Annotated in this window: 100 protein-coding genes, 7 pseudogenes, 3 riboswitches and 1 other annotated feature (2 of these 111 cut by a window edge); of the genes and pseudogenes, 75 read left to right on the forward strand and 32 right to left on the reverse strand. The window is 34.6% G+C overall.

The genetic code is table 11. The features are described 5' to 3' along the window. On the forward strand, positions 1-639 hold the 3' portion of the coding sequence (locus ACUN26_RS26105; RefSeq protein WP_445540892.1) for a hypothetical protein. The gene continues 51 nt to the left of window position 1, outside the view; only the last 639 of its 690 coding nucleotides appear in the window; the start codon falls outside the window, past its left edge; its stop codon occupies positions 637-639. A 138-nt stretch (positions 640-777) separates the two neighbouring features. Here ACUN26_RS26105 and ACUN26_RS26110 read toward each other — a convergent pair whose 3' ends face one another. Further along, positions 778-1,005, reverse strand: a complete 228-nt coding sequence (locus ACUN26_RS26110; protein WP_445540893.1) for a helix-turn-helix domain-containing protein — start codon at positions 1,003-1,005, stop codon at positions 778-780. A 134-nt stretch (positions 1,006-1,139) separates the two neighbouring features. Between ACUN26_RS26110 and ACUN26_RS26115 the strand changes: the two genes are divergently transcribed. From ACUN26_RS26115 to ACUN26_RS26125, 3 genes are all read left to right on the forward strand, one after another. Next, entirely contained in the window at positions 1,140-1,394 is a 255-nt protein-coding gene (locus tag ACUN26_RS26115; protein ID WP_445540894.1) for a transposase, read from the forward strand. Positions 1,395-1,469: 75 nt separating this feature from the next. Further along, positions 1,470-3,659 (forward strand): DNA topoisomerase III, encoded by a 2,190-nt coding sequence (locus ACUN26_RS26120; RefSeq protein WP_445540895.1) that lies wholly within the window; start codon positions 1,470-1,472, stop codon positions 3,657-3,659. Positions 3,660-4,119: 460 nt separating this feature from the next. Continuing rightward, entirely contained in the window at positions 4,120-4,212 is a 93-nt protein-coding gene (locus tag ACUN26_RS26125; RefSeq protein WP_445540896.1) for an IS3 family transposase, read from the forward strand. Positions 4,213-4,311: 99 nt separating this feature from the next. Here the strand turns inward: ACUN26_RS26125 and ACUN26_RS26130 are convergent, their stop codons facing one another. The 3 genes and pseudogenes from ACUN26_RS26130 to ACUN26_RS26140 all read right to left on the reverse strand — a co-directional run. Beyond that, positions 4,312-5,454: an HNH endonuclease gene (locus ACUN26_RS26130; RefSeq protein ID WP_445540897.1), complete on the reverse strand. Its 1,143-nt coding sequence runs from the start codon at positions 5,452-5,454 to the stop codon at positions 4,312-4,314. Beyond that, positions 5,447-7,300, reverse strand: a complete 1,854-nt coding sequence (locus ACUN26_RS26135; RefSeq protein WP_445540898.1) for an AAA family ATPase — start codon at positions 7,298-7,300, stop codon at positions 5,447-5,449. The genes ACUN26_RS26130 and ACUN26_RS26135 overlap by 8 nt, the downstream gene beginning before the upstream one ends. Positions 7,301-7,503: 203 nt before the next feature. Further along, a pseudogene (locus ACUN26_RS26140) lies at positions 7,504-7,605 on the reverse strand (IS6 family transposase); the annotation flags it as partial. A gap of 203 nt (positions 7,606-7,808) precedes the next feature. On the opposite strand from ACUN26_RS26140, the gene ACUN26_RS26145 reads away from it, so the two are divergent. From ACUN26_RS26145 to ACUN26_RS26160, 4 genes are all read left to right on the forward strand, one after another. Beyond that, positions 7,809-10,682 carry an ATP-dependent helicase gene (locus ACUN26_RS26145; protein ID WP_445540899.1) on the forward strand — a complete coding sequence of 958 codons (2,874 nt, stop codon included), beginning with the start codon at positions 7,809-7,811 and terminating at the stop codon, positions 10,680-10,682. Between the two features lie 10 nt (positions 10,683-10,692). Further along, positions 10,693-12,663, forward strand: a complete 1,971-nt coding sequence (locus tag ACUN26_RS26150; protein WP_445540900.1) for a site-specific DNA-methyltransferase — start codon at positions 10,693-10,695, stop codon at positions 12,661-12,663. Beyond that, positions 12,656-15,244, forward strand: a complete 2,589-nt coding sequence (locus ACUN26_RS26155; protein ID WP_445540901.1) for a TnsA endonuclease N-terminal domain-containing protein — start codon at positions 12,656-12,658, stop codon at positions 15,242-15,244. Before ACUN26_RS26150 ends, ACUN26_RS26155 begins: the two co-directional genes overlap by 8 nt. Before the next feature lie 433 nt (positions 15,245-15,677). Beyond that, complete coding sequence (locus tag ACUN26_RS26160; RefSeq protein ID WP_445540902.1) at positions 15,678-16,346, forward strand: hypothetical protein; 669 nt, start codon at positions 15,678-15,680, stop codon at positions 16,344-16,346. A gap of 340 nt (positions 16,347-16,686) precedes the next feature. On the opposite strand, the gene ACUN26_RS26165 is transcribed toward ACUN26_RS26160, so the two are convergent. Both ACUN26_RS26165 and ACUN26_RS26170 read right to left on the reverse strand, forming a co-directional pair. Further along, positions 16,687-19,095, reverse strand: a complete 2,409-nt coding sequence (locus ACUN26_RS26165) for an AAA family ATPase (protein ID WP_445540903.1) — start codon at positions 19,093-19,095, stop codon at positions 16,687-16,689. Positions 19,096-19,571: 476 nt separating this feature from the next. Next, positions 19,572-19,892, reverse strand: a pseudogene (locus ACUN26_RS26170) (toprim domain-containing protein); the annotation flags it as partial. A 190-nt stretch (positions 19,893-20,082) separates the two neighbouring features. After that, positions 20,083-20,192: riboswitch (TPP riboswitch) on the forward strand. A gap of 72 nt (positions 20,193-20,264) precedes the next feature. Here ACUN26_RS26170 and thiM point away from each other — a divergent pair. From thiM to ilvA, 3 genes are all read left to right on the forward strand, one after another. Further along, positions 20,265-21,074 (forward strand): hydroxyethylthiazole kinase, encoded by an 810-nt coding sequence (gene thiM, locus ACUN26_RS26175; protein WP_001056100.1) that lies wholly within the window; start codon positions 20,265-20,267, stop codon positions 21,072-21,074. Between the two features lie 13 nt (positions 21,075-21,087). Next, positions 21,088-21,747, forward strand: coding sequence for a thiamine phosphate synthase (thiE, locus tag ACUN26_RS26180; RefSeq protein WP_000984528.1), 660 nt, complete (start codon positions 21,088-21,090; stop codon positions 21,745-21,747). A gap of 108 nt (positions 21,748-21,855) precedes the next feature. Beyond that, on the forward strand, positions 21,856-23,064 hold the full coding sequence (gene ilvA / locus ACUN26_RS26185; protein ID WP_000634740.1) for a threonine ammonia-lyase: 1,209 nt from the start codon (positions 21,856-21,858) through the stop codon (positions 23,062-23,064). A 67-nt stretch (positions 23,065-23,131) separates the two neighbouring features. Here the strand turns inward: ilvA and ACUN26_RS26190 are convergent, their stop codons facing one another. Beyond that, positions 23,132-24,445 carry an anaerobic C4-dicarboxylate transporter family protein gene (locus ACUN26_RS26190; RefSeq protein ID WP_000498727.1) on the reverse strand — a complete coding sequence of 438 codons (1,314 nt, stop codon included), beginning with the start codon at positions 24,443-24,445 and terminating at the stop codon, positions 23,132-23,134. A gap of 282 nt (positions 24,446-24,727) precedes the next feature. Further along, a riboswitch (cyclic di-GMP riboswitch) is annotated at positions 24,728-24,812 on the forward strand. 134 nt (positions 24,813-24,946) lie between these two features. On the opposite strand from ACUN26_RS26190, the gene ACUN26_RS26195 reads away from it, so the two are divergent. The 6 genes from ACUN26_RS26195 (at position 24,947) to ACUN26_RS26220 (ending at position 33,465) form a co-directional block, all read left to right on the forward strand. Continuing rightward, positions 24,947-26,689, forward strand: coding sequence for a methyl-accepting chemotaxis protein (locus tag ACUN26_RS26195; protein ID WP_000761071.1), 1,743 nt, complete (start codon positions 24,947-24,949; stop codon positions 26,687-26,689). Positions 26,690-26,821: 132 nt separating this feature from the next. Further along, entirely contained in the window at positions 26,822-30,403 is a 3,582-nt protein-coding gene (locus ACUN26_RS26200; protein ID WP_000761476.1) for a non-ribosomal peptide synthetase family protein, read from the forward strand. A 52-nt stretch (positions 30,404-30,455) separates the two neighbouring features. Then, positions 30,456-30,557, forward strand: a riboswitch (TPP riboswitch). A 101-nt stretch (positions 30,558-30,658) separates the two neighbouring features. After that, positions 30,659-30,979, forward strand: coding sequence for an MTH1187 family thiamine-binding protein (locus ACUN26_RS26205; RefSeq protein ID WP_000082908.1), 321 nt, complete (start codon positions 30,659-30,661; stop codon positions 30,977-30,979). After that, positions 30,951-31,724 (forward strand): ABC transporter permease, encoded by a 774-nt coding sequence (locus ACUN26_RS26210; protein WP_001057166.1) that lies wholly within the window; start codon positions 30,951-30,953, stop codon positions 31,722-31,724. Before ACUN26_RS26205 ends, ACUN26_RS26210 begins: the two co-directional genes overlap by 29 nt. Beyond that, entirely contained in the window at positions 31,721-32,719 is a 999-nt protein-coding gene (locus ACUN26_RS26215; RefSeq protein WP_000715544.1) for an ABC transporter substrate-binding protein, read from the forward strand. Before ACUN26_RS26210 ends, ACUN26_RS26215 begins: the two co-directional genes overlap by 4 nt. Then, positions 32,716-33,465 (forward strand): ABC transporter ATP-binding protein, encoded by a 750-nt coding sequence (locus ACUN26_RS26220; RefSeq protein WP_000016055.1) that lies wholly within the window; start codon positions 32,716-32,718, stop codon positions 33,463-33,465. Before ACUN26_RS26215 ends, ACUN26_RS26220 begins: the two co-directional genes overlap by 4 nt. Before the next feature lie 563 nt (positions 33,466-34,028). Here ACUN26_RS26220 and ACUN26_RS26225 read toward each other — a convergent pair. After that, positions 34,029-36,053: a glycosyl hydrolase family 18 protein gene (locus tag ACUN26_RS26225; protein WP_001256711.1), complete on the reverse strand. Its 2,025-nt coding sequence runs from the start codon at positions 36,051-36,053 to the stop codon at positions 34,029-34,031. 371 nt (positions 36,054-36,424) lie between these two features. Here ACUN26_RS26225 and ACUN26_RS26230 point away from each other — a divergent pair. From ACUN26_RS26230 to ACUN26_RS26265, 8 genes and pseudogenes are all read left to right on the forward strand, one after another. Continuing rightward, positions 36,425-36,758 (forward strand): annotated as a pseudogene (locus ACUN26_RS26230) (DnaJ family domain-containing protein). Between the two features lie 15 nt (positions 36,759-36,773). Continuing rightward, positions 36,774-37,088 (forward strand): thioredoxin family protein, encoded by a 315-nt coding sequence (locus tag ACUN26_RS26235; protein WP_001091216.1) that lies wholly within the window; start codon positions 36,774-36,776, stop codon positions 37,086-37,088. A 12-nt stretch (positions 37,089-37,100) separates the two neighbouring features. Further along, a complete protein-coding gene (locus tag ACUN26_RS26240) occupies positions 37,101-37,349 on the forward strand; it encodes a hypothetical protein (protein WP_000394360.1) in 249 nt (82 codons plus the stop codon). 126 nt (positions 37,350-37,475) lie between these two features. Beyond that, on the forward strand, positions 37,476-37,619 hold the full coding sequence (locus ACUN26_RS26245; RefSeq protein WP_000532280.1) for a hypothetical protein: 144 nt from the start codon (positions 37,476-37,478) through the stop codon (positions 37,617-37,619). A gap of 80 nt (positions 37,620-37,699) precedes the next feature. Then, positions 37,700-38,281: a TetR/AcrR family transcriptional regulator gene (locus ACUN26_RS26250; RefSeq protein ID WP_001231936.1), complete on the forward strand. Its 582-nt coding sequence runs from the start codon at positions 37,700-37,702 to the stop codon at positions 38,279-38,281. Positions 38,282-38,348: 67 nt separating this feature from the next. Next, complete coding sequence (locus tag ACUN26_RS26255) at positions 38,349-39,581, forward strand: MFS transporter (RefSeq protein ID WP_000645355.1); 1,233 nt, start codon at positions 38,349-38,351, stop codon at positions 39,579-39,581. 56 nt (positions 39,582-39,637) lie between these two features. After that, on the forward strand, positions 39,638-39,889 hold the full coding sequence (locus tag ACUN26_RS26260) for a helix-turn-helix transcriptional regulator (RefSeq protein ID WP_080001328.1): 252 nt from the start codon (positions 39,638-39,640) through the stop codon (positions 39,887-39,889). A 48-nt stretch (positions 39,890-39,937) separates the two neighbouring features. Then, a pseudogene (locus tag ACUN26_RS26265) lies at positions 39,938-40,246 on the forward strand (hypothetical protein). Between the two features lie 43 nt (positions 40,247-40,289). Here the strand turns inward: ACUN26_RS26265 and ACUN26_RS26270 are convergent. Both ACUN26_RS26270 and ACUN26_RS26275 read right to left on the reverse strand, forming a co-directional pair. Next, a complete protein-coding gene (locus ACUN26_RS26270) occupies positions 40,290-41,573 on the reverse strand; it encodes an MFS transporter (RefSeq protein WP_000738837.1) in 1,284 nt (427 codons plus the stop codon). Between the two features lie 107 nt (positions 41,574-41,680). After that, a complete protein-coding gene (locus tag ACUN26_RS26275; protein WP_000356456.1) occupies positions 41,681-42,994 on the reverse strand; it encodes an alkaline phosphatase family protein in 1,314 nt (437 codons plus the stop codon). Between the two features lie 153 nt (positions 42,995-43,147). Here ACUN26_RS26275 and ACUN26_RS26280 point away from each other — a divergent pair, with 153 nt between their 5' ends. Both ACUN26_RS26280 and proS read left to right on the forward strand, forming a co-directional pair. Next, the gene (locus tag ACUN26_RS26280) at positions 43,148-43,441 is read left to right on the forward strand and encodes a YesK-like family protein (RefSeq protein ID WP_000383863.1); all 294 of its coding nucleotides are present in this window, start codon (positions 43,148-43,150) and stop codon (positions 43,439-43,441) included. Between the two features lie 93 nt (positions 43,442-43,534). Beyond that, positions 43,535-43,740, forward strand: a binding site (T-box leader). 47 nt (positions 43,741-43,787) lie between these two features. Next, positions 43,788-45,218: a proline--tRNA ligase gene (gene proS / locus ACUN26_RS26285; protein WP_001040988.1), complete on the forward strand. Its 1,431-nt coding sequence runs from the start codon at positions 43,788-43,790 to the stop codon at positions 45,216-45,218. 115 nt (positions 45,219-45,333) lie between these two features. Here the strand turns inward: proS and ACUN26_RS26290 are convergent, their stop codons facing one another. Next, a complete protein-coding gene (locus ACUN26_RS26290) occupies positions 45,334-46,350 on the reverse strand; it encodes an LPXTG cell wall anchor domain-containing protein (protein WP_061531615.1) in 1,017 nt (338 codons plus the stop codon). A gap of 232 nt (positions 46,351-46,582) precedes the next feature. On the opposite strand from ACUN26_RS26290, the gene ACUN26_RS26295 reads away from it, so the two are divergent. The 8 genes from ACUN26_RS26295 (at position 46,583) to ACUN26_RS26330 (ending at position 57,098) form a co-directional block, all read left to right on the forward strand. After that, entirely contained in the window at positions 46,583-50,458 is a 3,876-nt protein-coding gene (locus ACUN26_RS26295; RefSeq protein WP_277495995.1) for an SH3 domain-containing protein, read from the forward strand. Positions 50,459-50,520: 62 nt separating this feature from the next. After that, entirely contained in the window at positions 50,521-51,399 is an 879-nt protein-coding gene (locus tag ACUN26_RS26300; RefSeq protein WP_000759854.1) for an ROK family protein, read from the forward strand. A gap of 128 nt (positions 51,400-51,527) precedes the next feature. After that, the gene (locus tag ACUN26_RS26305) at positions 51,528-52,124 is read left to right on the forward strand and encodes a TerD family protein (protein ID WP_001121599.1); all 597 of its coding nucleotides are present in this window, start codon (positions 51,528-51,530) and stop codon (positions 52,122-52,124) included. Between the two features lie 23 nt (positions 52,125-52,147). Next, complete coding sequence (locus tag ACUN26_RS26310; RefSeq protein WP_000146728.1) at positions 52,148-52,732, forward strand: TerD family protein; 585 nt, start codon at positions 52,148-52,150, stop codon at positions 52,730-52,732. 80 nt (positions 52,733-52,812) lie between these two features. Continuing rightward, positions 52,813-53,391, forward strand: coding sequence for a TerD family protein (locus ACUN26_RS26315; protein ID WP_000236645.1), 579 nt, complete (start codon positions 52,813-52,815; stop codon positions 53,389-53,391). A gap of 73 nt (positions 53,392-53,464) precedes the next feature. After that, entirely contained in the window at positions 53,465-54,256 is a 792-nt protein-coding gene (locus ACUN26_RS26320; RefSeq protein ID WP_000025680.1) for a TerC family protein, read from the forward strand. A gap of 109 nt (positions 54,257-54,365) precedes the next feature. Further along, positions 54,366-55,997, forward strand: a complete 1,632-nt coding sequence (locus tag ACUN26_RS26325) for a YceG family protein (RefSeq protein ID WP_000492832.1) — start codon at positions 54,366-54,368, stop codon at positions 55,995-55,997. 18 nt (positions 55,998-56,015) lie between these two features. Continuing rightward, a complete protein-coding gene (locus ACUN26_RS26330; RefSeq protein ID WP_001064415.1) occupies positions 56,016-57,098 on the forward strand; it encodes a toxic anion resistance protein in 1,083 nt (360 codons plus the stop codon). Positions 57,099-57,273: 175 nt separating this feature from the next. Here ACUN26_RS26330 and ACUN26_RS26335 read toward each other — a convergent pair whose 3' ends face one another. Together ACUN26_RS26335 and ACUN26_RS26340 are read right to left on the reverse strand one after the other, a co-directional pair. Then, complete coding sequence (locus ACUN26_RS26335) at positions 57,274-59,940, reverse strand: cation-translocating P-type ATPase (protein WP_000049586.1); 2,667 nt, start codon at positions 59,938-59,940, stop codon at positions 57,274-57,276. 192 nt (positions 59,941-60,132) lie between these two features. Further along, positions 60,133-60,357, reverse strand: coding sequence for a DUF1128 domain-containing protein (locus ACUN26_RS26340; RefSeq protein WP_000366197.1), 225 nt, complete (start codon positions 60,355-60,357; stop codon positions 60,133-60,135). A 175-nt stretch (positions 60,358-60,532) separates the two neighbouring features. Here ACUN26_RS26340 and ACUN26_RS26345 point away from each other — a divergent pair, with 175 nt between their 5' ends. The 3 genes from ACUN26_RS26345 to ACUN26_RS26355 are packed head-to-tail and all read left to right on the forward strand — an operon-like array spanning position 60,533 to position 62,439. After that, the gene (locus tag ACUN26_RS26345; protein ID WP_000250904.1) at positions 60,533-60,997 is read left to right on the forward strand and encodes a low molecular weight protein-tyrosine-phosphatase; all 465 of its coding nucleotides are present in this window, start codon (positions 60,533-60,535) and stop codon (positions 60,995-60,997) included. Positions 60,998-61,050: 53 nt separating this feature from the next. Further along, positions 61,051-61,566 carry a DUF4075 domain-containing protein gene (locus ACUN26_RS26350; protein ID WP_001085402.1) on the forward strand — a complete coding sequence of 172 codons (516 nt, stop codon included), beginning with the start codon at positions 61,051-61,053 and terminating at the stop codon, positions 61,564-61,566. Positions 61,567-61,572: 6 nt separating this feature from the next. Further along, positions 61,573-62,439, forward strand: coding sequence for a YihY/virulence factor BrkB family protein (locus tag ACUN26_RS26355; RefSeq protein WP_001226534.1), 867 nt, complete (start codon positions 61,573-61,575; stop codon positions 62,437-62,439). Positions 62,440-62,627: 188 nt separating this feature from the next. On the opposite strand, the gene ACUN26_RS26360 is transcribed toward ACUN26_RS26355, so the two are convergent. Beyond that, positions 62,628-64,553 (reverse strand): heavy metal translocating P-type ATPase, encoded by a 1,926-nt coding sequence (locus ACUN26_RS26360; protein WP_001083762.1) that lies wholly within the window; start codon positions 64,551-64,553, stop codon positions 62,628-62,630. A 271-nt stretch (positions 64,554-64,824) separates the two neighbouring features. Here ACUN26_RS26360 and ACUN26_RS26365 point away from each other — a divergent pair, with 271 nt between their 5' ends. The 3 genes from ACUN26_RS26365 (at position 64,825) to lepB (ending at position 67,392) form a co-directional block, all read left to right on the forward strand. After that, on the forward strand, positions 64,825-65,775 hold the full coding sequence (locus tag ACUN26_RS26365) for a DMT family transporter (protein WP_000845698.1): 951 nt from the start codon (positions 64,825-64,827) through the stop codon (positions 65,773-65,775). Between the two features lie 123 nt (positions 65,776-65,898). Continuing rightward, complete coding sequence (locus ACUN26_RS26370) at positions 65,899-66,579, forward strand: lysoplasmalogenase (protein WP_001100488.1); 681 nt, start codon at positions 65,899-65,901, stop codon at positions 66,577-66,579. A gap of 276 nt (positions 66,580-66,855) precedes the next feature. Then, entirely contained in the window at positions 66,856-67,392 is a 537-nt protein-coding gene (gene lepB / locus ACUN26_RS26375) for a signal peptidase I (protein ID WP_000983289.1), read from the forward strand. 42 nt (positions 67,393-67,434) lie between these two features. Here lepB and ACUN26_RS26380 read toward each other — a convergent pair whose 3' ends face one another. Then, positions 67,435-70,197, reverse strand: a complete 2,763-nt coding sequence (locus ACUN26_RS26380) for a tetratricopeptide repeat protein (RefSeq protein ID WP_000151399.1) — start codon at positions 70,195-70,197, stop codon at positions 67,435-67,437. Between the two features lie 402 nt (positions 70,198-70,599). Here ACUN26_RS26380 and ACUN26_RS26385 point away from each other — a divergent pair, with 402 nt between their 5' ends. Further along, a complete protein-coding gene (locus ACUN26_RS26385; RefSeq protein WP_000434869.1) occupies positions 70,600-71,193 on the forward strand; it encodes a DedA family protein in 594 nt (197 codons plus the stop codon). An 11-nt stretch (positions 71,194-71,204) separates the two neighbouring features. Here ACUN26_RS26385 and ACUN26_RS26390 read toward each other — a convergent pair whose 3' ends face one another. The 3 genes from ACUN26_RS26390 to ACUN26_RS26400 form a co-directional block, all read right to left on the reverse strand. Further along, positions 71,205-71,633: an EamA family transporter gene (locus ACUN26_RS26390; RefSeq protein ID WP_000100302.1), complete on the reverse strand. Its 429-nt coding sequence runs from the start codon at positions 71,631-71,633 to the stop codon at positions 71,205-71,207. A gap of 106 nt (positions 71,634-71,739) precedes the next feature. Then, positions 71,740-71,886, reverse strand: a complete 147-nt coding sequence (locus ACUN26_RS26395) for a BH0509 family protein (RefSeq protein WP_000817786.1) — start codon at positions 71,884-71,886, stop codon at positions 71,740-71,742. Between the two features lie 154 nt (positions 71,887-72,040). Further along, positions 72,041-72,457 (reverse strand): pyridoxamine 5'-phosphate oxidase family protein, encoded by a 417-nt coding sequence (locus ACUN26_RS26400; protein ID WP_000550219.1) that lies wholly within the window; start codon positions 72,455-72,457, stop codon positions 72,041-72,043. Between the two features lie 179 nt (positions 72,458-72,636). Here ACUN26_RS26400 and cax point away from each other — a divergent pair, with 179 nt between their 5' ends. Together cax and ACUN26_RS26410 are read left to right on the forward strand one after the other, a co-directional pair. After that, entirely contained in the window at positions 72,637-73,692 is a 1,056-nt protein-coding gene (gene cax, locus ACUN26_RS26405; protein ID WP_002093843.1) for a calcium/proton exchanger, read from the forward strand. A gap of 81 nt (positions 73,693-73,773) precedes the next feature. Continuing rightward, a complete protein-coding gene (locus ACUN26_RS26410) occupies positions 73,774-74,571 on the forward strand; it encodes a YfkD famly protein (protein WP_002093842.1) in 798 nt (265 codons plus the stop codon). Positions 74,572-74,610: 39 nt separating this feature from the next. On the opposite strand, the gene yfkAB is transcribed toward ACUN26_RS26410, so the two are convergent. Continuing rightward, positions 74,611-75,738, reverse strand: coding sequence for a radical SAM/CxCxxxxC motif protein YfkAB (yfkAB, locus tag ACUN26_RS26415; protein WP_000156032.1), 1,128 nt, complete (start codon positions 75,736-75,738; stop codon positions 74,611-74,613). A 213-nt stretch (positions 75,739-75,951) separates the two neighbouring features. On the opposite strand from yfkAB, the gene ACUN26_RS26420 reads away from it, so the two are divergent. The 6 genes from ACUN26_RS26420 (at position 75,952) to truA (ending at position 82,027) form a co-directional block, all read left to right on the forward strand. Further along, positions 75,952-76,134, forward strand: coding sequence for an SE1561 family protein (locus ACUN26_RS26420; protein ID WP_000513558.1), 183 nt, complete (start codon positions 75,952-75,954; stop codon positions 76,132-76,134). Positions 76,135-76,490: 356 nt separating this feature from the next. After that, the gene (gene fumA / locus ACUN26_RS26425; protein ID WP_000413539.1) at positions 76,491-78,011 is read left to right on the forward strand and encodes a class I fumarate hydratase; all 1,521 of its coding nucleotides are present in this window, start codon (positions 76,491-76,493) and stop codon (positions 78,009-78,011) included. Between the two features lie 126 nt (positions 78,012-78,137). Then, positions 78,138-78,920, forward strand: coding sequence for a delta-lactam-biosynthetic de-N-acetylase (pdaA, locus tag ACUN26_RS26430; RefSeq protein WP_000875966.1), 783 nt, complete (start codon positions 78,138-78,140; stop codon positions 78,918-78,920). A 59-nt stretch (positions 78,921-78,979) separates the two neighbouring features. Next, positions 78,980-79,843 carry a DNA-3-methyladenine glycosylase family protein gene (locus ACUN26_RS26435; protein ID WP_000269448.1) on the forward strand — a complete coding sequence of 288 codons (864 nt, stop codon included), beginning with the start codon at positions 78,980-78,982 and terminating at the stop codon, positions 79,841-79,843. Between the two features lie 10 nt (positions 79,844-79,853). Beyond that, positions 79,854-81,233 (forward strand): 23S rRNA (uracil(1939)-C(5))-methyltransferase RlmD, encoded by a 1,380-nt coding sequence (gene rlmD / locus ACUN26_RS26440; RefSeq protein ID WP_000615220.1) that lies wholly within the window; start codon positions 79,854-79,856, stop codon positions 81,231-81,233. Positions 81,234-81,289: 56 nt separating this feature from the next. Next, complete coding sequence (gene truA / locus ACUN26_RS26445; protein ID WP_000553128.1) at positions 81,290-82,027, forward strand: tRNA pseudouridine(38-40) synthase TruA; 738 nt, start codon at positions 81,290-81,292, stop codon at positions 82,025-82,027. 48 nt (positions 82,028-82,075) lie between these two features. Here the strand turns inward: truA and ACUN26_RS26450 are convergent, their stop codons facing one another. Both ACUN26_RS26450 and ACUN26_RS26455 read right to left on the reverse strand, forming a co-directional pair. Further along, positions 82,076-82,279 carry a hypothetical protein gene (locus ACUN26_RS26450; protein WP_000063850.1) on the reverse strand — a complete coding sequence of 68 codons (204 nt, stop codon included), beginning with the start codon at positions 82,277-82,279 and terminating at the stop codon, positions 82,076-82,078. 81 nt (positions 82,280-82,360) lie between these two features. After that, positions 82,361-83,764 (reverse strand): sigma-54 interaction domain-containing protein, encoded by a 1,404-nt coding sequence (locus tag ACUN26_RS26455; protein ID WP_000556687.1) that lies wholly within the window; start codon positions 83,762-83,764, stop codon positions 82,361-82,363. A gap of 301 nt (positions 83,765-84,065) precedes the next feature. On the opposite strand from ACUN26_RS26455, the gene ACUN26_RS26460 reads away from it, so the two are divergent. The 3 genes from ACUN26_RS26460 to ACUN26_RS26470 all read left to right on the forward strand — a co-directional run bounded on the left by ACUN26_RS26460 (position 84,066) and on the right by ACUN26_RS26470 (position 87,348). After that, on the forward strand, positions 84,066-84,320 hold the full coding sequence (locus ACUN26_RS26460; RefSeq protein WP_000859494.1) for a biotin/lipoyl-containing protein: 255 nt from the start codon (positions 84,066-84,068) through the stop codon (positions 84,318-84,320). A 106-nt stretch (positions 84,321-84,426) separates the two neighbouring features. After that, the gene (locus ACUN26_RS26465) at positions 84,427-85,866 is read left to right on the forward strand and encodes an amino acid permease (protein ID WP_000969264.1); all 1,440 of its coding nucleotides are present in this window, start codon (positions 84,427-84,429) and stop codon (positions 85,864-85,866) included. A gap of 159 nt (positions 85,867-86,025) precedes the next feature. Beyond that, positions 86,026-87,348, forward strand: a complete 1,323-nt coding sequence (locus tag ACUN26_RS26470; protein WP_002037899.1) for an acetylornithine deacetylase — start codon at positions 86,026-86,028, stop codon at positions 87,346-87,348. 256 nt (positions 87,349-87,604) lie between these two features. Here the strand turns inward: ACUN26_RS26470 and ACUN26_RS26475 are convergent, their stop codons facing one another. Then, a complete protein-coding gene (locus ACUN26_RS26475) occupies positions 87,605-88,258 on the reverse strand; it encodes a DUF1232 domain-containing protein (RefSeq protein ID WP_001123713.1) in 654 nt (217 codons plus the stop codon). Positions 88,259-88,387: 129 nt separating this feature from the next. Between ACUN26_RS26475 and ytaF the strand changes: the two genes are divergently transcribed. After that, entirely contained in the window at positions 88,388-88,999 is a 612-nt protein-coding gene (ytaF, locus tag ACUN26_RS26480; protein ID WP_000100716.1) for a sporulation membrane protein YtaF, read from the forward strand. A 113-nt stretch (positions 89,000-89,112) separates the two neighbouring features. Here the strand turns inward: ytaF and ACUN26_RS26485 are convergent, their stop codons facing one another. Beyond that, positions 89,113-89,454, reverse strand: a complete 342-nt coding sequence (locus tag ACUN26_RS26485; RefSeq protein WP_000766598.1) for a DUF3969 family protein — start codon at positions 89,452-89,454, stop codon at positions 89,113-89,115. 170 nt (positions 89,455-89,624) lie between these two features. Then, positions 89,625-90,554, reverse strand: coding sequence for a glutaminase A (glsA, locus tag ACUN26_RS26490; protein WP_001149858.1), 930 nt, complete (start codon positions 90,552-90,554; stop codon positions 89,625-89,627). Between the two features lie 69 nt (positions 90,555-90,623). Between glsA and ACUN26_RS26495 the strand changes: the two are divergent. From ACUN26_RS26495 to ACUN26_RS26560, 14 genes and pseudogenes are all read left to right on the forward strand, one after another. Continuing rightward, a pseudogene (locus ACUN26_RS26495) lies at positions 90,624-90,737 on the forward strand (transcriptional regulator). Positions 90,738-90,878: 141 nt separating this feature from the next. Then, complete coding sequence (nagE, locus tag ACUN26_RS26500) at positions 90,879-92,381, forward strand: N-acetylglucosamine-specific PTS transporter subunit IIBC (RefSeq protein WP_000938904.1); 1,503 nt, start codon at positions 90,879-90,881, stop codon at positions 92,379-92,381. Positions 92,382-92,623: 242 nt separating this feature from the next. After that, positions 92,624-93,868: a serine hydrolase domain-containing protein gene (locus ACUN26_RS26505; protein ID WP_000371825.1), complete on the forward strand. Its 1,245-nt coding sequence runs from the start codon at positions 92,624-92,626 to the stop codon at positions 93,866-93,868. 241 nt (positions 93,869-94,109) lie between these two features. After that, positions 94,110-94,925 (forward strand): annotated as a pseudogene (locus ACUN26_RS26510) (sugar ABC transporter ATP-binding protein). Between the two features lie 169 nt (positions 94,926-95,094). After that, positions 95,095-95,496: a hypothetical protein gene (locus ACUN26_RS26515; protein WP_000335537.1), complete on the forward strand. Its 402-nt coding sequence runs from the start codon at positions 95,095-95,097 to the stop codon at positions 95,494-95,496. Positions 95,497-95,512: 16 nt separating this feature from the next. Further along, a complete protein-coding gene (locus tag ACUN26_RS26520) occupies positions 95,513-95,707 on the forward strand; it encodes a hypothetical protein (RefSeq protein ID WP_000899471.1) in 195 nt (64 codons plus the stop codon). A 13-nt stretch (positions 95,708-95,720) separates the two neighbouring features. Continuing rightward, on the forward strand, positions 95,721-97,268 hold the full coding sequence (locus ACUN26_RS26525) for a glycosyltransferase family 2 protein (protein WP_002037904.1): 1,548 nt from the start codon (positions 95,721-95,723) through the stop codon (positions 97,266-97,268). After that, the gene (locus tag ACUN26_RS26530) at positions 97,258-98,502 is read left to right on the forward strand and encodes a nucleotide sugar dehydrogenase (RefSeq protein ID WP_000994263.1); all 1,245 of its coding nucleotides are present in this window, start codon (positions 97,258-97,260) and stop codon (positions 98,500-98,502) included. Before ACUN26_RS26525 ends, ACUN26_RS26530 begins: the two co-directional genes overlap by 11 nt. Beyond that, the gene (locus ACUN26_RS26535; RefSeq protein WP_000037046.1) at positions 98,499-99,464 is read left to right on the forward strand and encodes an NAD-dependent epimerase/dehydratase family protein; all 966 of its coding nucleotides are present in this window, start codon (positions 98,499-98,501) and stop codon (positions 99,462-99,464) included. Before ACUN26_RS26530 ends, ACUN26_RS26535 begins: the two co-directional genes overlap by 4 nt. Continuing rightward, positions 99,457-101,001 (forward strand): glycosyltransferase family 2 protein, encoded by a 1,545-nt coding sequence (locus ACUN26_RS26540; RefSeq protein WP_001130017.1) that lies wholly within the window; start codon positions 99,457-99,459, stop codon positions 100,999-101,001. Before ACUN26_RS26535 ends, ACUN26_RS26540 begins: the two co-directional genes overlap by 8 nt. After that, a pseudogene (locus tag ACUN26_RS26545) lies at positions 100,970-101,195 on the forward strand (hypothetical protein). Before ACUN26_RS26540 ends, ACUN26_RS26545 begins: the two are co-directional and overlap by 32 nt. Before the next feature lie 146 nt (positions 101,196-101,341). Beyond that, entirely contained in the window at positions 101,342-103,591 is a 2,250-nt protein-coding gene (pflB, locus tag ACUN26_RS26550; RefSeq protein WP_000192131.1) for a formate C-acetyltransferase, read from the forward strand. A gap of 69 nt (positions 103,592-103,660) precedes the next feature. After that, positions 103,661-104,392 carry a pyruvate formate-lyase-activating protein gene (gene pflA, locus ACUN26_RS26555; RefSeq protein ID WP_000238486.1) on the forward strand — a complete coding sequence of 244 codons (732 nt, stop codon included), beginning with the start codon at positions 103,661-103,663 and terminating at the stop codon, positions 104,390-104,392. Between the two features lie 412 nt (positions 104,393-104,804). Next, entirely contained in the window at positions 104,805-105,971 is a 1,167-nt protein-coding gene (locus ACUN26_RS26560) for a diglucosyl diacylglycerol synthase (protein ID WP_000594698.1), read from the forward strand. A 459-nt stretch (positions 105,972-106,430) separates the two neighbouring features. On the opposite strand, the gene ACUN26_RS26565 is transcribed toward ACUN26_RS26560, so the two are convergent. The 4 genes from ACUN26_RS26565 to ACUN26_RS26580 all read right to left on the reverse strand — a co-directional run bounded on the left by ACUN26_RS26565 (position 106,431) and on the right by ACUN26_RS26580 (position 109,638). Continuing rightward, positions 106,431-106,550, reverse strand: coding sequence for a YfhE family protein (locus ACUN26_RS26565; RefSeq protein WP_000358484.1), 120 nt, complete (start codon positions 106,548-106,550; stop codon positions 106,431-106,433). A 110-nt stretch (positions 106,551-106,660) separates the two neighbouring features. Next, complete coding sequence (locus ACUN26_RS26570; RefSeq protein ID WP_000914740.1) at positions 106,661-107,218, reverse strand: GNAT family N-acetyltransferase; 558 nt, start codon at positions 107,216-107,218, stop codon at positions 106,661-106,663. A 241-nt stretch (positions 107,219-107,459) separates the two neighbouring features. Then, positions 107,460-108,590, reverse strand: a complete 1,131-nt coding sequence (locus ACUN26_RS26575) for an amidohydrolase (RefSeq protein WP_000698290.1) — start codon at positions 108,588-108,590, stop codon at positions 107,460-107,462. 142 nt (positions 108,591-108,732) lie between these two features. Next, positions 108,733-109,638 carry a TIGR01777 family oxidoreductase gene (locus ACUN26_RS26580; protein WP_001216944.1) on the reverse strand — a complete coding sequence of 302 codons (906 nt, stop codon included), beginning with the start codon at positions 109,636-109,638 and terminating at the stop codon, positions 108,733-108,735. Between the two features lie 81 nt (positions 109,639-109,719). Between ACUN26_RS26580 and recX the strand changes: the two genes are divergently transcribed. Together recX and ACUN26_RS26590 are read left to right on the forward strand one after the other, a co-directional pair. Continuing rightward, a complete protein-coding gene (gene recX, locus ACUN26_RS26585; RefSeq protein ID WP_000268509.1) occupies positions 109,720-110,532 on the forward strand; it encodes a recombination regulator RecX in 813 nt (270 codons plus the stop codon). A gap of 13 nt (positions 110,533-110,545) precedes the next feature. Further along, the gene (locus tag ACUN26_RS26590; protein WP_001057020.1) at positions 110,546-110,863 is read left to right on the forward strand and encodes a YfhH family protein; all 318 of its coding nucleotides are present in this window, start codon (positions 110,546-110,548) and stop codon (positions 110,861-110,863) included. A gap of 64 nt (positions 110,864-110,927) precedes the next feature. On the opposite strand, the gene ACUN26_RS26595 is transcribed toward ACUN26_RS26590, so the two are convergent. Next, a complete protein-coding gene (locus ACUN26_RS26595) occupies positions 110,928-111,080 on the reverse strand; it encodes a YpzG family protein (protein WP_000122093.1) in 153 nt (50 codons plus the stop codon). Positions 111,081-111,126: 46 nt separating this feature from the next. Continuing rightward, positions 111,127-111,285: a small, acid-soluble spore protein K gene (locus tag ACUN26_RS26600; RefSeq protein ID WP_000517891.1), complete on the reverse strand. Its 159-nt coding sequence runs from the start codon at positions 111,283-111,285 to the stop codon at positions 111,127-111,129. A gap of 122 nt (positions 111,286-111,407) precedes the next feature. Here ACUN26_RS26600 and ACUN26_RS26605 point away from each other — a divergent pair, with 122 nt between their 5' ends. Next, complete coding sequence (locus ACUN26_RS26605; protein ID WP_000998161.1) at positions 111,408-111,674, forward strand: YfhJ family protein; 267 nt, start codon at positions 111,408-111,410, stop codon at positions 111,672-111,674. A 23-nt stretch (positions 111,675-111,697) separates the two neighbouring features. Here ACUN26_RS26605 and ACUN26_RS26610 read toward each other — a convergent pair whose 3' ends face one another. Then, the gene (locus ACUN26_RS26610; RefSeq protein ID WP_000379139.1) at positions 111,698-112,678 is read right to left on the reverse strand and encodes a metal-dependent hydrolase; all 981 of its coding nucleotides are present in this window, start codon (positions 112,676-112,678) and stop codon (positions 111,698-111,700) included. Positions 112,679-112,828: 150 nt separating this feature from the next. Between ACUN26_RS26610 and mutY the strand changes: the two genes are divergently transcribed. After that, the gene (gene mutY, locus ACUN26_RS26615; RefSeq protein WP_000171373.1) at positions 112,829-113,926 is read left to right on the forward strand and encodes an A/G-specific adenine glycosylase; all 1,098 of its coding nucleotides are present in this window, start codon (positions 112,829-112,831) and stop codon (positions 113,924-113,926) included. Positions 113,927-113,961: 35 nt separating this feature from the next. Here mutY and ACUN26_RS26620 read toward each other — a convergent pair whose 3' ends face one another. Continuing rightward, positions 113,962-114,186, reverse strand: a complete 225-nt coding sequence (locus ACUN26_RS26620) for a hypothetical protein (RefSeq protein ID WP_000275433.1) — start codon at positions 114,184-114,186, stop codon at positions 113,962-113,964. A 125-nt stretch (positions 114,187-114,311) separates the two neighbouring features. On the opposite strand from ACUN26_RS26620, the gene ACUN26_RS26625 reads away from it, so the two are divergent. The 3 genes from ACUN26_RS26625 to ntdP form a co-directional block, all read left to right on the forward strand. Then, positions 114,312-114,593, forward strand: coding sequence for a gamma-type small acid-soluble spore protein (locus ACUN26_RS26625; protein WP_000039034.1), 282 nt, complete (start codon positions 114,312-114,314; stop codon positions 114,591-114,593). Positions 114,594-114,781: 188 nt separating this feature from the next. Then, the gene (locus ACUN26_RS26630) at positions 114,782-115,042 is read left to right on the forward strand and encodes a YgaB family protein (RefSeq protein ID WP_000651154.1); all 261 of its coding nucleotides are present in this window, start codon (positions 114,782-114,784) and stop codon (positions 115,040-115,042) included. 274 nt (positions 115,043-115,316) lie between these two features. Then, positions 115,317-115,343 carry the 5' end (the start) of a nucleoside tri-diphosphate phosphatase gene (gene ntdP, locus ACUN26_RS26635; protein WP_000885402.1) on the forward strand. 504 nt of this gene lie beyond the right edge of the window, so the window shows 27 of its 531 coding nt (coding positions 1-27); it begins with the start codon at positions 115,317-115,319; its stop codon lies beyond the right edge, outside the window.

The raw sequence follows: 115,343 nt of genomic DNA on the forward strand, positions 1-115,343 counted from the left end.
AAGCAAATGGCTCTAGAGGTTAAATATAAACAGCCTAATCGAAAATTAACGTCGTTATTATTAGAAAAGGAAACTGGAATAGGGAGGAATACTTGGAGTAGGCGAATGAAAGAATTTATAAATCATTTAAATTCACCTGTTCACATTCCTAAACTTGATGAAAGTGGGATTATAACGATTCCTAGTGTTGAAGAATTGTTTTTAAAATATGGTACTAATACAATAGAATTAAAAAATGAAATCGCAAAGTTATTAAACATTATTAGCGATCTCTACACAGACGCTAAAAAATTAGCAACACTTGAAGAAGCTACGCAAAAAATGAAGTTAGAAACAGAGCAATTAAAAGAACAACTATCTAAAGTGACAGTTCAGAAGAATCATTATGAGACGCTTTATAATCAAATTGTTGCTGAAAGTTATTTCCCTCATTTATACGGACATTCAGAAAATTTAAAACAGGCTAATGTGAAAGCAGAAGTTATTACTTTACCAAATCAGATTTCACAAGTCTTAGAATTAAACAGTCCTAATAAGGTTTTTCAAAATGAATCAGCAAATTTAAATACTGTTGATGTAAATAATAAAAAAATAGAAAAGCTTAACGAGTTATTTAATTTAGATTGGGAAAATAGCTAGATTAAATTAAAAAAATAACAAATAAGAGACTTACGGAATGTTTATAGTAAGGCTCTTATTTGAAACTTATTCCCCACAACAGAGTTTTATAAAAATCATTAAATAATGTTTATAGTAACTTCTTAGACCAATTTATTATTAAGAGCGTATCAGTTCTTCTATTTCCTTAATTAATTCATGTGGAGCAATATTTAATACCTTACATATAGCAAATATAGTAGATATGCTTGGTTGTCTTTGAGCACGCTCAAGTAACCCAATATAAGTTCTATCTAAATTACATTGAAGAGCTAATTGTTCTTGTGAAAAATTAGCTTTTTTTCTATGTTTTCTTAACACTTCACCAAAAGCTTTTGGGATTTCCATGACATCACCTCTTAGTTAATTAACTAAGAAAAATGGCATTTCAATCGACCGACTATAGTCATCAAAAGAAGGTGGTGATACAATAATAAACTATCTAGGTGATAAAATTTTTTACTAGAAAGGGTTTTTAAGTAATGACAAACAAAAAATATGATGAACACTTTAAAAAAGAAATTGTAAATTTACACATTGAAGGAAAATCTGTTACGGATTTAAGTATTGAATATAAAATATCTCCTACTTCTATTTATAAATGGATTAAGTTGTATTCAAAACAGCAAGTGATAGTTACTCCAAAGCAGTTTAATGAGGTTTATAGAGAGAATAAGAAATTAAGACAAGAAGTAGAGATTCTTAAACAAGCTATGTCAATTATGACTGCCAAATAGAAGGTGTTCCTTACTGTTCTTCTTGAAAACTGTGGTATATTAAACGGTATATAGTTAGTAAAGGAGTTTGAATAAATGGCAAAGAGTGTAGTAATTGCTGAAAAACCATCAGTTGCACGTGATATAGCAAAAGTATTAAAGTGTACAAAAAAAGGTAATGGATTTTTAGAAGGTGACAAATACATCGTGACTTGGGCCCTGGGACATCTAGTGACGCTCGCAGACCCTGAGGTTTATGATAATAAGTATAAAACATGGAATCTTGAAGATCTTCCAATGCTTCCAGAACGTATGAAATTAGTTGTTATAAAACAAACGGGGAAACAGTTTAATGCTGTGAAACATCAACTTACCCGAAATGATGTTAATGAGGTGGTTGTGGCTTCAGATGCTGGAAGGGAGGGAGAGTTAGTTGCACGTTGGATAATTGAAAAAGCAAAAGTGAATAAACCAATTAAACGTTTATGGATTTCTTCTGTAACAGACAAAGCAATTAAAGACGGCTTCGCAAACTTAAAACCAGGTAAAGCATATGACAACTTATACGCCTCAGCTGTTGCTCGTTCTGAAGCTGACTGGTATATCGGTCTTAATGCGACACGTGCATTAACTACAAGGTTTAATGCGCAACTGAACTGTGGTCGTGTCCAAACACCTACTGTAGCTATTATTGCTAGTCGCGAAGACGAAATAAAAAACTTTAAAGCTCAAACATACTACGGAATTGAAGCCCAAACAATAGATAAGTTAAAGCTAACTTGGCAAGATGAAAAAGGCAATGGTCGTAGTTTTGATAAAGTGAAAATCGATACGATTGTGAAAAAACTCGATAAACAAAATGCTACTGTCACGGAAATTGAGAAAAAGCAGAAAAAATCATTCGCTCCTGGTCTTTATGATTTAACTGAACTACAACGTGATGCAAATAAAATCTTTAGTTACTCTGCAAAAGAAACGTTAAATATTATGCAAAAATTGTATGAGCAGCACAAAGTACTGACGTATCCTCGTACAGATTCACGTTATATCTCATCCGATATTATCGGAACACTTCCAGAACGTCTAAAAGCGTGTGGAGTAGGAGAATATCGTCCTTTAGCTCATAAGGTTTTAAATAAATCTATAAAAGTTTCTAAGGCATTTGTTGATGATAGTAAAGTAAGCGATCATCATGCAATTATCCCAACAGAAGGCTATGTAAACTTCTCTGCGTTCACAGATAAAGAACGCAAAATTTACGATTTAGTTGTAAAACGCTTCTTAGCCGTTTTATTCCCAGCCTTTGAATATGAGCAACTAACATTACGCACGAAAATTGGCGATGAAACATTCATCGCACGTGGCAAAACAATTTTGAGTTCTGGTTGGAAAGAAGTATATGAGAATCGATTTGAAGATGACGATGCAACAGATGATGTCAAAGAACAAATCTTACCTCGCATCGAAAAAGGTGATACATTAAACGTAAAACTCATTGTCCAAACATCAGGTCAAACGAAAGCACCTGCACGCTTTAATGAGGCAACATTACTTTCAGCGATGGAAAATCCAACAAAATATATGGATACGCAAAATAAACAACTTGCCGATACGCTAAAATCGACTGGTGGATTAGGTACTGTAGCGACACGGGCAGATATTATCGACAAACTCTTTAATTCATTCTTAATTGAAAAACGTGGTAAAGATATTCATATCACATCAAAAGGACGTCAGTTACTTGATTTAGTGCCAGAAGAATTAAAATCTCCTACACTAACTGGTGAATGGGAGCAAAAACTTGAGGCGATTGCAAAGGGTAAACTAAAAAAAGAAGTATTTATTTCAGAAATGAAGAACTATACGAAAAAAATTGTTGCTGAAATTAAATCGAGCGATAAAAAATATAAACACGACAACATTTCAACAAAGTCTTGTCCAGACTGTGGCAAACCAATGCTAGAAGTAAACGGTAAAAAAGGAAAAATGCTTGTATGCCAAGATCGCGAATGTGGTCATCGTAAAAATGTATCCCGCACTACAAATGCACGCTGTCCTCAATGTAAAAAGAAACTAGAACTTCGTGGTGAAGGTGCTGGCCAAATCTTTGCGTGTAAATGTGGCTATCGTGAAAAGCTTTCTACATTCCAAGAAAGACGCAAGAAAGAATCGGGTAACAAAGCCGATAAACGTGACGTCCAAAAATATATGAAACAACAAAAAAAAGAAGAAGAACCATTGAATAATGCATTAGCAGAAGCACTCAAGAAATTAAAATTTGATTAAATTAACTAATATGGAGACTTATCTTTTTCTATTATTTTTTCGAGTTTTTTGCCGTTTTCTTTTTTAAACTGTTATTTAGCATTGTTTTTAATAGTAGTTGTTGATTTGAAATAAAGTTGCGAAGCTTTACCCCTTTGGATACTTTTGTCTGAAGGGGGATTTTTATAACTAAAAGAAAAAGAACATCTGAATAAAAGGTGGATTAAGGAATTATTGAGTGACATAGAGTTGTTCCGTTAAAGGTCCATGGTCCATATTCTGGAATAGCGGGTAACCCCAAGACACCTGTAACTTTTACATTTAAAATTCAACGGAAATAATAAAATCCTTTTTTGTTAAGCCTTAGAGGACATTGGAATCTTTAATTCTATCTTGATAACGCTCCTTTAGGTCTGCAGGTTCTGTATAAACGTCAAGCAACTCTAAAATCAATCTTTATTGTATGTTTTGAAGTTACTTGATGCTTACTTTTATCCAGTTTTATAATAACGAACGTCATCAAGAAAAATTAAACGGCTTAAGTCCATTCGAATATAGGATTCAAACCGCTTAAAGTATTTTTATTATTTGCACTGTCTACTTGCCAGGGAGCTGTTTATAGTACGGCTTTCTGAACTTTATTATTTACCGTTGGAAAAAGCGAATTATTAACTCACTTATCTTTTAATACATCATAAGTTAATTTAGATAAAGGTCTTCTATTTGTAAAGTTATCAGTATTAAGGTCATTACCATATAAGAAAATGTTGATTTCATTTTCCGTTAATTTTAAATCTTGCTCGAATAATTTTTTCATTTCCTTTTTATAAGTTCTAGCACAGGCATTTTTTTTATATAAAATTTCTCTAACGGAATTTTTGTGTATTTGGTAAATATCATTGAGATGAAATAAATTAATTGTGTTCTCAATTAAAATTTGATTATTGGGATCTCCTTCGGTAATAACTAAATCCAAATCAAAAATTGTATTCCCGCCAGTAATGGAGATGATTTCTGAGTCGTTTCTAAGCTTTACTTGAAATTTAGCATTGAAATCTCCTTGATAAGGATTAATGATTTCTACACCTTTATCTGATTTGAATCTTGAATTACATATTTGGCAAGCTGGAACGAAGTTATATAAACTTAATGAAAATAAAGCAAAATGAGATTTAGGAAGAAAGTGATCTAAATCTGCAGTTGTTTTATTTTTATTCCCATCGAAATAAGATGTTATATATTGTCTATTACAGTAGGGACATACGGGAATGTCCATGTCCACTAATAATTTATGCCGTAATTCACCGCTCAAAAAGTCATAGTTAATAAAATTTGAAATTAATTTGTTTAATTGTGTTAGCTTAGCTTCAATTTCATTAATGAAATCTTTAAAAGTAGCATTAGTTGAGTGATAATTCTGATGTCTAGATATAATAGGAGTTATCCAATCGTTCAAATATTTATTGATAAATTGTTGTCTAAACCTTTGTCTTGATTGATTATTTTTTTGCCAGCCAATACGAGCTATTTCATCATTAATTTTAAATTTACCGTAAAATACTATTGATGCAGATTTGTAGTAATTTTCTAATTCCTTGTATTTTGTTATATTGTGATTGATAGGTTTAGTTATTAAATCTTTTATAAATTCTGATTCCCAATTATATAATAAAGAACCAAGTTTACCTAGATTAAATGGATTAGCAAAATACATTTTAAGTTTATTTGCGGTATATTTGTTGTCTAATATAAGGCTAATTTCTTTAAAATAATTAACTTTGCATTTTTCTAATATTGAAATATCAAGTTTAATCATAATTATAATCCTCACGCTCAATGTTTTTTTCATATAAATGTTGTAGTAATTTTTTTCTTATAACAACGTCATCAATTGAGTTTATTAAGGACTTAATATTATCGACTTCCTTAATACGTTGACCTCTATCAATGGTTTCCAAATTATTGATATCTTTTAAAATGTTTTTGAAAATCATATTCGCAAACTCCCCTATAGGTGATTCCATGAAAAATTCGGAATGAATAATGTCATAAAAGTTACTCATTAAACCGAATTTTCCTTTCTCAACTATTCTCTGAAATGAATCATTTTCCTTAACAATATCTATACAAGTTATATGTTCTTTAGGAATATCAGAAATCATAAAAGGGGAATGAGTTGAAATTATTATTTGAAATTTAAACTCTCTTAAAATATTGATTTCATTTATTATTTTCCATAAGTAGAAAATGAATTTTCTTGACCATTCTGGATGAAAGGATAAATCCGGTTCATCTAGTATTAGTATTATAGTATTAAATCTTTCATTTGCCTCAATAATATTGATAGAAGTATATATGTTTGAGAATATGTTGATAAATAAAGTTTCACCATAGCTCATATTATCTAACTTTACATCTACAATTGCTGACATGAAACTAGCATTTTCCGATTCTAAAAAATATAATAATTTGTATTTTTGAAAATCGAACCCTTCATTTAAAGGGAATTTTATAGTTGTATTATTAGTATAATATACCTCTTCAATAGACACTAAAAAATTTAACATCCTATTTTTAGTGTCATTGAATTCCTTAGGAAATGGGTCTGATTCTTTAATCATTTTATTTGAATAAATTATTAATTTGTTAAGGTAATTCACGCGACTTTTGAATTCTTCTTTGAATCTTGCAGTTGGAGTAAATAGATTTAGATCTTCTATATATGTTTCTTTGTATGTGGTATTTTTAAGGTTTTTATAAGTGTATTCAATAATTCCTAAAGTAAAGAGTTCTAAATATTGAAGGATAAATATTTCCTTGTGGGAATATGGCAATTTAGTTTCGTTATATTTATTAGGAATGAAATTTTTTGAACTTTTTTTTAATATAGTAAATGAATGATCTCCATATAAATTAAATATTTCTTCTTTGTATACTTCTAAATAATTTATTTCATAAGGATAAATATTTATAGAAACATTCTTTGTATCAGATAAACCTAAAGATTGCTTAGCATCAGATTCTTTGGAAAGAAATTGATATATAGAATGTATAAATGGCCTATTTAAGTATCTTCTATTTATTCCAACATGATAGTCTTCTTCAGAATACTCTTTTTTGGTCATCCAATTATAGTTAAGTTCATTACTGTAATAATGAATATGAGCTATTTCATTTATCCTGTGTTGGTTTTGAGGGTCAGTAGCAAATTGAATATAGTCTTCGAAGTTAGCTATTTTATTTTCGTAATCATAGGAGATTATAATACTATATTCAGGAGACGTTCCCTTCGGAATGTTTTTAATATTTCTAATGATATCAAAATTTGTTCCTTCTAATATAAATTTATTTTCTTCTAAATAGTATAGTGTGATATAGCTGAAAAACTCTCCTGTTTTTTTTCTTAGTAAATTCATTCTTTCTTGCTTTGTAGCTCCGATTAGTTCAAATAAAGTAGATTTGCCAGATCCATTTTTCCCAACCACTAAGTTAATATTATTTATTTTGTTACCCCAAAGATTTTCATAAGGATTAGACTTTTCATTAATAACTAATTGATTATTATCAAAATAAATATCAAAATCATTTGTGAAAGAGAAGGACTGGTTTTTAAAGCAATCACGTAATTTTTCAGTATAGACAAACAACAGCTGTGGATACATTTTCGTTTTTTCACCTCTATATTCCTATTATCCTAATATTATACAGTAAATGTTGTTTATAGAATTAATAAATTATTTTAAAGTCTAAGGGAGGAATTTTATGTAGATTTACTTTTTCACAAATCCATATCCTAATGAATTAATTTGGTCCTGTTGCAAAATTTGAAAAAAGCATAAATCAGTTGATGAATGAATAACAATATTTAGGCAGTGGCTAGTAATTGTTGTAATTCATTGTACACAGAAAAAACGGAGTCCAGTTGAAGACTGCGTCTATGTTTATATATAGCCTGAATTTTCCCGATTTCTTTCATTGAATGATGGTTTTAACAATAGATTTTAATAGTACTAGATTTGGTATAATAAGATTATGATTTAACTGCAAATTAAGACAAGGTACTACGATATGTGAGTTTTCGCTTTTGCTACTACTTTCAATATGAAAATTTTGATTTACAAGAGATCAATCCTAAGTTACTGTGTTGAATCTTATAAATGAATAAGGGTGATGATTGTGTCGGGGAGATTAAGCGTACAACAAAAAAAAGCTGTAGAAACGACTGAAGGACCATTACTAATTATAGCTGGACCAGGTTCAGGTAAAACTTATACACTAGTAGAACGTATTTTATATTTAATTGAACATAAGCAAGTCGAACCAGAAAATATTTTAGTAGCTACTTTCACTGAAAAAGCAGCTAATGAATTAGTTACTCGAATATCAAATAAACTCCATGAAGCAAATATTAAATTTAATCTTAACGAAATGTATGTTGGTACAATCCATTCTTTATGTCTTCGTATACTAGAGGAAAATAGAGAATATACACGATTAAAGAAAAATTATATATTAATGGATCAATTTGACCAGCAATACATGCTTTATCAAAAATTAAACCGATTTTTAGAACTTGATGAAATTGAATCCTTAGTAAATTTTAATACATCTCGTTGGAAGCAATCACAGGAATTATTAAAGTGGATTAACAAATTAAGTGAAGAGATAGTTGATATTAATAAATTAATTGATAGCGATGAAGCACGACTAAGCGTGCTAGGGAAATGCTACAAAGTTTATGAACAACTACTAATTGAAGAAAATGCATTAGACTTCTCAACAATCCAACTTGAAACATATAATCTTCTTCAGAATCATGAAGATGTAAGAAATAATCTAAATGAAAAATTACATTACTTAATGATCGATGAATTTCAGGATACGAATACGATTCAAGAAAAATTGGTATTTTTATTAGCTGGTAAGCAACAAAATATTTGTGTTGTTGGTGATGATGATCAAGGTTTATATCGATTTAGGGGAGCTACGATCCGTAATATTTTAGAATTCCCACAAAATTTCCCGAAAGGTATTTGCCAGCAAGTAGAACTTTCAACTAATTATCGTTCAAGTCCGGCAATTGTTCAGTTCTATAATCAATGGATGGAACAAAATAATTGGTCGAAAAATGGTACAACCTACCGTTTTGATAAAAAAATTACTGCACATGAATCTAATAAAGTAAATCAAAAAACAGTCGTTAAAGTATCTGGAGAAGATGGATTGGATGATTGGGAGAGTGAAGTATACTTATTCCTTCAAGCAATGAAAAAAGAAGGTAAAATTTCTGATTGGAATCAAGTAGCATTTCTTTTTCGTTCAGTAAAAAATCCAAGAGTATTGAATCTTTCTCGTTATTTAGAAGAAAGAGGTATCCTAGTTTATTCGCCTCGTTCAAATCTGTTCTTTGAAAGAAGAGAAATCAGACTAGCATTAGGCGCAATCTTATTTTTATTTCCGATGTATGCGCAACTTAGAAAATGGAATGATAGTGCTTTTCTTCCTGAATGGGATTTTTATGATGCTTGTTTATTAGAGTTTGCAGAGGAATTAAGAAAGCCAGAAAATCATGACTTGTTACGTTGGTGCAAAGAGAAAGCTAGAACCCATATGACACTGAATAAAAACTTAGATTATGCGTTTTCAGGATTATTTTATCAACTTATTCAATTTGAGTTATTTAGTGATTTGTTGAGTGATAATGTATTCACCGTGAAGGATAGTAGAGAAGTACGCAATCTGTCCCAGTTTTCTAAATTACTCACTAAATTTGAGTACCTTCATCATATTTCGGTATTCACACAAAAAAATATTGGCGATTCAGTGGTACGATTTTTCAACCAATATATACGATTCCTATTACAAGGTGGTATTGATGAATACGAGGATGATTCTGAGTATGCACCAAGTGGATGTGTATCATTCCTAACGATTCACCAATCTAAAGGTTTGGAATTTCCAATTGTAATTGTAGGGTCTCTAGAATCTACGCCGAGAAAGCAGTATACAGACATTGATGAGCTATTACAAACTGACTTTTATCAAAAGCCACCCTTTGAACCAATAGAACGGACGAAAATTTATGACTTCTATCGACTATATTACACGGCTTATTCGAGAGCGCAAAATTTACTCGTTTTAAGTTGTCAGGAGAATGTGGCGAATGGGCCAGGAACGAGAAATATACCATCCAAATACTTTACTGAATCTTATGGTCAACTAAAAAGTTGGCGAGATGAACCAACTATTTATAATATCGAATTAGCGCAGGTAAAGGATGTTAATATTAAGCGAGAGTACTCTTTCACATCTCATATTAATTTATTTGAAACATGTGCTTTACAATATAAATTTTATAAAGAACTAGGTTTTGCACCTGTACGTCAGGGGGCAACAATCTTTGGTACATTAGTTCATCAAACAATAGAAGATATTCATAAATCTGCGCTGAAAAACGAAGCATATTTAATCACCGAAGCAAATATCGAAGATTGGTTTAATACTAATTATCAGCACCTGTCTAAACGAGAGCGTGTATACCTAGCACCACAAACACAAGAAGCTGCATTGAAACAAGTGAAAAGTTATGTAGAAAAACAGTATGGTGACTGGTCCCATATTCAAGAGGCGGAAGTTGATGTATCCTTAGTAAAGGATAAATATATTCTCAAGGGAACAATCGATTTAGTAAAAGGTGACGGAGATACAGTAGAAATTGTCGATTTTAAATCCGAAAAGAAACCAGATTTAGTAAAAGAGCAAGATGCACTTTATCGTTATAAGCGACAACTTGAAGTGTATGCACATTTAGTAGAAGAACGAACAAACTATAAAGTAAGCAAGATGCACCTTTACTATACAGGAGAAAAAGATAGTAATCCGTATGTTACGTTTGAAAAAGACACATCTGTAATTAATCAAACGATTAAATCTTTTGATCGAATTGTTGACCGTATAGAAAGTCATGATTATACAATCAAACAAAGACCGAAAAAACACTGTGGAAACTGTGATATGCGTTTTTACTGTGATCGAAATTTATGAGGTGAAATGAATGAGCAATGAACAAGAACCACAAAATGTAGAAGAATATATATTTGATGAGCCGATAAAAGGCTTTCCTACTTTGAATTGGAAAGGAAAGCGAGCATACACATCAACTCAATACTATCCAGCTCAATTAAAAGAGTCTTATGGAGAACCTCAAAATGGATGGATGAATAAAATTTTCTGGGGTGATAATTTACAAGTAATGAGTCATTTATTAAAAAAATATAGGGGACAATTCAAATTGATTTACATTGATCCTCCATTTGACTCTAAGGCTCAATATAAAAAATCTGTTTCTATAAAGGGCAAAAGCGCCGAGAATGATACTTCGTTTTTTGAAGATACACAATATAACGATATTTGGGCCAATGATGATTACTTACAATTTATGTATGAAAGATTAATTCTTTTAAGAGAGCTATTAGCGGATGATGGATCTATCTATTTACATTGCGATTGGCATAAGTCTCATCATTTGAGAATGATAATGGATGAAATCTTTGGAGAGAGTAATTTTAGAAATGAAATCATTTGGGTTCGTTCAACGAATCCTAAAGGATCTCAACACGAATCTAGAACTTTTAGTCACTTTACTGATACTATATTTTATTATGTTAAGACACCGTCAGCAGAACTGAATCTAAATGCTGTAAGAATACCTTTAACAGAAAAAGAAATCGAAGAAAAGTATAGTCGTAAAGATGAGACTGGTAGGTACTACGATGCTCCAATATTACGTTCAAATGGTATGGGGGAAAGACCGCATCTAGTATATGAATATAAAGGATTTACTCCTGGACCGGCAGGATGGCGTATGAAAAAAAGCTCATTAGAAAAATTAGATTTAGAGGGAAACTTAGGATGGTCTAAAACAGGTAAACCATTTAGAAAACTAAGACCTGAAAGTGATAAAGGTAAACCTGTAGGTAGCTTTTGGAATGATATATCTCTAATAAATTCACAAGCAGAAGAACGTGTTGGTTATCCTACTCAAAAACCAGTTAAATTATTGGAGAGAATAATACTAGCATCTTCCAAACCTGGGGATATTGTTTTTGATTGCTTTATGGGGTCAGGAACTACACAAAACGCTGCAATGAATTTAGGGAGAAAATTTATAGGTGCAGATATTAATTTAGGATCTATTCAAACTACCACAAAAAGACTCATCAATGAAGTGAGAAAAATAGATGCTCTCTTAAAAGCAGACTCAGGGCAAATGACATTTAAAACTGAATTTGAAGACGAAGTTACTTCCGATAGTATATCGGAATATTATACAGGCTTTAATGTTTATAATGTTAATAATTATGATGTTTTCAAAAACCCTGTTGAAGCAAAAAATATATTATTAGAAGTTTTAGAAGTACAACCTTTGATTTCAAATTCAGTGTTTGATGGAGAGAAAGACGGCGCGATGGTGAAAATAATGCCTGTTAATAGAATAACTACTAAAGCCGATTTGAATGACTTGATTACAAATATAGATTATAAAATGTATGAAAAACGTCAACAAGAAAACCCAATGCAAATTGTCGAAAATATAATATTAGTATGTATGGGACACGATTCAGAAATAGGACCATATTTACAAAAGGAAATACCATTTAAAGTGAAAGTTGAAGTAATAGATATTTTACGAGATCGTTCAAAATTGGAATTTAAACGTGATTCGGAAGCTACAGTATCAATTCAAAATGGAAAATTATTGATAGATAGTTTTTATCCGATGAACCTTTTACAAAAACTCAGCATTATGCAAGAAAATGTAAGTAATTGGAAAGAGCTTGTTGAATCAGTAATGATTGATTGGAACTATGATGGTGCAGTTTTAGAACCTACAATCCTAGATATACCTGCAAAAAATGAATTTGTTGAAGGTGTATATGAAATTCCGGAAGATGCGGGTACTATTCGTGTGAAAATAACAGATCTATTGTCTGAATCGTTAGAGGTGAGTATCGAAAATGAGTAAAAAGAATTCTTTCGCTTTAGACTTTGCTTTCCATACACACCTATGGGATTTCTACTTTCAAAATAAAGCACGTATTCGTACAAAATATAAATTGTTGTCAAAGAAGTTTTTAGATTTTAATAATTATCAAAATCCAACTTCTTTTTTACGTCAACCACAATTTGAAGCGTTAGAAATCTATATTTTCTTAAAGGAATATCAAGACAACAAGAAAATTCATGACATATTTACTGATTGGTATGAAAGAAAAAACGGTTTTGAAAAGCGCGATGATATGGGTCTGGATAAGAATGAACAAATGTCTTGGCTTGCGCTAGAAGTAGATCAGTATAAAAGTGTATTTACTCGAATGAAAAAGTTTGAATTAACTTATGCTAACTATATTTTTGCGTTAACGATGGGCACGGGTAAAACAATCTTAATGGCTACTTGTATTTTCTACGAATTTTTATTAGCTAATAAGTTTCCAAAGGATAAGCGCTTTTGTCATAATGCGATTGTATTTGCACCAGACAAAACCGTTTTAGAATCTCTACGTGAAATTCAAACATTCGATAAATCAAAAGTAATTCCGCCTGAGTATTTAGCCTGGCTAGATAGCAATTTAAAGATCCATTTTTTAGAGGATACTGGTACAACATTAAATACGATTGATCGTTCAAAATATAATATTATTATTTCAAATACGCAAAAGATTATTTTAAAACGTCAACATAAGGAAAAATCAAAGATCGAAACATTTTTTAATTCCGCCTCATCAACAGGCTCCGCCTATGATCAACTAGGCGATTTATATGGTTTTGACGAGCCTTTAGAGGAAGGCGAATTACTGGGCAATCAAAGATTTTCTAAATTAACTCGCTTAGGTAATTTAGGTGTATTTATTGACGAAGCACATCATGCTTTTGGTGATGCTCTAGCAAGGGATATGGGGCTGAAAGCAGCTAAAACTAGTCTACGATTAACGATTAACGAGTTAGCATCTTCTCTTGAAAAATCTGGTACATCTGTGATCGGGTGCTACAATTTCACTGGTACACCATATTCGGGTAAAGAAGTTTTTCCTGAAGTAGTCTATTCTTATGGTTTACAAGAAGCTATAAATAAAGCGTATTTGAAAAAGGTTCATATTGAGGGTTATACAAATCCGAAATCAAAGGAATTTCTACGAATTGCAGTAAAAGATTTCTGGGAGAAGTACAATAATCAAAGGTACGAAGGAATGTTACCTAAACTCGCAATTTTTGCTAGTACCGTAGAAGAGTTACAAAATGAATTACGTCCAGAATTAGAAGAGACCTTAAATGATTTAGGTATTCCAATTGATAAAATTTTGGTGAATGTTGGTGATGATAAAATCACCTCAAATGATGACATTCGAGAATTTAATAAGTTAGATTCGCCTGGATCTAACAAGCAATTCATCCTATTAGTAAATAAAGGACGCGAGGGGTGGAATTGTCGTTCATTATTCGGTGTAGCATTATATCGAAAACCTAAATCAAAGGTATTTGTACTACAAGCTACAATGAGATGTTTACGAGCAATTGGACCAGTGCAAGAAACAGGACAAGTTTATTTATCAGAGGAGAACTTAGAGATTTTAGATGATGAGTTAAATAAAAATTTCCGTTTAAATATCGAAGATTTAAACAAAGTAGAAACTAATAAAGAAAAATATAAAATTAGATTAGTTCCACCTCCTGTTAAAGTTACATTAAATAGGACACAAAAATTACATTCATTAAGAGATAAAACTATTACAGGTGTAATTAATTTTGAACTAGGTAAAATTGATTTAACAAAGTACCAATTAAAACGAATTAGTCAGGATGGGTTAAAAGGTAATCGGAAAATCAGTGAAGATTTAAAAGATGAAAGAGACAAAAGACAATTTAGTCAATACACATTAGTGGCTGAAATTGCTAAATACCTCAATAAATCCTGTATTGAAATAGAAGATCTTTTATTGAATTCATTACCTGGTATCGAGCAACTCGTAGAATTAGTAAGTGATTATAATGACGTATTGTATGATCATATTATTCCTAAACTTTTTGAGTTCCTTTATGAATTAAAACCTTACGAAAGTAAAGAAGAATATCAAATCGATTTAGTTAAGGAACCAAGAGAGGGTTACTATCAGGTAACTGCAAAGCCAGAGCTAGTTGCAGAGTTATCACAAAGTGAATATACAGCCTTTAAAGAAAAAAGCTTTCATTTAGACACGTATTGTTTTGATTCAAAACCTGAGAAAAGATTTTTCGAAGATGTTGTCAATCTGCAAGATATAAAAAAAATCTATTTCACTGGTATGCTGACTCATGGCCAGACGGATTTTTATATTCAGTATATTGATCCAGACTCAAATATTGTAAGAAATTATTACCCCGACTTTTTAGTTGAAAAGACTAATGGAGATTATGTAATAGTTGAAGTTAAAGGTGATAATAAAATTGAAGATCCTGTAGTTTTAGCTAAAGAACGTGCAGCTAGAGAAACTGCGGCTGCAAGTAGAATGGAATATAAAATTATTAAAGGTAGCGAAGTAATGAATGGAGAATCTAATAATATTTTTTAAAGTTCACTATGTGTTTTACAGGAGTTCTTATAGGATGTCTTGAAGAACATGCATATTAATTTGATCAAACCATTTTATAAAAGCTAACTTAATAAGTTAATAAAAAGGACTCATTTTGATCAATCTTTGTTCAAAATGAGTCCTTTTCCCTTCCATATATTAGTAATAAAGAGGGGGATGCGACTAAGTTATAGACTGAACATTAATTAGGATGAATTCTTACAACTAACCTTGTGAAGGTGAAAATTTTGTGTGTTATTTTGAAATTTGTTGATTTAAAATAAAGTTTGATAAAACCCTGTTAATTAATAAAGGGTTTTCTTTTTACCCTTAAAACATTTACTTTAAAAATTAAACCACATGTTGAATATTTCTTAAAAAATAAAAAAAGGTGAAGAATTATTTAACATTAGTAGAAAAGGGAGAGTTAGAAATGAATAAGCGAGACTTTTCAATCATTTTTAGGGGAGAATATGAACATTTTTTTACTAACGAAAACATTACTTGTGAGCAGATATATGAGTTACAACGAAATAACGAAATGCTTAATACCGAGTTAATAATATTAAGACTACTGTGTTGCTATTGTGGAATAAACAGCCAAGTGGATATAAAAGAGGTAGTTCCTTTTCTAAATAAACGTTACAAAGCAAAAACTCATACTCTTGGGTTTAATTATGGAAAAGAACAACAGTTAGACAATACTGTAGAAGTAGATGGTAAGCTGAAAATTGTAATGTCAATCAAGGGAAGCGAAAAGAAAGGTGATTTAAGAAAAGCTTGCCTTATAAATCCCTTAATTGTGAAATATAAAGATATTTTTCTTAAAGGTAACGAAGGAAAATTCAAGGTTGGCGAGAAAATTCCTGTTCCCTTACAAGATATGGCTAGAATATGGAATGTAAAAGAAATGGGTCACAATTTTCAATCAATCACAATAACGTATGATAAGGAACCATTAAGAAATGATAATGATTGGTATTCCCTATTTGAAAAAGAACCCTATAATCACAGATATTTATTCCTAAAAGGAAATAAGAACTATTTTTTCGAAGAATTAGAAGCTAAGTTACCTTTAATAAAAAGGTACAAAAAAATATAGACCACCACGAGCCTTAAATGAATTAAATTAAGTGATTACAACCTTCGATTAACAGAAATACTACTTTTTCTTGTTCAACAAACGGGCACGATTGTTGAAAATCATAGGTAGAAAATGATCAAACTTTTTTATAAAAACCAAACTTAAATCTGCTGAAGAAGAATCCATTTTGATCAAACTTTTTTTCAAAATAGATTCTTCTTATTTATCGTAAATATGGGTTTACGAGGCACTTTTAATCAAACTTTATTTTAAAGCTACAACATATTAACTTGTGTGCTTTAGGGCACATATAAAGTATAAAGTTTTTGTAGTAATTTTATATTAAGGCTTCTACTTTTTATGAAACAACTAATCCGTCTTCAAAAAGTTCAGATTCCCAAGAACTTATTTGACTCAATTTGATTTCAGGGGCTATATCATTATTTTTCTTTAGATGCGTCTCTAAATGGATTGGGTTAAGTAATTTTAGAAAGATAAGAATATCTTTTGCCGTTCTTACTTTTTCATCTCGATCAATGAAGGGGTAAAAATCTTTATCCATAAAAATATGTGCACGGTTCTCAAGATGACTGTCACCATGTAACACCAATCTATACATACTATTACTAAAATGCTCCTGATATTTTGGTTCTTTAGGTAGTTGATTTAGAATTCTAGAATCTGTAGTTAACTTATCAATACCCATTTTATAATTGAAGGTTCCAAATGCTTCAAGTACTTTTCTCATAGTATTTCCTATAGAATTTTCATACGTATCTTGATTTACCCCACTTGCATATTCATATATTTGTTGTAAAAACAAGCTATAATCGTTACTAACATCTTTAAAAGGAATTAAAGCATGGTTCATTAATTTAGATTTTAAAATCTCTTTATTTCCTTTTATTCCGATGTCGTTGTAGATTTTCTCTACATTATAGAATACTTCTAAATCATGGGTGAAGAATATAGCCTTACTTTCAGCGTTACCACTGTGAATTTGATTTAAGATAAATCTTAAAAACGAATATATGCCTATCTTATTCTCAAAATCAAAACTAGAAATTGGATCATCTAGTACTAATATACAAGGAGAAGAAAATTTATCTTCTTCAGATTTATTTTGGAACATTAGTGAGAAATAATAGCTTAAAGCTACTGCATTCCTTTCTCCAATAGATAGAGATTTTAATTGAATTTGCTCCCCACGGGATTTTATGATGTATCGATTATTATCTGCATGTAGTGTTAATCTGTCTTTAGCATAAAAAATGAAACTTAAAAATTTATTTATTGTATCACAAGCAATTTCTGTGTTTGCTATTTGTGCCTTCAAACTAGTTAAATAACTCTCTACTTTTTCTAATGCATTTGTTCCTTGTTTTATATTGAAGCAGAGTTTTTTATAATTTTGTCTTTTATCTAAATAATTATTATAGTCTTCTTTATTTTCTTTTAAAGCTATCTGTTGATTTATCTCAATTAATTCTTGCTTAATAGCCTCAATTTTTGAAATTTGTAAATTAAATTCTTCAATTTGATGTTTAAATTCATCTAAAGTCTCATTAATTAATCTATGTACTTTTAAAATTTCAAATTCAAGATGTATAGGTATATAAACATTTATTTTTTTTGCAGATATACTGTCATTAATTAATTCAACTTGACGATTATATTCTGTATACAGTTCTTTAAGTTTATAAATTTTATCTTTATTGTCAAAATTATCATAAGCTGAAAAATCAAATTGAATGTAATTTATATTAAGTTTTTCCAAATCTCTTATATGGAGTTTGGCATCTTCAGTTTCTAATATCAGAGACAGTGACTTTAAAACTGATTGTTTATATTCATTACTTAAATCTTGATAGCATACTGGACAATGAGTTTTTTCTTCTAAAGATAGAATTTCCGTAGATTGGTTTAAGAAGTTATTATTATTTTCTTCAATAATATTTAAAATTTTCTTTTCACGCTCTGTTAAATCAGGTATAGGGATTTCAAGCGATAAATGACGCCTGATTATTTCAATGTCCTTTGAAATATTATGTATATTTTGAGGGACTGGAAGTAGACTTGCTTGTTTAGAAGTTTCATAAATATTATATTTAGTTGTGTATCTCTCTTCTAAACATTCAAGATCCTCTTCACGTTCTTGAATGTGCATTAAACTATGTACACCTTGCTCACTTACGGGTGAGTTTGTTTTATTACCAAGAATTTTTCTTTGTCGTTCAGCCCATTTTCTTCGAAGTTTTTCTATAATTTTTCCTAAATAATAGTCTGGTGCATCTGTAGAACTTCTATCTAAATAAACTCTTTCACGATCTCTTAAATCAGATAATTCTTTTTGGCGTTCTGATATTTCTAATTCTGTTTTTGTTATTTTTTCTGAGATATCTTGTTGAGCGCCTAACATAACAATTGTATCTAAGCCTTCTTCTTTAAAATGAACATTATTCAAAATAAAGTCTTCATTGTAGACAAAAATAGGTACTTCCTTAAGAGTTTCTTCTGAAATTACATTCCTAGTTTCGTTATCCTCACCCAATTCCTTGAATATTAGAGTTTCGTAATTCCCCTTGTGTAAGGGGTCCATTAACGTAACTCTTTTCTCATAAAAAGCTTTAGATAAACTGGATTTACCACTTCCATTTTTTCCATAGATAATTGAAGATTTTTGATTAACTTTATCAAAAAAAGCAAATTCACTATTTTCTTTAAAGCAAGCTCCTTTAATTTCAATAGCTGAAAAATTCATCTTCATAGATCCCTCCTATAATGTGATATGAATATATATTACTATATTTTTAAATCACGATAATTATAAAATCTATCAATTAAAGTAAATTACTATACTAATTCCGCAAAGTTGGAAACATAATATATAAATTATAAAATTAAATTTGCTTCTTTTTGAATGAACTTCTATTTTATAAGAGGGCTGATTAAAACTTATTTAGAATTCTTTGATTGAGGGGATAACATATCACATCTTTTTTTGTAAACGCAGCAAGTTCATTCGAAATTTTGCGTCTTTCTTACAACCACCTGATATTTATTTTAAACTCACAACTTATATTTGGATATTATTTTGTAAATCACAGATAGTAATTTCTAAATAAAAAGTGAACTATGTATACTTTTTATTTATGTGCAATTTAATAAACTCTAGATATTGTTGTTAAATCAAAGGTGTAACATGTTTTAAGATTTATGTACAAGAAAGTTTTATAGAGATAATCCAGCGTCTGTAGCGACAATAATTTCATTTACATCTTTTCTAAGTAGCTGGCTTTTCACAGCATTAAACTGTTTACCAGTTTGTTTAATAACCGTTAATTTCAAACGCTCCGGTAGCATCGGTAAGTCTTCTAAATTCCACTTTTTATATTTCACATCATAGCTTTCTGGATCTGCTAATGTAACGAGATGACCTAAAGCCCAAGTTACAATATATTTACTACCTTCAAGATAACCGTTTCCTTTTTTATCACACTTCAGTACACGAGCAATATCTCGCGCAACGGAAGGTTTTTCAGCGATTACAACGCTTTTTGACATATTAAAAACATCCTTTCAAATTTCCATAAGTTAAATATAGCATACATTTTCTTGAGATTCAGTTTCGCTCGAGGTTTGAGCTGTTTTAGTGGAATGAACAAAACTCCCACTGATTAAAGTTTCACTTTATACGGAAAAGTAAAGAACTTGTTATTTTACTAGAATAAGAGTAGACTTTGAAGTAGATGAATAAGAAACACATGGGAGTTTGTGGATGCAAACTGAGAGTATGACTAATCCGTCATTGACCATTTGAACCTGTTGGATAATGCCAGCGTAGGGAGAGTGTAAAAGCACATGTTCAGGCACTTTGCATACGCGCAAAGTGCCTTTTTGTGTATCTCCCATCATTATAGTTAGGAGATGAAAAGGATGAATATGAAAGAAATTAGTAAAGTAGTGGATTTAGTGAGGGAATCTAATCCGCTCGTTCATAATATTACAAATGTTGTTGTAACAAACTTTACAGCGAACGGTTTGTTAGCACTAGGGGCATCGCCTGTAATGGCGTATGCAAAAGAAGAAGTAGCAGAAATGGCTAGCATTGCGGGAGCGTTAGTATTAAATATGGGAACACTTCGTCCCGAGGAAGTAGAAGCGATGTTACTTGCTGGTAAGTCGGCTAATACGAATGATGTACCAGTATTGTTTGATCCTGTTGGCGCAGGAGCAACATCGTATCGAACAGAAGTTGCGAGACATATTCCAGCTGAAATAGATCTAGCGATAATTCGTGGGAATGCAGCTGAAGTAGCTAACGTTATTAATGAGAGATGGGAAATTAAAGGGGTAGATGCTGGTACTGGAAATGGCAATGTTGTAAATATTGCAAAACAGACAGCAGAGGAATTGAATACAGTTGCGGTCATTACTGGAAAAGAAGATGTCGTTACAGATGGAGAGCGAACGATTCTTATTCGAAACGGTCACTCTATTTTAACAAAGGTTACTGGAACGGGTTGTTTACTAACTTCTGTAATAGGAGCATTTATTGCGGTAGAAAAAGATTATGTAAAGGCAGCAGTAGCAGCAGTAACATTTTATGGTGTAGCTGCGGAACTAGCAGCTGCTAAGACGGTAGAAAAAGGGCCTGGTAGTTTCCAAATTGAATTTTTAAATCAATTAGCGAATACAACTTCCGGTGATGTTGAGAAGTATGGGAAGATTGAGGAGTTAGAGTAAGGGGATGAAACACATGATGCGCATTGAAACCAAGAAAATGTCTAACCTATTACAAGTGTATTTTATTATGGGAAGCAATAATTGCATGAAGGATCCGTTAGCTATATTGAAAGAAGCGTTAGACGGTGGAGTGACACTTTTTCAATTTCGTGAAAAGGGAGAAGGGACTTTAACTGGAGAGGATAGAGTGCGTTTTGCAAAGAAATTGCAGGCGCTTTGCAAGGAATATGGTGTTCCTTTCATTGTAAATGATGATGTAGAATTGGCCGTTGAATTAGATGCAGATGGTGTTCATGTAGGACAAGATGATGAAGGGATTGCATCTGTTCGTGAAAAGATGGGAGATAAAATTATCGGTGTATCTACACATACAATTGAAGAAGCAAAATGGGCGATTGAAAACGGAGCTGATTATTTAGGAGTTGGCCCTATTTTCCCAACGAGTACGAAAAAAGATACGAAAGCTGTTCAAGGAACGAAAGGTTTAGCTCATTTTAGAGAACAAGGAATTACAGTGCCGATTGTTGGTATCGGTGGGATTACAATTGAAAATACTGCTGCCGTTATAGAAGCGGGTGCGGATGGTGTTTCAGTTATTTCTGCAATTAGTCTAGCGGATTCTGCGTATGAAAGTACGAAGCGATTAGCTGGGGAAGTAAATAAGTGTTTGTAGATAAAAGACCATGTAGTATGAAAATACTACGTGGTCTTTTGTCGTATAAAACAAAATATGCCGCCTAAACTAGTATGTATAAACATATATTGTTTCGGAGGCGAAGGCATGATTGTATTTCAGGATATTATAGCTGCTTATGAGAAAATGAAGGGCATTGTACATATGACCCCATTAGATTATTCAAGTACATTTAGTGAGTTATCACAGAATGAAGTGTATTTAAAGCTGGAGAATTTACAAAAGACAGGCTCTTTTAAAGTACGTGGTTCTTATAATAAAATGGTTTCTCTTGAGAAAGGTGATTTAGAAAATGGTGTTGTTGCGGCATCTGCTGGAAATCATGCGCAAGGAGTCGCTTATTCTAGTAATATGCTTAGTATTCCTTGTACGATTGTGATGCCAAAAGGTGCTCCGTTAAGTAAGGTACTTGCGACAAAAAAGTACGGTGCACATGTAGAATTACAAGGTGATGTATTTGATGATGCATTAGCTTATGCACTAGATTTAAAAGAGAAGACAGGAGCGAAATTTGTACATCCATTTGATGATGAAGCAGTAATTGCTGGTCAAGGTACAGTCGGTCTGGAAATATTACAACAGCTGGAAGAGGTAGAGGCTGTTATTTGTCCTATTGGAGGTGGAGGATTAATTGCAGGAGTTGCGATGGCAATTAAAGAACAAAAGCCATCAGTGAAAATATATGGGGTGCAGACACTTGCTTGTCCGGGAATGAAACAGTCACTTGAGGAAAAGAAGGTAATAACAGTAGAGTCGACGCCAACTATGGCGGATGGAATCGCGGTTAAAAGGCCAGGTGATTTGACTTTTGAACTTGTACAACGTTATGTGGATGATGTGTTTTGTGTAGATGAAATGGAAATTGCACGAACGATGTTAATGCTTCTTGAACGGAACAAATTGTTGGTTGAAGGGTCTGGTGCGAGCTCATTAGCTTCTTTGCTTTATCACAAAGTCCCAATAAAAGAAAAAAAGGTCGTATCCGTACTAAGTGGTGGAAATGTCGATGTAAACTTTATTTCGCGTATTATTGAGCATGGAATGGTTGAAGCAGGACGCTTCATTCACATCGCGACAATGATTAAAGATAAGCCAGGCTATTTGCATCATTTGCTCGAGATTGTAACAAATTTTGAAGCGAATGTATTAAATATACATTTAGAACGGATTGGTACAAAGGTATTTCCAGGATATGCGCAATTGCACTTGTCATTAGAAACGAAAGATAGAAATCATATTGAAGAAATATTGAGTGGTTTAAAAAAGAAAGGGTATGTTGTAGAAGTTATTGATTGAAAAAATTAAACAAACGTTTAATTAAAAAAGCACAAACCCTTTTAATTTATAGGTTTGTGCTTTTTATTTAAAACATAATTGAAATTAAGAGCATTCCAATTCCGATAGAAGTAAAGGTTGCGATTAAGCCGGGAATCATGAAGCTATGATTTAAAACGTATTTACCGATACCTGTTGTACCAGTGCGGTCGAAGTTAATGGCAGCAACAATTGTTCCGTAGTTTGGAATGAAGAAGTATCCGTTTACTGCAGGGAACATAGCAATCAGTAATGCTGGCGGAATACCAAGAGATAGTCCAAGTGGCATTAAGGCACGAACTGTTGCTGCTTGGCTGTACAGTAAAATAGATAGAATGAATAATGCGATAGCAAATAGCCATGGTGCACTTGTAACTAAGTGCTGAATTGATCCTTGAATCATATTTAAGTTTCCGTTAAAGAAAGTATCTCCCATCCAAGCGATACCGAAAATAGCAACAACCGCTGTTGCTCCAGCTTTAAAGACGTTACCAGACACAATGCTTTCTACATTTGGTTTACAGAAAATAATAATAAGAGCTGCGATGGTTAACATAACCATTTCAATTGTGTTTGGCATGGAAAGACGAACTAACTTCCCGTCAACCATCCATCCCGGACGAAGTGCTTCAAATGAACCAAGAAGTACGACAAGGAAAGTTCCTACTAGGAAAAGAATAACTGATAATTTAGCGCCTTTTACACCTACAAATTCTTTTTTCTTTTCAAGCTTAGGAATCATACCTTCTTTTAATCGTTTTAAGTATTCAGGGTCTTCATTTAGTTCTTTCCCCATTTTACTAGCAACGAATGCAGCTACCATACAAGCGATGAAAGTAGAAGGGATACTTACTTTTAAAATATCTAATAAGGTAATTTTATAGTCAGCTAACATTGCTAAAAGGGCAACTGTGGCAGCTGAAATGGGACTAGCTGTAATTGCTTGTTGAGAAGCGATTACGGCAATTGACATTGGTCGTTCCGGTCTAATTCCTGATTCACGAGAGACTTCTGCGATAACAGGAAGTACAGAATAGGCAACGTGACCAGTGCCAGCACATAGTGTGAACAAATAAGTAACAATTGGTGCGAAAAATGTAATGCGCTTTGGATTTTTTCGTAAAGCTTTCTCAGCTAGATGAACAAGATATTCCATTCCTCCAGCGGCTTGCAAAGCACCAGCGGCAGTAATTACTGCTAAAATCATAAGCATTACATCGATAGGAGGAGCGGTTGGTTGTAAGTGGAAGACAAAAACGAGTATTGCCATACCAACTCCACCCATTACTCCTAAGCCAACTCCGCCTAGGCGTGCACCAATAAAAATGCAGAGTAATAAGGTAAGAAATTGTAGCCAAAACATGATAAATTACCTCCGAAATTCATAAGTTAAGATATATTCGAATAATTTAATTTAAATGAAAATTAGTGAAATATCCGAAGGGATCTTTGATTTATATACGTTTTTTATTATATAACATAAAAAAAGTAACATTCACGTATTTTGTTAAATTATTTCGAAAAAATAATACATTGGAATTTTATATTTATATCTCTAAATAAGTAGACATTTTAATTTAAATGTTGTAACCTTGGAAAGAGAATAATTTAATTCTCATAGAACTCCCATATCGTTCAACTCGTTCAGCGAGAAAGGCAAACTGATGGAAACATGAGGGCGCAAAACTATAGGGGCTAAGGTCGAAAGGCTATGCTAGCCAGTTACCGGACGGATAGGGTTGGTCTTGACCAATGCTTTTTACATTGGTCTTTTTTTATTCTCGAACATATTGAGAATCATTTCAAACAAAATATTGATATATTTTGTTTTTTTGTTTTAAGTAATTAAGGAAGGTGAATATTGATGAAAAAGTATTGGCATAAGTTATCGTTTCTTCAAAAGAACGTCTTATTAACTGTATTAGTTATTTTGACGCTTGTTGGAAGTATGGGCGCGTTAAGTTTCAATTTGTTTCAAAATAGTATGATGTCTTTATTTGAAAGGCAGTCTATTGAAACAGGAGAGATAGTAGTACATGACTTGGATACAGAATTAGTTAAAGATATGGCGAAAGATCCTACAACCGAAAGAGTGAAAAAAGAAAAGTTAACAGAGCAATTAGATGAAGTGACAAAAGGTTTAAAAAGTGTGGGACAAACGTATGTTACAGGAGCAAAGCCGAATGAAAAACGAGAATTACAACTCGTTGGTTTGACTACAGAGCTAACAAATGCAGTGCCTGTAAAGCCGGGAGATTATTATGAACAACCGACTCATTGGATGGATGCATATGATAAAGTGATGGACACGAAAAAGGCCCAAATGACAGAAGTATATGAAGATGAATTAGGTTCGTGGGTGACAATATTAGAACCAATTAAAGATGGAGAAAACAATATTGTTGCAATTGTTGCGGCTGATTTAGATGCTTCTATCGTTCCTAGTACAAAGAAGAATTTTTTGATACAGGGTTTACTATTTATTATTATTTCATTAGTAATCGCGACTATTGCTCAATTCTTTATCGTACGTAACTCGTTAGCTCCATTAAAAGATTTACGAGAGGGATTACGTAAGATTGGTGAAGGTGACTTAAGTATTAAATTAAAAGAAAGACCAGATGATATTGGAATTATTAATGTTTATTTCAATGATACGATTGAGAAATTTAAAGGGATTATAGATAAAGTTAGGCAGACCGCTGAGCAAGTTTCTTCTTCTTCACATGAATTGTCGGCAAGCACAGAGGAAAATAGCATGGCAGTTCAAGAGATTGCAAGTTCTATTGAAGGTTTAAGAGTAGGGGCACAGTCTCAAGAAACTTCAGTCCAACAATGCTTAGGAATTGTGCATGGAATGGAAGATAAGGTAGAAGAGATAACTGGAGCTGCGAAACAAGTTGCGGTTGCCTCAGAAGGTATGGAGCAACATTCAATTGAAGGTAATGAAGTGATTGGACAAATTATTAATCAAATGAGTTTAATCCAAAATGCAGTGAAAGATTTATCTTCTATTATTTATTCGTTAGAAACAAGATCAAAAGAAATTAGTGATATTGTAACTGTAATTACAGGTATTTCAAATCAAACAAATTTATTAGCTTTAAATGCTTCTATTGAAGCTTCTCGTGCTGGAGCAGCTGGAAGAGGATTTGCAGTTGTTGCTGATGAAGTACGTAAATTAGCAGAACAAACTGAAACGTCAGCGAAAGATATAGCAAAATTAATTAGTGAAACACAAGCTGAAACAGAAGAGGCTGTAGTTTCAATGCAAAAAGGTTCAAAAGAAGTAGAATCTGGAATTACACTTGTTCAAAGTAGTGGTGCTTTCTTTGAAAAAATCTCGAAATCAGCACAATCTGTTAAAAATCAAGTGAAAGCTGTTTCTGGCAATTCGAGTGATATTTTACAAAATAGCCAGAATATCGTTCAAGTCGTAAATGAATTATCACATATTGCAAATACTTATGCGAATAGTAGTAGTAATGTTGAAGAAAGCATGAAGGAGCAAGAAATATCAGTACAAGATATTGCAGAATTAGCGACTTCTTTAAGTTGGCTTTCTCAGGAATTGCAAGAGCTAATTGGTGAGTTTAAAAGCGAATAAGGAAAAGTGAAACTTTAATCAAGGGGGCAGCCCCCTTGATTATGAGTTGAACAAATCTGCCCGTTAATACGGGATAAAGAAGGTGTGAATTTTCACACCTTTATTATATTTAGGAGAGGAATTTACATAAATATGAAATTGGCGATTTCTTATAATGGGATGGTAAAAGAATTTTTAGGGAAAGTAGAAGGGAGTATTCAAATACCTAAAGATGCGCAAAAGATAGAGTTTGGAATAAAAAGAAAAACTATACCATTTCCAAAATTGACTCATATTGTAGATTTAATAGGAGCGACTGCGACGTGGTTATATCATATTTCTAAAGAAAAACATATTGTCGTGCTTTATCATGTAAGAGGAAGGTTATTTCCGATTACTATTGAAGTTTCTAATTTTCTCTCCTATGAAAGTTTGAATTTACAGATTGAAGAGCAACTGGAACAAATTAAAGAAATGAATAAGGAAGAAATAGAAGAGTTTCAAAACGGTAATACATTATATGAAATGTCACCTATTATTATTGGTGAAACGTATTATGAGCTACAAGACAAGAATACGTTACAATTTGTATTCAATAAAAATATGCAAAGTGTAGAAATGATATTTAATAGCGTTAATTGGAAAGAGACAACGATTACTCGTTATGCACAACAAATACAAGGTGTTTTAATTTATACATCACAAAATTCTAATAAATGCATAAAACATTTTAGTGTTGTTACAGAGGCCGAGATGGCACTTTATAGTCAAGTGAATGATACGACAGCAGTATATCCTGAGAAAAGTATCGTCGATATGTTCTATAATACTGTTACTCAATTTCCAAATCGTATAGCTTTATCTTCAAGGGAAGGTACTTTAACTTATGAGGAGCTAAATAAAAAAAGTAATCAAATAGCTCATATGTTAATGAAAAACGGCGTCCAATTAGGAGACTATGTTGGAATATTTATGAAACGTAGCATAGACACAGTAGTAAGTATGGTAGCTATATTAAAAGCTGGTGCAGCGTATGTTCCGATTGATCCAGATTATCCGGAAAGTAGAATACAGTACATTATTCAAGATAGCCAAGCGAAAGTTATATTGATGAAAGAGACGCCTATAACATGTGATGGGGTTCAAACAGTTTCAATGTATGATAGTGAAACTTATGAAGATATAGATGTAAAGTTGTCTATTCATTGTGATGATGTAGCTTATATGATTTATACATCTGGTTCAACAGGGAATCCAAAGGGAACGATGTTAGCACATAGAGGCGTTGTTAATCTGTACACTTGGATGCAAAAGCAATATGAATTGACAGAAGAGGATGTATTTGCCCAATTTCCTTCCTTTAGTTTCGATGCTTCTGTATGGGAGTCATTTGCTTCTTTATTCTGCGGAGGAAACTTGTATGTATTATTAGAGGAAGAGCGATTGTCTGTAGAAGCATTTGCAAATGCAATCTATAAAGTGAAAGCAACTTCGATCTTGGCATTAGCGACAATTTTTGTTCGACAAGTAGCAACTTATTTAGCAGAAGAAGATATATATAAGCTAGCTTCCCTGAAAAGAATTGCGATTGGCGGTGAAATGTTGCCTGTAGAGGTTATTAAATTGTGGAGAGAAAGAATAAGTACAAATGTTGAAATTCATAATGTATACGGACCGACAGAATGTACTGTAGTGACGACAACCTATAAAATACCTAATCAGTTAAATGAGGATGTTGCGAGTATTCCCATTGGTAAACCATGTGCTAATTATCAAGTTATGATTTTGGATGAGAATATGAATCTTTGTCCAATTGGTGTACCTGGTGAATTATATATAGATTCAGTAGGATTAGCAAAAGGGTATTTTAATAAGCCTAATAAAACAATTGAAGCTTTTATTCCGAACCCCTTTAATCCTATAGTTAATATATATAAAACAGGTGATATCGTTAAGTTGCTAGAGGATGGAAATATAGAGTTTTTACATCGGAAAGATGATCAAGTAAAAATTAGAGGACATCGTATTGAACTAGGAGAAATCCAAAGTAAAATTTCTCAAAATCATAATATAAAAGAAAATGCTGTTTTTGCTAAGAAGAGCAAGGAAGGTAGCCAATATTTAATCGCATTCTATACAACTTTGAACAAAAAGGAAATACCAGAATTAGTTTATCAGTTACAAGAGCAGTTACCGGATTATATGGTACCATCTAAATTAATTTATATTAATGAACTACTACTTACACCAAATAAAAAGGTTGATGTTAAAAAGTTAGCTCAATTAGAAGAAAAGTACGAGCCGGTTCGTCTACAGGAATATGTCGCGCCTTCTATTAAAGCGGAGAAACAGATAGCGAAAGCTTGGGCAGAGGTATTAGGAATTTCAAAAATTGGAGTGCATGATGATTTCTTTACAATTGGTGGACATTCGTTGAAAGTATTGAGAGTCTTAACATTGTTAAAAGAAGATTTTTCACATTTAACAATTCAAGATTTCTTTAAAGAAAGAACGATATATGGATTAGCTAGAATTGAGAGAGAAGTAAAAGTAGAGACAGAAGAAGTATTTCGTGAATATAAGGTGATTCACGAACCGAATACTATTACTTATTCGAATGTTTTAGAAGACACTAACATCTCAAATGTCTTTTTAACTGGAGCTACTGGTTATTTGGGGTCGCACATATTATATGAATTATTGAGAGATACATCTGCTACCATTTATTGTTTAGTAAGACCGACAAAAGATGTGCAACAAAGAATTATCGATACATTAACAAGCTACTTTAATGATATATGTGAAGAGTGGTTACAGCGTATACAGGCTGTACCTGGTGATTTGGGAGAAGAGTATCTTGGGATGAGCGAAGAGGAATTTATTTTAATTAGTTCTAAGGTCGATACGGTAATTCATTGCGGTGCAGATGTAAGACATTTTGGAGATGTAAAACAATTTAAAAATGTGAACGTCCAAGGCACGAGCCGTATGCTAGCGTTAGCCGAGAATGGTGCTACATTCCACTTTATCTCTACAATTGGTATTCCGATAGAATTAGCGGTAGAGCAATGGGATACATATATGGAAACAGGTGATTTCAATTATAATGTAGAGTTAGAGAATGTGTATTCCGATAGTAAACTACAGGCGGAAAATCTTGTTCGTGAAGCTTTGAAGAGCGGTATACGAGGGAACATTTATCGTGCAGGTAACCTAGCATGTCATTCAGAAACGGGTTCGTTCCAACAAAACATTGAAGGAAATGCATTTTATCGTCTTATTAAAACGATGCTTCTAATTGGAAAGGCACCAAATGTGAAGTGGAAAGTTGATTTTACACCAATTGACTTTGCCAGTAAGTCGATTGTATCGTATTTACAAGATCCAAAAATTGTAGGAGAGACGTTACATATTTGTCATCCACATCAAGTTGAATTTGAACATTTTATAAAGCTAATTGAGGGATGTGGATACAATCTTGAAATGGTTCCACTTTCGGAATATGTAAATATCGGGCTTGAATTAGCAAAAGGAAATGAAGAAATAGCAGAGTTAATTGCTTCTCAAGTTGCAGGAGATGGAGCACAGCAATCTGAAATTGTCATGGGTACTCGTAGAACAAATGAATGGATTAAGAAAAAAGAGCTGATAGTGCCAGCGATTAATAAAGAATTTATTCAGCTGTTATTAGCTCATGGTGAAAAAGTTGGATATTTTCCAAAAGTAATGAAATGATTATGTACGCTTTTGTTTGTTCAATAAAATAAATCATGCTACAATGAGAACGAATTAAGAACCGGGGAGCCAATTGGCTGAGAGGATGTAAGTATACATCGACCCTCAACCTGATCTGGATAATGCCAGCGTAGGGAGTTACTTTAAAGTGATGTAGCATAAGTTATTATAGAATAACTTGTATACAAGGCTTTCCTACATGGTAGGAAAGCCTTTTCTTTTTTTGGAAACATATTTTATAAGGGGGATTTTATTATGTCACAACAAGTTACAATGTCATTTTCAGTAGTACCGCAAGCAAAAACAAAAGATGTATATTCTGTTGTTGATAGAGCAATTGAAGTTATACAACAATCGGGAGTTCGTTATGAAGTAGGAGCAATGGAAACAACGTTGGAAGGAGAATTAGATGTACTTCTTGATGTCGTGAAACGTGCGCAGCAAGCTTGCGTCGATGCTGGAGCTGAAGAAGTGATTACTTCTATTAAAATCCATTATCGTCCAAGCACTGGTGTAACGATAGATGAAAAGGTTTGGAAGTACCGTGATGAATATGCAAAACCAGAAGCAATCTAAACTTATTACAACAATTTGGCTTATCCTTCTCATTGCGATATGGGAAGGATCTGTTTCATTATTTAAAATCGAACCGTGGATTTTACCAAAGCCTTCTGCCATTGTTCAAGAATTAATTGGAATGAAGGATTTACTATTACCAAATACGATGCAAACACTGCAGGAAGTTATAATCGGACTATTTTTTGCGATTTTACTTGGGACGAGTATTGCAATTATTATGGACGTGATACCTTTATTTCGTATTTTAATAAATCCGTTGCTCGTTATTTCGCAAACAATTCCAATCGTTGTACTTGCACCGTTATTTATTATTTGGTTTGGATATGGGATGTTGCCGAAAGTAATGGTCGTCATACTCGTTTGTTTCTTCCCAATTGCGCTTAGTATTTTAGAAGGTTTTCAAACTGTAGATAAAAATATGTTGAAATTGTTGCAAACAATGAAAGCAACGAAATGGCAAGTTTACCAGAAAGTAAAGTTTCCGGCAGTGCTCCCATACTTTTTCTCGGGTTTAAAAATTGCAGTTACATATAGCGTGATGGGGGCAATTATCGGAGAATGGCTCGGTGCAAGTGAAGGGTTAGGGGTTATGCTTACGAGAGCTACAAAATCCTTTTTAACTGCTCGAGTATTTGGTGTTGCAGCAATTATCGTCATGGTGACATTATGCCTGTATTTTATCGTGGAGTTTATGGCAAGAATAACAGCACCATGGATATATAGAAAGGACGGCAGAAAATGAAAAAAGGTTTAAAAATTATGTTAGCTGCTTTATTAGCAGTAAGTGTGGCTGGGTGTAATCCGGCGAAGAAAGAAGAAAGTGCAAGTAAAGATAAAAAAGTAAAAGTTGTTTTAGATTGGTTTCCAAATACGAATCATACTGGCTTATATGTAGCGAAAACGAAAGACTATTACAAAAAACAAGGGCTTGATGTAGAAATTATCCAGCCTGGTGATAATGTCACAGCAGAGCAGATGATTGCTTCTGGGAAAGCAGATTTTGCGATAAGCGCACAGGAAAATGTAACATTAGCTCGTGTTGAAGGAATCCCAGTTGTTTCTGTTGGTGCAATTATTCAGCATAATACCTCTGCTTTTGCATCACTAAAAAAAGATAATATGACGTCACCGAAAGACTTTGAAGGTAAACGTTATGGTGGCTGGGGAGGACCAGCAGAAGAAGCAACGTTAAAAACAATTATGGAGAAACATCAAGCTGATTTTAATAAAGTCGAAAAAATTATCTTAGGACAAACAGACTTCTTCAAATCAATCGGTCGTGATGCGGACTTTGAATGGATTTATTATGGATGGGATGGCATTGAAGCGAAGCGTCAAGGAAAAGAGTTAAATACGATTATGGTGAAAGACTTAGATCCAGCGCTTGATTTCTATAGTCCTGTTATTATTACGAGTGAAAAACATACGAAGCAAGATAAAGACTTCGTGAAAAAGTTTATGACTGCAACGACAGAAGGTTATAATTTTGCAATTAAAGAGCCGAAAGAAGCTGCTGATATTTTAATTAAAGCTGTTCCAGATGTGAATAAGGAATTAGTACAAGAAAGTCAAAAGTGGTTAAGTACGAAGTATCAAGATGATGCAAAAGCGTGGGGAGTACAGAAGGAAGAAGTTTGGACGAATTACATGAATTTCTTATACGACAACAAAGTTATTAAAAAGAAAATTGATGTAAAAGATGCTTTTACAAATGAATTCCTTCCAAGTGAAAAATGAGCGGATTACAAATAAAAGATATTGTGAAATCTTTCGATGGAAAGAATGTATTAGCAAATATTAGTGCCTCTATACAGGAGGGAGAGTTTGTCTCTTTTGTCGGTCCAAGTGGTTGTGGGAAAAGCACATTGTTAAATATGATTGCGAGTGTTGAAGAGCCAACGAGTGGAGAGGTATTTTATAATGAGGAACATGTGAGAAAACAAGATGTTGTAAGCTATATGCCACAACAAGATTTATTATTACCGTGGCGATCGGCTTTACAAAATATTGTTCTTCCATTAGAAATTGAGGGGAAATCTAAAAAACAAAGGTTAACAGAAGGAATGGAAGCATTAAAGCAGTTTGAGTTAGATGAATATGCGGATCATTATCCTGATGCATTATCTGGTGGTATGCGCCAAAGAATTAGCTTTCTTCGTACATACTTATGTGAGAAGCCAATTATGCTACTTGATGAGCCTTTTGGAAAATTAGATGCATTTACAAAAATGGAAGTACACAGTTGGCTTTTAAATTCTTGGCATCAAGAAAAGCAAACAATTGTTATGGTTACACACGACTTAGATGAAGCAATTTTACTTTCTGATCGCGTATTTATTTTATCTCAAAGACCAGCATCAATAGTTGGTGAAGTGCAAGTGAAATTACCTCGTCCTCGAACGATGGATATGTTAACATCATTGGAGTTAAAGAAGGATAAGGAAGAAATTTTAAGTGTATTAGCTCCTTATATGAAAAAATAGAAAAAGTCTTTTAACAGTTTTAATCGTTTCACATGAGCTTCTTTCTATGAAACGTGGATAACGAAAGTATGGAATATCGAAGAATGGAACGTTTAAAAATAATCACAAAGAAAAGGCCGTAGCTTATATAAGCTACGGCCTTTTCTTTGTGATTAACATGATTTTCGAGAACTCTTACATGAGAATTGTATGAAGAAGCACTCTTATGGTGCGCTTATAAGCGTGCTTTTTCTGCGATTATGTTTATATTTATAATAATATTAGACGCCTTTCCCTAATAGGCAACTATCTTTTTGTATATATAGATAGCTTGAAATGGAATGAAAATTATTCCTATATATAAAGAATAAGGTGATTAGTATGGGAAGACAATAGAAATTAAAGGAAATTCATGTAAAATTCAGATGAACTTCACGCAAACTTCATATTGAAAACTAAATATAATTATAATAGGTTATTGTAATTTTGATTTGTGATTTTTCGCAAAATTAAAAGTTTGAATTTAGGAAAGATTATTCAAACCTAAATTCAAACTTTAATGAAACAATTAAAGAATGTTACGTCTAGTTTTCGCTAATAACGGCATTTAAAAGTTCGGCAGGGTTACCTGTTCCTGCACCTCCTATTGTAATGAATCCACCAGGAGGAATTTCACCGTTCCATCCGGCATTTGTAATTACATAATGATTGTTTGTTTTACTACTAATTTTAGAATCCCAAACTTGTGTTAAATTGCCGTTATAATCAAATTCTAACTTCCAGTTTTTAATAGGGCTTGTGCCGTTATTTTTAATTACAATTGAGAAGTTATAGCCACTTCCCCAATTTGAAGTAACTGAAAATGTAGCCTTACCATTACCATCAGGAGGTGTTGTGTTAGCATCATCAGTTTTTACAATAATAGAATTAGGTTGTGATTTATTCCCGGTAGCGTCCTTTGCTAGTATTGAAAAAGTGTATTCCGTATTAGGTTTCAAATTTTTAATTGTAATGCTATTTGATGTTGTACTCCATTTTTCTTCCCCAGCAGTAACTTCATACTCAGTAACTCCTACATTATCAGTAGATGCAGTCCAGCTTAATTGGACTGAGCTTGAGGTTTTATTAGTAACCACAATGTTTTTTACGTTCGTTGGTGATTCAGTATCTTTTTGACTGATAGGTCCACCAAGTAATTCGGTTACTAACGTATCAAGCAATTTTGGACCACTACAGCTATATTTTGGACTTGTGCGACAGTCACCACTAAGTTCCCAAAACATTGCCCCACTTAAACCTTTCGTTTTTATATAATCTGTTTTATATTTCATAGATTCATTGTCATCGTAGCTAATAAATGTGCCTGTAGTAGCATTGTATAAATAAGGTACTTTAGCTGTATCATTCCAATAGCGTACAAAACCATTTTTGTTTACGTAATTCGCTGCTAAATCACCGTAATCATAAACACCCGTATCACCAGTAGAATAATCATCCCAAGTACCTTTAGATGCTAGTTTGCCATCACTACCTGGTTTACATGGTTGATATTGCCCATTATTATCTTTTCCACAACTTTTCCAACCACGTCCGTAAAATGGTACGCCTAATACGAGTTTATCAGCTGGTACACCTTCATTTTTATAAACGTCAATAGCTCCATCTACGTAAAATTTCGTATCAGCTGCTGGATCATTCGGATCTTTATATAATGCGGCATTATGGTTAGAAGTTGCTTCCCAACCGCCGTGGAAATCATATGTCATAATATTAATCCAATCGAGTATTTGAGAGATTTTCTTTAACTCTGTATGATCGGCATAACGTTGACTTGCCCCTGAAGCAATTGTTAATAAATATTGTTTTCCATCTTCAGTACCGGCTTTATTTAAAGCATTTCGGACATCTTGAAGAAGGAGCGTGAAATTTTGTTTATCTTCAGGACGGTAACTACCACCAGGAATCGTTTCAACACCTGGATATTCCCAGTCTAAATCGACGCCGTCAAATCCGTATGCACGTAGGAAATCGACTGTTGATTCTGCGAATACTTTTCTAGTTTTTTCATCAGCTGCCATATCAGAAAATCGATTAGACCAAGTCCAGCCTCCGACGGAAATAATGGTTTTTAAATGAGGGTATTTAGCTTTTAGTCGTTTTAATTCTCCGAAGTTGCCACAACGGGCATATTTATCACAATCTTCCCAAGTTGTACCTGATCCTGGATAAGATTTTGTGACATCAGCCCAGGGCTCACCTAATACGAGAGTACCATTAGGAACTTCTTTATTTTGCAACGGTACACCAGATTCTTTACAGTTCCATGTTTGTTTATTTGGATTATCGGGATGTGTAGAAGGATTTCCATGTTTTCCATTCCAGCAAATATCAGCAAACGCATAGTTTAAATGAGTGAGCTTTGATGCATCGATGTCTGCAACTTGATAATTACGTCCGTAGATGCCCCACGAAGGAAAGTACCCAATAATTTTTTGGTTTTGCGTTGGTGAATTTGCTGATGCGAGATTTGGAGTAATAAAATTTGCGAGAAAAAGAGGTAAGAAGAGTAGTAGAGATAGCAATAGTAATGTGAATTTTTTTGACCTCATAGTCATTTCCCCTTTCAAGGTAAAAGATATATTTAAAGGCATTTGCCGATAAATCAAAGTGAATCTAGACGTATGAAACGTCTAGATAAAAATGATCAGACATCACGAAGTCTATACAAGGGAGCTGGGGTGATTAAATCGTAACAAATGTAAGATTTAGTGTAAACGCTTTATTGTATGAAGAAAGACTTTCTCAATACAAAAAGGCTTTAATACAAACTGCATATGAAAATGAAAGACCGGTGAGGAAGAAAATAGCTTATTATAAATAAATTTGAGAAAAAATTGTATGAAGTCAACTTGTAATGGTGTGGTAAGATGGTGAAATTTCATATAAAATAATAGTAAAAATATGTAAGTGAGAGGATAGTGTGGATGTGTTTTTGAACATTGCTGAAGAAAAGGTTCGACAAGCAATCTGGAATGGTGATCTGGATTATATTTCGAGAAAAGGAAAACCACTACAATTAGAAGATCTTTTAATGGTACCTCTAGAGTTAAGGATGAGCTATAAAATTTAAAAAATGCGGGAATGATTCCAGCAGAAATGGAATTACAAAAGATATATTAAAAATAGAAGATTTAATTGCTTGCTGTTATGATGAAGTAGAGAGGAAAAAATTACAAGAAGGGTTAACAGCAAAAACGTTGTGTTTTCAGCAGGTAATGGAAAAGAGAAAGATAGTTCAGCATTTCTTAAATTAAGTTAAGAGGGATAAGATGAATACATTTGAAACGATAGAAGAATTAGCAACATATATTGAAGAACAGCAATTAGTACTTCTATTTATTAAAACAGAAAATTGTGGTGTTTGTGATGTCATGTTAAGGAAAGTAAATTACGTATTAGAGAATTATGATTACGTAGAGAAAATAGAGATATTACTACAAGACATGCAAGAAGTTGCGGGGCGATATGCAGTATTTACAGGGCCGACAATTTTGTTATTTCATAATGGAAAAGAGATCCTTCGTGAATCGCGCTTTATTTCACTTGAAAATTTAGAGAGAACCATTCAATTATTCGAGAATTAGGGAGGTTTTTATATGGAATTTATTATTGTCATACTATTATTTGTTGTCATTGGAATAATTGTAATAGCTGTTCGATCAAACAAAAAGAAAGTAAACCTTACGAAACAAAATAACATACATAATTCGTCTAATAACTCATCACCGCTTTTTTTCTTTGCTGGATCTGATAATAATGACAGCTCACATGATAGCAGTTCACATGACTGTGGAGGGTCTTTTGGAGGAGATAGTGGAGGTAGTTGCGGTGGTGGCGGTGATTGATAAGAATACGCCTTATATAGGCGTATTTCTTTTTTAAACAAACGTTTGATTAGTTGGCTTACATACGCACACTAACAGTTAAATAAACGTTTGTTTAATATTTTTAACATGATAAGGAGAATGGAAATGGGAAGGGAACCGAAAGTGAAAAATAAAGGGAAAGTAGCATTGTTTTTATTAGTTGCTGGAGGTGTATTTCTTGTTAAACTTGGATTTAAATTTGGAACAATACATATGATCCGAACTTGGTTTGAAAGTACGTTTTCGTAAATAAGGAATATAGCCTCTTGCGAAAGAGGTTTTTCATTTGTTATCATTAGACTGAACGGTCGGTTTAAAGAGGTGTGAGTATGAGAAAAAGCGCAGAAGAGATAAAGAAGGAAATTGCATACAAAGCAGAAAATCTGTTTTCACAAAAAGGCTATGCAGCCACATCTATGGAAGATATTTGTGAAATTACAGAGCGAAGTAAAGGGAGTATTTATTACCATTTTAAAAGTAAAGAAGAATTATTTTTATTTGTAGTAAAACAGCATACGTATGATTGGCTTGAAAAATGGAATGAAAAAGAGAAGTTGTATAGTACTAGTATTGAAAAATTATATGGTCTCGCAGAATATTATGTAGAGGATATACAACAACCTATTTCGAGTGCAATAGAGGAATTTTCTATGAGCCAAGTTGTGAGCAAAGAGGTTCTAGATGAATTATTAGCTTTAACTAGAGAATCATATGTTATGTTTGAGAGATTAATCGAAACAGGTATACAGTCTGGAGAGTTTCGTGAAGAAAATGCGCGCGATTTGATGTATATTGTACATGGCTTATTATCAGGGCTTGGAGTGCTTTACTATGAGCTAGATTATAACGAGTTAAAGCGAGTTTATAAAAAGGCAATAGATGTATTGTTAAAAGGGATGGCAGCTGAATAATAAGTCAGCGGCTTTTCTTTTAAAACAAATTAGACCGAATGGTCGGTTTATAAAAGGAGGAGCGGAAATGAAAGCTTTATTTAAAAATCGAGCATTTATGCTCGTTATGGCATCCGATATTTTACAACAATTTGCGATTTGGATAAGAAATATGGCCCTATTGTATTTCATAATGGAGCGGACGAATAATGATCCAGTTTCAGTGTCACTATTATCGGTCATGGAATATGCACCTATTTTTATTTTTTCTTTCATTGGTGGCGCGTTAGCAGATCGCTGGAACCCGAAAAGAACAATGGTTGCTGGGGATGTGTTAAGTGTACTGTCTATTATAGGGATTGTTTTATTGTTAAAGATTGATTACTGGCAGGCAATATTTTTTGCGACACTCGTTTCCGCAATTGTAGGTCAGTTTTCTCAGCCTTCATCTTCACGCATATTTAAGCGCTATGTAAAGGAAGAACAGGTAGCAAATGCGATTGCATTTAACCAAACATTACAGTCATTGTTTATGATTTTCGGACCAGTTGTAGGATCGCTTGTGTATACACAACTTGGTTTATTTACGTCACTATATAGTTTAATCATTTTATTTTTATTATCTGCTATCGCCCTTTCATTTTTACCGAAATGGATTGAACAAGAGCAAGCAGTGAAGGGATCATTAAAAAATGATATAAAAGAAGGATGGAAATACGTTCTTCATACGAAAAATTTACGTATGATTACGATCACTTTCACAATTATGGGCTTAGCTGTTGGATTAACGAATCCATTAGAGGTGTTTCTTGTAATAGAACGTCTTGGAATGGAAAAGGAAGCAGTTCAATATTTAGCAGCAGCGGATGGAATAGGTATGCTAATCGGTGGTATTGTTGCTGCGGTTTTCGCTTCAAAAGTAAATCCGAAAAAGATGTTTGTATTTGGTATGAGTATATTAGCAATCTCATTTTTAGTCGAAGGGTTGTCCACATCATTTTGGATTACTAGTTTGATGCGATTTGGAACAGGTATTTGTTTAGCTTGTGTTAATATCGTTGTCGGTACGCTTATGATTCAACTTGTACCAGCAAATATGATTGGAAGAGTGAATGGAACCATTTTACCAATGTTTATGGGGGCAATGTTAATTGGAACATCACTAGCTGGAGGATTGAAGGAAATGACTTCATTAGTTATTGTATTTTGTATAGCGATGTCACTTATTTTATTAGCGATTGGACCAGCTCTACGCATGCAAATAAATAAAGAAGATGTCGCTAATAAAGAGGAACTAACAAATTCGTTAGCCTCGAAATAACCATTGTAAGGGAGCAGAATTGCTCCCTTTTCTTGTGGCAGTCTTTTGACAATGAAATGTACCGATTATATACTAATGTTGTAAAAACGATTTTACATGTTAGGAGAAAAGATGTGAAAAATCAAATTTATGAATTACGCACTGAAAATAATATTTCACAAGGTGCATTAGCTGATAAGTGTAGCGTATCAAGACAGACGATAAATGCAATTGAGAATAATAAATATGATCCAAGCTTAGCGTTAGCTTTTCGTTTAGCGGAAGTATTGGGAACAACTGTTGATAAACTATTTTTGTATAAGCTGTAGGGGAAAGAGAAAATAAGTCTTTTAGTTACGACATTAGTAGTTATAAGTATGCTAGCATTTGCACTTTACTATTGGTTAATTGAACTTCAAGTAAACTGGTATGCACTATTTATTTGTAGCATCGCATAATGTTGAAGGGCAAATGAGGAGAAGAAAGATTTAGAAAAACATGTATGAAAAACAAGTGCAAATGTTACATATTATGTACGCATTGTATTTATTTTTTGTTTTTTTTTCGCATCGGTAGGTTTTAATAAATGGATAGATTTTCATGATGTACCGCTTTTACTTACGTTATGTGCCGCTAGAGTTGTAAAGCCAGCTGTAGAGTTTTTACTTGTAAAGCGTTATCGTTAAAAATAAAGAAAGATCCTCTTCTTGTGTGAAGGGGATCTTCTTTTTATAGCGTTTTAGTTTTCGGATTAGGTGGTGTAACGGGTGTATCATTTTCAGGAACTCTAGTTAATAAGAATCCACCTATAATAAACAATACGATAATACTAAGGACACCAGCGTTTGTTTTTCCCGTTAATTGCGTTGTAACACCGACTAATACTGGACCCATGATCGCGGCAAACTTGCCAAATATATTATAAAATCCGAAGAATTCATTTGCCGATTCTTTAGGTACTAGTTTTGCAAAATAGGAACGACTAAGTGCTTGAATACCACCTTGAGAAGTGGCAACTAACATTGCTAAAATCCAGAAATCGAGTGTCGTTTTTAAGAAATAAGCATATGTGCAAATGATGATATAAATAATAATACCAACATATAGCATTTTTTTCCCTGTAAATGTTTCTGATAATTTTCCGTATAATAAAGCGAATGGACAAGCTACAATTTGTGTGACAAATAAGATGATTAATAGATTCGTTGCACTAATACCGAGATCTGTTCCGTAAGCGGTAGACATAGTAATAATTGTATCGACCCCGTCAATGTAGAAGAAATAGGCGATTAGGAACATAAAGACTGTTTTATATTCTTTAATATTTTTAAAAGTATCAGCAAGGCGTTTGAAGCTCATTGCAATTGGTCTTGGATGGCGTTCAATATAATGTGTTTGCTCTACGTTTTTTAGCATTGGAATTGTAAATAATCCCCACCAAAGAGCTGTTATTGCGAATGAAATTTGACTGGCAATGCCGACTGATAAAGGGATAGTGCCTTTTTGAGCAAGAATAATAAGAGCGATACAACCGATAAAAGGAATTGTGCTCCCAATATAGCCTAATGCAAAGCCTCGTGTAGAAATTCGATCCATTCTATCTTTAGAGGTAACATCTACTAAAAATGCATCATAAAAAATGTTTGCTCCAGCAAAACCGACTAGTGCTAGCATATAGCAACCTAGTAATAAGTACCACTGGGATGTTGGGACGACTGCTAGCATACTTGTAAATACGATGCCGAGTCCAAAGAAGAATGTGAAAAATCGTTTTTTAAACCCTTTATAATCAGCAACTGTGCCGAGAATAGGAGCAAGTATAGAAATTAAAAGTGTAGCGAATGAGTTTGCATATCCCCAATATGCTGTTGAAGTTGCACCAGATAGTCCAGCTTCTTTTGCAGCTGCTTTAAAGTAAATTGGGAATAGTGCAGTTGTAATGACGAGCGAATATACCGAATTCGCCCAATCATATAATATCCAGCTTTTTTCTTGTCTGGACATTTTTTTCATATAATGTTCCCCCTTAAATTGTTCTACTAACAGTGTACAAAAATAAAAATTATAAAAAGAGAAACAGTGATGATTTTTACATAACTTTTACATATATACACAGTTCTTTACAATTGTAGTAAATCCTTTATAATGGATCCGTCTGTTTCGCCTAAGTGCAAACCGAGTAATCTTGCGATAGTCGGACCTTCATCAATAAGTCTCATATACGGGATTGTAACGCCACTTTGAATACCTTTTCCAGCAGCGATAAAAATTGTTTCATAGTTAGGCTTTGTTGGGGAGTAACCATGAGTTCCAAATGTATATTTTTTACTAGAAGTAACATCTTTTTTAGTAATTTCTTTTATAAAATCACCGGTATAATTTTCAGTGAAATAATACCCCTCTTGTGCTTCCAACATAAATAAACAATTACCATCTGCACCGGATTCTTTCGCCGCTTCATCATGAAGTATAAATTCAATGCCATTTTGTTTATTTTGAAGCAGTTCTTCAAGAAGTAGTTGTACTTCCCGAATGGTATCCGTATCGTTTTTGTCTTTCACATATACATAGGCAGAACCGTCGCAACTTTGACAGTAGGCCTTCCAGTCTACTAATTTACCTTCTTTATTTAGAGATATAAGCTCTTTTTGATGGAATAGCACATTTAATTGAATTGATTTGTTTTCACTTAAAGCGCTATGATCACCAAGGGCAATAATTGTACTTTCTTCGTATATTCCACTTTCTTTTAATGCATGAATAATTTTTCCTAGACGTTCGTCGTGCCTATGGATAGCTGCTATTGTTTCGTTAGATTCAAAGCCATGATAGTGTCTTTGTGTGTCTAAATCAGTGAAATGCACAAACATGACATTAGGCCTTTTTGTAAGGATTGTATGTACAGCAGAAGCAAGAACGAAATCATCGAGTTCAGGTTGTGATAATCCATTTCGTATATGACCGAACCGTCGATTTAAATCTAATTGGTATAGCGGGCTACCGCTAAATAATGAAACTAAAATTTGATTTTGCCACGGTCTATTTGGAAAGATTTCCGGTAAATTGTAATCAATGTTTGCTCTTCCAGTAACAGGCCAAAGAAGGGCTGCTGTCGTTAAATTTGCTTTGCGTGCTTCATCATATAATGTTGTTCCTTTTATCGATTTTCGGTACCAATGCCAATCTGGTGATTCACGTCCTGGTTGAAGTAAAGTATTGGTAACAACACCATGTTTATTAGGGTAGTTTCCAGTAACGATTGTTGAGTGGCTTGGATATGTTACAGAAGGATAAATTGGTTCTACTTTTTCTACAACCGCGCCCTTTTTTATTAGAGATTGGAAGTTAGGTAATTTTTGTAGTATAGGAAAATCTAAAGCTGATAAACAGTCGAATGATAAAATAATGACACGATTAGTTAATGCTTTATCCATAAAGTAATCCTCCTAATTATATAAAACCTATTCTTATATATTACTATTAATACCTAGTAATAAAAATATGTTTCTGAATAAAATTTATTATTTATTTTCAGAAAAATTAAACATATAATAAGTATAAGGGATTGAATGAAAGGAGGGAATACTATGGACTGGCTAGATGGATTTGGTATTTTTTACATCATTGGTGGAATCACGATTCTCCTAGTATTTGCTATTTCATATTTACTAAAGAAACGTTTTCCAGACAAACAGTTTGATATTATATTTTCACTTAGTTTAGTACTTCTTTGTTTAGCTTTCTTTCCTGTAACAATGATAGCTATTGGTGGGTGGGAAGGAATGGGATATGGATTTATTTGTTTCTTCGTTCTACTTGGTACACTTATCGGTATGGTTGCACATCAACTTGTGAAAATCGTTCGAAAGAGCTACGTATAAAACTACAAAAAATGAAAAGAATATATAAAAATAAGAAAATTAGCTATTGTTTTAAAAAAGAATTTGTATTATGATAATCAACAAATTTATTTCGTTATAACGCTGAAAAAGGACTAGTACATGTCCAACCTTTTTTGCAGAGAGAGAATCCGTTTGGCTGAAAGATTCTTAAAGGGCGATATGGAACCTACCTTTGAGTTCTGCATATGCAGCGGGAAATTCCCGTTATCAAAAAGAGAGCATATACAATTTTTGTGTATGAATCAGGGTGGTAACGCCGGCAAAGCTCGGTCCCTATTTAGGGGCGCGGGCTTTTTTGTATTTTCTAAAAGGAGGAAGACTGACTATGGCAAAAGAACAAGTGCAAGCCATTACGAAGATGGAAGAGGACTTTGCGCAGTGGTATACCGATATTGTAAAAAAAGCTGAACTTGTTGACTATTCAAGTGTAAAAGGGTGTATGATTCTGCGTCCGTACGGTTATGCCTTATGGGAGAATATGCAGAAAGTGATGGATGAAAAGTTAAAGGAAACTGGTCATGAGAATGTGTATATGCCAATGTTTATCCCAGAGAGTTTATTGCAAAAAGAGAAGGATCATGTTGAAGGATTTGCTCCTGAAGTAGCATGGGTTACGCATGGCGGGGATGAAAAGTTAGCGGAAAGACTTTGTGTACGTCCTACATCGGAAACTTTATTCTGTGAGCATTTCTCAAAGATTGTTCAATCATATAATGATTTACCAAAGTTATATAATCAGTGGTGTTCAGTAGTTCGTTGGGAAAAGACAACGAGACCATTCCTTCGTACAACTGAATTTTTATGGCAAGAAGGCCATACGATTCATGAAACGGCAGAAGAATCGCAAGCTGAAACGTTAAATATTTTAAATCTGTATGCCTCTTTCTGCGAGGAATACTTAGCGATACCAGTCATTAAAGGACAAAAAACAGAAAAAGAAAAGTTTGCGGGAGCGAAGGCAACTTATACGATTGAAAGTTTAATGCATGATGGAAAAGCACTTCAAACAGGAACATCTCATAACTTTGGAACGAATTTCTCTGAAGCATTTGATATTAAGTTTTTAGATCGTAACGGTAAGTGGCAATATGTACACCAAACTTCGTGGGGTGTATCAACGAGAATGATAGGTGGACTTATTATGGTCCATAGTGATAATAACGGACTTGTAATGCCGCCAAAAGTCGCTCCAGTACAAGTTGTTATTGTACCTATTGCTCAGCATAAAGAAGGTGTGTTAGAAAAAGCAACAGAGTTACAAGGACGTATTCAGAAGGTTGCGCGTGTAAAAATAGATGCTAGCACTAAAACACCAGGCTGGAAATTTAATGAGTATGAAATGAAGGGAATTCCAATTCGATTAGAAGTGGGTCCAAAGGATATTGAAAAGAATCAAGTTGTACTTGTAAGAAGAGATACGAAAGAAAAAGAATGTATATCAATGGATCAATTAGAAGAACGCATTCTATCATTACTGGAGGAAATTCATCATTCTTTATTTAATAAAGCAAAAGTATTTCGCGATGAGAATACGTATAGTGTGACGAATTTCGAAGAGATGAAAAAAGCAGCTGATGAAAAGCAAGGGTTTATTAAGGCGATGTGGTGTGGAGAACTAGCTTGTGAAGAGAAATTAAAAGAAGAAGTTGGAGTATCTTCACGTTGTATGCCTTTTGAGCAAGAACATTTAGCTGACGAATGTATTTGCTGTAGTAAAGAAGCAAAGCACATGGTCTATTGGGGAAAAGCATATTAATACGCTTTCTGATAGATGCCAAAAGGACTTTGGGTTGCATAATAAACTGCAATCCAAAGCCCTTTTTAGTTTTATATTGGTTTCATGTATTTTTTAGATGGAAGGATGTTGGTCTTTATTTTGCATTTTTACGGCGAATAAACAATAACATACCAATTAGGAATGTTGAAAGTCCTATTAAAATAGATGCAGGATAATGTGCTGCAGTATTAGGTAACTTATCACCTTGTTTTGTCGCATTATCTTTTACGTTACCACCTTGTGAACTGCTATCGCCCTTAACTCGATTGCCACCAGAACCGTTGCCACCAGAATCGTTGCTACCAGAGCCGCTGCCACCAGAACCGTTGCCACCAGAACCACTGCCACCAGAACCACTGCCATCAGAGCCACTGCCACCAGAACCGTTGCCACCAGAACCGTTGCCACCAGAACCGTTGCCACCAGAACCGCTACCGCCAGAACCGTTGCCACCAGAACCATTACCATCAGAGCCGCTGCCACCAGAACCGTTGCCACCAGAACCACTGCCACCAGAACCGTTGCCACCAGAACCGTTGCCACCAGAACCACTGCCACCGGAACCACTGCCATCAGAACCGTTGCCACCGGAACCACTGCCATCAGAACCGTTGCCACCGGAACCATTGCCATCAGAACCGTTGTCACCAGAACCGCTACCGCCAGAACCGTTGCCATCAGAGCCGCTGCCACCAGAACCGTTACCACCAGAACCACTGCCACCAGAACCACTGCCATCAGAGCCGCTGTCACCAGAGCCGCTACCACCAGAACCGTTGCTACCAGAGCCGCTGCCACCAGAACCACTGCCATCAGAGCCGCTGCCACCAGAACCGTTACCACCAGAACCACTGCCATCAGAGCCGCTGCCACCAGAACCGTTACCACCAGAACCACTGCCACCAGAACCGCTGTCATCAGAACCGCTACCACCAGAACCGTTGCTTCCTGGAGGTTTATTATTATCTTTTGAGTTTCCTTCTGCTAAATGATCGCTGTTTTGTACAATAGCGTTTGTTGGAGAGAAGTTTTCCGTGGCTGCATTACCGATATTCAAGCCGCTAAAAAAAGATAAAGAAAGTGTTGATGCTAAAATGAAGATTTTCGTCATTGTTTTCCTCCTGAAAAATTAATATTCCATCTAAAATACATCCCTTTGTAATATTTCATAGGAGATATAGTTTTATGCAAAAAACTATATAGATAAGATGTTCACAAATTTTATGGCTATATTTAGATATTCAAAATAAATATTTCGGAATGATATGTTAAGATTAATAGTAAGAAGAATAAAAAAGGGAGGGCTGAAGAATATAGGATTTCTTATATTCTTATAAAAAATTATGAAACAAACAACAAAACAAATAATAACAGGTACATTTCTAGCGACAGCAACATCTTTTATTTCGACGCATGCCTTTGCAGAAAGTGATAATTTAGCGACAGTAAATGCAACAAATTTAAATATACGTGAACAACCTACAACTCAAGGGAAAGTTATAGGAACAGTAAAAAAGGGAACAAATGTACAAGTTTTAAGTAAGGAAAAAGAATGGGCTAAAATTTCTCATGATGGAAAAGAGGGGTATGTCACATTACAATTTTTAGGATTTTCGAATGGAAATCCAAACGTTGAACAAAAACAACAATTAACGATTAATAATGGACAAAAAGAAGAGGGAATTGTTACGGCAACTCGTTTGAATGTACGTAATAGTCCAACTCTAGGTAGTTCAATGATTGGCTATGTTCAAAAAAATGAAAAAGTAACGGTATTAGGAAAAGCGAACGGCTGGGCAAAGATTGAATATAAAGGAAAAGAGGGATATGTATCTTTAGAGTTTTTAAAATTTGGAGATGCAATTCAAACACCTGACACTTCTGGCCAAAAGCAACTGCAACCAATAATCAAAAATGGAGCACAAGAAGTAGGAACAATCAATGCAACAAGCTTACGAGTAAGAAGCGCAGCGAATACAAGTAGCTCGGTTTTAGGGAACCTAAAAAATGGTGAAAAAGTAACAGTACTAGGAAAAGCGAATGGTTGGGCAAAAATAAGCTATCAAGGAAAAGAAGGGTATGTATCGTTAGAGTTTGTGAAAATTGATGGCAACACAGAAGAGATAAAAAAGCCGGAACAACCGAAAACATCAGATGCAACGATTAAAAATGGAACGCAAGAAGTAGGAACGATCAATGCGACAAGTCTCCGAGTAAGAAGCGCAGCGAATACAAGTAGCTCGGTTTTAGGGAACCTAAAAAATGGTGAAAAAGTAACAGTACTAGGAAAAGCGAATGGTTGGGCAAAAATAAGCTATCAAGGAAAAGAAGGGTATGTATCGTTAGAGTTTGTGAAAATTGATGGCAACACAGAAGAGATAAAAAAGCCGGAACAACCGAAAACATCAGATGCAACGATTAAAAATGGAACGCAAGAAGTAGGAACGATCAATGCGACAAGTCTCCGAGTAAGAAGCGCGGCGAATACAAGTAGCTCGGTTCTAGGAAACTTAAAAAATGGTGAAAAAGTAACAGTACTAGGAAAAGCAAATGGCTGGGCGAAAATCAGCTATCAAGGAAAAGAAGGGTATGTGTCGTTAGAGTTTGTGAAGTTAGAAGCAGGAAAACAAGAAGAAAAGCCAGCGGAAAACATTACGAATGGAACGCAAGAAGTAGGAACGATTAATGCGACAAGTCTCCGAGTAAGAAGTGCGGCAAATACAAGTAGCTCGGTTCTAGGAAACTTAAAAAATGGTGAAAAAGTAACAGTACTAGGAAAAGCAAATGGCTGGGCGAAAATCAATTACCAAGGAAAAGAAGGGTATGTGTCGTTAGAGTTTGTGAAGTTAGAAGCAGGAAAACAAGAAGAAAAGCCAGCGGAAAACATTACGAATGGAACGCAAGAAGTAGGAACGATTAATGCGACAAGTCTCCGAGTAAGAAGTGCGGCAAATACAAGTAGCTCAGTTCTAGGAAACTTGAAAAATGGTGAAAAAGTAACAGTACTAGGGAAAGCAAATGGCTGGGCGAAAATCAATTACCAAGGAAAAGAAGGGTATGTGTCGTTAGAGTTTGTGAAGTTAGAAGCAGGAAAACAAGAAGAAAAGCCAGCGGAAGACATTACGAATGGAACGCAAGAAGTAGGAACGATCAATGCGACAAGTCTCCGAGTAAGAAGTGCGGCGAATACAAGTAGCTCGGTTCTAGGAAACTTAAAAAATGGTGAAAAAGTAACAGTACTAGGAAAAGTAAATGGCTGGGCGAAAATCAATTACCAAGGAAAAGAAGGGTATGTGTCGTTAGAGTTTGTGAAGTTAGAAGCAGGAAAACAAGAAGAAAAGCCAGCGGAAGACATTACGAATGGAACGCAAGAAGTAGGAACGATCAATGCGACAAGTCTCCGAGTAAGAAATGCGGCGAATACAAGTAGCTCGGTTCTAGGAAACTTAAAAAATGGTGAAAAAGTAACAGTACTAGGAAAAGCAAACGGCTGGGCGAAAATCAATTACCAAGGAAAAGAAGGGTATGTGTCGTTAGAGTTTGTGAAGTTAGAAGCAGGAAAACAAGAAGAAAAGCCAGCGGAAGACATTACGAATGGAACGCAAGAAGTAGGAACGATCAATGCGACAAGTCTCCGAGTAAGAAGTGCGGCGAATACAAGTAGCTCGGTTCTAGGAAACTTAAAAAATGGTGAAAAAGTAACAGTACTAGGAAAAGTAAATGGCTGGGCGAAAATCAATTACCAAGGAAAAGAAGGTTATGTGTCGTTAGAGTTTATAACGATTGGTAAAGATTCCATAGATCCAACAAACCCAACAAACCCTGGACAGGTAACAGAAGAACGAGCAGTTGTAAATGCGTCTTTATTAAATGTACGTAAAGGTCCATCAACAGGTGCGGCAGCTGTCGGTCATTTGAAAAATGGAGAGACTGTTACGATCATAGGAAAAGAAAATGGCTGGGCAAAAATCCGTTTTAATGGCGGAGAGGGGTATGTTTCGTTACAGTTCTTAAAAGTTAAACAAGGTTCGTCTTCTTATGAAATTGTTACCTCATCACAAAAGGTTCAAAAACCAAATGAAGCGGAAGCAACACAAATTATGCAGAATATGAAAGAAGATGCTTACATTAAAAGTGACGGTAAAGTTGTAAATATGAAGCAAGGTTTCGTTCGTGCAAATGGTGTTATTAATATTTATGATATTACGACGGGTAAAAAGCTCACATATGTAAAGGGTGGAGCTGACCTGAAATTTGTAAAAGCTGTTGATGATCGTATTCATGTCCAAATTGATGGTATGACAGGTTATGTGAATATAAATGATGTTACATTACATCCGACAATGACTGGTGAGAAAACGTCGTATTATGCAACTAAAAATGGCAAGTTATATCATTATGTATACAATCCGGAAAATGGTAAACATGCAACGTATCAAATTGGTAATGCTCCGAAACATTTAAAAGAAGGAGAGCGTTACGAGGCTTTTGATAAGAAGCAAATTGGAGGACAAGATAGTTATCAATACTTTGAGTATATGCCACTTCGTGCAACATCTACTTATACAGGAGATGAAATTGATAATTTCTTACGTAAATCGAATGCAAAGAGTCCACTTATTGGATTAGGAAAATATTTTGTAAGTGCAGCAGAGAAATATAAGATGAATGCCGGTTACTTAGTGTCACATGCAATTTTAGAATCAGGATGGGGAACAAGTCGTATCGCGCAAGATAAGAAAAATTTATTTGGCTTTAGAGCGGTAGATTCAGATCCATATAATGGTGCAACTGGATTCAAAACATGGGAAGAAGGTATTGATTTTTGTGCGGCATATATAGATAAGCATTACTTAAATCCAAGTGGAAATACATATAATGGTGGAAACTTAGGAGATAAGGCACAAGGAATGAACGTCATGTATGCAAGTGATGAAAATTGGGGACAGCAAATTGCCTCGCTTATGTATAGAATTGATGCAATGAATGGAAGTAAAGATTTAAATAAATATCGACTTGGAACGTTAACGGCAGGTTCTCCGATATTCAAAAGTATGGCTGAAGGTCAGACTGGAATGACATCTCGCAACATTATGGTAGCCATTAAGAAAACAGTTAATACACCACAAGGATCGTATTATGAAATTGTTTCGGATAATAAAGAATACAACAGTGTCTACGTAAAAGCTGGATCTGTAAATCTTGTGAACTCTTATTAAAGGAAAACATCATCATTTCAATGCAGAAAAGTGAAGTTCATAATGTTAGAGGAAGTGACAGTGTGAAAAAATATATCGCATTTGATATTGGTGGTACACAGATTAAATATGGGATTATTTCAAAATCTGGGATATTACTAAATCACGAAACTACATTAACAGAGGCCCATTTAGGTGGGGAACAAATCGTTCAAAAGATTATTAGCTTGGCGGAGCAATTAATGAATGAACATGTTGTTTCTGGAATCGGTATTAGTACAGCCGGAATTGTAGATATTCATAGAGGAATCATAACTGGCGGCGTGGATCATATTCCACGCTATGCTGGTATTCCTATTATTGATAGATTACAAGCTGTATTAAAAGTTCCTATATCCATTGAAAATGATGTCAATTGTGCTTTGTTTGGAGAGATGTGGCAAGGTGTTGGAAGAAATGAAAATAATTGCATTATGCTTACCCTTGGAACGGGAATAGGGGGAGCTATTGTTATTAATAAAAAACTGTACAGAGGTCATTCATTTAGTGCTGGTGAATGGGGCAATATGTTGATCGAAGGGAAACAATTTGAAGAGGTTGCCTCGATTTCAGGGTTAATTTCTCTTGTGCGGAAGTATAAAGGTAGCGGGAATTGGAACGGTGAAAAAATTTTTGAATTATATGATCAGAAGGATAAAGAAGTTATACATGCCGTTCAAATATTCTTTAAACATTTAGCCATTGGAATTAGTAATCTTGCTTATATCTTCAATCCAAAAGTAATTATTATTGGTGGAGGGATTACTAATAGAGGTAATCGATTTTTAGAAGAAGTAAAGGAAGAGGTACGAAAATATTTAAATCCTGAGATTTATAGTAATTGCGAGATTAAAATCGCACAAAATCGTAATCACGCAGGAGTGATTGGTTCGATTTACCACTTCTTACATCAATATAAATAAATGATATAGGTGTTTTCATATAATTGAGAATTTATTCTTTTTCTCAATAGATAAATAATGCTACAATATAAGAGAAGAATACAATATTTTCCGATTAGGAAAATGCTTTGTAGAAAGGAAGAAACTTCATGCCTATTATTTTAGAAAAAGGACAAAAGATCGATTTAACGAAAGGACAACCGAGAGTAGCAAAACTACAGGTTGGCTTAGGCTGGGATCCAATTGGGCAATCAGGTGGGTTTCTGTCTTCATTATTTGGAAGTAAACCAAATGTAGATTGTGATGCATCAGTTGTTATGTTAGAAGGAGAGCGTTTTTTAAATAAAAATGATTTAGTTTACTTTGGAAACAAACTTTCTACTTGTGGTAGTATTATTCATTCAGGAGATAATTTAACAGGTGAAGGCGCTGGTGACGACGAAACAATTTTCGTAGAATTACATAAAGTTCCGAGCCGTATTAATCGTTTAGTATTCGTTGTAAATATTTATGACTGTGTAAATCGTCGTCAAGATTTTGGGATGATTCGTAATGCATATATTCGTATTCAAAACCCGCAAACAGGTGAAGAATTAGCACGTTATAACTTGTCAGATAACTATGCTGGCAAAACGACTCTAATTGCAGGAGAAATGTACCGACACGGAAGTGAGTGGAAGTTTTCAGCGGTTGGAGAAGGAACACAAGATAAAAATTTAAGTGAGATTGTATCACGTTATCAATAAAATAAACCGAGGAGGAATTGTATATGGCATCAATTTCGTTGAAAAAGGGACAAAAGGTAGATTTAACAAAAACGAATCCAGGTCTTTCAAAAGTTCTTGTAGGACTTGGTTGGGATACGAATCGTTATGACGGACAAAACGATTTCGATTTAGATGTTAGTATTTTCTTAGTAGGTGCGAATGGTAAAGTTTCAGGCGCAGAGGATTTCGTCTTCTACAATAATCCAAAAGGTGCGAATGGTGCTGTAGAGCATTTAGGAGATAACCGCACAGGCGAAGGTGAAGGCGATGACGAATCAATTAAAGTAGATTTGAAAAATGTTCCTGCTCACATCGAACGTATTTGTTTCACAATTACAATTTATGATGGAGAAGGCCGTAGCCAAAACTTTGGACAAGTTTCTAACGCTTTCGTACGTATTCTAGATGAAGAGAAAAATGCAGAATTAATTCGTTACGATTTAGGAGAAGACTTCTCTATTGAAACAGCGGTAGTAGTGGGTGAATTATACCGTCATGCAGGTGAATGGAAGTTCAATGCAATTGGAAGTGGATTCCAAGGTGGATTAGGTTCTCTATGTAATAACTTTGGTTTAGATGTAGAGTAATAGATTTATATATCCATCGGTGAAACGCATGTTTACTGATGGATATATTTTTAAAGATTAAAATATAGAGGTGAATATAAATGGTTATTCAGTTACAAAAAGGACAGAAGATCGATTTAGGTAAGACAAGCCCTGGTTTAACAAAAGCGGTAATTGGTCTTGGGTGGGATATTAAATCTTATGATGGTGGATCTGATTTCGATTTAGATGCATCGGCATTTCTATTAGATGCGAACGGAAAATGTACGAAGGAAACTGATTTTATTTTCTATAACAATTTACAGTCTCCTTGTGAATCTGTTCTGCATACAGGAGATAACCGTACAGGTGAAGGTGAAGGCGATGATGAGCAACTTGTTGTCGATTTGAAGAAAGTTCCAGCAGATGTACATAAAATTGCAATCACAGTTACAATTTATGATGGTGAAGGCCGTAATCAAAACTTTGGACAAGTCGGAAACGCATTCGTTCGTTTAGCGAATGAGGAAACAAACGAAGAAGTTCTTCGTTTTGATTTAGGGGAAGATTTCTCCATTGAAACAGCAGTTGTCTTTTGTGAATTATACCGTCATAATGGACAGTGGAAGTTTAATGCAGTAGGAAGCGGTTTCCAAGGTGGATTAGGTGCGCTTGTAAGAGCGTATGGCTTGGATGCATAAGAAGGGAAACGACATTCGTTTCCTTTTTTTGACCTTTCTATAAATCTAGCAAAGAATAGGGGATAAAGGTAAGATGAGCATTTTGCAAGAAATCATTAATACGTATGCTCAGTTTTTCGACTTAGATATGTGGATTAAAGTGTTGCAAGATCCAGTATCTTGGGGATTAATTGGTACACTTGTTGTACTTGAAGGGTTACTATCTGCTGATAACGCACTTGTGTTAGCGGTAATGGTAAAACATCTTCCGGAAGAGAAACGTAAAAAAGCATTATTCTACGGACTTATTGGAGCTTATGTGTTCCGCTTTATTGCGATTGGAATTGGAATGTTCTTAATTAAATTATGGTGGGTAAAACTTCTTGGTGCGCTTTACCTTGCTTGGTTATCAGTGAAATACTTTATTGATAAGCGTAAAGGTGCAAGTGAAGAAGAGGAAGCTCATGGTATGAATCAAAATAGTATTCTCTTTAGAATGTTCGGTGTCTTCTGGGGAACGGTTGCGATGGTTGAATTAATGGATATCGCGTTCTCTGTAGATAGCGTACTTGCTGCATTTGGTGTATCAAATGAAGTTTGGATTTTACTATTAGGCGGAATGCTCGGTATTTTAATGATGCGTGGTATTGCTGGCGTATTTTTAAAATTGTTAGAGCGTATTCCAGAATTAGAAACAACAGCGTATATTTTAATTCTAATTATTGCAGCGAAAATGTTATTGTCTCTAATTGATATTCACATTAGTCATACACTGTTCTTTATTATTTTACTTGTAGCATTTGGAGCAACATTTATAATTCACTACATGAAGAATTCTGGACAGGCTAAAGAAGAAGTTGCAGCTACTAAAAATAATCATAAATAATTGAAATGGGTTTGCTCGTTATGCGAGCGCCCATTTTTTATAACTAAAAATAGTTTATAATAGAAGAGAGACTTTATAAAAACGTAAATGTTTTTGGAGGTGAACTGTTGTGTTTTCACGTTTTACACTTCAACCATGTGCATTAAAAGAAGAATCAGATTTAAAACAATTTGAAGCGCTTTTAGAAAAACGCCCACAATATGAACTGACAGAGAATGAAATGAAATTTAGTTATATAGCAACGCGTATTCTTGGTGTTCCTAATGATGTAGATGAATATTTCAATGATTTATTTGATTATAGTGAAGCAAAAGGGATTGAGGTTTTGCATGAACAAAATTTAAATAAGGTGATTGATTCCGAAAAACTGCGTCATATTCAAGAAGTTTTTGCGTTACATCAAGAAGCACCAAATGGACTTACAGTAAATAGGCTTGTAGCCCATTTGTCTGGAAAGCAACTATTACCGCAAGTAGACAATCCTGATTTGCAACATTATATACATACGACGTTTATTTCTGTATTGAAATTGTATGAGAAACAACATAATCAATCTTTAAAGACAGAAGGATTCCGTCGTTTCTTAATCGATATGATTAAGTTAAGTGAGAATTATGTAACGAAGTGGTTTTCTACGATTAATTATAAGAAACAAATGCCGCGTATCATTTGGTATGGTGATGCACAGGAAAGTCGTATATATTTCTTATACTTTCTTATTATGCTCGGCTGTGATGTACTTTATTATCACCCGGAAGGAAAAGATGGCTTTGAGAATATCGATGAAGCGGGAAGAACTTTTGTTGTGTCTCATTCAAGCCGTATTTCTCTTGAACCATTTCCCGATCGTCGTTGCGAACGCGTCGCAACAGTAGCGTACCAAGCTTCAAAGGAAATTGAGCAAGTACTTCACCATGATAATTCACTACTGTATAAGCCGTGGCAATTCCGTTCGTATACACCTGTAGCACGTACATTAAAAACGACATATGATGAACTCTTTTTAATTACGAAAGAAAAGTCGTTTGTACGCCCAACATTCTTTGTTGAAAATAAACACATTTATATCCCTTCTTTATTTGCAAAAATATCAGGCGTTTCAAAGAACGATAAAGAATATTTTCAACGATTAAAGGCAGTTACATCATTCGATAACAGTTTATTAATTAATACATTCCCGTTTACGAAAGAACAAAAAGCGAATTTCCAATATCATTACCGAGATGCATTGGACCGCGGAGGAAAGTTACACCCGGATTTAATTATGAATAGCCATTGGTGGCCGCATAAGCGTTTACCGGAAGGTTTACAGCATGGTATTGCAGAGGCAATCATCCATACGTGTGAAAGTGAAATGTGTAAACCAGTTGGGAAAGAGATGAAACAAGAGGTAGCACTATATGTTTTCGCGCAGCTCTCTCAAATACCACCGAATATTTTAGAACAGCTTGAGAAATTTGATTATTCACAAGATGTACCGAAAATTGTTATATTTAATAATGAGAAGAGTGGAGAATTAACTCGTTCCGATGCTGTTTTACTACTATTTTTAAATCAAATTGGAGTAGATGTATTCCATTTCAATCCAACGGGGAGAAACGATATTGAACCGTATATTGAAGCAGGCGCATTTGATTCACATTGGCTTGAGGAAGTTAATTTTGATCTTGAGTTTCATGGTTCATCAGCCTATAAAAATTTATCACAAACAATAAAAGGACTATTTCGTCCATTTTTATAAGGAAAGGGAGAATACCATATGAATAACCCAGTCGTACTAGATTCAAAAACAGAATTAAATGAGCAAACCGCACAAGATGTCCGTTTACAACTTAGACAAGATGCGGAAGTACAACGTATTTATAATGCGGTAGATATTAAAGATCAGTTAGAATTAATCGAGCTTGGAAAAGAACCGTCTATAGAAATTTCACGTTTCGCTGATCAAATTTTACATACAATGTCTTTATCAAAAATAGAAGACTCTGGTGAATTATTAAAACAGCTTGGTAAAATTATGGACAGGTTTGATAGTAAAGATTTTGCGGAAGAGAAAAGTGGTTTCTTCTCACGTATGTTCAAAAAAGCAGATAAAATGATTGAACAAATCTTTAGTAAGTATCAGACAATGGGTCGCGAAATGGATAAAGTATACGTAGAAATTACGAAGTATCAAGATGAAATGAAAAAATCAATTGGTACGTTAGATGGCTTGTATGAGCAAAACTTAAAGTATTATTTAGATTTAGAAAAGTACGTAGTGGCAGGAGAAATGTTATTAGAGCGTTTAAATACAGAGTTAGTCCCGATGTATGAAGAGCGCGTACGTAATAATGATCAACTAGCAGGTATTGAATTAGAATCACTTAAAAACTCTGTTGAAATTTTAGAGCAACGTATTGATGATTTAGAAAAGGCACGTATGGTTGCTCTACTTACAGCACCACAAATTCGTATGATTCAACGTGGTAACAATAAATTAATAGGTAAGATTAATACAGCATTTATTACAACGATTCCTATCTTTAAAAATGGTATCATTCAAGCGGTAAATGCGAAACGTCAAAAGCTTGTTGCAGATTCTATGGCTGAACTTGATCGTCGTACAAATGAGTTACTGAAGAAAAATGCACAAAATATCGCAACTCAAAGTGTGGAAGTAGCGAGATTATCAGGTTCTTCTAGTATTAAGATGGAAACACTTGAAGAAACTTGGAACATTATTTCAAGAGGTATGCAAGAAACACAACAAATTGAAGAGCAAAATAAACGTGAGCGTGAAGAAAGTCGTAAGCGCATGGCTACACTAACAGAAAACATCAAAAAAGAATTACAAGGATAAAGTGAAACTTTAATCAGTGGGTTTTTGTTCATCCTCACTGATTGTTAACCTTCACCAATTGGGCGTTTATGGGCAGTTGATCTCCCACCTCAAGCTGAATTTTGAGGTGGGAGTTTTACTACCGGGAAAATAGTGGGATAAAGAAAAGGCAATGAGGAACAGTCCTCATTGCCTTTTAGTTTCTCTTAACTAATTTAATGATTTCATTCACAACGAGCGGAATGATACTTAACAAGAGAACAAATCCCCAATCGCGTAATGTTAATGCATGTACACCGAATATATTCGCTAGAGGAGGGATGGAGATGATACATACTTGCATAAGAACACCAATAAGAAGTGAGAAGACTAAGTATTTATTTGTAAATATCCCAATTGAGAAAATCGATTTCGTTCTTGAACGCAAGTTAAATGAATGAACGAGCTGAGAAAAACTAAGAACGACAAATGCCATCGTTTGAGCATGTAATAGAGCATCTTCATCAATTTGCTCTGGGAAAAGTGGAAATAAGTTTGTATCTCCAGCATAGAGTTTCGCCCCAACGATAAAGGCAGCTAACGTTAAAAATCCAATTACAACACCATTGAAAATAAGAAAAGGGACGCTCCCGCTAAATAGACTTTCTTTCGCACGTCGTGGTTTTTCTTTCATCACATCTGAATCTTCAGGATCAACACCGAGTGACAATGCAGGAAGTGTGTCGGTAATTAAATTAACCCACAAAATGTGGATTGGGCGTAATGGTGTCGCCCAGCCAAGTAAAATAGCTAAAAATAAAGCGATAATTTCTCCGAAGTTACAAGAGAGTAGGAAGAGAATCGATTTTTTTATGTTACGGTAAATATTTCTGCCTTCTTCAACGGCTTTAACGATAGATGAGAAGTTATCGTCTGTTAAAACGACATCTGCTGCGCCTTTTGCAACATCTGTCCCTGTAATGCCCATTGCTACGCCAACATCTGCTTGTTTTAAAGATGGAGCATCATTGACGCCATCACCAGTCATAGAAACGATATTTCCTTTCGCACGTAATGCTTTTACAATCTTCACTTTATGTTCTGGAGAGACCCTAGCGAATACATGTAAGTGATTAATTTTGTTTGCTAGTTCTGTATCTGAAATGTTATCTAGTTCAGTTCCAATCATAATTTCAGATTTTTCTTCAGCAATACCAAGTTCTTTGGCAATTGTAAAGGCGGTATCCTTATGATCACCAGTAATCATAACTGTACGAATACCAGCTTTTTTACACTCTGTAATGGAATCTTTTACTTCTGTGCGTGGTGGATCAATCATACCGACAAGACCGATAAAGATGAGATTTTCTTCGAGATGATTAATATCCACATCGTTCGCATTATATTGTTTAAATGCGAATGAAAGTACTCTTAAAGCTTCTTGAGACATTGCCCCGGCAGCTTCTAATATTTGATTTTTATCAGAATTTGTGAAGACCTCAACTTTGTCATTTATAAAGATATGGGTGCAGTGAGGTAAAAGTTTATCAATAGCACCTTTCGTCATACTATAGTAGCTTTCATCGTATGTATGCACTGTTGACATCATTTTACGATCAGAATCAAAAGGTAGCTCGTTAACACGTTCATGTTTATTTTCTAAATGATCTTTTTGCATGTTAAAAGTGCTTCCAGCAACGAGAAGGGCAATTTCAGTAGGGTCCCCAGTTTGGGATTCACTACTATAAGACGCATCATTACATAACACCATATTTTCTAACAATAGACGGTGTACATCATTATTTACATTCAAATTTTCTAACTGAGCGTATGTGTTATCACTATAAAAGTGAGTAACGGTCATTTTATTTTGCGTTAATGTACCTGTTTTATCTGAACAAATAATTGTGACAGACCCGAGAGCTTCAACAGCTGGTAGTTTACGAATGATAACGTTTTGTTTAATCATACGCTGCACGCCAATTGCAAGAACGATGGAAACGATAGCTGGTAGTCCTTCAGGAATAGCCGCTACAGCTAAACTAATTGCAGTCATAAACATTTCTAACGTATCGCGTCCTTGTAAAAAACCGATGAGAAACATAATAGCGCAAATGGCTACAGCGACAAAGCCTAAATATTTTCCTACTTGTGCTAAGCTTTTTTGAAGTGGTGTCATATCATCATCTGATTCATGTAAAAGGGTAGCAATCTTACCAATTTGTGAGTTCATACCAGTTTCAACAGCAACACCAACGCCACGTCCGTATGTTACTAGCGTCGACATAAAGGCCATGTTTTTTTGATCGCCCAGTGGCACTTGTTCATCAGTTTGCATAGAAGGATGATAAAGTGCATCCTTATCAACAGGGACGGACTCACCAGTTAGAGCAGATTCTTCAACTTTTAAATTTGCTGTTTCGATAAGTCGTAAATCACATGGTATATAACGTCCAGCATCGAGCATGACGATATCACCTGGAACGACTTGTTCAGATGGAATTTCTTTTAGTTCGCCGTCTCGTTTTACGATAGCTTTAGGTGTTGCCATTTTTTTTAGTGCTTCCAAAGCTTGCTCAGCCTTTGACTCTTGGATGACACCAATAACTGCATTTAATATGACAACGAGCGCGATAATGCTTGCATCTGCCCATTCACCTACAAAGGCAGAAATAAGGGCAGCTATAAGAAGAACATATACGAGGACATCATTAATTTGGGAAAAAATCCGCTGCCATAAAGTACGTTTTTGTTTTACTGTTAATTCATTTGAACCAAATTGTTTTAAGCGTTCATTTACACCGTCAGCGGTTAAACCACTTTGTTCATTTGTTTTAAGATCCGTTAATATTTGATCTTTCGTCTTACTGTACCATTTGCTCATAAGTAAGCACCTCCAGTAAAAACAGTTAGCAATGGTAGTGTTGCTATTATTTGTGAGTAGTATGTACGGAGAAAAAATCTAAGATGAGCTTCTACTTCTATTGTACAATATTTTACAGTTGGTTGAGGAAAAGAGAAGAGTTGTCATGAATTTGTTGGAAATAAAAAAGAGCCTCATATAAGAGAGGCTTTTTTACTTTTTAATTAATGTACCTAATTCTTCTGTAATAGCTTGCATTTCACTAATGCTGAATGTTTCACGTTTCATAACATGCTCATAGATGTCACGTAAGTCCTCGTACATTTCTTCGTTAAAGCTAGCGGCTCTCATCGCTCCAGCATTAACCATACGTAATTTTTCTTTAATAGCTTCGACCATATATTCAACGTTTTCTTCTGACTTTACGGATAAATCCACCGAAGTGTCCCCCTTTAAAATAACATAAGGCTATCTTAACATTTTTTTATCATTTTCGTTAATGAATCTTTTCAATCCTATTAAATTAGTAGGGATTTCCTTTATATTTAATAATTGGTTGTTTATACTATAAGTATATATTAAGAAATGCACCAAGAAAGGAAGAAACAAAAATATGGTTCAAGTATTATTTGTTTGTCTTGGGAACATTTGCCGTTCTCCAATGGCAGAAGCGATTTTTCGAGATCTTGTCGTAAAAGAGGGACTTGAAGAGAAAATTGTCATTGATTCTGCAGGAACTGGAGATTGGCACATTGGTCATCCGCCACATAAAGGAACACAAAAAATTTTAAAAGAAAATGAAGTCGTTTTTGAAGGAATTAAAGCAAGGCAAGTAGAAAAAGAAGACTTAACAAAGTTTGATTATATTATTGCCATGGACAACAAGAATATAGCAGATTTAAAAAGTTTAGGTAAAACTGGAGGCTATATTGGTAGGCTGTCCGACTTTGTTCCAGACGGTGGCTGGACAGACGTTCCTGACCCTTACTATACAGGGAACTTTCAAGAAGTGTATGACCTTGTAACAGAAGGGTGTGCAAAGCTATTAGCTTTCATTCGAAATGAACAAGGAATATGAGGAAGCTTAGAAAGAAATACTTTCTAACATAAGAAATGAAAGGGTGAAGGAATATGGCAAAGAAAAATAATATTGCTCGAAACATTGCGCTTGGTGTAGCGGCAGGTGTAGCTGTATCCATGTTAAAGAAAGAAAACCGTGAAAAGGTAAAAAACACTGCTGAAAAAGCAAAAACAAAGATGATTGAAATTGGTGAAAATGCAAAGATTAAAGAAAAAGTGCAAACTGTTACAGATAAAGGACGCGAACTTGCTGATTTCAATGTAGTGAAAGCGAAAGTAGCAGAAATTAAAAAATTGACGCCGTCAGTTGTAGAGACGTTAAAAGAAACGAAAGAAATTTTTAGTAAGAAAAAAATTGAGCGAGAAGAAAAGCCAGAAACGATTGAAATTCAAGCTGTATCTCCAAAGGCAGATGAGCTTAAAGCAGAAGAAGAGCCAGTAGTTGCTGAAGATGGTGGTATGAAAGAAGCACGTGAATTATTTATGAAAGACTCACATGCAGAGGAAAAAAAAACTGAAGCGTACATTGAGTTAAAGCAAGATAAAGAAGAGAAGAAAAGCGTTTAAACATATATGAGAAAAATTTTAGAAAAGGTAAGAAGAAATCGCACTTATTCGTTCGGTAAAGATTTATACGATCGGACGATGCGTGATGATGTAGCGGGCTTGGCAGCACAGCTCGCTTATTTCTTCTTACTTGCTATTTTTCCTGGGCTTGTTTTCTTAATTACGCTTCTTGGATTTATTGACCTTCAAACAGAAAGTGTGCTCAATTTATTAGAACCGTACGTACCTGAAGATGCAATGTACTTAATTGAAGTAAACGTAGATAAAGTTGTAAATGAGCAAAATGGTGGTTTATTATCATTTGGTTTACTGTCGATGCTATGGTTTGCTTCAAATGGAGTAAATGCGGTTATGAATGCTTTTAACCGTGCGTATGATGTAACCGAAACACGTTCCTTTATTAAAACAAGAGCTTTATCAATTGTGTTTACATTAGCCATCATTTTTATGATTGTGTTTGCTCTAATTGTCCCAGTGTTCGGACAAGTGATTGGGGCAGCGGTATTTAAAGCAATTGGTTTATCGGATAGTTTTTCTTACGTATGGAGTATTACACGATTAGTAGCGAGTTTCTTCGTACTATTTGCCTTGTTTAGTTTTTTATATACATTTGCACCAGATCGAAAGTTAAAAAGAAGAGAAGTCATTTCAGGAGCAATATTTGCTACTGTAGGGTGGATTGTGGTATCGTACTCATTTGCTTATTATGTAGATAAGTTTGCGAATTACGCCAATACATATGGTGGTCTCGGTGGAATTATTATTTTAATGTTATGGTTTTACTTAACTGGATGGGTAATTTTACTTGGCGGTGAAATTAATGGTCTACTCCATCACTATAGAACGGGTGACAATAATTCCCGTAATGAATAATGAGCTCTTGTTCCATAATAAAAAGGAACAGGGGGGATATTTCATGAGTAATAATAAAAAGAACCACAATAATAAAAACAACAATAAACAAAAGAGCAGTTCGCATCCGAAGCATAAAACAAGTAGTAGTGCGAACGGGCATAATAGCTACCATTAAAAAAAGCGGGTCCTCTATGAGGGACCCGTTTTTATTTGTTTCCTTTTAATAATCGTAACCCGTTTAAAATGACAAGAATTGTACTTCCCTCATGCCCAATAACACCAAATGGAAGAGCTAAAAATTGCAAGAAGTTTGAACAGATTAGCAGTGCAATTACAGCTAGAGAAAATACTACATTTTGCTTTACAATACGGTTCATTCGTTTTGATAAACGGATGGCTTGGGAAAGTCGAGACAATTCGTTCTTCATAAGTACAACGTCTGCAGTTTCTAAAGCTACGTCTGTTCCTTCACCCATTGCAACACCAATGCTAGCAGTAGCGAGCGCGGGTGCATCATTTATACCATCTCCGACCATTGCTACTGTACCGTATTTTTCTTTTAACTTTTTAATCGTTTCAACTTTTGTTTCTGGTAAACAGGATGCATAATATTCTTTTATATTGCTTTCAGCAGCAATGGCTTTTGCGGTTTCTTCATTATCGCCAGTAATCATGATTGCTTCCACACCAATGCTTTGTAAATCGCGAATAGCAGCAATGGTTTCTTGGCGGAGTGTATCTTTTAAAGCGATAAGTCCAAGGATACCATCTTCATCACTTATATAAACGACAGTTTTCCCTTCTTTTTCAAGGGAGGTAGAAATACCATTATGAAATGTCTTTGTTTCTTCCCCGATAAAATCAGCTTTACCAATTTTATAAGCTTTATTTTCTAATGTTCCTTTTAATCCAAAACCAGTTACATCTTCAACGTTTTCGGGTTTTTTTATCGAAATATCATAAGCATGTTTTGCATATTTAACAATGGATTCAGCTAAAGGATGTGTAGAGTGACTTTCAATTGATGCTGTAATAGAAAGTACTTCACTTTCTGCTATACCTTCTCGAACATATACATCTGTTACAGTAGGTCTTCCTTGTGTTAATGTTCCTGTTTTATCAAAGGCAATCGCCTTTACTGAAGCTAGACGTTCTAAATGAATGCCGCCTTTAAAGAGAATACCGTTTCTCGCTCCGTTAGAAATTGCAGATAAAGTTGCGGGTGTAATAGCTGCAACTAGTGCACAAGGAGAAGCGACTACAAGTAAAATCATAGCGCGATAAAATGTTTCATTCCAACTCCAATCCAGTAAGAAGTGAGGAACGAACATCATAAGCGCAACAACGAGTAGTACACCTTTTACGTATGTTCCTTCAAATTTTTCGATGAATAGTTGTGATGGTGATTTTTCACTTTGTGCACTTTGAACGAGACGAATAATCTTTTGGAATAATGTTTGATCGCTCGGCTTTGTAATTGTAATTTCAATAGCACCACGTAAATTCACAGTTCCAGCAAACACTTCATCGCCGAATTTTTTCTCATTCGGAATAGGTTCTCCTGTAATAGCAGCTTCATCAATATTTGTTTCACCATTATGAATTGTGCCATCAGCAGGAACACGTTCACCGGGTTTAATTAAAATAATGTCGTTAATTTGTAATTCTCCAACAGGAACACGTTCCTCGGTTCCATTTGAAATACGTAATGCTTCTTCAGGCTGTAAATCAAGAAGTGCTGAAATTTCTTTTTGACTTTTACTTAACGTATAAGATTCCATTGCACCACTTAGCGCAAAGATGAAGATTAAAATAGCACCCTCTGCCCAATAGCCAATCATGGCAGCACCGATAGCAGCAAAGAGCATGAGCATTTCAACATTTAGCTCTTTCTCTTCAATTGTGTCTGCAATGCCTTCTTTCGCTTTTGCAAATCCTCCAATTACATAAGCGAGGATATAGAAAGTAATACCTACACTTATCGCCTCATTTTTTGTGAATAACCAGCCAGCTAAAATGAAAATACCAGATAAGATTGCAAATATAAGTTCATAGTGCTTTTTTAGTGTTTGAATCCAAGATGGATTAGGTACGTTCTGTTTTGATGGTAATGTTTTTACTTCCGAGTTCATTATTACTCGCCCCTTTCAAATTCTTATTGAGAAAAAGAATCAAAATCGAAACCCCTATAAAACGACGAAAGCTGCCATCCGTAACGGATAGCAGCATTTCTGTTAAAACTGATTTTAATAGTTATTATGTTGTAATTATTCTATAGTATAGCATATGTTTTTGAGAGATGATATGTTTTTGTTTCAAGTATAAACCGAAAACTTGTGTTTTTACAGTTCCTTTGGTATATATGAATATTGTTCATAAAAAGATCGAAAAGGAAGACAACAAGTGAAGACAGAGAAATTTTTTACTCATCCGATTGGTGTATTTATTGCTGCGATAGTAGCAACCTTTTTATGGGGAAGCGCATTTCCCTTTATTAAATTAAGCTATGCTGAACTTGGGATTCGGCCACAAGAAGTCGGAGAACAAATATTATTTGCTGGTTATCGCTTTTTCTTATCTGGTATAATGCTCTTATTATTTTTTAAAGCGCTAGGAAAAGATATGCAGTTCAAAAAAGGAACAGGGAAGCAGTTAGTTCAAATTGGTTTGTTCCAAACTTTTCTTCAATATATATGTTTTTATATTGGAATGAGTTATAGCTCAGGAATTGAAGGAGCGATTATTTCAGGAACATCATCATTCTTTCAAATTTTACTCGCACACTTTTTATATAAAGATGATGCTCTCAATATGAGAAAAATAATGGGCGTATCAATCGGATTTTGTGGTGTCATTTTAGTGAATGTACCGAGTGATGGAAGTTTATCATTCCATTTTGGAATAGGTAGCTTATTACTTCTTGGGGCAGCGATGATGTATTCGTATGGAAATATATTAGCAAAAGAGGGTAGTAAAACGTTAGATATTGGGTATATGACAGCATACCAAATGATTTTTGGATCAGTTGGGTTACTATGTATAGGTGCATTACAAGTTGGAGCGATGCCATTTACTTTTAACCTATATACGATACTTATGCTCATATATTTATCGTTCTTATCGGCAGCGGGATTTTGTATATGGAATACAATTATGAAGTATAACAAAGTAGGAAAAGTCTCGATGTATATGTTCTTCATACCTGTCTTTGGTGTGTTATTATCGAGCATGATTTTAGGAGAAGCAATTCATTCATTTGTATTATTCGGTCTAGCATGTGTAGCAGCGGGAATCATTGTCGTAAATCGTACCCCGGCTAAGCAGAAAATGGAGCAAAAAAAACAAGTAGCGTAGAGAACAAAAAAGCGATTAAAATGGAAGAACAGTATTGTTCTTCTTTTTTTATGTAGAAAAAGGAGAACAGACTATATATAACGAAAAAAGATACATTAAAGCATTTATTGAGGAGAACATATTATGAATGTATTTTACATTGTGTTAATCGGACAAATAATTATTTTTTTAACAGGAGCAATTTATGCAATAGGACAGACAAAAAGAACAAGAGAAAATATGCCGTTACCTTTAGCAGTTCGTCTTATTCTTAGTTTTTCTTTAACAGGTAGTGCGATTTGGATATGGCTACAAGATCCATCGATAGAGTATAGCAGCTGGGTTGCATTAGGAATGACTTTATCGACTTTAGGAGATTTATTTATGGCAGGTTTGATTCCCTTTGGCCATCGATTAATTGGAGGGATGGTTACTTTTGCTCTTGCCCATTGTTTTTATGTAAAAGCATTTTTGCAAACAGGTATTTCATGGAATGGTTTTTGGATTGGTTTACTCGTATACGGACTCTTTCTAATTATAGGGTGGTTCTTTTTTATTCGAAATGAAAAACAGGACAAACTGTTTACGATAGGAGCCCTAATTTACGGCTTGTGGGTTGGGGGAATGGCTTGCTTTGCATTCGCCTTATACTATGAGAATACAGGAATATGGTGGATACCAGCGCTTGGTGGTTTGCTGTTTGTGATTTCTGATTTTATTATTGGTGTGACAGATATTGGTGGCCGCAAGCTGAAGTATGAACCACTTTGGATTTGGTTTACATATGTCGCTGCTCAGATGTGTATTGTATATGTAGGACTATAAAAAGATGCTCTCAAAAATAGTAGATAGACTATTTTGAGAGTATCTTTTTCTTTGATATTCTAATATATTTGTTTAATTAGTTTAGTATTTGTTAAGTGTAAAATTCATAGGAAAAGTTCTGCTTAATAAGTATAAAATATGATATATCAAAAAAATAAACTTGTAAGGAATAGTGTTTTTGAATTTGTAATATTATAATTATATAATTTAGAATTTTATGGAAAACAACTATCTGAAGTATTTATAATATAAATAAAAAGACAATGAGATGGTGGAATGATGCAAAAGAAAAAACGTTTGCGTGAGTTCTTTGGAATAATTGCAAGTGCATGTTTATTAGCGTTTTTGGCAAAAATCTTTTTGTTTTTCCCTACAACTGTAAAAGGAGCATCTATGAGGCCAACGTTACAAGATGGGGATAAGATAATTGTTAATAAGTTGGCAAAGCAATTTGAAAGTTATGGTAGAGAAGACATTATTGTTGTGAAGACGGATAATTTTTATGTGAAAAGAGTGATTGGGTTACCGGGTGATGTAATTGAGATGAGAAATGACCAATTATATGTGAATCATGAGGTGAAAAATGAGGAGTATTTGCATAGTAATAAAAAACAAGCTGAAAAAAAACTAATGAATTTAACAGAGGACTTTGGACCTATTACAATTCCTAAAAATAAGATTTTTGTTATGGGAGATAATCGCTTAATCAGTAGGGATAGTAGAAATGGTTTAGGACTTATTGATAGAGCAGATGTATTAGGAAAGTTAGCGGCAATTTATTATCCATTTGAACATGTGAAAATAATAAATTAAAGTAAAAAACCAAGCAAATTTCAGTTTGCTTGGTTTTTTATGTTAAACAGTAGGAGACTCGTTAGATACAAAGACGTCTTCATTGTTTTGGTTAGTACTTATAACAAATTTGTGTTGCAATAGTTGTAGTTTAAATAATGCTAAAGGATCATGATAAGTTTCTGGGTTGCTTCTTAGCGTTGCTAATGTTTGTTCGTCTTCTTGTATTTCAAGTTGAGCGACTTCTACATTTTGTTTCAATACGCTAAGTGGATCTTTAAAGAACATCATGATATCACGCTCTAGTGCACCTTCAAATACTTCAAATTGAAGGAAGAATTGTTTTGAAATTGTTTGGGCAATTTCTGTATAGTCTTCCGTTTCAATATATTGTTTATATTTGTTTGCGAGCATAGATTGGTTTTTTTGCATATTACCAAATAATTTTCCGGCACTCTTTAAGAAAAATTGTGTCGGTGTAAAGCGTAATAAAATGTTGATGTTCGTTACTGTAATTCTATTTGTCATTCGTACGACATCTCGATGCCAATCATCTAGTAATTTGAAATCGCAAGGAAGTTTCATACGTTCTTCTTTATATAATTTATTGAACGTTTCACTCATTTCATCTAAATAAGCTTGAGCTTGAATAAATTCATTATGTGCTGTTTCAATCCAGTCTTGAATAGACCCAGTAAATTTAGGAAGAAGCACTTGTTGTACATGTTTGTCAATTCGTTCGTTCATCGCAGCATTTAATTCTTCATGAACTAATTTGAAATCACTATCTTCTTGAACAAGGTCAGAACAGCTCTGTAATAATTCAGGAATTTGAGAATGTATATCTTGTGTAATTTCTTCTTTCGTTAAAAGATAAGATTCTGTAATAGAACGGATTTTGTCTTTTTCAAGAGCAGTAAGATTGTTAATAAATCCATTAAGTTTTACAGATATATGTTTATTCCAGCGTACTGATTTCACTAATGTATGTTCTAATTCTACACGTTCATTTACAAGGTAAGCGATTGTCTTTTGAGTAAACCATATTAGCTTTTCTATACGTTCTTTCTCTATGTCACGTTCTGCAAGATTAGAGAGAATGGACTCTGTTACATCCCCAAGTTGCTGGCTACTCTCTTGGGAAGGAGAGTACGGGAAGAATTTTGCATTTGGGAAATGGACTGTAAGTTTACTAATTAGATTTTCATTGGTAGTCGTATTATTTGTGTGTAATACGAAATGAATTTGTAAGTTTGGCACTTGTTCACGTAAATAAAGTAATGTATCAAGTTCTTCGCCATGTAATGGTGAGGCAGAATTTAATATGTAAATAAGGCTCTCTGCTGCCTGTAAGTATTCAAAGTATGAGCTGTTTTTATCCAATTGTCCTTGAACAGATGGTGTAACAAGAAATGCAAACTTATTTTTTCTTAAAAATCTACTTGGTAACTTAATTTCTATACATTTTTTCTCAAGTTCTGACTGGGAAGATGTATCCATTATTTGATGGACTTCATCAAAGTTCGAGATGTTTTTTACATCTAGATCATTGAATTCCGTTATTGCAGTTTGACTATCGTCTTTAAATAGAATAGGAGCTGTTAAAGTCTCAGTTAAGATGTTCTCTCCTAATATTGAATTAACGAATGACGCTTTATCATGGTCACTTGTTCCAGCTATTAGTAGTTTATTAACATGTAAATCACATAGTTCATGGACGAGTAGCGTAAATTGATGACTTAAATCTACATCATTTTTCTCGGCCCATTCAGCAATTGTTTCGAATAGATGAGAAACGGTTTCCATATCTACATTTGTTTCAGCTGATGAATTAGAAAGTAAGGCTCCAGCACTTTTTACGAGTAATGATTCTAAAGTTGTAGGTGCAACTTCATTCCATGCTAATACGGCGGCAGAAACAAGTAAGGAATCCTTTGCTTTTGTTAAACTAAACCAATTTGTTAATAAATCAGGAACAAGACCGTTTAATTCATGCATAAAATGATCGCCAGTAATTAATGCAAAGTATGTTTCTTGGTAGCGGATAGAAATTTCATTCCAATTGTCATTGTTATCTGTTTCAATATGTAAAAATAAATGATTCATGCTTTGGATCCAAGAAAGGTATAATGGTTCATTTTGATAGCTGTTCCAAAGGGCAATAACAAACTCTTTAAATTGGACTTGGTCAATTGCATATAAAGCTTTTAAAGAATCATAGAAATATTCTGGTTTGATTTGTTTAGTAAATCCTTGGTTTACGTAATGGATTAAAGTATCGAACCAATGTAATGACTTTGTTCGAATTCCCTCTTGAACTGCAAGTTCGATAGCGTTGTTCCAATCTTCTTGTTTTTCATAGAAAGAACGTGCGATTGCAGTAATATTCGGATAGTCTGGTTGAAATGCCACAGCTTCACTAATCGTCTTAAAAGCTAATCCTAAACGATCTTGCTCGATATAAAGAGAAAGAAGTTGCAAGGAAACTTCCATCGTAAGAGTTGTACCTTCAGTTTGAATAGATTGATAAATTTCTTCTGCTTTTGGTAAGAATCCGAGTTCAAAATAGGCATCAGCAATATTTTTGGTTGCCCAAAGTTCAAGGTCGTTATTTACTTTCTCCCACTTAAATATGGCTGCTTCAAAATCTTTATTTTGATAATAAAATTCACCTTGAGCAAAGCGAATATTAGAAATGTTGGAGAATTCATTTTTAGATTCATTTATGTATGCTTCACCGAGTACTTCCGATACTGGAGTAGAAATTTCTTCTGTTAAAAATGTTTTATAGTAAACTTTTTGGATAAATTGATTTTCAATGGTCATGTTCGTTCCCCCCTGTATAATTTAGAAAAATGATGTTGTATGTAAAAGGGTACATGTTTTTTAATAGATAGAAGTTGTATTATATAGACCAAACTATGTTTTTGCTAGATGTATCATTTTTCTTGAGAGTTAAACCGTTGCGAAAAGTAGCTTTCCTTTATTGTAACAAAAAAACAAGCATATGAATTTTTATTTTTTAATCCTGATTGGTGTGGGCTAATAATCAGTGGAGATAGACAAAATACCCACTGATTAAAGTTTCACTTGATCGCTGTTAAAAGAATGGGTAGAAGTAGAGTTCATTATAAAAACAATGTATAGTGAATATGTATACCATGTTTGTCTTAAAGAGAGAACGGGCAAAATGTGGAATAACGATCGTGCATAGGATGTGTCTTCCGAATGGAACAACATATTGGCGAGTTAATCGCGCATTATGGGTATTTTGGAATTATTATAGCATTGGCTGGTGGGATTGTCGGATTACCGATACCAGACGAGTTTTTATTGACCTTTGTTGGTTATAATGTTTCAAAAGGCGTTATGTCAGGAACTGCTGCTTTTTCAAGTGGGATGGCGGGTGCGATGTTAGGTATTACATTAAGTTACATATTAGGTTTAAAACTCGGTCTGCCTGTTTTAAAAAAATATGGGCCGAAAGTTAGAATTAAAGAACATCACATTGAAAAAACACATGTTTTATTTGAAAAATACGGTCCATTTCTTTTAATGATTGGTTACTTTATACCAGGAGTACGTCATTTAACAGCATATTTTGCTGGGGTTTCGAATTTAACACTTTGGCGTTTTTGCTTGTACGCTTACGGTGGTGCGCTCATTTGGATAAGTGTTTTTATCGGACTTGGCTGGAAGTTAGGAGAGAAGTGGCGATTTGTCGAGTATAGTTTACATCATTATGGAATATGGATTTTAATCATTTCAGCAGTTGTTACATGCATTGTATGGTTTTACATAAAGAAAAAGAAAAACCGCTAATAGCGGTTTTTTTAGCTGAAAGCAATAAATAGTACACCAGCTGTAATAAAGACTACACCGATACCAGTCATAAAGTTTAACTTTTCACCGAGTATAATCATCGCAAGAATAATAGAAAACACTACACTTAATTTATCGATAGGGGCTACTTGAGAGACCTTTCCTGTTTTTAAGGCAAGAAAATAAAATAGCCATGACGAAGCACCTGCAACCCCACTTAATGTGATAAATAGCAGTGCTTTTTTATTTAGCAGTACGTCGCCGATATTTTGAAATTTACCTTGTATAATAATAACGCCTATCATAAATAATGCCATAATAATAGAACGAACTGTCGTAGCAACATTGGCATCGATTCCATCTAAACCAATCTTTCCAAAAATAGATACAAGGGCAGCAGCAATTGCTGATAATAGTGCGAATAATAGCCATGAGCTCATAGTAAAATTCCTCCAATCTTACATTATTATACATGAAAATCATTCTCATGTATTAATAACGAAATAATCCCCACCTTATATTTTTAATAAGGTGGGGATTATTATACTACTCTGCAATTTCCTCATATAAAAAGTAAGTTACATTATAAATATGTTCTACTTCATCGTCTGTCATAAACAATAATTCGTCACGCTCAATTCCTTTTTTCTTTTCAATAAACTCAATCATGTTTTTACGTTCTTCTCTTTTCATCAATTTTATTTCTCCTCTCAGTCTGTTTTAATACAGTTTATTTAAGTTACTGCTATTATATAACAGAATCTTTAGAAAGTTCCACCTATTTTATTGTTTTTTTCAGAAGAACTTTTCGACAAAACAAGCCCACCTAAGGGGGGCTTGTTTTATTTTATAGTCGTAAAAACTCGGGCTCCGTCGTACCTGCACCATCGATGTAATAAATTGTGTCAGGATTGATTTTTATTAATACGTAATTAGGGTCTTCAGGACCAAGTAACCAGCGTTTTAAGCTATTATTCCAAAACTTGTTTTTTAATGTTGAGTCTTCCTCGATTGAAGCTAAGCCTTCAACTTCTATATAATCTTCATCTAATTTTTTTCCTTCTCGTCCAAGCAGTACATGTACATTTGGATTGTTTTCGATATCTGTTATCTTTTTTGATTGTCGATCTGTTGCAACGTATAGTACAAAATCTTCATGGAAAAACATCATAAAAGCGCTGTGTGGCTTCTCATTACGTACAGTAGATAACACACCTGTTCTTTGTCCTTGAATAATCGTTGCAATTTTTTCTTTTAAGTGCATACTTTTAACCTCTTTTCATAATTTATAATTTTCTCCGTTTAAACAAGATAAATTAAATATCTTTCATACTGTTTTCTTCAATCTGATTTTTTAAACGTAATTGTGATGAAATCGGACAAGTTAGGAGAAGAATAATATTAATGATGAGGAGAAATACATACGATGGAAGGATGGAAAGCATGTTTAATAAAATATTTCTTATAGTAGCGCTTATAGGTGTACCACTTTCTGTACTCGGAAAAACAATGCATTGGCCTCAAACGATTATGTTTGCTGTATATTGCATTACAATTATCGCATTAGCGGGGTTTATGGGGAGAGCAACAGAAAGTTTGGCAATTGTTTCTGGACCTCGAATAGGTGGATTATTAAATGCAACTTTCGGTAATGCCGTTGAACTTATCATTTCAATTTTCGCACTTCAGGCAGGATTAATTGAAGTTGTGTTAGCTTCGTTAACGGGTTCTGTACTTGGAAATTTACTATTAGTAGGAGGGCTGTCCTTTTTTATAGGTGGATTAAAATATAAAAGACAAAGCTTTAATGTTTACGACGCAAGACATAATTCAGCTTTATTAATTTTTGCTGTTGTCGTAGCCTTTGTTATTCCAGAAATTTTTTCAATGAAGATGGATGCGGGAAAGACGTATCAATTAAGTATTGGCGTATCTATTATTATGATTATTATGTACCTTGCTGCATTGCTATTTAAGTTAGTTACGCACCGTGGTGTATATCAACATAAAAGTGACGAAGTAGCGCATGAAGAAGAGCCAGAGTGGTCGAAAGGTAAAGCACTCCTTATTTTAGCGATAGCGACGATTGCAGTAGCTTATGTGTCGGAGGCTCTCGTGCATACATTTGAGACGGTTGCGAAGTCATTTGGCTGGTCAGAGTTATTTATAGGGGTTATTATCGTTGCAATTGTTGGAAATGCAGCGGAACATGCATCTGCAATTATTATGGCTTATAAAAATAAAGTAAATATTGCAGTTGAAATTGCAGTAGGTTCTACATTACAAATTGCGATGTTTGTTGCTCCTGTATTAGTATTGCTTTCTATGTTTTTTGTACAAAGGATGCCTTTAGTGTTTACAATACCAGAACTTGTGTCCATGATTACAGCTGTTTTCTTAACGATTGCAATCTCCAATGATGGGGATACAAACTGGTTTGAAGGAGGCACTTTATTAGCTGCGTACGTCATTATGGGAATTGGTTTTTATTTATTATGAAAAATAGGCATAACAATTGTGCTCAGAGAAAACAATAAACAAAGTAGTATATATACCTTTATGTAGGAAGGAGCCAGACAGGTGAAACGAGTATACAGCATATGTCTTTCAGCCATGGTCTCGTTTATTTTATTATTTCCTAACAGTAGTTTTGCAAAGACAACGGTAGAAACAAAAATGCCTTCATCTGTTTTAAATATTTCAAAAGACAATACGTTTCCAAACGATGCGCAAGATTTGCCGCGCTTGCAGCCTAGTAAATTTGCTCAAGAACTATTGAAAACAGCAAATATTAAAATTGAAAATCCGGACTTAATTCGGATGTTTAATGAAACGACAATTTCAAATGCACCGCTTGCAGTAGGGTACCGCGCGAAAATTTATTTAGGTCAATGGGCTTTAAATTATGAATCGGTAGATACATCGATTAATTGGGAATATAAACAAGTGAATCGTAATGTGTACGATAATCGAGGAGGAGATCGCTTATATCCACTTCGTTATAAGCAAGAAACTCAAAAGACGATTGAAGGCGATTTAACAGCAGATATGAAAGATGCTACAGACGTGAAAAAAATGATGCTGCTAAAAGCGCTTGAAAAAGTACAGTTGCCACTTTCATTTAAAACGACCATTGGTTATGGTACAGGACATGAGCGTGTGTATAATATTAGTCCGAGTCAACTTGGATATTTATATGCTTATACGCCAGCAGTAAATGAAAAAGGAAAAGTAACGTTTGGAGAAGTGTACCTTGTTTTAAAAGGAAATCAAAAAAGACTTGTTGTAAAAAATGTTACCTCTCAAGGAATTGGAGCAGCTATTCCAATTCATGATCATTTGTTTTTTAAATTTATTTCCTCGTCGCATGCGCAATGAAATAAAAAAACGTCAGCCCATATAAGCTGACGTTTTTATTTATAACATAAGGTTTGATTTTTTTGATAAGAAATTTTCTGTTGGATAGTAGCTGTTCTTTACAAGAACATTCGGTCCAAGACATTTCACCGCAGGGCAATGACAGCTTAATGATTTTGCTGTTTTTGAAGCGCTCCATTTCTCATATGCTTCTTGTAATGTGTTTGTTTGTATGTTTCCTAGAAGCGGAACATCACCAAAGTCCGTCACAATAATATTTCCATCGAAAATGTTTACATTTAAACGAGAACGGCCATCTGGATCATTACGTACAGTTACATTTTTACTTTCATGTAATTTCTTAAATGTAGCTAAATCGCGTTCATCATCACTACATGCATAGAAAGGTAATGTTCCAAATAACATCCATACATTTTCGTCACGAATTTCTAATAAATGTTCAATAGCTTTTCGAATTTCGTCTTTTGTTAAAATTTCAAGTGTGCTAGCGAAGTCACTTGGATACATCGGATGCACTTCATGACGTTTACAACCCATTTCCTCAACGATTTGACGATGAATATGTTCAATGTGTGGTAGAGTTCTTTTGTTTAACATCGTTTCGGCTGATACGAGTACACCTGCATCGGATAGAGCTTTACTATTGGTAATCATTCGTTCGAATAATTTTGCACGTTGTTCATAAGTAGGTTTACGCTCCATCATTGCAAATCCGCCTTCAACGAAGTCATCAATTGTTCCCCAGTTATGAGAAATATGCAGCACATCTAAATAAGGAATAATTTGTTCGTAACGTGCTAAATCTATAGTTAAGTTTGAGTTGATTTGAGTGCGAACGCCTCGTTCATGAGCGTATTTTAAGAGTGGTGTTACATAGTTGTCGACGGATTTCTTTGAAAGCATAGGTTCTCCGCCAGTAATACTTAAAGAACGTAAATGAGGAATCTCATCTAATCGTTTTAATAAAAGCTCCATCGGAAGCGGATTTGGATCTTTCGGCTGTAATGTGTAACCAACAGCACAATGCTCGCAACGCATATTGCATAACGTTGTCGTTGTAAACTCAACGTTTGTTAATAGTAGTTTGCCGTACTCTTCAAGGTCCATATACGCTTCCCATGGATCGTAAGAAGGAGTAATCGGCTTCATTTTTTGTGATATCGTCATATGAAATACTCCTTTGACTATTGAAATAACAATTTGTCCATTCTCTATAATAGAAGAATATGTACTTTTTATAAAGTGAAACTTTTTAGCGGAAAAAGAGAGAGGGCTTACATTATAGCGGATAATCGTGACAAAATTGATGAAATTTCATGCCCATAGCAATCATTTTTGCGGTATAATAAAAGCAACTCGAATTAAAAGGAGAGTGCCTTCATGGGAAAAGCAATTCAAGATAAAGATACACAATTAGTATATTTAAAAGAGCGTTTAAATATGTTCATTGAAGTAATTGATACAATTGAACCTGAAGAAGTAGAGTTAGAAGATGTAGATCGTCTTCTTGCGATGTTAGATGAATTAGAATTAAAATGTGAGCAATTTAAAAAAGACGAATAATATATTAAAAAGGCTGCCAATACAAAATTGGTAGCCTTTTTCTGTACGGATAATAGAAGGAATATAGAAAAAAAGGTATAATCAAGTTGTGAAAAATCTCATTTATACTTTAATAGCATGAAATAAAGTGAAACTTTAATCAGTGGGGAAGTTTATTCCCCACTGATTATTAGCCTTCACCAATCGGGCGTTTACGGGCAGCAGGGCTCCAACCTAACTTCTTTGCTCTAGTCAAATTTCGAGGTGGGAGTGTTACTGCCCGTTCATGCGGGATAAATAAAGGGCTGAAGAGTATAACGATGGAATTTTCATCTCGTAACGTTTTGGTAGCGTTCACAATTGAGGGGGAAGTAACAATGGAAAAGCTTCAAGAAAGCATGTATCAACTAGTTGTTGAAACGTCAACGAACTTACCGAAAGATGTTCGTCGTGCGATTCAACAAGCGAAAGAGCGAGAAAACGCAGGGACTCGTTCAGCGATGGCACTTGGCACAATTACGAATAACATTAAAATGGCAGATGATAACATCTCGCCGATTTGCCAAGATACAGGGATGCCAACTTTTAAAATTTATACACCAGTTGGTGTGAATCAATTAAAACTGAAGGAAGCTATCTATAGTGCGCTTGAGCGGGCGACAAAAGATGGTAAACTTCGTCCCAACTCTGTTGATTCTCTTTTTGGAGACAATAGTGGAAACAATTTAGGACCAGGTACACCAGTTATTAAGTTTGAGCAATGGGAAAAAGATTATATTGATGCACGTTTAATTTTAAAGGGCGGCGGTTGTGAGAATAAAAATATTCAATATAGCTTACCGTGTGAATTAGAAGGACTTGGACGCGCAGGCCGTGATTTAGAAGGAATTCGTAAATGCCTTCTTCATGCTGTATATCAAGCACAAGGTCAAGGATGTAGTGCAGGTGTAATTGGTGTTGGTATCGGGGGAGACCGAACATCAGGTTACGAATTAGCGAAAAATCAATTATTCCGTACATTAGATGACATCAATCCTGTACCAGAGTTACAAAAACTTGAAGAATATGTATTAGAAAATGCGAATAAGCTTGGCATTGGTACGATGGGATTCGGCGGAGAAACAACTTTACTTGGTTGTAAAATTGGCGTATATAATCGCCTGCCAGCTAGCTTCTACGTATCTGTTGCGTATAATTGTTGGGCATATCGCCGCCTTGGTGTAAAAATCCATCCTGAAACAGGAGAAATTATGGATTGGCTATATCAAGAAGGCGACGATACACTGGAGCAAGAAGTGCAAGAAAAAACAGAGCAACGTGAAATTGTATTGCAAGCACCAATTACAGAAGAGCAAATTCGTGAACTTCGCGTTGGTGATGTTGTAACAATTAATGGCATGATGTATACAGGTCGTGATGCAATCCATAAACATTTAATGGATAACGATTGTCCAGTAGACTTAAATGGACAAGTTATTTATCACTGTGGTCCAGTTGTAGTGAAAGACGAGAATGACAATTGGCAAATTAAAGCAGCAGGACCAACGACAAGTATTCGTGAAGAGCCATACCAAGGGGATATTATGAAGAAATTTGGTATTCGTGCTGTAATTGGTAAAGGCGGCATGGGTGCAAAAACATTAGCAGCATTAGAAGAACACGGCGGCGTGTACTTAAACGCAATTGGTGGTGCGGCGCAATATTATGCGGAATGTATTAAAGAAGTGAAAGATGTTGATTTCTTACAATTTGGTATTCCAGAAGCAATGTGGCATTTACGCATTGAAGGTTTTAAAGCAGTTGTAACGATGGACTCTCATGGTAATAGTTTACATGCTGATGTTGATAAAACATCGCTTGAAAAATTAGCGAGCTTTAAAGAGCCAGTATTTAAGTAAACAAAAATGCACCTCGAATGATTCGAGGTGCATTTTTTTGGTATATATAGAAAAACATGTTCAGCATGAAAGAAAGCAGAGAAACAGAAACTACAGGTACGATTATATATGGAAAGGAGACTATTTATGAAATATAAATGGTTATATATAGGTCTCATTTTTTCAATTATGATGGCACTTGTTCCAGTTTCAACATTGGCTTATACAAACACTCCACATAACTGGGGAATTCCGCGTCCTAAAAATGAAATAGTACCAGATGCAGGGAAACTTTATACAGAATTGCTACAAAAAAATGGCGGATTTTATTTAGGGGATACGAAGAAAAAAGATATTTATTTAACATTTGATAATGGATATGAAAATGGTTATACAGGCCAGATTTTAGATGTATTAAAAGAGAAGAAGGTACCAGCCACTTTCTTTGTAACAGGGCATTATATTAAAACCCAAAAAGATTTGTTGTTACGAATGAAAAATGAAGGGCATATTATTGGGAATCATTCTTGGAGTCACCCAGATTTTACAGCAGTAAACGATGCAAAACTTCGTGAAGAATTAACGAGTGTAACAGAGGAAATAAAAAAAGTAACAGGGCAAAAAGAAGTGAAATATGTACGTCCTCCGCGCGGCGTATTTAGTGAAAGAACATTAGCTCTTACGAAAGAAATGGGCTACTATAATGTATTTTGGTCACTTGCATTTCTTGATTGGAAAGTGGATCAGCAAAGAGGGTGGCAATATGCGCATAACAATGTAATGACGATGATTCATCCAGGATCTGTTTTATTACTTCATGCAATATCAAAAGATAATGCAGAAGCACTTGCGAAAATCATTGATGATTTGCGCGAGAAAGGGTATCATTTTAAAAGTCTAGATGACTTAGTGAAAAGCAATCAACCGTAAGCATGTATGCTTGCGGTTTTCTCATGCTATAATGATGTGTAAAAAGGATGGGGAAACGTATGTGGAGCGAACATGTTACGTTAGAGTATCCGTATCATTTTGAAGAAGTATTAAAACGTTTATCTTTTGATCCTCTCAACGTCATTCAATTAGATGAGAAAGTCATTTATGTCCCGCTTTGTATAGACGAGGAACAGGTTGTTGTTCGCTTGCAAGGGATTGGTACTGTTCAAAATCCACAGTTTTGGATTTCTAGTCAGACAGGAGATCCGGAGAAAGTCATGAAACGAATGAGGGCCATTTTTCATTGGAATGAACCGTTTCAAGATATACAAAATCATTTTTTAAACACATCATTACGTCCACTATTTGAAACATATGCTTATACTCCAATTATTTTAGAATTTGATTATTTTGCTTGTCTTCTTCGCTGTATCATTCACCAACAAATAAATTTGAAATTTGCTACTGTGCTAACAGAACAATTTGTGAAACGGTATGGAACAGAGAAGAACGGTGTATTCTTTTTCCCTACTCCGGAAATAGTAGCAAATATTTCAATAGAAGAATTGAGAGAGCAGAAGTTTAGTCAGCGAAAGGCTGAATATATAGTAGGATTAGCAGAACGTATTGCCCGTGGTACATTAGATTTAGCGAGTATAGAAACTGGGACGGAAGAAGAAGTTTCAGCACAATTGTTGCCAATTAGGGGAATTGGTGCATGGACAGTGCAAAACTTTTTAATGTTTGGGCTTGGGCGGAAAAATATGTTTCCGAAAGCGGACATTGGGATTCAGCGTGCAGTGCAAGGTGTATTTCAATTAGATGATAAACCTGATGATGCATTTTTAGAAAACGTGAAACAAGAGTGTGAACCATACTGCAGTTATGCAGCGTTATATTTATGGAAAAGTATAGAGTAGAGGTGTAATCATGATACAAAAGCAACATGAGAGTAAGTTGGAAGTTGGTCAAACGTTTCCTGTGACAATTAAACGTCTTGGGATTAACGGAGAAGGCGTTGGTTATTTTAAGAGACAAGTTGTTTTCATTCCAGGGGCATTACCAGGAGAAGAAGTCGTTGCTGAGACAACGAAAATTCAGCGTGGCTTCGCTGAAGCGAAAGTGAAAAAGGTTCGTAAAGCTTCACCACATCGTGTGAAAGCGCCATGTCCAGTATATGAGGAGTGCGGTGGCTGTCAGCTACAACATTTAGATTATAAAGAACAATTAAATCAAAAACGTGATATCGTTGTACAAGCATTTGAGAAGTACATGAATAACACTTTGGAAGAGAAAATTCGTCCGACGCTTGGTATGGAAAATCCATGGCATTATCGTAATAAGAGTCAATTACAAGTGGGGCGTAAAGACGAGAAAGTTATTACAGGGTTATATAAACAAAACTCACATCAGTTAATTGATATTGCCCATTGTATGATTCAACATAAAGCAACGAATGAAGCGACAAAAGTTGTAAGACGTATATTAGAAAAACTAAATGTTTCTATTTACAATGAGAAAAAACAAAAAGGTTTAGTACGCACAATTGTAACACGTACTGCAGTTCAAACAGGGGAAGTACAAGTTACACTTATTACAACAAAAGAAGAACTGCCAAATAAAGAACAATTTATTGCAGAAGTACAAAAACAGATGCCAGCTGTTAAATCAATTATGCAAAACGTAAACTGGCGTAAAACATCTGTTATTTTTGGCGACAAAACATTTAAATTAGCTGGAAAAGAAGTAATTCAAGAAACACTTGGTGATTTATCATTTGAATTATCAGCACGTGCATTCTTCCAACTGAATCCAGAGCAAACGGTTGTTTTATATGATGAAGCGAAAAAAGCAGCTGCTTTAACAGGGAATGAGAAAATTGTAGATGCGTACTGTGGTGTTGGTACAATTGGTCTTTGGCTTGCGAATGATGCGGCGGAAGTACGTGGTATGGATGTAATTCCAGAAGCGATTGCAGATGCAAGAAAAAATGCGAAACGTCACGGATTTACAAACACGAAGTATGAAGCAGGTAAAGCTGAACAATGGTTACCAAAGTGGGTAAAAGAAGGATGGCGTCCAGATGTAATTGTTGTCGATCCACCACGTACAGGTTGCGATGATAAATTATTGGAAACAATTTTAAAAGTACAGCCGAAACGAGTTGTGTACGTATCTTGTAATCCTTCATCGTTAGCACGTGATGTGAATGCATTAATGAAGAGTTATGAAGTGGAATATGTGCAGCCAGTTGATATGTTCCCACATACAGCTCATGTAGAAAATGTAGTAAGACTTGTTAAAAAGTAAAGTTTATTCATATTCCCTCACGATATGAGGGAATATTTTCTATGAAGGAGAATACTATGCACAATTATAAATTAACGATTCAGTATGACGGTGCGCGTTATAAAGGGTGGCAACGTCTCGGTAATAATGATAATACGATTCAAGGGAAAATTGAGAGTGTCATATCTGAAATGGTCGGGAAAGAAATTGAAATTATCGGCTGTAGTAGAACGGATGCTGGTGTACACGCTTTGAATCAAGTGGCTAACTTTAAGAGTGATGAGAAGTTAGTGGAACATAAAGTGAAAAAGTATTTAAATCAATATTTACCAAATGATATTAGTATTACAAGTGTGGAAGAAGTGCCAGATCGTTTCCATGCTCGTTACAACTCTAAGGCGAAAACATATCTTTATAAGATTTGGAATGAAGAGCATACGAACCCATTCATGCGTAAACACAGCATGCACGTGAATAAAAAATTAAATGTGGAAAGCATGAAAAAAGCTGCGAAACATTTAGTTGGTTCACATGATTTTACTGCTTTTTCAAATGCAAAATCTAAGAAAAAGTCTATGGTTCGAGAAGTATATACGCTTGAGGTTTCTGAAGAGGCAGGATTTGTACAAATTAGAGTAAGTGGTAACGGCTTCCTTCATAATATGGTGCGAAAAATTGTTGGAGCATTAATTGAAGTTGGATTAGGACAATTAGATGCTGAAGCAATTCCGAACATTTTAGAGGAAAAACAGCGCAATCAAATTAATTGTCTTGCTGAGGCAAGTGGTTTGTATTTGGAGAGTATTGAGTTTTAATCAGTAAAAAATCGAGCTGTGTAGGCTCGATTTTTTTATGTTTTGCTGTTAAGAAGATTTCTCTTTCTTCATACGTATTTTCAAATTCCAAAAAGCAGCAAGCATAATAGCTGCAAAGGAGCCGAAAATTGTTCCTAATAGCTTTGCATAAGGAGAGCTGCTTACATCGGCATTAATGAATAACATCATACAGAGAATAGTAGGGAAAAAGTATAAGTATTGTATTAACTTTAATTTTTTATCATTACTCATATATATCGCCCCTTTCTAGCATGTTATATGTTTAGTTTAACATATTTTACCAATTTTTCTACGATTGGAGAAAGGTTCATTTCATATTTGTAAATGAAGTTTTTTAATTCGATATTGTAAGTTTTGTCTACTCAATCCTAAAAATTTTGCTGCTTGTGAGATATTACCATTATTCTCTTTAAGAATTTGAGTGATGTAGTTTTTTTCTATTTCTTCTATCGTGTGCTTTAAAGTTTTAGGTGTATCAGCATTGTAATTAGTTAGTGAAGGTTGCATATTGAATTCTTTTTTTATTCGTTCGCGAAAGTGAGTGGGTATATGAAACGCTGTAATGATATTTTCATCTTCTATTAAGTTCATTGAACCTTCAATTATATGTTCCAATTCTCGTACGTTTCCGGGCCAATCGTATACATAAAAGAATTCTCTTACATGTACATCTACATCCGTTACGCTGAGCCCGAATTGAATATTGTACTTTTCGATAAAGTGCTGAACAAGAGCTGGAATATCTTCTTTTCGTTCCCGTAAAGGTGGAAGACATAAAGTAACGACGCTTAATCGGTAATATAAATCTTCTCTTAACCGATTGTGTGCAATAGCTTCAAGAGGGTCTTCATTAATAGTTGCTATAATACGAACATCAATTTCTTTTTCTTGTGCGCCTCCGATTCTTCGTATTGTTTTTTCTTGTATAGCCCGTAGTAACTTAGCTTGAAGCGTTGGGCTTAATGAGTTGATTTCATCTAACAACAAAGTCCCACCATTTGCTTCTTCAAATAAACCAGATTTATCTATTGCTCCTGTAAAGGCACCTCGATTCGTACCAAATAATAAGCTTTCCATTAGGGTATCAGGTATAGCTGCACAATTTTGTGAAATAAACGGTTTTGTTGAACGCTGACTTTCATTATGTATACTTTGTGCAAATAGTTCTTTGCCAGTCCCTGTTTCTCCTACAAGAAGTATAGATGAGGATGTACGAATTACCCTCTTTCCTTCTGCAATGATTGATTGAATAGCTCCAGAATCACCAATTATGTGGTCAAAGGTGAATTTAGTATTTTGTTTTCGAGAAGGGCTCATTTTTATTGGTTGCTTTAAGTGACTAATCTCTTTTGAAATTTCAATAGCACCTTTAATTTTTCCATTTTCTATTATAGGGAAAGTATCGTTAATCGTCGTAATTTCTTGTCCTTTATTGTTAAAATACGTTTGTTTTATATTTTTTTTTGTTTTTCCAAATTTTAATGCCTCTATAAGAGTACTATTTTTATTTTCTTCAAATGCAAATACCTCTAAGGGACTTTTATATAGCACATCTAAGCGGTTCATTGATTCAATTTCCATCATTTTGCGGTTATAGATAATCGTTTTACTTTCCTCATTAATAATATGAATCCCGATATCGAGTTCATTGAGTAAAGCTTCATATAGCGCATTCATTTCAATAATTTGTTTAAAATTAATTTCTTCTGTATGCATGTATCATCTTCTCCTCGTTTCACCCTATGAAGACTGACTTTTTATAATTTTATTAAAATTCTCATAAAATCGCAAAATTTTTTTGCTATTTTCTTTCAAAACTTTTTAAATGATAGAAAAATTTTGCGGTTATGTAGATTTTTTTGTACGAAATCTTAATTTTTATATAGATATTGAGGTTGGTACGTATCTTGCATAAATAATAATTGAAATCTTTAAATGAAAGGAGTGGATGAATTAGAACTTTTCATAGGGTATGCGACATTTCAGTGCAAATTAATTAAGAGGAGGAATTTATTAAGTGAAGACGGTTATAGAAGGCGTGTATAGTCCTTGTTACGGGAAAGTAGAGAAATTATTTGTTACTGAAAGTTCTTACGTATATGAGTGGGAGAAATTAGCGTTAATTGAAACGATAGATAAACAGAAAGTAGAAATTAAGGTAGGCATCAGTGGTTATATCGAATCTTTAGAAGTGGTAGAAGGACAAGCTATCGCTGATCAAAAACTATTAATAACAGTAAGGGATGACCTTTTAATAACAGGTAGTGATTAATATAAGTGATATGTATTTTGCACTTTTTAATAATTAATTTTACGATGAAGAGTTTTAAAAGCGCTTACAATTAATGGGTTTTAAAAAATGAAAAGGGGGGATTTATGTGATGGATCAAAGCCAAGGATTAAAAAGGGAATTGAAAAGTCGGCACATATTTATGATTGCACTCGGAGGGGTTATTGGTACGGGTCTTTTTTTAGGATCTGGTTATACAATTCATGAAGCTGGACCTGGAGGAGCGATTATAGCGTATCTTGTTGGCGGATTTGTTATGTATTTAACGATGCTCTGTCTAGGAGAGTTAGCGGTTGCAATGCCTGATGCAGGATCTTATCAAACGTATGCAACAAAGCACATTTCGCCTGCAGCGGGTTATGTAGTCGGCTGGATGTCGTGGCTAAACTGGTCTGCTACGATAGGCATTGAATTAATTGCAGTTAGTATTTTGATGAAACGCTGGTTTCCCGATGTACCGTCATGGATTTGGTGTGTAGTGTTCGCAGTACTGCTCTTTGCTATTAATGCGTTATCTTCAAGAAGTTTTGCGGAAGTTGAATTTTGGTTTGCAAGTATTAAAGTAATTACAATCATTGCATTTATTATTTTGGGCGGGGCAGCGATGTTCGGTTTTCTAGATATGAAAGGAAACGAACCAGCACCGATGTTTTCTAGTTTTACTGATTATGGAGGGTTGTTTCCAAATGGATTATCAGCAATTTTAATTACAATGATTGCAGTTAATTTTGCTTTCCAAGGAACAGAACTAGTTGGAATTGCAGCTGGTGAGAGTGAAAATCCAGAGAAAACGATCCCGAAGGCAATTAATAATACAGTTTGGCGCATACTCGTTTTCTTTGTACTATCTATTTTTATTCTTGCAGGACTATTTCCTTGGCAGCAAGCAGGCGTAATAGAAAGTCCATTTGTAGTCGTATTTGATAAAATTGGTATTCCTTATGCGGCTGATATTATAAATTTTGTTATTATTACAGCGGTATTATCGGTTGCGAATTCAGGATTATATGCAACTTCCCGTATGCTATGGTCTATGTCTAATCAAGGAATGATTAGCCCGATTTTTGGTAAGTTATCTAAAAACGGTGTTCCTATTTATGCGTTGATTGTAAGCACGATTGTAGGATGCCTCTCATTATTATCAGGTATTTATGCGGAAGATACAGTTTATTTATGGCTTCTTTCAATTGCAGGGTTCGGAGCAATATTAGTTTGGGCATCGATTGCTTTATCTAACTTATTAGCTAGAAGGACATACGTAAAGCAGGGCGGAGATATTAAGGATTTGAAATTTAAAACACCATTGTATCCATTTGTTCCACTTCTTGCGTTAGTATTAAATTTAACAGTAATTGTTGGCATGGCTTTTATTCCTGAACAAAGAATGGCTTTATATTGTGGTATTCCATTTATGATTGTTTGTTTACTGTTTTATCGCGCTACCAGAAATAAGAGAAGTAGCGTAGAACATATTGAAAAGACAAACACAACTGAATTAGAAAGTTTACCCCGCATTAACGGGCAGTAAAACTCCACTTCAAAATTCGGCTGGAGATAAACTGTCCGTAAACGCCCGATTGGTGAAGGCTAACAATCAGTGGGGGATGAACCTCCCCACTGATTATAGTTTCACTTTATAATAGTGAGTCATTTAGAGACTGTAAAATTGTAAACAGTCTCTTTTTTTGTGAAAATAAAGCTGGAAACATACTACGTATGCAAAGGGGAATTAGCGATGAATCCAGAAATTTCGCAGTTGTTAAAACAAATAGATTCAAGGAAAGAGGAATTGCTCGAACTTACAAAAACATTAATTCGTTTTGAAACACCAGCGCCACCAGCGAGAAATACAAATGAAGCACAAGAATTTGTTGCAGATTTTCTAAGAAAACGAAATTTTAGTATTGATAAATGGGATGTATATCCGAATGACCCGAACGTTGTTGGTGTAAAAAAAGGGACGGAAAGCGGGACATATAAAAGTCTTATTATTAATGGACATATGGATGTAGCTGAAGTGTCGATAGATGAGGCATGGGAAACAAATCCGTTTGAGCCGTTTATAAAAGACGACTGGTTAGTTGGAAGAGGCGCGGCAGATATGAAAGGTGGATTAGCTGGATCCTTATTTGCTATTCAGCTTTTAGAAGAAGCGGGAATTGAATTGCCGGGTGATCTAATATTTCAATCAGTAATTGGAGAAGAAGTAGGAGAAGCAGGAACACTTCAATGTTGTAAACGTGGTTATGATGCTGATTTTGCAGTCGTAGTGGATACGAGCAATTTACATATGCAAGGACAGGGGGGCGTAATTACTGGATGGATTACTGTGAAAAGCCCGCGAACGTTTCATGATGCAACACGTAGACAAATGATTCATGCCGGAGGACGTCTATTTGGAGCGAGTGCAATTGAAAAAATGATGAAAATTGTGCAAAGCTTACAAGAACTGGAGCGCCACTGGGCAGTCATGAAAACGTATGAAGGCTATCCATCGGGAACAACAACAATTAATCCAGCTGTTATTGAAGGTGGCCGGCATGCAGCGTTTATTGCTGATGAGTGCCGATTGTGGATAACAGTACACTTCTATCCAAACGAAACGCATGAACAAATAATAGAAGAAATAGAAGCGTATATAAGAAAAGTAGCAGCTGCTGATCCATGGTTAAGTGAAAATCCACCGCAATTTAAGTGGGGCGGAGAGTCGATGATTGTGGATCGTGGTGAAATTTTTCCTTCTTTAGAAGTAGATAGTGAACATGTAGCTGTAAAAACTCTTAGTGCGGTACATGAATCTATTTTATCTAAAAATGCAATTTTAGATATGTCTGCAACAGTAACGGATGGTGGGTGGTTTAGTGAATTTCATATCCCCGCCATTATTTATGGGCCAGGTACACTAGAAGAGGCCCATTCTGTAAATGAGAAAGTTGAAGTTGAACAGTTAATTGAATTTACAAAAGTAATAACGGCGTTCATATATGAATGGTGTCATACGAAAAAATAGATTTGTATATTGAAATCGTACGGGTCTGCAACTTGTACGATTTTTTAGTGAACTATTTCAGAGTTGAACTTAAACAACAACTGAAATAGTTTTTTATCCCGCTATTCGCCGGGCAGTAAGCCCCCCACCTCAAAATTCAGGGAAAGCAAAGAAGTTAGGTGGGAGATCAACGGCCCATAAAAACCCGATTGGTGAAGGCTAATAATCAGTGGGGGATGAACAAAACCCCTACTGATTAAAGTTTTACTTTATTTTTCTATGTCTTTCGTTTTAGTTCAATTAATTTCTCTTTTGCTAATTCAACAGCAATTGCATCATCTAAATAGCCAATTGGAAAGAGATAGTCGGGGATAATGTCTGTCGATAAAATGAAATACAGTAATGCACCCCCAAGAATTGCACGTTCTTCTTTTGAAATGGTTTCATTACAAAATTGTTGATACATATCTGTTAATTGTTCAATGAAAGGGCCTGCACTATCAATCTGTTCTAACTTGCTTGAAAAACTTTCATGAATACGTTTTTCACCTTCTGTTGTTTGAGCATAGCGTTCATAAGTTTCAAGTTCTTGTTTTACGCGAGTTGTTGTGTAATCGAAGTCGAATAAGTTAGAGGATTGTAAAGTTTGCTGAATTGTATCAAGAGATGTATACATATCCGTCTTTTCTTTATTTATGTGAGGAGAATTAGGATACATTTCATCAAATAACAATTGAGGCGGAACTTGCAGACATTCTGCAAATTTTTGTAGATGTTTTTGTTTTGGTTGTTGTTTACCATTCATAATTCTTGAGATTGTTGCTGGATCAATATTTGTAAGTATTCCTAGTTGGCGCATGGATAAGGCACGTTCTTTTAAAAGCTTTTTGATTAATTTACCAAGACGATCGTTTGGGTTTTCTTTAGGCATAGTGAAGGCACCCCTTTTTATTGTTGAAAAAATGTTGAGCATTTATTACAAGTATATGAAACAGACAGGCACAGTTGCTCAACATTTTCATAATATGCATTGAGAAGTGAGAAAAAGAGGTGACTGTTTATGAGTACGGCAGGTATATTTTCAATTCTTTTAATCGGAATTGCTTCTAATTTAGATAATGCAGGTGTTGGGATTGCATATGGCATTCGTAAAATTCGTATTTCGTGGTTTAACAATTTTATCATCGCATTTTTTGGTTTTTTATTTACTTTATTAGCTGGTTTTTTGGGGAATTGGATCGCATTATTTATTTCAGAGTTTACAGCAAACCTGATTGGAGCAATTGTTTTAGGGATAATCGGAGTGTTTATTTTATGTCAGCCTTTCTTGAGTAAAAAGGACACCATAGAATCTAAAGATGGTAGTGTACTTTTGGGGATTTTACGTGATCCAGAAAAAGCAGATTTTGATGGATCGAAAACAATTAGTTTTTCTGAGGCTCTTGTTTTAGGGGTGGCATTATCTATTAATAATATTGCAGGTGGGTTTGATGCTGGAGTAACAAATTTGAATCTGTGGCTTACGGCATGTATTTCTGGGGTGTTTAGTTTCATTTGTATTAGTGGCTTTTCATATATAGGAAAACGATTTTTAGCGGAATACTTAGGGAAATGGGCGACGGTAATTGCAGGCGTATTATTAATTCTTATTGGGATAGATCAGTTGTTGTAAACATAGAAAGGCAATGTTCGAGCATTTCCTCGGAAATACTTGAATAAATTTCATATATCGACATCGGATATTTATTTCTTAATAAACATAAGAAGCACCTACAAAGGTGCTTCTTAGCGTATATCTTCAATTAATTGTTCCGATTCCTCGTGCATACTATATTCACTTAAAACTTGGATACAAAGCCATTTTAGTTCCTCAATACTATGCTCAAGTTCTTCAGGGAGTACATGATGAATATCTTCGAGTCCCATTCCGAAATGTATAAGCTCTAGTACTTGATCATCGATGTTTCGATCCATTAATAGTTCAAGTACTTCTAAATTGAATATGTATCGGTGAGCTTCGTCGAGTGAAACAACTTTTAGCTTTAAGCTTTCTACAATACTCAATATAAAAAGAACAATTGTTTTTTCAAGAACAGGTTGTTTCGCCATTTGAAATATTAGTTTCATCTTTTACACCTCCACATATAGCGCTAGGTTGTACTATACTATTCAGGAGGGGGGAGCAAATATGCATAATAAAGAGAAACTTTCAGTACTGTTTTTGTAAGGATATTGATGACCAGTAACAATGAATTTTCCGTAAAAAAATCCTGCTATATTAGCAGGATACCGCCCAATTAAAAAATGCTCCAACCTTCTTGAGCAGAAAGAAGTTCAAGAATTTTAAAACCAGCGATACTATTTCCGTTTGCATCTAAAGCTGGCCCGAAAATGCCGATACCCATCTCGCCTTTTACGCAACCGAAAATACCACCAGCTACACCGCTTTTTGCAGGGATACCAACACGAATTGCAAATTCACCAGATTCGTTATACATACCGCATGTAACCATAAATGTTTTACAGATTTTCGTAATATGTTTAGGGATAATTTGTTTTTTCTTATATGGATCATATCCGTCCATTGCAAAAATTAAACCAATACGTGCTAAATCAATACAGTTTACTTCAACTGCACATTGACGAGTGTATAAATCCATAAGTTCCTCAATATCACAATCGATAATTCCATTTTGTTTCATATAGTAACAAAGTGAACGATTTAAGTAAGCCGTCTCTAATTCTGAATTGGCAACTTTAGAAGAATAATTAATAGTAGGATTATCTGTTATTTCCCGTACAAAATGAAGGATACGCTCCATTTTTTCTTCGTTATCTTGTCCTGCTAACATGCTTGTGATAGCTAATGCTCCCGCATTAATCATTGGATTAAGAGGTTTAGATGGGCTTGTCGTTTCTAACTTAATAATAGAATTGAATGGGTCACCAGTTGGTTCCATTCCAACTTTAGAAAATACATATTCTTCACCGCGATCTAAAAGTGCAAGTGCAAGTGTAATTACTTTGGAAATACTTTGAAGAGTAAATAATGTCTGTGAGTTACCAGCATGGATATATTCTGTTTCTTTATGGAAAATGGCAATCCCTAAATCGTCTGGATTTGCATTTCCTAGTTCGGGGATATAAGTAGCAAGTTTTCCTTTTTTCGTATATGGTTTTACTTGTTCTAACAACTGTTGTAAGTTGTTTGTTTCAATGCACTGCATAGTACCACCGCTCCTATTTCGAATTAACTAAGTTTACTTTTCCCGATATGCTCGGAAATAAATAATAACATGAAAAAGTGGAATGATAAAACGAAAGTTACATGTTCTATAGTGGGTCTTTAGTTTAGATTATTCTGTAATAAAAGAGGAGAATTCCCCTTTTATATAACAGTTTGGAAATAGAAAACTTATCCATAAAAAGTTCGGAAATAAAAACTACACATCTATACAACTATATGTTATTATGGTTATGTAAATAGAAAGCGTTTTCTAAAGCGTACTTATAATGATAACGATTTCATAAATTTGATAGGGGGAATTAAAATGTTGCAGTTTTTACAACGTATTGGTAAAGCGCTAATGCTTCCAATTGCCGTACTACCAGCAGCAGGATTATTGCTTCGTTTAGGGCAACCAGATGTATTTGATATTCCTGTTATGGCACAGGCCGGCGCAGCGGTTTTTGATAATTTAGCACTTATTTTTGCAATTGGTATTGCAATCGGTCTTTCAGTTGATGGTAGTGGTGCAGCAGGTCTTGCAGGTGCAATTGGTTATCTGGTTATGAAAAACAGTATTGATGCACTTAGTAAGGGATATTCTACTGTAGAATTACAAGATAAATTAGGTAAAGTTCAAGATTTAATAGGTAATAGCGCAAATATAGATCCATCTAAGCTGGCAGATACAATGACACAAGTATCTAAGGCCGCCGAATTATCGACTAAAGTGGATATGAAAGTTTTAGGTGGTATTATTGTCGGCGTTATAGCAGGATTCCTTTATAATAAATTCCATAAGATTAAACTTCCAGAATGGTTAGGTTTCTTTGCTGGAAAACGTTTCGTTCCGATTGTTACATCGGTTGTGATGCTAATATTAGGAATTCTATTCGCACAAATTTGGCCAGCAATTCAAAATGGCATCGATGCATTGGCTCATGGAATTGTTAATTTAGGTGCAGTTGGTTCAGGTCTATTTGGTTTATTAAACCGTCTATTAATTCCAATTGGCTTACACCATGTAATGAACACATACTTCTGGTTCGTATTTGGTGACTTTACAAATGCAGCAGGTAACGTTGTAAATGGTGATATTGCTCGCTTCCTTGCAGGGGATAAAACAGCAGGTATGTTTATGACTGGTTTCTTCCCAGTTATGATGTTCGGTTTACCAGCAGCATGTTTCGCAATGATTGCAGCTGCTAAACCAGAAAAACGTAAAATGGTTACAGGTATGTTAGGTGGCCTAGCATTGACTTCATTCTTAACTGGTATTACAGAACCGATTGAATTCTCATTCATGTTCCTATCACCAGTATTATATGGTATTCATGCCGTGTTAACAGGTATTTCTTTATTCGTAACAACATCACTTGGCATTCACGATGGTTTCACATTTAGTGCCGGTGCAATTGATTACTTCTTAAACTTTGGTATTGCAACGAAACCAGTATTGCTAGCGGGAATCGGTTTAATTTACGCAGTAATTTACTTTGTAGTATTCTACTTCTTAATTAAGAAGTTTGACTTGAAAACTCCTGGTCGTGAAGATGACGATGAGTTAGTTGAAGAGGGTGATGCACCAGTTGCAGGTTCAATTGGTGAAACTTACGTAGCAGCTTTAGGTGGAAAAGACAACTTAACAGTTATTGATAACTGTGCAACACGTCTACGCTTACAAGTGAAAGATGCTAGTCAAGTAAACGAAGCTGCATTAAAACGTGCGGGTGCGAAAGGTGTTATGAAATTAAGTAACACAAGTGTACAAGTTATCGTAGGTACAAATGTTGAATCTGTTGCCGATGATATGAAAAAACACGTATAAATAATTAAATAAGAGGATATCCAAAAAGACTGATAATATCAGTTTTTAGAGGATATCCTCTTTTTTTATGTTAAAAATTTAACGGGAATCTTACTTTTGTAAATTTTCTTTTTCTTTTTTGTACATATAGGTTGGTTATATGTACAGTGCGTGATAAAGTAGTGATGTTATAGAATAGATTATCCAAAATATAGGTGGAAATTAAAAGTAAATTATCGGTAAATAAGGGGAAAAAGGCAATCATGGATCAGGAAAAAAATAATGCAAATGGGAAAGCACGTCGGCCGATTGTATACATAAAAAGAACAATCATTCTCGTCTTACTATTATCACTTGTATATTTCATGTATACAAAAATTGTTGCGCTTAATAAGAAAGAGGAAACTTTAAAAGCGGCAGCAGAAATGAAAAAACAAGAAGAGCTAAAAAAGAAAGAAGAAGAAAAAAAGAAGCAAGAAGCACAAAAACAAAAAGAGCAGGAAGAACAAGTGAAGCAAGCGCAAGCTGTGGAGAAGCCTGCTGAGGGACCACCTCAAGAAATTAATGAAAATGCTCAATTGGATCAATATTTACAGAGCATGGGATTTAGTGGAACAGCTGTTATTGTGAAGAATGGGAAAGTTCTTGTGAATAAAGGATACGGCATGGCTAATAAAGAGAATCAAGTGCCGAATAATTCAGAGACGACCTTTTATATTGGTTCTATTTCAAAAGCGTTTGTAGCGACTGCTATTATGCAATTAAAAGATCAAAATAAGTTACAAGTAGAGGATACAGTTACAAAGTATATTCCAGACTTTCCTCAAGGTAATAGCATACAGTTAAAACATCTATTAACACATACATCAGGAATTCCAGAGTATGAGCAGGGGACAGAGGATATTTCTCATGAAGAATTGATCAAACGAATAGGAAAGCAAAAGCGTATTGGGAGTCCGGGAGAGAAATGGAAGTATTCTGATTCAAACTATTCTATACTTGCTTACATTGCTGAGAAGGTAAGTGGACAGTCGCTCGAAGAATATATAAAACAGCATATTTTTGCGACCGCGGGTATGAAACATTCTGGTTTTGGAACAGCGTTGGAACAAACAAGATTCCCATCAACGGGTTATAAAATAGTGAATAACAATATGACAACACCTAATATTCCGAGCATGTCACAACTATATGGTTGTGGTGATATATATACGAGCGCACATGATTTATATTTATTTAATGAAGCACTCTTCTCTGGAAAATTAATTTCAAAAGAGAGTTATAATCAAATGTTTACTGCTGTGAAAAAAGATTACGGATTTGGCTGGTATGTAGATCCAGGAAGCTATTCAAATCATGGTGTAATGCCAGGTTGGAATTGTTTAAATGGTTTTAGTAAAAATGGTAGTGTATATGTTGTTTTATTATCTAACATTCAAAATAACATTAAATCATTTGGTAAAGTGAATAACGATATTTATACGATGTTACGAAATATTGAAGTGTAAATGACTGTCTTTTTTGGATAGTCTTTTTTTCTTGAGGAAGTGTATGTGCAATGGGATAATGAAATAAAGTGAAACTTTAATCAGTGGGGGTTTTCTTCATCCCCCACTGATTATTAGCCTTCACCAATCGGGCTTTTACGGGCAGTCGATCACCCACCTAACTTCTTTGCTTTCGCCGAATTTTGAAGTGTGGGTCTTACTGCCCGGCAAATAGCGGGATAAATGGAAAAGGGGACGTGATATGAGTATACATAAGCATCACGCACGTAATGCGAAACGTATTTTTTTTGTATCTGTCATTGTATGGATTATCGTTGCAATTGGATTAGTGATGGAATATAAAAAAGGGATGCTATTCACTTCAGAGAAAGACAATCTGCAATTAATAGGTATTTTACTACCAGCAATTGGATTATTAATATATAGCTTTATAGAAAAACGAAGATCAAAAATACTTAAACAGGAAAATTATAATATAGAGACTTCTGAATTACTTGAGCAACAAAAATTTGTTGTTCGGAAAGAGGTAGGGATATTTCAAGTAATAACGTACTTTGGATTAGAAGGAAATACAGTAGGTTTTTTAAAAGAAGAGTATGATTTTGTTATTCAAAGTGTATGGCAAGCTGTACTCTCTTTTCTTTTTAAGGGACTACATAAGCAACAATTTTATTTATATAATCACTCAGGAGAAAGATTGTTGCGTGTTCAAAAGAATATGGGAGTACGCAACTTCTATATTTTTTCGAATATGGATGGAAAGAAAATTGGGGAGTTGAAACAAGTACTAAGTTTAACAAAATGGGAATGAATCTTTTTAGGGGTGGATGGTAAAGAATTTGGTAAAGTGACTGGGGACCTTTCAGCAACAAGGCAGAAAATAGACTGGCGAGATGGCACGCATATTGATGTGAAAGAAGATGGTATTCCGTTAGAAGCTGTTAAGTATTTTTCGGCAAGCGGTGGTTCTCTTGTTACAGCTTCTATCAGTGAACAGGCAGAATTACCACGAGCGGTTTATTACAGTACAGCTGCCATTGTTACAATTAAAAATTAAAATACTTATAAAGATAGATGGGATACCGTCTATCTTTTTTATTTAGTTAAAAATTCTTGTTTCTTTGAAAAATGTATGTCTTACCTATCACATAAAAAGCCTGCTTTGTATACATTAAGATGTATGAATGTATTTTTTATATTTTAAAAATAAATAGGAGGAGAAGTGTATGTGTCTGTTCAGAAAATATTGGCATAAATTATCCCGACTGTTTAATAGACAATTAGGTTATTTTTTAGATGACAAGTTACTGCCTGCTGTGGAACGACTTTTATTTTCGCAAAATTTTGCGAGATTTATTCAAAGAAATTCTAAGCAAGCTACAGAAGAATTTATTAAATCAAGTCAATTTCAATCGATTATTTGTAACATTTTAAAAGAATGTAATACATCACCGTTTAAAGAAATTGCAAAGCAATATTTAGGTAAAAATGTCGAAATTACTGTGACGGTTGGGCAGTTAACAGGTGTTATTGTAGCAGTTGGCGACGATTTCTTAATACTGCAAGAAGGAATAGGAACTGAAGTTTTATTACCATTTACAAGTATTATATCAATTAAAGAAGTGTAAGAAAGGAGAGTTATATATGTTATTTACTGATGAACTGCGTAACCATGTTGGTGAGTTAGTGCAAGTTGTGACAGCTGTAGAAATTGTTGCAGGCATTCTTTTATCTGTGACAGACGGGGCAGTAAGTGTTCGTACTTCTCCTTCCTATGGACCACCGGAAGATGTAATTGTGCGTACTCCTATTATTGCCTATGTTCGCTTGGAAGGGTAAGCGTGATACAAGTATGAGAGTATCAGTTGTTATTCCGGCGCATAATGAAGCAAGTACGTTATCTCAAGTTTTAGTAGAAGTGGAGAAGCTGAAGCCGTATGAAATTATCGTAGTAGATAATGGATCGACAGATGGGACGAAAGAAATAGCAATACAACATCATTGTCATGTGATTTATTATAAACATTCTCTTGGCAATGATGTGGGACGGGCAATTGGAGCAAGAGAAGCAAAAGGTGAAATTGTCTTGTTTTTAGATGGTGACATCGTTATTGAGAGTAAAGAGTTACAATGTTTCGTGAAAGGGATTCGGCAGGGGCACCAAATTGTTGTGAATAATTTAACATGGTCGGTTTATTTAAAGATGAGACCACATTATACGACAGTTGGAAAATTCATGCTGAATCGCTATTTGAATAAAAAGGAGCTTGTTGTTGGATCTTTAATCGCAATTCCACATGCGATGAGTAGGGAAGTTATTGAGAAACTTGGGTGGTGGAATTTAGCAGATCCAGCATTATTTCAAGCGATGGCGATGTCTAGAGGAGTAGATATTGTCGATGTGGCTTCGGTCGATGTAATTCATACAAATAAGGTTCGTCCTGTGCATACGGGAATATCACCTGGTTCTCCTTATCCGAAAGCGACTAGTCGTATTATGGGTGATCATTTACGTGCTTTGCAATATGTAATTGAAATATATGGTAAACGCGGTGGTTTTTCGGAGGGAAACAGAGATAGAGAGTTTATAGGGAAATATAAACCAGCTGTATTAAAGAAGGAAAAAGCGAAATATAGTGCGATTATACCAGTGTCAGAAGAAAAGATGACTATAAAATCTGTTATACAAGAAGTGAAAAAAGCAGGAGTAGATGAAATTATTGTTGTTGCGAATGGAGCGGATATCGAGACTATTAAACAGGCACAGCTAGAGAATGTTATTGTTGTTGAATTCGGGGAGGCGCTTGGACATAATGTAGCGCGAGCGATAGGAGCCATGCATGCTACAGCTGATATTTGTTTATTTGTTGATGGTGATTTTGCTATTCCGGCAAAAAAACTAACTCCCTTTTTGCATGCTATTGAAGATGGGAGTGATATGGCATTAAATGATTTGCAATGTTTATTAGATATGTTTCATCCCGCGGATCCAATTAGTATGGGAAAATACTTTGTAAATTTAGTAGCGAAACGACCAGATTTATGGAATAACTCACTAACGGCAGTGCCACATGCTATGCATAAGAAGGTAATAGATAAAATTGGATATGACTCTCTCATTATCCCGCCATTAGCTCAAATGAAAGCTATTTTGGAGGGATTCTCTATTACAGCAGTACAATTTGTAGATGTTATAAAAACAAATCGAGTACGCCCAGAGCAACATGGATTTGTTAATGGACGTATTCCAGCATTTGACCGTATTTTCGGTGATCAACTTGAGGCGATTGCTTATCTATTACAATATACAGACGAACGCGGGAGTTTTACAGATGGAGAACGGGATAGAGATATTATTCAACAATTGAGAAAGGAAGAAAAGAATACAGATGAATGCTAGTAGTAAAGTAGCTATTATTGGATTAGGGTATGTTGGTCTTCCTTTAGCGGTCCATTTCGCAGAAAGAGGATATACAGTACTTGGACTAGATAAAGATACTAGGAAAATAGAATCGATTATAAAAGGAGAAAGTTATATTCCAGATGTTTCTTCTAAAGAGTTACAAAGTTTATTAACTAAAAAAAGCTTACTAGTAAATACACCAGATAAAGGTGTTACTGAGTTCCAAAAGAGTGATTATGTTATTGTTACTGTCCCGACTCCAATTAATGAGCAAAGAGAACCGGATTTAAGTGCTCTCATTTCAGCTTCGCATTATATACAACAAAACCTTCAAAAAGGACAAACCTTCATTTTTGAAAGCTCCACATATCCAGGTACACTTGAGGAAGTTATCATTCCTATTATTTCTCAAACTGGTAAAAAGGTAGGAGTGGATTATTATATTGGTTATTCACCGGAGAGAATTGATCCGGCAAATAGTCAATATTCAGTTCAATCGATTCCAAAGGTTATTAGTGGACAAACAGAACAATGTAAACAAAAGGTACAGGATTTGTATAGCACTATCTTCGATGTAGTTGTTCCTGTTAGTTCTCCAAAAGTAGCGGAGATGTGTAAGCTATTTGAAAATATTCAGCGCTTAGTTAACATTTCGTTAGTAAATGAGTTAAATATGCTATGTGAAAGTTTGAATATTAATTTTTATGAGGCGCTTGAAGCTGCATCTACAAAACCGTTTGGATTTACTCCGTATTGGCCAGGACCAGGAATAGGAGGACATTGTATTCCTGTAGATCCTTTATATTTTCAATGGAGAATAAAGAAAAATGGGGCTATTAGTCAATTAATTGAGGCGGCACATGTAATTAATGAAGAAATGCCAGAGAAAATAGTCGGAAAGGTAAAAGGCATGGTGCAATCACCCGCAACGGTTTTAATTGTAGGGATTGCGTATAAGAAAGATGTAAATGATTTGAGAGAATCACCAGCATTGCCAATTATTCAATTACTAATAAAAGAAGGATACGAGATAGAATACCATGATCCATATATTTCTTCTGCGGAAATTGGAGATAGGGTGTATCAATCTGTTTCCTTGGATGAACAAAAGGTTAAACAAGCAGATTGTATATTAATTTTAACTGATCACTCTAATATCGATTGGGAGCTTTTTAAAAGAATAAAGCGAGTAATCGATACACGTGGAATTATAAAGAAGGTGAGTGCATGAGTAAGAAATGTTTAATTACAGGTGGAGCAGGATTTATTGGATCACATCTAGCTGAAGAATTAGTGAAAAGAGGTTATGGAGTCACAATTGTGGATAACTTCTATAAAGGGAAAAATAAATATCATAATGAGTTAATGAAAGAGATTCCAGTTATTCCAATCAGTGTTTTAGACAAAAAGGCAATCGATGAATTAGTAAATCAACACGATGTAGTATTCCATTTGGCAGCAATATTAGGTGTTAAAACGACAATGGAAAAAAGTATAGAACTCATTGAAACAAATTTTGATGGAACGAGAAACATTTTACAAGCAGCATTAAAAGGCAAGAAAAAAGTAGTCTTTGCGTCTACTTCAGAAGTATATGGTAAGGGCAAGCCACCTTTCTCTGAAGAAGGAGATCGATTATACGGGGCAACTTCTAAAATACGCTGGAGTTATGCAGTTTGTAAAACGTTAGAAGAGACATTATGTTTAGGATACGCATTAGAAGGTTTGCCGGTAACGATTGTTCGTTATTTTAATATTTATGGTCCAAGAGCGAAAGATGGTCCGTATGCAGGGGTAATCCCACGATTTATCCGGGCGGCTTTGCAAGGTGAAGACATTCTCGTATATGGCGATGGAAAGCAGACACGTTGCTTTACGTACGTAAGTGATGCAGTAGAGGCAACGATTCGAGCAATGGATGAGAATGTAAATGGTGAGATTATTAATATAGGTTCTGAGAATGAAAAAAATATTAAAGAAGTAGCAGAAGTAATCAAAAAACTAACAAATTCTTCTTCAAAAATTGTACAAGTTCCTTTTGAAAAAGTATATCCACATGGTTTTGAGGAAATTCCAAATAGAAGACCAGACGTAACAAAATTAAGAGAACTTGTTCAATTTCAAGCGACAATAACGTGGGAACAAGGATTGAAAGAAACTATTAAATGGTTTCGTGAAGAAAACAATGGCTAAGTCATTATCGGTTATTATTCCCGTATGTAATGAAGTGGATACGATTTCAGACGTGATTCAATCGGTAAAGCCATTCAATCCAGTAGAGATTATTGTAGTAGCTAATGGTTGCAATGATGGTACAGAAGGGGTTGCTGAGAGTTTAGGATGTAGAGTAATTCAGAATAAAGAGTCACTTGGTAACGACGTTGGCCGCGCAGTTGGTGCAAAACATGCGATAGGTGATGTATTACTGTTTATAGATGGAGATTTCGCTATTCAAACTTCAAAATTGCAATTATTTCTTAATCCGATTTTACATGATCAGGCTGACATCGTTTTAAATAATTTGGATGCATTATTTTTAAAAAAACAAAAACCACATTCCGTTACAGTATGGCGCCAAATATTAAATGCAATGTTAGAGCGCGAAGAATTAAAAATTGATTCTTTATTATCTGTACCTCATGCGTTGACGAAAGAAGTCGTTCAAAGTATTGGATATGAATGTTTTGTTAATCCTATTGTAGCTCATTTACGCTTAGCACAAAGTAAGTGGAAAATTAGTCGTCATTGTGCAATTGACGTCATTACGCCGAATAAATTTCGGCCACTCGAGCATGCAGCATATGGCACAGATCTTGCACAAGCTGAAAAACGAATGATAGGTGACCATATAGAAGCTGTAGCGGAGCGGATAATAGGCAGCGATGAGCGTGGAGGATATTATGATGGAAATCGGAAAAGAGAGAGTGTCTATCATACTTTAAATTTTGAAGATTTTTATCAAGGATGGGGCGTTACATCTAATTTGTATAAAGGAAAGCAATTATCGGTAATTATTCCTGTACAAGATGAAGAGAAAACAATTGGAAACGTTATAGAGGAGCTTCGTAAAATTGAACCTTTTGAAATCATCGTTGTTGTAAATGGTTCGTCAGATAAAACGGCAACAATTGCAAAAGAAAAAGGAGCAACAACAATTATATATAAAGAAGCACTCGGAAACGATGTGGGGCGTTCGCTTGGAACTTATTTTGCAAAAGGAGAAATTGTGTTATTTATAGACGGTGATTTTGTTATTCCAGCTAGTGAGCTATATCCTTTTGCAAAAGCTATTGCAGATGGGCAAGATGTCGCATTAAATGATCTAAATCATTATTTAGATTTAAGAGTACCACTTCATCTCGTAACTGCATTTAAATATGCGTTAAATTTAGCTTGTGATAGAAAAGATTTAGGAGTAGGCTCTCTTATTGCCGTACCTAATGCATTTAGTAAGACGTGTTTGAAAGCAATAGGATATAGTTCTTTACTGTCACCTTGTGTAGCGCAAGTGAAAGCTGTTCTTTCAGGATTCGAAATTGCATGTGTCAGTCGTGTTGAGGTCGATAAAATGAACCGTATTCGTCCCAGTGAACATTTTGCAAAAATAGGACATCCTCCAGCTGTACTTCGAATTATTGGTGATCATATGGAAGGATTAGAGCAATTAATTGCATTAAAGGGCAGTCGGGGTGGATTCTATGATGGAAATAGAAAAAGAGATGTTTTATAGGTAACAAAAAAAGTGTACAACATATGTACACTTTTTTGTTCCGTTATAAAAACTATAACAGATTAGGAGATAAGAGTATTACAGCTCTACAATGGGTATTGTTCTTATATTACAAAATAGGACTCGTATATAAGGATACCAAAAAAATACAATTAAAGAAAGGGTTAATTATAAAGACTTTTGAGCGAAGTTAACACTATGCATACAGTAGTTTGCTCAACATTTCACAAACATGTCACAACTATTTCGTTCACTTTCGCAAAAAAGTAGTATTCTAAGTGTGTAAGCTGTTATATAAAAAATCTTATTCCTGTACTAATCAAAAATGGAGGAGATTAGGATGACTCAAATATTAGAAAATGTAAAAAACGCATGGGAAAACTTTAAAGGTGAAAAATGGAAAGCAGAGATTGATGTTCGCGATTTCATTTTAAATAATGTAAACGTTTTCGAAGGGGACGAATCTTTCTTAGCGGGAGCAACTGAAGCAACGAAAACACTTTGGGATCAAGTAATGGATTTAACAACAAAAGAACGTGAAAACGGTGGCGTTCTTGATATGGATACAAAAATTGTTTCTTCTATTACATCACATGAACCAGGATATTTAAATAAAGATATTGAAAAAGTAGTCGGTTTCCAAACTGATAAGCCATTTAAACGTTCATTACAACCATATGGTGGTATTCGTATGGCGGAACAAGCTTGTGAATCTTATGGATACGAAATGGATAAAGAACTTAGTAAGATTTTCAGAGACTGGCGTAAAACTCATAATCAAGGTGTATTTGATGCATATACACCAGAAATGAAAGCGGCTCGTAAATCAGGTGTTATTACTGGTCTTCCAGATGCATATGGACGTGGACGTATTATCGGTGATTACCGCCGAGTAGCGCTATATGGTATAGATCATTTAATTGAAGCGAAAAAAGCTGATTTTAATTTAACTGGTGGTGTAATGAGCGAAGAGACGATGCGTTTACGCGAAGAGTTATCTGAGCAAATGCGTGCACTTCAAGAATTAAAACAAATGGCTTCTTCTCATGGTTTTGATATTTCTAAACCAGCAACAAATACACAAGAAGCTTTCCAATGGTTATACTTCGCATATCTTGCAGCGATTAAAGAGCAAAACGGAGCTGCAATGAGTCTTGGACGTACTTCTACATTCTTAGATATTTACATTGAAAGAGATTTAGAAAATGGTACTTTAACAGAAGAAGAAGTACAAGAAATCGTGGATCACTTCATTATGAAATTACGTCTTGTGAAATTCGCAAGAACACCTGATTATAATGAATTATTCTCTGGTGACCCAACTTGGGTAACTGAATCTATCGGTGGTATGGCTTTAGATGGTCGTCCATTAGTAACAAAGAACTCATTCCGTTTCTTGCATACATTAGATAATTTAGGACCAGCTCCAGAACCAAACTTAACAGTTCTTTGGTCTAAACAATTACCAGAGAACTTTAAAAACTACTGTGCAAAAATGTCTATTAAAACATCAGCAATTCAATATGAAAATGATGACATTATGCGTGATGACTACGGTGATGACTACGGTATTGCTTGTTGTGTATCTGCAATGAGAATCGGTAAGCAAATGCAGTTCTTCGGCGCACGTGCAAACTTAGCGAAAGCATTACTATATGCGATTAACGGCGGTAAAGATGAAAAATCTAAAGCTCAAGTTGGCCCTGAGTACGCACAAATTACTTCTGAAGTATTAGATTATGAAGAAGTTATGCATAAGTTTGATATGACAATGGAATGGTTAGCAGGTCTATATTTAAATACATTAAACGTTATCCACTATATGCACGATAAATATAGCTACGAGCGTATTGAAATGGCGCTTCATGATACAAATGTTCTTCGTACAATGGCGACAGGTATCGCAGGATTGTCTGTAGTAGCAGACTCATTAAGTGCAATTAAATACGGAAAAGTAAAACCAATTCGTGATGAAAATGGTATTGCAGTTGACTTTGAAATTGAAGGTGATTTCCCTAAATATGGTAACAATGATGATCGTGTAGATGAAATCGCAGTAAATCTTGTGAAAACATTTATGAATAAACTTCGTAAGCATAAAACATACAGAAATTCTGTTCATACAATGTCAATCTTAACAATTACATCTAACGTCGTATACGGTAAGAAAACTGGTAATACTCCAGATGGCCGTCGTACTGGAGAACCATTTGCACCGGGCGCAAACCCAATGCATGGTCGTGATACAAAAGGTGCATTAGCATCACTATTATCTGTAGCTAAATTACCATATGAAGATGCACAAGATGGTATTTCCAATACATTCTCTATTATTCCAAAAGCACTTGGTAAAGAAGATGATGTACAAGTACGCAACTTAGTATCTATGCTTGATGGTTATGCAATAAAAGAAGGACATCACTTAAATATTAACGTATTTAATCGTGAAACATTAATGGATGCAATGGAGCACCCTGAAAAATATCCACAATTAACAATTCGTGTATCTGGTTACGCTGTTAACTTTATTAAATTAACTCGTGAACAACAAATTGATGTAATTAACCGTACAATGCATGAAAGCATGTAAGTGAAAAAAGTGTCCCTCCGCTTTTAATATGTAGTGGAGGGAGGCTGTTTCAATAAAGGAGGAAGTAACATGGTAAAAGGAAGAATACATTCTGTAGAGTCTTGTGGTACTGTTGATGGCCCAGGGATTCGTTATGTCATATTTACACAAGGGTGTTTATTACGTTGTCAATATTGCCATAATGCTGATACGTGGGAGATCGGTAAAGGAAAAGAAATAACAGTTGAAGAAGTAATGCAGGATGTGACATGTTACCTTCCATTTATTGAAGCTTCTGGAGGCGGTATAACAGTTAGTGGTGGAGAACCATTATTACAGTTAGATTTCTTAATTGAATTATTTAAGAAATGTAAGGAAGTTGGAATTCATACAACAATTGATTCTTCTGGAGGTTGTTATTCTGAAGAGCCAGAATTCCAGCAAAAGTTGGATAAATTAATGGATTATACAGATTTAGTTTTATTGGATTTGAAACATATTGATTCAAAGAAACATCGTAAATTAACAGGGAAATCAAATGAACATATTTTACAATTTGCTCGTTATTTATCGGATAAGAATAAACCGATTTGGGTACGACATGTATTAGTTCCAGGTGTTACTGATAATGAAGAGGATCTGCAAAAATTATCTAGCTTTATTCAAAGTCTGTCTAATGTTCAGAAAGTTGAAGTGCTACCATATCATAAGCTTGGTGTATATAAATGGGAGGCGCTTGGGCATAAATATCCACTCGCAAATGTAGAACCACCTACGGAAAAAAATGTAGAACAAGCGAGACATATTTTAAAAGCAGTCTAATCCAAATATTGGATTAGACTTTTTGCTTTCTTTACAATAAAACCTAGAGTATATATATAGAAAAGAGTATACTGAAAAAAGAATATCCATATTTTTGTAAGGAATAAGTGGAGAAATTTACATAATTGTAAAGGGAAATCAAAATAGTAAAAAGAATTAAGAAGTAAAAGAGTGAGTATCATGGAATAGAGAACATTTGTAAGTTATTGCGAAAGCTCTTATAGGAAAGTATAATGTAAAGATATGAGCACGGATAGGATTAAGGGGTCAATCTTATATGCTTTGCATATCCACGACAGGTACATAGCTAACAGGGGAATATTGGAATCCAAGTATGTAATGTTTAAGGAAAATGTTTTTCCTATTGTCGTATATGCAATATGGAGAAACAAAAAGCTAGGAGTGGATTTGTTTGATAAAAAACCCCAAGGTTTTAATTTTAACTGCACATTACGGTAATGGTCATGTGCAAGTAGCGAAAACATTAGAACAAACATTTCGCCAAAAAGGAATTGAAAATGTAATTGTATGCGACTTGTTTGGAGAATCACATCCATTTATAACTGACATTACAAAATATTTATATTTAAAAAGTTATACAATAGGAAAAGAATTATATCGTTTGTTTTATTACGGGGTAGAAAAAATTTATGATAAAAAAATAGCATCTTGGTACGCAAATTTTGGAAGGAAACGTTTGAAATCACTTTTACAAGTGGAGAAACCGGATATCGTTATTAATACCTTTCCAATCATAGCTGTACCTGAGTTGAAAAAGCAAACAGGTATTTCAATCCCTGTTTATAATGTGTTGACGGATTTTTGTGTGCATAAAATATGGATTCATCGTGAAGTAGATCGTTATTTTGTAGCAACTGATCACGTGAAAAAGGTGATGGTTGATATTGGTGTACCTGCGGAACAAATTGTTGAAACTGGAATTCCAATTCGTAATAGTTTTGAGCTAAAGATAAATCAAGACATTATATATAATAAGTATCAGTTATGTAAGAATAAAAAGATTTTACTAATTGTAGCAGGTGCTCATGGGGTACTAGGAAGTGTAAAAGAACTATGCCAGTCATTTATGGCCGTACCTAATTTACAAGTAGTTGTCGTTTGCGGAAAAAATGAAGCTTTAAAACAGGATTTATTAGGATTACAGGAACAAAATTCGGATGCTTTAAAAGTATTTGGTTATGTTGAAAACATTGATGAGTTATTCCGTGTTACTTCTTGTATGATTACGAAGCCAGGTGGTATTACATTAAGCGAAGCAGCAGCATTACAAGTACCTGTCATTTTATATAAGCCTGTCCCAGGACAAGAAAATGAAAATGCGTTGTATTTTGAAAAAAAAGGAGCTGCAGTTGTAATCCGTGATGACAGTGAGGTTTTTGCAAAAACAGAGGCGTTATTACAAGATGATATGAAGCTTCTCCAAATGAAAGAAGCAATGAAAAATATTTATCGTCCTGAACCGGCATGTCATATCGTGGATACAATTTTGGAAGAAAATCATGCAGAGCCGAATCATATACCTATGAAATCACCTGCTCTTGCAGAATCATTTACTTAATATGTAACCCTCTTTTATATGTTTAAAGAGGGTTCCTTTTATTGTAAGGATTCCTTTATCCGGCTATTTGAGGGAAGTAAGACTCCCATCTTGAAATTGGGCGAATGCGAGGACGTTAGGTGGGAGATAGCTTCCCGTAAAAGCCTTCACTTTATCCACAAAGGGATGCGCTTTCATTAGACGGTAAAGTCGGAATATTAACAACTATATCCACATTGTCCACAATTTTTAGAAAAATATCCACAATTCCAGTAGTTGATATGTGCGAAAATATATAAAAATATCAAAGTTTTTAGAAAAATATTCACAATCATATCGATGTTGTGGATAAAGTTGTCCACAACAAAAGAGTTCCCTTATGTATAAGGGAACTCTTTTAGGTTATTTCTGTCAGTCGGGAAAATTATGTAATGAAAATGAATAATTAGGGGGGAAAACTTCTAATTATTCATTTTCACTTTAAATACTTTTTGAGCGATATCCCGCTGCACGATCTGCTTTTCGAAATTCTCGTTGATATAGAACTTCTTGTGTACTAGATAATGTATTTTTCGCTTTGTCACGTTTCTTTTTATCCATTACAAATCACCTCGTGTCCTAAAGTCACTATCTATCGTTTCCAAAGACATGGGGTGATATACATATATGCCAAACGGTTAATGATTAATTATTATTTCTAAAAATTTAGATTACGCTTCTTTTAAGTGGTGGGCGTCTTGGAATGTTGTATCACGCATTGTTGCAAGTGTATATTGATCTTTTGGAATTTCATATAGATTATATACTTCTTCATTTACGTTAATTTCATCATAAACGGCTTTTCTCGTTTCGTTTGCTAGATTCACATATTGTAGTTTTTCGGCAGCTTTAATAGAACGAATATTTATTTTGCGAATACGCATAAAGATGGTTTCAATATCTAACTCATAGAAAAGTTCGCTAAAAAATGAATCTTTCGCCAATTTATTATAGCCTTTGCCATGGTATGGTTTTCCAAGCCATGTTCCAAGGAATCCAGCTTTTTCTTGCACATCAAATAAAGTAATTGTTCCGATAGGGTTACCCCATTCATCTAAAATTGTGCGTGAAATTAACTCTCCACGCTCTTCGGCTTCAATGGTTTGTTTCGTTAAAAATAAATATTCCTCATAAGAATAAGCCTTTTGACGCACAAAAGGGAAGACAGCTGGATCCACCATTAACTCGTATAGAACGTGGCTGTCGTGTAAGTCGCGTTTTTTCAACACACTAACTCCTCCTCACACGAGGGTAGCATGACGAAAAAGCACCCCACCCTCGAAATTTTTATATCAATCTTTAAAAAATTTCGGGGTGGGAATCGAACCCACTAGAACCAGTTTATAACGCTGGTGGCGCACCATTTGCCTTCCCCATTCATCAATTTGAAAATGATAATCACGACACAAATTGATTATGGTTTCATTCAGTTTATAATCGTATAATACTTTATCTAGTCAAAAAAATAAACTAGTTTTTTTTATTTTTTTTGTAAATTATTTTTCCGTCAATCATAGTTAGTACAGGCTTGGCTAAATAATGGAAAGGATGATGTGTCCATAACACGAGATCAGCGTCTTTTCCAACCTCAATGCTTCCAATTCTATCCTCTAAACGCAAATTTCTCGCTGGAAATATAGTGATTCCTTCCAATGCAGTTTTCTCGTCTAACCCTTCCCTTACTGCGACAGCGGCACAAACATTTAAATATTGAATTGGTGTATAAGGGTGATCAGTTGTTATAGAAACTTCTACTCCATTTTTAGATAATATATGGTAAGTATCCCATGTTTTGTTTTTTAGTTCGATTTTAGACCGGCGTGTAAGAGTGGGACCAACTGAAACTTTTAAATTGTGTTTTGAAAGCTCTTCAACAATAAAGTGTCCTTCTGTACAATGCTCAATACGTAAATCAAGATTGAATTCTGTTGCAAAGCGTAAAGCAGAACTAATATCGTCAGCACGGTGAGCGTGGATACGTACCGGTATTTCGCGGCGTAATGCTTTTAAAATAGGGAGCATTCGAAAATCAGCTTCATGCCCGTAGTGCTGTGCTTCATAGAATGATTCCCGAAGTAACCCCATAATGCCCATGCGTGTAATGGACTCTTTCGTTCCATTACTATGAACCTTTTTAGGGTTTTCTCCAAAGGCAATCTTTAAACCAGCAGGTTCTTGAATAATCATGTGATCAATACAAGTTCCAGCAGTTTTTATTACACAAGTAGTACCGCCGATAATATTTTGACTCCCAGGCATAACGTGAACAGTTGTGATCCCGTTTTGTACAGCGTCTTGAAATGCGATATCAAAAGGATGGATTCCGTCTAAAGAACGGATATGTGGTGTTGAAACTTCAGAGGTTTCGTTAGCGTCATTTCCAGCCCAACCAGTGCCTTCATCATAGAGACCAAGGTGAGTATGGACGTCAATAAATCCAGGTAAGAGATGAAGAGCTCGCGCATCTATAACGGTCATATCTTGAGTAGGCTGAATAGAAGGTTTGACCTCAGCAATTCGTTCTCCTATAACGAGTACATCACCTTGAAACTTGGGAGATGTAATAGGATACACAATGGCTTGTTTGAGCAATATTTTCATAGGTACCTCATTTCTGTTACTTTACAATATTAATGTGATTGAAGAAAAAGTAACTGAAAGGTTATTTGTGTAGTAATGCTCTGAATCCTAGAAAATGAAAGTTTTGAAAGGGAACCCCTTGTAAAACTGTGTTTTAGAAGTACTACATTGTATGCGAAAGTATATTTTGTAATGCATGGTCTATTGTCGGAAATGTGTATTGGTACCCATGTTCAATTGCTTTACTAGGTAATACATGTTGCCCTTCTAGTACAAGTATACTCATCTCACCCAATAAAGCGTGAAGCATAAATGAAGGGACAGGTAACCAATGAGGTTTTCTCATTATAGTTGCCATGGTTTCTCCAAATTCCTTCATTCTTATAGGTAACGGGGCTGTAATATTAAGAGGACCATTAATTTCTTCTTTGTGTATGATGAAATCAATCATGCGAACGACATCATCTATATGAATCCATGATAACCATTGATTTCCAGATCCAATTGTGCCTCCGATATAAAATTGATAGGGAAGTAGCATCTTTGGAAGAGCACCTCCGTCTGCACCTAATATGACTCCGAATCTTGCGTAGATTGTTCGCATTCCAAGAGAACGTGCTTTAGATGCTTCTTGTTCCCATGAATATACTGTATTTGCTAAAAAGTCATTTCCAGGAATCTCATGCTGTTCTGTAAAAGACTCAGTTTCAGACGTTCCATAGTATCCAATAGCACTTGCGTTAATAAATGTATTTGGCTTTGTACCAAGTGTTTGCAATTGTTTAATAAGTCCTTTTGTTGTTTGAATTCGACTGTTTAAAATGGATTCCTTTTGTTTCTTTGTCCACCTACTATTAATAGACTCTCCAGCTAGATTAATAACTACATCAATAGAAGAGAGGGGGAAGGTTTGTAAATCAGGTGTCCATCGTACATACTGAAGGTTAGGGTGGGAAGTTTCAGTAGTTTTGTTTCGAGTAAGAATGTAAACATTATATCCTTTTTGAATAAAAAAAGTAGAAAGGTATTTACCGATAAAGCCGGTACCACCAGAAATTGCGATTCTCACAATTATTTCCTCCTCATTATATATATTCTTGAAAAGCAAAAACGTTCCTTGACTATGTTAAAATAATAGAGAGGTGAGAGTATGGCTGTCATTACAAAAATAGAAGTGCAAAAACGATCGAAAGAGCGATTTAATATTTATATTGATAAAGGTCAAGGTGAAGAGTACGGATTTAGTGTGGATCAAGTAATCTTAATGAAACATGGATTACAAAAAGGTTTAGAAATTGATGAAATAGAGTTAGGCAATATTTTGTTCAATGAAGAGGTACAAAAAGCATATTTACAAGCAATCTCCTATTTATCCTATCAAATGAGAACGAAACAAGAAATAGAAGATTTTTTACGAAAAAAAGAAGTGGGACAGGCCATCATCTCTGAAGTCGTTTCGAAATTATTACATGACCGATATATTAATGATAAAGAGTATGCCATTTTATATACGCGAACGCAAAGTAATGTGAATCGAAAAGGTCCAACTGTTATAAAAAGAGAGCTGTTAAATAAAGGCGTTCAGGATCTAATCATTACACATAGTTTACAAGAGTATCCAAAGGAGAAGCAAATTGAAAATGCTTTGATTCTTGTAGAAAAAAAGAAAAAATCTTATCAAAAGCATTCATTTTTACAAATGAAGCTAAAGTTAGATGAAATGCTTGTTCGTAAAGGATATTCTAGAGATGTGATTCAAATTTGTTTGGAAGAATTGAAAGACGAAAAAGATGACGAAAAGCAACAAGAAGCGTTACACTATCATGGAAATAAATATTATGAGAAATATAAGAAGTATGATGGATGGACATTCGAAAATAAGATGAAACAAGCGTTATATCGAAAAGGATTTTCTATTGATGAAATAGAGATATTTTTACAAATGAAAAGTGAAGAGGGATGAGGGGAATAATAAGATGAATATGCCAAAACGCTACAGTGAAATGACACCGCATGAGCTTAGAGAAGAAATTGGCGCTTTAAAGGAGCAAGCAGTAAAGGCTGAGCAACTTGGAATTGTAAATGAATTCGATGTATTAATGAGAAAGATGGCCATGGCCCGTGCTTACATGACTGATATAAACAAATTCCATATTGGTGAGACATATGAATTAGTAGAAGAACCTGGTGTATTATTTAAAATTACGTACTTCAATGGGGTATTTGCTTGGGGTTATAAGCAAAATGATAATGAAGAGATTGGGATACCAATTTCCTTGTTGCAAGAAAAATAAAAACCAGAGAGCGAATATCTCTCTGGTTTTCATCTTTGGTAGGCGTTAAAGGAGATAGGAGATTCTAAAATTGGCGTTTTTTACATTCGTTGGCCAATATAATGAGAGACTGGGTTTGTTGCGTCTGTCCGTTAACTTGCGCTTTCGCATGTTTCGGACGAGTCCACGTATGGTTAAATAATTCAGAACGACTATCTAAACGATCACGGTAGCTCATCTTTATCACCTCGTGTAGGAAGTTAATTTTTTAGGCTGTACCTGTACTACTCTTCCTGCTGATTTGCAGCACGCATACGTTCTTGTGGGTGCGTGTTAATTGTGCCGTTAGGTCGTTTCGAAGCGAAGCGTGATTTCGCTTTCGGCTGACCGTCGATTTTGCTGTTGTTTTTTGACTCAGACCAAAATTCGGCTTGTTTACCCATTGCGAACGCCCTCCTCATCATCAGTTGATACCTCTTTAAGAAGTATCACTTATAGAATGTGCAAAATAGAAGAAACTATCCTTTAGAAATGAAGGGATAAATAGGTAAAAGGAGATTAGAACATGAATGATATTTATGAAGCATTAACGAAAGAATTATTAGACAAGAATGACAAGCTTTCTTACGGACAAGCTCGTGCGTGGGTTGAATTACTTTGGGAAGATTTTCAAACAACTTATGCGAAATCAGGTCGTTATCAAGGTGAGGAAATGACTGAGCAAGTAGTAAGAACATGGATTAATAATCATGGAGCGCGTCTTCATGAAATGCGTACAAATAATCCGAAATACAGCCATTTAATTAATCAAGAAGACCATTTAAAACATTAAAAAAGCGACTAAAGTCGCTTTTTTTAATGTGGAAGCAATTCCAGTTTCTTTCGAAGTTTTTCTTCGCTGAAAATCCATCCGGTATAAGAATTAATAATATTTAAATTTTGATCGAGCTGAACGATTGCAACGAATGGATAATAATCTTTACTTCGATAGCGCAAATCAATGAATCGAATTTCGTAATAGTTATCATAATCAAAAATATCCCAACGATATACAGGAGAGAAAGATAAGAAGGCCGAGATGTTTTCATCTTGTTTAGCAGCTCTCATAATAGCGTTATCTGGGAACGGTACCCGATCGAACTTATCGTATATCATAATGTTACCACGATGCCATCTCGCAACGTAGTAATAATCAGTCGTAACGACTGCTAAATGATAATGATAAAATCGATAAGAAGGAGAAATGATGATCTTCTCAACATGTTTGAAACGTTTGTGTACAACGCTTCTTATATTTCTATGCATCATAATCCGTCCGATATAGTAAACAATCATTAATATATATGCAGCTAAGGCTGTATATCCTTTATGGGAACCTACGAGCATGCAAGCAATCGCAAGTATATGGATAAAGAAAATCACAGTATCAAACGTATTAATTATGCCGAGTGCGACCCATTTTTTTGTGAAAGGCCGTAACGCTTGTGTACCGTAGGCATTGAAAATATCTACAAAGACGTGAAGAAAGACAGCTATAAATGACCAAAGTAGTAGATGAAGATATGGAGCGTCTGAAAAGAAGGCGAAAGAGATGCCGCTTATAAGGAATGACCAAAGAATTACTGCAGGAATGGAATGAGTAACCCCGCGATGATTTCTTATATATTTAGCGTTATTACGCAATTTTAAAACTGTATCGATGTCAGGAATATTGGAACCAGCAATTGTAGCGAGCATAACTGCTTGTGGTCCAATATCACTTTGCGCTATAGCTGGGTCTAATGTTGCCAAACTACCTAAAGTGACACCCATAACAAGGTGAGTGGCTGTGTCCATAGAAATCCACCTCCGTTTTTTATTAATGTAACTCTTTTTATTCGATACCTCAAGTCCTTTGCCTTCTATTTCCTATGTCATCTTACTTAAATTTTTTCCTAAAAATCTTTATAATAGTACGTATATGCAAAAAAATGAGGGGGATCAAGTTTGACACTTGAAATATTAGAAAAATTTAACATAGAGCAGTTTCAAAATGATTTAATTGGTTGGTTTGAAAAAGAGCAACGCGACTTACCGTGGCGAAAAAATAAAGATCCATACCGTGTTTGGGTTTCGGAAATTATGTTACAGCAAACAAGGGTAGAAGCTGTAAAACCATATTACGCAAATTTTATGGGGAAGTTCCCTACGCTGGAAGCTTTAGCAAATGCTGATGATGAAGAAGTATTAAAAGCATGGGAAGGTTTAGGGTATTATTCTAGAGCACGAAATTTACACACGGCTGTAAAAGAGGTAAAAGAAGTATATGGCGGGATAGTACCGAGTGATGTAAAGAAAATTGAAAAATTAAAAGGAGTGGGACCATATACAAAAGGTGCAATTTTAAGTATCGCATATGGTATACCAGAGCCAGCAGTTGACGGAAATGTTATGCGCGTGTTATCCCGTATTTTATCAGTATGGGATGACATTGCAAAACCGAAAACTAGAAAAGTGTTTGAAGAGATTGTGCGGGAAATTATTTCAGCTGAAAATCCATCTTATTTTAATCAAGGTTTGATGGAATTAGGTGCACTAATTTGTATTCCTAAAAATCCAGCATGCTTACTTTGTCCTGTACGTGAGCATTGTAGGGGATATGCTGAAGGTGTTCAAAAAGAACTACCAGTAAAAAGTAAAGCGAAAGCTCCTACAATGGTACCGCTTGTTGCAGGAGTACTTCAAACTGAAGATGGTCGTTACGTTATTAATAAACGTCCAAGTAGCGGATTATTAGCTAATATGTGGGAGTTTCCGAATATTGAACTTGGCGAAGGGATTCGAAGTCAGAAAGAACAGCTTATAGATTATATGAAGGAAAAGTTTGAGCTTTCGATTTCTATTGATGAGTACGCAATGAATGTGCAACATACGTTTACGCATCGCACCTGGGATATATTCGTATTTTACGGAAAAGTAACTGGTGATATTGTTGAAACAGATACATTAAAGTTTGTATCGAAAGAAGCATTTGAGCAGTTACCTTTCTCTAAATCGCATCGTACGATTTATGAGAGTTGTGTTGAGAAAATTACAATGCAATAAACAAAAAAAGTGTTCCCTAGATTGGGAACACTTTTTTAATCGTAAGAAATTTTTGTCCCATGAGTCCAACTGGCATCACCTTCTTGTAAGCCACCTCTTGATTCAATTTCTACTACAATTTCTTTATAAATACTTTGACCTTCTGCGTTTAAATAGGGCAAAATCTGTTGTAATGAATGATGAAAATAAGCTAATTCATCTTCTTTCCATTCATTTTTTGAAATCATCGTTAGTTCAGTCATATCGCGTCCTATATACATATTTCCACCTCCGTACCCTATAGTTTGAATGAGTATTAAGAGATATATGCGGAAATTTTTCAACAGAAAATTACGGATAGTTTCTGGTTGAATTGGTTACATTATTGATTGTGGAGGTGAGAAAGATGAGTAAAAAACAACAAGGTTATAACAAGGCAACTTCTGGTGCTAGCATTCAAAGTACAAATGCTAGTTATGGTACAGAGTTTGCGACTGAAACAAATGTACAAGCAGTAAAACAAGCAAACGCACAATCAGAAGCAAAGAAAGCACAAGCTTCTGGTGCACAAAGTGCAAACGCTAGTTATGGTACAGAATTTGCAACTGAAACAGATGTGCATGCTGTGAAAAAACAAAATGCAAAATCAGCTGCAAAACAATCACAATCTTCTAGTTCAAACGAGTAATGAAAGAAAAACACTTCTCCAATTCGAGAGAAGTGTTTTCTTTGTGTGCGGGTCATTGTAATGAAAAGAAAGTGAACGACATAACTTCTAATAAGTCAACAAATGTAGTCAAAGGAGAAGGAAGTTAAAGATTAGAAATATGTAATTAGGAATAATAACTAATGAATAAATCTAAAAGGGGGTAAGTAATGAAGGATTTTGATAAGTTGGTAGGAGAGCAATTGGAAACGATGGATGAGCTGTTAAAATTGCAATCACACTTAGAGAAGTATCAGCAAATTGAAGTGAGTGAAAAGGATACGTGCGATAAAAAAGACTTACATTTTATTCGCCAAGAAATATATAGAACAGAAATAGCATTGAAACTATTACATGAAAAATTCGAAAAGCAAACGAATAGTGTGATTAAATCTTTTGAAACTGAAAAAATGATTTCAAATTTAGGATAAGATATGTTCTTACCTTCAGATGAAAAGTCCTTCTTAACATGAAAATAAGGAAGGGCTTTTTCTGTTATTATTTCCTTATTTATAAATGAGTCAGGAAAAGCCTCAGTAGGGATATGGTATTCAACAATAAACATGCAGTGTAAAAAATAGAGTCTTGTCGCTTTAGTTTTAAAATTTCGACAAAAAAGTTATAATAGAAAAAAAGTGAATGCAGTTCAAAGGATAGTTGATTTAATTTAAGAAGGGCATTTGCAGTTGAAAGAAGGGAGCATATATGGCATTTCCCAAAGAAGGAGAAAAA

The sequence above is a fragment of the Bacillus sp. WC2503 genome, from assembly GCF_052682895.1.

Excerpts from the sequence above, each read along its gene's own strand:
- ACUN26_RS26110 (WP_445540893.1), bottom strand. The coding sequence starts at position 1,005 with ATGGAAATCCCAAAAGCTTTTGGTGAAGTGTTAAGAAAACATAGAAAA.
- ACUN26_RS26115 (WP_445540894.1), top strand. The coding sequence starts at position 1,140 with ATGACAAACAAAAAATATGATGAACACTTTAAAAAAGAAATTGTAAAT.
- ACUN26_RS26120 (WP_445540895.1), top strand. The coding sequence starts at position 1,470 with ATGGCAAAGAGTGTAGTAATTGCTGAAAAACCATCAGTTGCACGTGAT.
- ACUN26_RS26125 (WP_445540896.1), top strand. The coding sequence starts at position 4,120 with ATGCTTACTTTTATCCAGTTTTATAATAACGAACGTCATCAAGAAAAA.
- ACUN26_RS26130 (WP_445540897.1), bottom strand. The coding sequence starts at position 5,454 with ATGATTAAACTTGATATTTCAATATTAGAAAAATGCAAAGTTAATTAT.
- ACUN26_RS26135 (WP_445540898.1), bottom strand. The coding sequence starts at position 7,300 with ATGTATCCACAGCTGTTGTTTGTCTATACTGAAAAATTACGTGATTGC.
- ACUN26_RS26145 (WP_445540899.1), top strand. The coding sequence starts at position 7,809 with ATGATTGTGTCGGGGAGATTAAGCGTACAACAAAAAAAAGCTGTAGAA.
- ACUN26_RS26150 (WP_445540900.1), top strand. The coding sequence starts at position 10,693 with ATGAGCAATGAACAAGAACCACAAAATGTAGAAGAATATATATTTGAT.
- ACUN26_RS26155 (WP_445540901.1), top strand. The coding sequence starts at position 12,656 with ATGAGTAAAAAGAATTCTTTCGCTTTAGACTTTGCTTTCCATACACAC.
- ACUN26_RS26160 (WP_445540902.1), top strand. The coding sequence starts at position 15,678 with ATGAATAAGCGAGACTTTTCAATCATTTTTAGGGGAGAATATGAACAT.
- ACUN26_RS26165 (WP_445540903.1), bottom strand. The coding sequence starts at position 19,095 with ATGAAGATGAATTTTTCAGCTATTGAAATTAAAGGAGCTTGCTTTAAA.
- thiM (WP_001056100.1), top strand. The coding sequence starts at position 20,265 with ATGAATATGAAAGAAATTAGTAAAGTAGTGGATTTAGTGAGGGAATCT.
- thiE (WP_000984528.1), top strand. The coding sequence starts at position 21,088 with ATGATGCGCATTGAAACCAAGAAAATGTCTAACCTATTACAAGTGTAT.
- ilvA (WP_000634740.1), top strand. The coding sequence starts at position 21,856 with ATGATTGTATTTCAGGATATTATAGCTGCTTATGAGAAAATGAAGGGC.
- ACUN26_RS26190 (WP_000498727.1), bottom strand. The coding sequence starts at position 24,445 with ATGTTTTGGCTACAATTTCTTACCTTATTACTCTGCATTTTTATTGGT.
- ACUN26_RS26195 (WP_000761071.1), top strand. The coding sequence starts at position 24,947 with ATGAAAAAGTATTGGCATAAGTTATCGTTTCTTCAAAAGAACGTCTTA.
- ACUN26_RS26200 (WP_000761476.1), top strand. The coding sequence starts at position 26,822 with ATGAAATTGGCGATTTCTTATAATGGGATGGTAAAAGAATTTTTAGGG.
- ACUN26_RS26205 (WP_000082908.1), top strand. The coding sequence starts at position 30,659 with ATGTCACAACAAGTTACAATGTCATTTTCAGTAGTACCGCAAGCAAAA.
- ACUN26_RS26210 (WP_001057166.1), top strand. The coding sequence starts at position 30,951 with ATGAATATGCAAAACCAGAAGCAATCTAAACTTATTACAACAATTTGG.
- ACUN26_RS26215 (WP_000715544.1), top strand. The coding sequence starts at position 31,721 with ATGAAAAAAGGTTTAAAAATTATGTTAGCTGCTTTATTAGCAGTAAGT.
- ACUN26_RS26220 (WP_000016055.1), top strand. The coding sequence starts at position 32,716 with ATGAGCGGATTACAAATAAAAGATATTGTGAAATCTTTCGATGGAAAG.
- ACUN26_RS26225 (WP_001256711.1), bottom strand. The coding sequence starts at position 36,053 with ATGAGGTCAAAAAAATTCACATTACTATTGCTATCTCTACTACTCTTC.
- ACUN26_RS26235 (WP_001091216.1), top strand. The coding sequence starts at position 36,774 with ATGAATACATTTGAAACGATAGAAGAATTAGCAACATATATTGAAGAA.
- ACUN26_RS26240 (WP_000394360.1), top strand. The coding sequence starts at position 37,101 with ATGGAATTTATTATTGTCATACTATTATTTGTTGTCATTGGAATAATT.
- ACUN26_RS26245 (WP_000532280.1), top strand. The coding sequence starts at position 37,476 with ATGGGAAGGGAACCGAAAGTGAAAAATAAAGGGAAAGTAGCATTGTTT.
- ACUN26_RS26250 (WP_001231936.1), top strand. The coding sequence starts at position 37,700 with ATGAGAAAAAGCGCAGAAGAGATAAAGAAGGAAATTGCATACAAAGCA.
- ACUN26_RS26255 (WP_000645355.1), top strand. The coding sequence starts at position 38,349 with ATGAAAGCTTTATTTAAAAATCGAGCATTTATGCTCGTTATGGCATCC.
- ACUN26_RS26260 (WP_080001328.1), top strand. The coding sequence starts at position 39,638 with ATGTACCGATTATATACTAATGTTGTAAAAACGATTTTACATGTTAGG.
- ACUN26_RS26270 (WP_000738837.1), bottom strand. The coding sequence starts at position 41,573 with ATGAAAAAAATGTCCAGACAAGAAAAAAGCTGGATATTATATGATTGG.
- ACUN26_RS26275 (WP_000356456.1), bottom strand. The coding sequence starts at position 42,994 with ATGGATAAAGCATTAACTAATCGTGTCATTATTTTATCATTCGACTGT.
- ACUN26_RS26280 (WP_000383863.1), top strand. The coding sequence starts at position 43,148 with ATGGACTGGCTAGATGGATTTGGTATTTTTTACATCATTGGTGGAATC.
- proS (WP_001040988.1), top strand. The coding sequence starts at position 43,788 with ATGGCAAAAGAACAAGTGCAAGCCATTACGAAGATGGAAGAGGACTTT.
- ACUN26_RS26290 (WP_061531615.1), bottom strand. The coding sequence starts at position 46,350 with ATGACGAAAATCTTCATTTTAGCATCAACACTTTCTTTATCTTTTTTT.
- ACUN26_RS26295 (WP_277495995.1), top strand. The coding sequence starts at position 46,583 with ATGAAACAAACAACAAAACAAATAATAACAGGTACATTTCTAGCGACA.
- ACUN26_RS26305 (WP_001121599.1), top strand. The coding sequence starts at position 51,528 with ATGCCTATTATTTTAGAAAAAGGACAAAAGATCGATTTAACGAAAGGA.
- ACUN26_RS26310 (WP_000146728.1), top strand. The coding sequence starts at position 52,148 with ATGGCATCAATTTCGTTGAAAAAGGGACAAAAGGTAGATTTAACAAAA.
- ACUN26_RS26315 (WP_000236645.1), top strand. The coding sequence starts at position 52,813 with ATGGTTATTCAGTTACAAAAAGGACAGAAGATCGATTTAGGTAAGACA.
- ACUN26_RS26320 (WP_000025680.1), top strand. The coding sequence starts at position 53,465 with ATGAGCATTTTGCAAGAAATCATTAATACGTATGCTCAGTTTTTCGAC.
- ACUN26_RS26330 (WP_001064415.1), top strand. The coding sequence starts at position 56,016 with ATGAATAACCCAGTCGTACTAGATTCAAAAACAGAATTAAATGAGCAA.
- ACUN26_RS26335 (WP_000049586.1), bottom strand. The coding sequence starts at position 59,940 with ATGAGCAAATGGTACAGTAAGACGAAAGATCAAATATTAACGGATCTT.
- ACUN26_RS26345 (WP_000250904.1), top strand. The coding sequence starts at position 60,533 with ATGGTTCAAGTATTATTTGTTTGTCTTGGGAACATTTGCCGTTCTCCA.
- ACUN26_RS26350 (WP_001085402.1), top strand. The coding sequence starts at position 61,051 with ATGGCAAAGAAAAATAATATTGCTCGAAACATTGCGCTTGGTGTAGCG.
- ACUN26_RS26355 (WP_001226534.1), top strand. The coding sequence starts at position 61,573 with ATGAGAAAAATTTTAGAAAAGGTAAGAAGAAATCGCACTTATTCGTTC.
- ACUN26_RS26360 (WP_001083762.1), bottom strand. The coding sequence starts at position 64,553 with ATGAACTCGGAAGTAAAAACATTACCATCAAAACAGAACGTACCTAAT.
- ACUN26_RS26370 (WP_001100488.1), top strand. The coding sequence starts at position 65,899 with ATGAATGTATTTTACATTGTGTTAATCGGACAAATAATTATTTTTTTA.
- lepB (WP_000983289.1), top strand. The coding sequence starts at position 66,856 with ATGATGCAAAAGAAAAAACGTTTGCGTGAGTTCTTTGGAATAATTGCA.
- ACUN26_RS26380 (WP_000151399.1), bottom strand. The coding sequence starts at position 70,197 with ATGACCATTGAAAATCAATTTATCCAAAAAGTTTACTATAAAACATTT.
- ACUN26_RS26385 (WP_000434869.1), top strand. The coding sequence starts at position 70,600 with ATGGAACAACATATTGGCGAGTTAATCGCGCATTATGGGTATTTTGGA.
- ACUN26_RS26390 (WP_000100302.1), bottom strand. The coding sequence starts at position 71,633 with ATGAGCTCATGGCTATTATTCGCACTATTATCAGCAATTGCTGCTGCC.
- ACUN26_RS26395 (WP_000817786.1), bottom strand. The coding sequence starts at position 71,886 with ATGAAAAGAGAAGAACGTAAAAACATGATTGAGTTTATTGAAAAGAAA.
- ACUN26_RS26400 (WP_000550219.1), bottom strand. The coding sequence starts at position 72,457 with ATGCACTTAAAAGAAAAAATTGCAACGATTATTCAAGGACAAAGAACA.
- cax (WP_002093843.1), top strand. The coding sequence starts at position 72,637 with ATGTTTAATAAAATATTTCTTATAGTAGCGCTTATAGGTGTACCACTT.
- yfkAB (WP_000156032.1), bottom strand. The coding sequence starts at position 75,738 with ATGACGATATCACAAAAAATGAAGCCGATTACTCCTTCTTACGATCCA.
- ACUN26_RS26420 (WP_000513558.1), top strand. The coding sequence starts at position 75,952 with ATGGGAAAAGCAATTCAAGATAAAGATACACAATTAGTATATTTAAAA.
- fumA (WP_000413539.1), top strand. The coding sequence starts at position 76,491 with ATGGAAAAGCTTCAAGAAAGCATGTATCAACTAGTTGTTGAAACGTCA.
- pdaA (WP_000875966.1), top strand. The coding sequence starts at position 78,138 with ATGAAATATAAATGGTTATATATAGGTCTCATTTTTTCAATTATGATG.
- ACUN26_RS26435 (WP_000269448.1), top strand. The coding sequence starts at position 78,980 with ATGTGGAGCGAACATGTTACGTTAGAGTATCCGTATCATTTTGAAGAA.
- rlmD (WP_000615220.1), top strand. The coding sequence starts at position 79,854 with ATGATACAAAAGCAACATGAGAGTAAGTTGGAAGTTGGTCAAACGTTT.
- truA (WP_000553128.1), top strand. The coding sequence starts at position 81,290 with ATGCACAATTATAAATTAACGATTCAGTATGACGGTGCGCGTTATAAA.
- ACUN26_RS26450 (WP_000063850.1), bottom strand. The coding sequence starts at position 82,279 with ATGAGTAATGATAAAAAATTAAAGTTAATACAATACTTATACTTTTTC.
- ACUN26_RS26455 (WP_000556687.1), bottom strand. The coding sequence starts at position 83,764 with ATGCATACAGAAGAAATTAATTTTAAACAAATTATTGAAATGAATGCG.
- ACUN26_RS26475 (WP_001123713.1), bottom strand. The coding sequence starts at position 88,258 with ATGCCTAAAGAAAACCCAAACGATCGTCTTGGTAAATTAATCAAAAAG.
- ytaF (WP_000100716.1), top strand. The coding sequence starts at position 88,388 with ATGAGTACGGCAGGTATATTTTCAATTCTTTTAATCGGAATTGCTTCT.
- ACUN26_RS26485 (WP_000766598.1), bottom strand. The coding sequence starts at position 89,454 with ATGAAACTAATATTTCAAATGGCGAAACAACCTGTTCTTGAAAAAACA.
- glsA (WP_001149858.1), bottom strand. The coding sequence starts at position 90,554 with ATGCAGTGCATTGAAACAAACAACTTACAACAGTTGTTAGAACAAGTA.
- nagE (WP_000938904.1), top strand. The coding sequence starts at position 90,879 with ATGTTGCAGTTTTTACAACGTATTGGTAAAGCGCTAATGCTTCCAATT.
- ACUN26_RS26505 (WP_000371825.1), top strand. The coding sequence starts at position 92,624 with ATGGATCAGGAAAAAAATAATGCAAATGGGAAAGCACGTCGGCCGATT.
- ACUN26_RS26515 (WP_000335537.1), top strand. The coding sequence starts at position 95,095 with ATGTGTCTGTTCAGAAAATATTGGCATAAATTATCCCGACTGTTTAAT.
- ACUN26_RS26520 (WP_000899471.1), top strand. The coding sequence starts at position 95,513 with ATGTTATTTACTGATGAACTGCGTAACCATGTTGGTGAGTTAGTGCAA.
- ACUN26_RS26525 (WP_002037904.1), top strand. The coding sequence starts at position 95,721 with ATGAGAGTATCAGTTGTTATTCCGGCGCATAATGAAGCAAGTACGTTA.
- ACUN26_RS26530 (WP_000994263.1), top strand. The coding sequence starts at position 97,258 with ATGAATGCTAGTAGTAAAGTAGCTATTATTGGATTAGGGTATGTTGGT.
- ACUN26_RS26535 (WP_000037046.1), top strand. The coding sequence starts at position 98,499 with ATGAGTAAGAAATGTTTAATTACAGGTGGAGCAGGATTTATTGGATCA.
- ACUN26_RS26540 (WP_001130017.1), top strand. The coding sequence starts at position 99,457 with ATGGCTAAGTCATTATCGGTTATTATTCCCGTATGTAATGAAGTGGAT.
- pflB (WP_000192131.1), top strand. The coding sequence starts at position 101,342 with ATGACTCAAATATTAGAAAATGTAAAAAACGCATGGGAAAACTTTAAA.
- pflA (WP_000238486.1), top strand. The coding sequence starts at position 103,661 with ATGGTAAAAGGAAGAATACATTCTGTAGAGTCTTGTGGTACTGTTGAT.
- ACUN26_RS26565 (WP_000358484.1), bottom strand. The coding sequence starts at position 106,550 with ATGGATAAAAAGAAACGTGACAAAGCGAAAAATACATTATCTAGTACA.
- ACUN26_RS26575 (WP_000698290.1), bottom strand. The coding sequence starts at position 108,590 with ATGAAAATATTGCTCAAACAAGCCATTGTGTATCCTATTACATCTCCC.
- recX (WP_000268509.1), top strand. The coding sequence starts at position 109,720 with ATGGCTGTCATTACAAAAATAGAAGTGCAAAAACGATCGAAAGAGCGA.
- ACUN26_RS26590 (WP_001057020.1), top strand. The coding sequence starts at position 110,546 with ATGAATATGCCAAAACGCTACAGTGAAATGACACCGCATGAGCTTAGA.
- ACUN26_RS26595 (WP_000122093.1), bottom strand. The coding sequence starts at position 111,080 with ATGAGCTACCGTGATCGTTTAGATAGTCGTTCTGAATTATTTAACCAT.
- ACUN26_RS26600 (WP_000517891.1), bottom strand. The coding sequence starts at position 111,285 with ATGGGTAAACAAGCCGAATTTTGGTCTGAGTCAAAAAACAACAGCAAA.
- ACUN26_RS26605 (WP_000998161.1), top strand. The coding sequence starts at position 111,408 with ATGAATGATATTTATGAAGCATTAACGAAAGAATTATTAGACAAGAAT.
- ACUN26_RS26610 (WP_000379139.1), bottom strand. The coding sequence starts at position 112,678 with ATGGACACAGCCACTCACCTTGTTATGGGTGTCACTTTAGGTAGTTTG.
- ACUN26_RS26620 (WP_000275433.1), bottom strand. The coding sequence starts at position 114,186 with ATGTATATAGGACGCGATATGACTGAACTAACGATGATTTCAAAAAAT.
- ACUN26_RS26625 (WP_000039034.1), top strand. The coding sequence starts at position 114,312 with ATGAGTAAAAAACAACAAGGTTATAACAAGGCAACTTCTGGTGCTAGC.
- ACUN26_RS26630 (WP_000651154.1), top strand. The coding sequence starts at position 114,782 with ATGAAGGATTTTGATAAGTTGGTAGGAGAGCAATTGGAAACGATGGAT.